Raw genomic sequence first — 113271 nt, 5'->3', positions numbered from 1 at the left:
TTCCTGGGGAGTATAGACGAAATGCCTCCTATCGATGCAGTGTTCATTACGCATGATCATTATGACCATTTGGATTATCAGTCCATAAAAAAACTGAAGAGCAAGGTCAGCCATTTTTTTGCTCCTCATGGAGTAGGCAACCATTTAATCCAGTGGGGGGTCACAAAAGAAAACATTACCGAAATGAATTGGTGGGATGAAACCGAATACCAAGGATTGACGCTGGCTTTAACGCCAGCTGATCATTTCTCTGGAAGAGGGATTTTGAATCGAAACTCGACTCTTTGGGGAGGGTGGGTCATTCTTGGAGAACAAACCCGATTCTATACGAGTGGGGACGGCGGGTACGGTACGCATTTTAAGGAAATCGGTGATAAATACGGACCTTTTGATATCGCTTTAATAGAAGGCGGACAGTATGATGAACGCTGGCCAGACTCGCACATGCTTCCGGAAGAATCCGTACAGGCCAATATCGATGTACAAGGCAAGCAGATGATGTTAGCCCACTGGGGTGCTTTTACGCTAGCGCGGCACGGTTGGACAGAACCGATAGAACGGGCGTCCAAAGCGGCAAAGGATAGTGATGTGAAGCTGATGGCTCCCAGAATTGGTGAAACGATTCGACTGGATGAAAACGCGCCTGTACCCGTTTCAACCTGGTGGGATTGAAAGTTCTGGAACCATTATGGGATGAAACTGGTTATGCATGTATGTTATAAATGAATAGGTGTCTAGAAAATGCGGCAAACTTGAACTTTAGTTTTTACTGCAATGGATTGAAAGGATGATTTTTTGTTTGATTTTGAAAGTTTTGATTGGGAAAGCCTGCTGTTGAAGGCAGGATTGGTTGCGGCGCAAATAATCGGTATTTTAATTGCTTTTGTTATTGTGCGGGCAATCGGAAACAAACTGATCAATCGATTTTTCACTAAATTGACGGGCAAGGGAGATGTCACAAAAGGCCGGGCATTGACGCTGCAGACTTTATCGGAAAATGTTTTCTCCTATGCACTGATCTTTATCCTTGTCGCAACGATATTCAATATATTTGGCTTATCTGTAGCGAGTCTGATTGCCGGGGCAGGAATTGTCGGTTTGGCGATCGGCTTCGGGGCTCAGGGTCTCGTCAGCGATGTAGTCACGGGTTTTTTCCTGTTGCTCGAAAAGCAGATTGATGTCAATGATTATGTAACTGTCGGAAGCATCGACGGCATCGTGGAATCGGTCGGCTTGCGGACCACCCAACTCCGCAGTTTCGATGGTACGCTGAATTATATTCCGAATCGGGACATCACGACTGTCAGCAACCATTCACGCGGAAATATGCAGGCGCTCGTGGATATTGGCGTATCTTATGATGAAGACATCGATAAAGCGATTGTTGTCCTGCAAACAGCCTGTGAAAAGGTCGCAGCAGAAAATGAAATGATCGTTGAAGGACCCGATGTAATCGGTGTACAGGCGTTCGGTGCATCCGATGTCACACTGAGGATCATCGCCAAAGCCAAGAGTGGGGAGCAATGGGCAGTAGAACGCCATTTGCGTAAAGCCATTAAAGAAGCTCTGGATGCCAATGATATCGAAATCCCCTACCCGCATCAGGTCAATATCCATAAAAACATAACTATGCAGGAAAATTAACTGTACGAAAATAATTTTTATGAAGAATGGATAAAGCAATCGGAACTAATCCGATTGCTTTTTTTGTAATAAATCTAGATTAATAATTTTTTAACTATTCAGAAATATATGCTATCATAAAGTAATTAACCTTCTAACTAATCGGTTAAATAGGCGAATACCAAGGATAGATGCGTTTATTGAGCAACCGAGGATCAGTCCCATCCTCAAGAAAAAAGGAGTTGGTGACCGTGGGAGAAAAAGCAAAAACAGTGCTATTTGAAATCGAACGCAGAAACTCCACTGAGGAAGATTCATATTGGGAAAAGTTCGAATTGCCTTATGTAATGAATATGAATGTCATTTCTGCTTTAATGGAGATCCGACGGAATCCGGTAAATAAGGAAGGTGAAAAAACGACACCCGTCACATGGGATATGAACTGTTTGGAGGAAGTGTGCGGTGCTTGTTCGATGGTCATAAATGGTAAGGCGCGCCAATCTTGTACCGCTTTAGTGGATCAATTGGAACAACCGATTCGGCTGCAGCCGATGAAGACATTCCCAGTTGTCAGAGATTTAATCGTTGACCGCAGCACCATGTTCGATACATTGAAAAGGCTTAAGGCATGGATTCCGATTGATGGAACTCACGATCTGGGAGAAGGGCCGCGCATGCCGGAACGCAAACGGCAATGGGCGTATGAATTGTCCAAATGCATGACCTGCGGTGTCTGCTTGGAAGTATGTCCGAACGTCAATGAAAAAAATGATTTCATCGGCGCTGCGCCTATTTCTCAGGTGCGGTTGATGAATGCACATCCCACAGGTGCAATGAATAAAGATGTACGTTTGAATTTATTGATGGGCCCCGGCGGAATCCAAAACTGCGGCATGGCTCAAAACTGTGTAGAATCCTGTCCGAAAGGGATCCCGTTAACGACTTCCATCTCTGCTATGAACCGGGACACCACAGTCCAAATGTTCCGCAATTTCTTTGGAAGTGATAGGATGGTCGAGTAATAGTAGAATTAGCGCGTAAAGCGGTAGGAATGACTCAATCGGATGAAGAGGTTTAAAAAATTACCCCCAGTGTATGAAAATGATGCTCATAGTTTAACTTGAGCTTCCCAAGTTGCAGCAATTAACTTTCGAACAGTAGCTGCAGCCAATAATTATTGAATTCAAAAGTGATCAAACAATCAATTTGAATTTTACTTAACACGGAAAGAAGAGGCTGCTCAAGGCTTATCTTCTTTTCTTTTTTTATAAATAGCATCTTCTTGAGCGATTAAATTTTTCGAACAAGGATTTCTACGGAAAAATTATAGTGAAGGACTTTCAAGAAATTCGGGGTAAACGGTCTATGGAACTCAGCGGTATCGACTGGTTTTGGGGACGATACACCTATTGTAACCATTTTTCTGAGAAAGCGTCTAACTGTTTAAAGCAACAGTAGAAAAGGGGGCCACAATGATGAAAAAGATTCTCGTATTGATCGGCCTGCTGCTTTTATTGTCTGGTTGTGGAACAGATGAGGAGCCGCTTAAGGAGCCACTGGCAAATGAAGAGGATCCATCAGCTGCAAGCGGAGCAGGGGATAAAGAAGCAGTGAGGGGCCGTGAAATTCTTGTGACACTTGAACAGACTGCAGATCCGGTAAAACGCAACGAAGCGGCAGCAGCTGTGAAGGAATCCTCTGACTTCAAAGAAGGTTATTTAGGAGAACCGACAGAAGAACTTGCCGAAGACATGGCAGTTCAGCAAATCGAAGCAGAAGCGGTGTTTAAGGCGGTGGAGGACATATACAAAGGAAATGAGGGACTAGAGAAAGCGGGTGTTATATTCCTGGAAAACCAGACATCCGGCGCAAACCAGTCAGGAGTCTGGGTAGGCATCAAGAATCCCGATGAGCGGATTGGGGAGCTTGCCGCGATCTTGCAGAAGCAAGTCGACGCTGGTGAAATTCTGGCAGAACCGATTTACATCTATAAGAGTGCCCATACCCGATCTGAACTGAATGACCTGATGTATCAGGCAGGGAAAATTGTGAAACCGATGGCGGAAGCCCATCCAAATCCTGAATCCGTCTCTTATTCTATTTCTGCAGATACCATAACAGGCGCTATCGAGATTGGACATAACTTTTTGACAGAAGCGCAGATTGATGAACTGAAAAATGCGTTTCCAGAACGTGAAGTTATGATTGAACAGGAAGGCATCATGGTGCCGGCACCGGGCGAACCGACCGTTAAGTATCCCGAACCCGCCATGACAGTTGAGCCATCGAGTGAAGGAAGCTATATCATAGATATGGAGGAAGACCGTTTCCTCGCAGTTGAAGCTACACCAAAAGACTTCAGTGAAAATGGAGGGCAGGATGAATTTTATTCGGCGGTCCACTTTGAATTCAAGGATGCTGCTAATTTGTTGGAAGTCGGCCAGCGTGTCAAAATAGAAGCAGCCGGACCGATTCTGGAATCATATCCGGGACAAGGACGCGCTGTGTTTGTGGAAGTATTGCCGACCTATCAACCGAAATCTGCTGATTTGACGGAAGCTGAAGTAGTGAAACGGGCATTGAAAGGGATTGACCAGCTGGAGTTCGGCATACCGGCCATCCGTTCTGTCACTTACCATGCTGCGGAAGATCATTGGTCGGTTGCGTTCAAATCATGGGAGCAGGAAACCGAATTAACGATAGAAGATGAAAAATAGCAGACAAATGTCTGCTGTTTTTTTGAACGAAGTAAAGGTAGAGGATGATTGGTTTGAGGAAGAATTCATTCACTGATAGATAAGGGGAAACAATCGGCCATTCCAAGGAGCAAATAAAGAAAAGTTACTGAATTCAATGAATAGAACCCCAAATGAGAGTCACTTCAAGGAAGCAATCACATGTGGGGTTCAGTCTAGTTACTATTCTGTTATGTACGGGAATTTGGAGCTAATATGAAAACAATGTAACCCAAATCCTGATCGAAATCCCAGTCCATAAAGATATCCAGTATTTGCTGCTGCAATATTTCTTCCAAACCTGCTTGACCAAACAACTTCCGTTCCAGTGGACGCTTAACCACTTTCAAAACTTCTTCGTAGCCTTCAGCGATCAATGCCTTTTCAATGCCGACTAGGATATCCACCCGCTTTACCAGCAAAATCCGATTGCTTAACCAGATGCTTTCAATCAGACCAGGTTTGCGCTCCACTGCTTCATTTACTTTTTCTATTTTTTTGTGAATCATTTTTCTATCTGTTTCTTTTGACCACTTCAAATTTTGGGCAGTCACTTTTTCGTCCATAATTCCGATGAATATTCCCGTTTGTGACGAGATATTCCAATCGGTATAAAGTTCTGTAAATTCCAGTTCCGTTATTTTCAATAATTCTGCCAGAATTTGAGGTTTTAGCGCATTCAGCAGCAAATCTCTCGTTTCTAATACTCGTTTCCATTCGTTTTGGTCGAGTAGGATTTTTTCCATCGGACTGAGAAATCCTCTGAAGTGAATAGCAATGTAGGGTCTTTTGAGGGTAACATAAACAGAGGTGGGTCCTTTTCCAAAATGTTTTCGCAACAAAGTGGACATATACCCTGATATATCGGCTTGGATTGTTCTTTCTTCAAGCATAGTAAAAGCTCCTTTTGGCGAGTGACAGCCGTTCATTTTTCAAAATTCTGCTACAGGATCATCTGTATTTTTGGCTTTCGTCCCTTTTCAATAAAAGAACCATATAACTAATATCCTTTTGGAAGTTCCAGTCTACAAAAAGGTCTTCAACCGGGCTTTTTAAAATGGATTGCAAATTGAAAAGTTCGATTATCCGGTATTCCAATGGCCGTTTGGCCAAACGCAGTTCTTCCGTAACGCCATTTTGGATCAATTGTTTTTCGATATCCACAAGCACTCCAATGCGTTCAATCAAAAGAGTATACTCATTCAGCCAGTAAAAGTTCGTTTGATCCGGCTGTTTTTGTGTACGGATGCTGTTCAAGATAATAATTTCCTTCAATGTGTCCTGATTCACATTTTGCGGCCATAAAAAATCAGGTTCATCATTTTCTGTTTTTAATGTGATGATCAACAATCCGTTTTGTTTAGTTAAATTCCAGTCTGCATACAAATCATCAGTATGGAGACCTAAGTGATCTTCGAATCCCTTTAATAGCTCATTTTTTACGGATCGGACGAGGATATCTCGGGTTTCACGAACCTGTCTGGCCCGTCCTTTTTCCAACAGTATTTCTTCAGAAGGCAATAAGAAGCCGGTGATGTGAACAAGCAGGAAAGGGGGGCGCAGCGTGATTTCCAGTTGTGCAGGTTTCCCTCCGAAATGTTCTTCCAAGAAAGTTTCTATGTAGTGGATAGTAGTGATCAGACTGTTCTGTTCCTTATTCATTAGATGCACTCCTCGATTGAATAATTCAGCAGACCGATATTTTCTGACTTTTTCGAACAAATAAAAAAGAACGCCAAAAAGAATGTAACATTCTTCTTGGCGTTCTTACCGGCTCTATTGTCCGAAATACTCAGCTCAATTATATTCTATTATTTACTTCATCGAAATGAAATATCGTCTGGAAATCAAAAAAACCATTTATACAGCTATATGTAGATTTTACCTATAATTCTGGTCAAAGTAAAGGGGGAATAACGCATCACTAAAGAGTATTCAACAGGTAATAGGTCTAGACTTATCTTCGGAAATAATACAAACAGCTATCTTTGGCAAGCGACAGCAGTCGACTTTCATAAATTTAAAAAGGAGAAGCGATATCATCGCTTCTCCTTTTAGTTTGGTTTGTTTTCAAGAAAAAAATGGATTGAAATCAAGGAAGTTTCCTGACATGTTGAGGAAATGCACTTAGGCAGTCGGCATTCCGCCGGTTATGCTATAAATTTGTCCGGTAACGTAGCTGGATTCGGTCGAAGCCAGGAATACGTAAACAGAAGACAACTCAACAGGTTGTCCTGCACGTCCAATCGGGGTTTCAGGTGTGCTTTTGCCGAATTCCGGAATGTTTTCTTGAGGTTGTCCGCCGGAAATTTGAAGAGCTGTCCAAATCGGTCCCGGAGCAACCGAATTTACTCGGATGCCTTTCTCAGCCAATTGTTTTGATAAGGATTTTGTAAACCCGATAATCGCAAACTTCGTTGCTGCATAATCGACGAGCATCGGGCTCGGGTCAAAACCTTCAACAGAGCTGGTAGTGATGATGGAAGCCCCTGCCGGAAGATGTGGAAGTGCTGCTTTTACAGTCCAGTAGAGGGAATAGACATTTACTTGGAAGGTTTTTTCAAGCTGCTCGGTGCGCAAATCCAAAATGTCTTCCACGGCTTGCTGCTTGCCTGCGACCAATGCCAGAATATCCAGTCCGCCAAGTTCGGAGTTTGCTTGTTCGACAAGCTCCTTGCAGAAAGATTCATCACTTAAATCTCCTGGAAGTAAGATGGCTTTTCGACCTTCAGCTTCGATCAATTTTTTGACTTCTTCTGCATCGGTTTGTTCCACAGGCAAGTAGTTAATTGCAACATCTGCGCCTTCTCTGGCATAAGCAATTGCCGCCGCACGACCAATTCCAGAATCACCGCCTGTCACAAGCGCTTTTCTTCCCGTTAATTTTCCTGATCCTTCGTAACTTGTTTCACCACAATCCGGAAGGGGGCTCATTTGGTTTTGAAGGCCTGGTGGCTCTTGAAATTGTTTTGGAAAATCATCTGTCGTGTATTGAGTTTTAGGATTTGGAATGTTCGTCATATCGATCTCTCCTTAAGTAGATAATGAATGGTGTCTATCTTTATCTACCACTAAACAATAAGGTAAAACATGGATGAGAAAATATAGATGCTTTTTATTTTACAAATGAAAGAGCGGACAGATAATGAAAGCCCCTGATTATTCTTTTACAGCGATCTCCACATTCTTCTTTGGCTTAGTGGAAAGGGGAAGGATCGTCGTTCTGCAAAAAAGAAATAGCAGGCCGATGATTGAAAACAGGATAAAAGCGAAAGGATAGGAGATTCCTTCGATTAACATCCCTGCGGCTATTGAGCCTGCTGATTGTCCAATTCCCAACGAGAAAAATGAAATACTGACACCGGTTGAAGGGGATTCAGGAAACTGACGGGTGCCCCATACTATAAAAAGGCCTGTCATGAAAATAAATGCGACCCCAAAGAGAAGTGCCGAAAAGTAGATGGCTGCAAAATTAGGGTTTGTCAATCCGAAAATAGATGCCGATACAACCACAACCCCTAAAAGATATGAGCGGTGCAGCCCGATTGACTGGATGATGGCGCCTGCCACTCCTCCAAGAATGCCAGCCCCTCCCATGATGGTCCAAAATCCAACACTTTCGCTTACAGTTAAGCCATGGATAGCAGTGATGTAACTTTTTGAGAAAGTCCAATAGATGGAGGAGCTAAACCCGATTCCAATAGAAGCCATGATCAAAAAGCGCGCTTTAACTAAAGGTTTTAAGCTGATCCTAATTTGATGGGTCATTCGGGTTTCCTGTTTTTTCTCTTTGATCGAATAGCCGTTCCACAAGCAAACAATCATGGCAAAAACTGCGAATAAGGCATAACTCCATCTCCACTGCTCTGCAAATGCCAAAGCAACAGGACCGGTTAGTAAAATGCCGAAACTGGTTCCTGTATTAATCCAGGTGTTCCTTTTATCCTGTAGATCGGAACTGACCGACTGCGCCACTACTTGGCTAAAAGCCGGGGAAACCCATCCGCTCCCCAATCCCGCCAAGAATGCGCTGAGTGTCAACGTATAAAACCCTTGGGACAAAGCCATTCCTGCCATGCCTAGACTGGCGGTGGTGCCAGACAACAGAATCATACACCTCGCGCCGAAATGATGTATAAAAATGGAGGCAGTCAGCAAAGCAATTGTATAAGCCAGATAAGCAGATGAACTGACATATCCCGCCTGACTCTCAGATAGTTTCAGGGAGGAGCTGATGTCAGGCAAGAACCATCCAAAACTATATCTAGCGAAAGCATACGTAACGGCGATCATCGCAATGCCAGGAAATACAAGTTTCCACATATTTTCCAACTCCTTTATAGATAGAACGATAACTCTAAAATTTTTATAAAAAAAGTAAGCAATCAGCTTACTTATAAGTGTTGAACCATTGCCATCGTCGCCTGCTCAATTTCTTCACTATCTATGGTTTCAGCTAAAGATGTGGCTCCTTCGAATAACAAGGATAATTGAATGGCTTTTGTGTGGGAGAGTCCGCTCGCGATAAAAAAGTGTATTAGCTGTTCTTTATGGGCATAGACTTTTTGAACAATCAACTGATCCGGGGAATTGCCGAATTCTTCTTTTGCCCGAAGAAACATGCAGCCATTCGGCGCGTGTTTTTTTAGCCAGAGCAGATGGCCAACAGCGAGTCTTTTCGTGAGGGGTCCAGTTTCTTCTTTTTGGGCTGTTTCCAAATAAGTGAAATAAGCCAATTCTCTTCTATTCAAAATCTCCAAAATGAGTTCTTCTTTAGAACCAAAATGATTATACAAGGTCATAAGTGCTACGTCCGCTTCTTGGACAATCGATTTTAAGCCGATTGCATGGAACCCGTGGCTGTAAAAAAGCTGTTCGGCAGCAACTAATAAATCTTCTTTTTTAGTACTCATCTAATTCCCTCTTTCCAATGTAGATATAACGGTCACTCTAAATTTAGCATATCCAATTGAATTCTTCAACCGATAATAAAGGGAGAAGATTTATTTCTTTTTAGTGATGAAGGCCGGGATGCGAGGAGTGACTCATCTTAAGGACTTATGGCAGACATAAAAATAGGCCTGTCTTAAGATGGCTATTCATTCCAGTATGGCATTTGTTTTTGGAGAGGATCAACTGGGATACCCAATGATTAAAGAACTCCCCAAAAATTTGTTGAAAATAAAGAAATCAATAGAATTACAATAAAAATAAGCTGGCTTAAAGTGTAAATATAGGCATTCGGATTTTCTGCATGTCTTTTTTCCATAATAGCCCGTATGATTTCCGCGATAATTACAAGCGTCAGCAACAATACCCACGGTTCCAAAAACAAAATCGGCTCTTCGGGAAGCCTGTTGATATTGACCGCTCCCCCGAGTATCATCAAGGCAATAAATACCCCTCGAAAGATCCAATCGATTTTTTTGTGCTTGTCGTTAACATGGTTATGTGAGAACATTTTTGGTCTTTCAACTTTTAGCCATCTTCTTATAATGCCGTTGAACAAAAACGTCAGTATAAAAAACGGAACCAGTACAAACAGCAAGTCGAGCCAAAAAGATGAATCGATTCCAACCACCAAATCTCCTCCAATCATAAGTATACGAATCTTCAAATCGATTGTTCTGAATGAGTTTATTTTCTTTTCAAAACTCTAATGTATCTTTTTGTTAATTTTACCATAAAATTTTAGATGCTTTTTATGTTTTGAAGACAATGAAAACTAGTATGGAAAGGGGGAACCCTTAAAGTTTGTTACATAGAATTAATCCTAAGCTCTGACATTTATTCCTATAAGCAAGGGGGGCAGCCGAAATAATAAGGTTGCCTGCTTTTTATTTTCACTTAAAAATGAATCCAACGATTGTATTTTCCGGAAAAAAGGAGTATCATCTATAATTGGATATTGGATATCCATAATGGATATCCAAAGTAGAAGAAAAAGAGGTGTTACGTATGCAATTGACAAAAGGAGTAGAGCAAGCCGTTTGCATCATCGTTCTGCTCGCCACTCAGGAAAGCAGCGCGCCACTCGCATCCGATGAAATCAGCAAAAGACTGGGAGTATCTCCTTCCTATATGAAAAAAATCATCAGGAAGCTGGTCGTCCAGGGAATTGCTGAGTCGGTATCAGGGAATAATGGAGGTGTCTCGCTCGCAAAGCCAGCAACAGAGATTACCTTGCTTGACGTGATCGAAGCGATGGAAGGATCTATTCAACTTTATCCGGATACGGGATTGATCAGTCTTGCTTTTCACGATGGAAAGTATGCGCAAAAAGGGCAAGAACTTCTCCGCAATGTTTTTTCCCAGGGAGATCGTTTACTGATTGAATACTTTTCGAATGTAACAGCAGCAGATCTTTTGAAAGAAGGATTAGGAACGTCCAATTTGCCGACTTTAAACTGGAACCGGGAAACATTAAGTGATGTAATCGGTAATGAACGGGATGATGACAAGTGAAAATGCTGAAGCGGGAATGGAAGCAATTGTTTTCGAACCCTCTTTTATTGGGAACAATGATCGTAATGATGTTTATCCCGATTATTTATGGGGGATTTTTCCTCGGTTCTTCTTGGGATCCCTATGGAAAAATGGATCAATTGCCGGTAGCCGTCGTAAACGAAGATAGAGCTGCGGCTTATGAAGGCAGGACCTTTGCTGTCGGGGACGAACTGGTCGGTAATTTAAAAGAAAACAAAACACTCGACTGGCATTTTACAGATGCCAAAGAAGCTGAACGCGGCATGAAAGACGGAGACTATTTTATGGTATTGACGATTCCGGAGAATTTTTCTGCAAATGCTTCGTCTATTATGGCCGATCAACCAAAAGCCATGAACCTACAGTACGAAACCAATCCTGGCCGCGGCTTTTTCATCGAAGCTGTCAGTAAACAAGCGACTATGGCTATAAAGGAAGAAATTGCTGAAAACGTCACGAAAGAATATGTAAAAGCGGTATTTGCACAAATTGAAACGCTTGGTGAAGGGATGGGACAAGCGGCGGACGGTGCGGAGCAATTGGATGCAGGAGCTGTGCGATTGCAGGAAGGAAACACCCGATTAACTGCAGGACTGCTCGAATTGTCAGAAGGCAGTTTGACTTTCCAGGAAGGCGCCGAGCAATTGGAAATTGGTGCCGAACAATTTGCGCGTGGTGCAACTGAGTTGCACAACGGGGCAAACCAGCTGAACAAAGGGATTTTTGAATACACCGAAGGGGTCGGCAGATTGCAGAGCGGTGTGGCTGGACTTGCTGAAGGCACCGCTACTTTGAATGAAAATGGAGCTAGTCTGGTCCTGGGTTCCGAAAAATTGGTGCAAGGCATCGATTTACTCCTTCCGGGAGCGGAACAATTAAGTGATGGCCTTTCAGCAACTGAGCGCGGCAGTGCTGAATTGGATAATGGCTTACATGAATTGCAGGCACAAACAAGTCAGTTGGCAGATGGCTCATCAGGCATCCAACAATTGGTTTCTGGCCAAGCCGCACTAAGCGAGGGCCTAGCCGATTTGTCGACTGGCAGTTCGGCACTTCATGACGGACTAAATGCATTGGATGAGGGGCTGCCCGAAGCAAACCAAATTGCCGGTCTGCAACAGGAACTTGCAGGTATTCAGACGAACCTTAACCAATTGAATGGGGCAGTTTCCGCAGGTAATGTGCAGGGTGCTGCAGGTATGCAGGCGAATTTGGCCGCGGCGCAGCAGGCTCTAGCCGAGCTGAAGACAACGTCTTCAAGTAGTGCAATTGAAGCGATGCAGGCGGCTCCGGCGTTTGCGAATTTAACTGAAGAACAACAGGCAGAGCTGTCGGCTGCCGTCAGTGGGAGTATAGAAGGACAAACGGCTGCGCAACTAGCGGCTGTTGCAAAGCTTGAGGAAAGCCTTAACGCTGTATCAGCCGAATTGAATGAACAACTAATTCCTTCGTTCCAATCATTGGGTTCATTGCCGGAGCAAATCGCAGAACTGAACAGTGCTGTGGAAAGAGTGAATCCCCAAGCGGTCCAGGTACTCGGCGGATATGCATCAGTACAAAGTACCCTGACTGAGCAGCTTATTCCGGGAGCAGCATCTCTGGTGGCTGGAGCGAATCATGCTATGCAAGGCAGCGAGAAACTGATGGCAGGCACGGAAAAGGCAACAGCAAACCTTCCACAGCTGGCGGAAGCGGTCGACCGTTTGGCGCAAGGCAGCTCTTCATTGAATGAAGGCGTCTCATCTCTTGCTTCGGGTTCAGTCGGCCTTGTTGAAGGCGCTAACGAATTGCAGCAAGGATCCGTAGAATTGAAAAAAGGCACAGCGGCTTATACGACCGGCGTATCAGAAGCAGCGGAAGGCGCCGGCAAACTTCTACAGGGAACCGATCAACTGGCAGGCAACTCGGCGCAATTGAATTCGGGTTCCGGTGAATTGGCAGATGGTGCAAGTCGTCTGGCAGAAGGCGTCCCGGCACTTTCCGGTGGAGCGGAAGAACTTGCTGACGGTTCAGCTGGACTGCACAGTGGGGCAAACCAGCTGACAGAAGGTTCAGGTGAACTTGAAAAAGGAATCGGTGAGCTTTCAAAAGGTTCATCCGAACTCGCCAAAAGTTTAGCCGAGGGAGCGGACGACGTAAATGGTACCCAACTGGAGGACGCCAACTTCAATATGCTGGCTGCTCCAGCAAAAGCGACAGAAAACCAGCGCAGCGACGTACCGAACTACGGCCATGCACTTGCCCCTTATATTTTGTCGCTTGGGCTCTTTGTCGGTGCTTTGTCATTCAACTTGGTGTTCCCGATCAATGCGCCGGCAGGGCGTCCGACATCAGGGACCGCATGGTGGCTAAGCAAGTTTTCGCTCGGCTTTGTGCAAGCAACCGCAGCGGCATTAATCGTAGACGCTATTATGTTATTCGGTTTCCATCTACAAGTGGAACATCTTGGAGAATTCCTCGCAATTTCGGTGATGACATCGCTCACCTATATGTTCCTGATCATGTTCTTGGGAATGACGTTTGGCAATCCCGGACGTTTTATGGCCATGATTTTACTCGTCCTTCAATTGGGCGCGAGCGGCGGCATGTTCCCGGTAGAGCTGACAAATGGTTTCTTCCAGAAAGTGCATGATTTTATTCCGATGAGCTATGCACTGCTTGGATTCCGGGAATCGATGTCTTCGGCATATGGAATAGATACATTTGTGATGAGCTTTACAGTGCTCGGAGCGTTTTTCCTTGCCTTCAATGTTTTGTTGTGGCTTGTGCTTAGCTTAAGAAGCCGCAAAGCCTTCAAGTTGGCAGCAGAAAGTTAATGAGCATCTCTTTTGAATGGCCATGTAAATGGGTGTTCAAAAGAGATTTTTTTGTGGAAAATTACTGACTTTGAAATATATGATTTGGTTAAAAAGATAGAATATTCACTTATATCGTATATGGATTGGGTTTATTTGGTATATTAAAAGAAAGGGAGTAGAAAAACATAGTGGATAGGAGAGGGAGAGAATGAAGAAGCTTATTTTGCCAGTAAGCTTGTTGCTTATTTTAAGCGGGTGCGTGAATAGCGATCGATATGAGTTTTCAGGAAGCAGTGAAAATTGGGATGTATTTTATGTTGTGGAGATTTTGGATAGAGATAGGCAACAAGAAAAGGGAACTGTTAAATTCACCGGCGACGATGACGCTCCAGAAGTAATAGAGTATAGACTTCAAACAACTTCGGGAGATTCCGAAGGTACAGGCGTCATGTTAACTAATGGAGTCGGAAATATTGCTAATGGTTCTTGCGGAGGTTGTGCTGTTGTTCAAGAGGATGAAAAGGTTGAAGTGGAGATCACATGGGATGGGCAAACGGAAAAGTTAGTATTGATGAACGAAAATTAAGATTCAATCATTTTCAAAATGGGAGGCGAAGAAATGGAGTTGGTCTTTATTCGCCACGGACAAGGGCAGCATACAGCGAATTTGCCTGAAAGCCTAAATGTAGCAAATCCTTCATTGACAAAGATAGGGAAGAACCAGGCGAAGGATCTGAGGATATCCCATCCTTTAGCTAAAAAAGATGTTTTAATCGTTAGCCCGACTTTACGAACACTTCAAACGGCTGATCTATGGTCCGGGAATATAGAGTGCCTGAAAATAGTTCATCCTCTGGTAGCTCCGCGCATATTTCCGAGTCGTTCTGCCGCTGGTACATTGCCGTGTGATGAACTACTCAGTTTCGGGAGATTTGCAGAAGAATTTCCGCATTTTCATCCAGCGCCAAACCTTCCTTCTTCATTGTGGGAAACAGGCATCAATGTCTTGCCTGAAGGCGAATTCAGTCGGTTAGCAGAAGCGTTTATTGATTTTTGTCAAAGCCTGAAAAAAGATAAAGCTTATATCGTCACGCATGATGGAACCATCACTTCGTATCGGCAAGAACTTTCAGGGCTGGTGCTGACAAGAGCTGACTTTCTTGAAGAAACAGAATCGTATCGCCTGATTGTATAGTGGGTGATGGACTTAGTTTACAAGCTCTATGAATCTTAAAGGGATAAATATGAATCTACCTATTATCAAACCAGCTACAGAACATGCAGAAGGCATTTTTGCAAGATATTTTATGGATTGGAAGAAAACTGTTGAAGAAAGAACCACAAAAGTCCGATTAGCTTGAGAGGCAAGTTAATCGGACTTCGATAAATCAGTGGAGAAAAGTCAAGTTTTCTGCAGACCTTACAGTAAACTTCCTATTTTTATTCTTTGGCTTTCTCTGGATTGTCACTTCTGACCACTAAAACATCACAAGGACTGCTTCTTACAATGTGCTGAGATACACTCCCCATTAAATAATGATCAACTGCATTTAAGCCCTGAGCTCCACATACAATAAGATCGGCTTCCACTCGCTTTGAAAAATCACGGGAAATGACTTTATTGGGAGAGCCAGGTGCAACATATACATTTACTTCAGGGATTCCGGCTGCTAAAGCTTGCTCTTTGTATTTATCGAGCATTGTTTTGCCGAACTCAAACACTTCTTCATCCATGTCCGGCACATGTTTTGTCATGACCGTAAATGAACGGGTATCCACTACATAAAGTAAGTTTAATACTGCATTATTTTGCTTAGTGATTTCTACCGATTTTTTAAATGCCCAATCTGCTTCATGTGAACCGTCAATTGCTGTTAAAATTCGTTTGTATGCCAATGTCATGCTAAAACCTCCCATGATTTTTCTGTTCTAACAATTCATTCATAGATGTAACGATTGTTTTGTTCTATTATAATCTAAATATTCAGATAATTATATAGCGAAGATATGTTAACTTCATATAGAGAATCTTAAGGAGGGAACTCATTTAATGAAAAGATTCATGATCTTGTTTCTTTCTACGATACTTCTCTGTAGTTGCAATCCATTTGATTCGAGTGATTATCAGGGCTATATAGAAGAAGTCAAGAAATCGAGCATAATTATCTCTCCTCCAGCTACTGACCCTGAAGCTGATTATCCTATCTATGAAGTATTTAGTACAGAAGAAACGATTGTAGAAGGAAAAAAAGAATCATTTGATGAACTTGAGCGCTTGGACAAAGTGGAGGTTTGGGTTGATAAGAAGAGTGAAGAAAAGGAGCTGGCAGAAACGATCGTTGTAGAAGATTAACCTAAAATTTGCCTGTGTCGCGCTGAGTGAATAGATATCCTGAAGAAGAGGAAGTGGCGGAAATGAAACGATTGCTTGGTATACTCGTTATTCTCCTGATAGCGTTATCGGCCTGTGGGGATTATGAAGGTGAAGTTACGGAAAAGAAAGATGTCAGCTTTATTATAGAAGTGCCTACGGATGATCCGGAAGAAGAACCGGTTGTTCATGAAATGCACCAGAATGACGGTACGGTCTTCAAGGGGGCGATCAGTTCTTATGAGGAATTGGAAGTAGGGCATCAAGTCCGTGTCATTCCCTTTGATGTTCCGGATAATTTCTCTGGAATCCTTCCTTCGGAAGTGATTGTGGAGTGACTGATGATTGAGCTGATAGTTTATAAGCATTGAGACGAAAACTGGGTTCAATCGGAAAAGGAGGAATTCCGGATGTTCGCTTTGAAAAGTAAAACCATTCTATGGCTGTCAGTTTTAATTTCTTTCATGGCTGGCTTAGCTTCTTGGGGAGGATTGTTCTCTGAAGGACTCTACCGGGATAATGCACTCGTTGTTTCTGCCTGGCGAGGCAATGATATCGTGACTTTGTTTATCGCAGTGCCACTGTTATTGATTTCGTCGTTGTTTGCATCACGTACTTCTAACAGAGGCAGGCTGTTTTGGATGGGTTCCCTGTGGTATATGATCTACAATTATATGTTCTATCTTTTTGGAGCGGCCTTTAATAATTTCTTTCTGTTGTATGCAGCCTTATTCGTGGTTTCTGTCTATACTTTTGTACTTGCGTTGATCCAAACGGATGCACAGGCATTCAGCCGGAGCTTCAGTGAGCAACTTCCCTATAAATCCGTCAGTATATTCATGTTGTGCTTTGCCATACTTTTAGGGAGCATGTGGATTATCTTGTCGTTCAATTTTGTCTTTACTGGGCATATCCACCAAAGTATTTCGCAAACCGATCATCCAACTGCTGTTGTGTTTGCGGTGGATTTGACCTTATTGGTACCGTCTTTAATCATCAGCGGGATACTCTTGTGGCAAAAAAAATCCTGGGGACCGATAGTGAGTTCGGTTGTATTAGTAAAGGCCACTGCCTACGGATTGGCCTTAATCAATATGACAGTACTCAGTTATCGCAATACAGGGGTGGTGGATCCATTTATTCTTTTGTGGATTATACTCACTGCTGGTTGTGCAGTATCGCTGATCTTGCTGCTGCGAAATATCGGAAATCATTCTACTTCGTTGAAGAAGTAAGTAAGGTGGACGAAGAGGAGGTATGAAAATGGAAGATCATCCGAAAAAAGAAACGAATACACCGAAAGAAATAACCATTCTTACTGTTCTAAATAGCTACGGTGTTTTTCTATTTCTAGGGCTCTTGGCCGCTATTTTCGTTCACGGGATTGAGTACAAAACTGAATTTCTTTTATTCATTTTAGTCAGTGGCATCTTTTACTTCCTATTATTAAATTTATATTTTAGAGGGGACTTATGGAGAAGAGTGGTCTATGGTGCAATGTGCGTAATCGCATCGTTCAGCCTGTTCATGGTGTTTTACCTTCAAGTTCAGCAGTAGGGATTGTTTCTCCTGAAACGACCATAAACGCACGGAAAAAAGTCTGGAAGAAACCCAGTATACGGGTTTCTTCCAGACTTTTTAAAATTCGGCTGACATTTGCTTATCTTTGGATGTTAAAGTGCTGGCGGCTTTTTCCGTCAACTATAAATCTTGTACTGATCCTGATCTGAAGTTTTTGCTTCGTATAAGGCCATATCCGCGTACTTGACCAATTGCTTTTCATTGACTGTATCATCAGGATAGAGGGAGATGCCAATCCCTGCGCCAATTCTAATGTTAAAACCATTGAAGTTTAAGGGAACCTCAAATGATTTCAATATGCGTATGGCTGTATTTTCTGCCATTTCCACTGAATCGATTTCGGGTAAAATTATTCCCATCTCATCTCCGCCCAGCCGTGCAACTGTATCACTGGAGCGGATACTCGCCTGAAGCCGAACGGCCATTTCCTTAATGACAGCATCTCCTGCATCGTGGCCGAACTGATCATTAATCTGTTTGAATTTACGTCCATCCAGCATCAAAACCCCTACTTTTTTGCCGGTGCGTTTCGCTTGATGAATCGCTTTTTTCAACTTGTCATCAAAAGTCCGCCGATTGGGGATTCCGGAAAGATGGTCATAAAAAGCCATTTTCGCCACTTTATCCTGAAGTCTTCTTCTCTCAGTGATATCTCTGGAAATGGTGAAAAATTGTTTCAACTCACCGTTGGATAAGACCGGGGTAGGGGAGACTTCCATCCAAATATAATGGCCTTCCCGATGCAAGTAACGTACTTCAATCGTTGTCGGTTCTCCTCCATCAATCAGAGAAGCTACACTTTCTATTAAGTCGAAAGCATCTTCAGGATGGATGTGGGTGGTAAAAGGGCTTCCGATATAAGTTTGATCCGGATATCCAAGGATTTTTTCGCTTGCAGGAGATACGTATTCAATCTGGCCTGAAAGGTCGATCAAGGTGATGATATCAAAGGTGCTTTCTGTAATCAGTTTATATTTCTCCTGGCTTTTCTGCAGTTCCTGTTCTGCTTTTTTCAGCTCGGTTACGTTTTTGTAGACAATCGTTGCGCCGATCACTTTTTTATCTGCGTCGTGAACCGGCGAATAGGAGGAAATGATATTCAGCGGTTTACCAGATTTGTTTATCCGCAAGGTATCATGAAATTTGACGGTTTCTCCGGCTAAAATCCTTTCCACGATATTGTCTTGATCAGACGTCATATGCGGTGGAATAATTGTGCCTTCTCCCCTGATCATTTCCTCTTCCGTAAATTCAAACGTTTCTTCGAAGGCGGGATTTACTTTCAGGATATCTCCTTTTGTATCAATGTAAAAAATCGGATCTGTAGAACTTTTCCAAAAGACTTCAAGTTCTTCTTTCGCTTCCAATAAGGCTTTTTGGGCACGTTTTTTTTCGGTGATATCGGTCACGATGCCATGGATTCCAAGCAATTCCCCGTCTACTATGATTGGGATATTCAGAACCTGCAAATCAATTAGATCACCATCTTTTTTATGGAAGCCCATTTCATAGCGCTCCGGCCTTTTATTATGGATCGATTCGAAAAAGTGGTGGCGAACTTTATCTGTTTCTTCAGGCATGACGACAGCTATAAATGCATTTGCCTGAAGTTCTTTCAAGGAGTAACCCGTAATGGTTTCTGTTCCGGCATTGATGCTATTCAGATTGCCGGTGCGGTCGAATGTGAAAATTCCATGTGGATGATTATCGAACAAGGACTTATATCGTTGTTCATTTTCACGCAAAAGACGTTCCGTATTTTTCTGCACAGTAATTTCTTTTGCGATGGCATAGATTCCGAGGACTATGTCTTCGTCGATGATGGGAACCGTATTTACTTGGAAAGTGGCCATCTGCTTGTTTTTAGTATAGATAGTCGTCTCAAATTCCACAGAACGCCCTTTTAGCGCCTCTTCAAAATGCGCTATGGTATCCTTCAAATCGGTTTCAATAATTAAGGAAACTATCGATTGGCCAAGCAATTCTTCTTCAGTGAATCCCGTTACTTCAGTGACCATTTTATTGATGCTGATGAAATTTTTTTGCTGGTCAAATTCAAACACAGCATTCCCATTGTTTTCTACCAAGGAATTTAATCTTTTCCGTTCGATTTCGATTGCTCTTTTTGTCTTTTGGAGGTCCTTGTTTTTATATTCTCTTTCGGTGACGTCTCTTACGACAGCTAATATGTATTGAGATTGGCCATTTTCTGCTTCAATCGGATTAAGCATGGTTTCTCCGATGAATTCGCCAAACCCGGTTTCTATTTTCTCGATAAACTCGATGGGTTTTTGAGCAGCTTTTGCTTTTTTATAATGTTGGATTAACCGGTCGCTTAATTCCTTAGGGAATATCTCTTCGATCAGGCATCCGATAATATTTTGGGAAGGCATGATGGATAAGGCTGATGGATTTACGTAAATATATCGATAAGAGTCGTGAGCTTCCTCCATCAAGAAAATGGGGTCTTTAATTAAATCAAAAAGAGGGGTGGACGTTAAAATATCTTCTCCGCCTTTTTTTGTGATATCCTTCATCATCATCAATCTCCTTTCGGTAATCAGAATTTTTATTTTTAAGAATCCTGCGTTTATCGGCAAGTGTGGTAGGCATGAAATTCATTTTCGTTGCAAAGGAAGTCTACTATTTTTTCAGCAGATTTTATATAGGCCAGTCCTGCAACTAAGAGCGTGTTGAATAACGGTAGGCAGGTAGACAAATCCCAATTGTTTTCTTGATTGATATGCTTTGTTTTTGAATTGATCTGAAATGAAATTTGAAAAAATTTATATATATCGTTAAAAAGACAGTAATTCCCATGTCTTACTAGTTTATAGGATTGAGTCAGAGCAAGATAGGGGTTTTTGATAAAAATTAGAAAATATTAGGAATATTATAAATGCAATACTCTATCACTAGTTTTATTAAAAATGATTGATAGAAAAAAACCAAGCATCATCTTTTGGGGCTGTGCAGTAAGGAAGAGAGCGATAGTTTTAAAATACAAAAAAGAGATGAGCTTAACCACTCATCTCACTTTTCGTATTTTGTTTTTCGCGGGCACTATGTTTGGTTCCCCATTCATGCATCGCACCTAAAATGTCTTCCAAGGTACGTCCGTATTCCGTGATGGAATATTCGACTTTCGGTGGAACTTGGGGGTAGACGACTCGATTTACAATATCCTCATCTTCAAGTTCCCGTAAATGCTTCGTAAGCATTTTCTGTGTAATTGCAGGAATACTGCGTTTCAATTCGCTGAATCTCATGGTGTCGTTTTGCATCAAATATAATAGAATGATGGGTTTCCATTTTCCCACAATGATATCTAAAGCATCATCCACTCGACACAGTTCGGGTTGTACATCGGCATCCATAACTCTTCTCCTCCAGTGGTATCTTTTTGTACACTATAGCATTTTCAAGGATGTCCTTCCTATATATCGATTTGATAACGGCCATCAGTTAAACTTGTGCTTTTACTTCTTCAGGGTCCGGGATACGGACCACTAAGACATCACAGGGGCTCCGGCGGACAATATGTTGGGACACACTTCCCAACATAAAACGTTCCATGGCATCCATTCCAGAGGCGCCGCATACGATCAAGTCCGCTTCAACTTTGTTGGCGAAGTCACGTGCAATAACCTTTTTGGGGGAACCAGGAGTGACGATGGCATTTACATTTTCCACGCCTGCGGCCAGTGCTTCCGTCTTGTATCTCTCGAGAAGATCCTTGCCGAACTTAAAGGATTCTTGGTCATCATCGGGTCCGTGCACTTTAACGGCGGTATAGGTGCGGGGATCCACGACATAAATCAAGTTCAACACGGCATTGTTTCGTTTGGCAATGCCAATCGACTTATTGAAGGCCAATCCCGCCTCTTCTGAACCGTCGATTGCTACAAGGAGATGCTGATATGTTAAGTCCATAGTATTTCCTCCTGTCAGGTTAGGTGATAGAAAGTACTTCGCTGCGTGATGGGCAAACTCCTGCCTTCAGGTGGGGGAGATTAATTCTGAGACATTTGGATGAAAAGAGGAAGTCATGGATAAAATGGCCAATGAATTTCTCGAAGATACTACTTTGGAAATCATTGATATTAAGTTCCCTACACCTGTTTTCTATTTCTGTGCGATGGTGATGTATAAGACAACTGATTATTCGAAAAACCCTATAGAATATTAGAAATCCAAGTATTTAGATCAGTGGGGAGGACGACGTATCTCTATTGATGGGAATCTCTCATTATTTATCTGCTTGTTTTTTCCCCTCTAAATCTCCCCTTGTTCTATCTGTGTCCTCACTAGTAAATCACTTATGTAAATTGCTGCACATCGTATAATTACACTAAAGGACGGAAAACCCTATTATGGCATGGATATCCTATTCCTTTCTTTCCGGTAGCTCGAGGAAACCGGGTAGCCATGTGAACCCTACCGATTGATGGGGTGGAAAGGGTGTCCTAAAAACAAAAAAAAACAGCACTTCATTGCCGGATATTCCGAACAACGGGTTGCTGTTTTTGAAGTGCTTAATACTCTTTGACGTCGGGTATAGCTGTTGGTGTATAAGTGGTGTTGCTGGCTTTGGAAGATTTTCGGTTTTTAACAAGATCGACAAAGCCAATTGCCGTGTTGCTGTATTGATTAACCTCAGCAATGTTCCGCTTGTCACGATCTACTCGTGTTGAAATGTCGTTAGTGATCGACCGGACTGTTGCATTCAGATCGACAACCGAATTCATGGTGCCTTTCGCAGCATCAACGAACATGCTGACTTTTTCAGATTTCATTTGGACATCTTCTTTTAATTCATTTGCGGTATGCGAAAGGGCAGTCGCTTCTAAATTGAGCTTGTCAACACGCTCTTTCAGGTTGTTTGCTGAGCCTTTGATCTCTTTCACCGGTTCTTTGATTCCTGATATCAGCATAACCACTCCGACGATTGCGATAATCAGGCCCAGAACGAAAATTCCGAGCGCTATGTACAGCCATAATGTTGGATCCATGATGATTTCCTCCTCTAAATTTATTGATGTCTTGGATATGCTATACCCGTTATGTACTCTCGCTTAACCCTTCAGAGGATGGTATTTGCCTATAGTCAAAAGGTTTTGGGAGAATGGCTTTTTTCATTCTGCAAAAAATAGACTCTATCATTTCAAGTTAAGCTTTCGCCGATTTTGCAAGTTGCTTTTTCAAGTGCTCTTTAATGGCTGCAACATCCTCAGAAACCGAGGCAGCGCGCTGTTCATCTTTTTCGATTTTTTCAAGTGAGCCGGCCAATACTTTTTGTGCGCTTTCCTGCGGGATAACAATAACGCCATCGCCGTCTCCGACAATGATGTCACCGGAATGTACTGAAACGCCTCCACAGGAAATTGCCGTATTTATTTCGCCTTGGCCAGCCTTATTGCCGGCGGCCATCGTTGTGCCTTTGCAGAAAATCGGAAAATCCAAAGCCTTGCATGCTTCCAGGTCCCGAATGGCACCATCGACCACAAAGCCAGCGATTCCTAGGGTTGGCCATGCCGATCACGAAATCGCCTGCGACAGCGCGCGACAGGTCTCCTTTTGCATCAATGACAATAATGTCTCCAGGCTCGGCTGCATCGAGCGCCTTCATAACACTGTAATTGTCTCCTATGGGCATTTTCACAGTAAGTGCTTTCCCGCTGATTTTATAGGTATCCTTCAATGGCTTGATGGACGAATCCAGATTATTCAACCCTTCCATTGCATCGGAAATAGCGGTAGTGGGAATAGATTTGTATTGTTCGATAAGTGATTGATTTACCATTTTACTAAACACTCCTTCGTTTAATGGGATTCTTCAAAAATTCGGGTGCCTCTTTTTAATTAGGTAAAAGCATATCGCTAAAAGAAAGATAAGTAAAATCGAATCTGTAATGGATATCGATAAGTTGTTGTGATGTTCTGACTTGTTTCCTGTTTTCCTCGATCATTTTCTCCTGATCGATTTCTATCTAACTTGCTGCATAAATGGAGAGATCCATTTAATAAGAGTTTCTCATTGGTCCCTAGTTGGTATAGTAACTACTAATACGAATCCCGGAGGCGAGAGAAATGAAGGTTGATATTATCAGACATACCGAATGGGCAGATACCAAGTTTACGCTGCATTTGATTTCACAGATCCTGGGAAAAATAAAACTGGAAACTGCCCAGCAGGAACCACAATGGGCGCACGTCGGACTGAATGTTACACCTGATGGCTTCTCAACCGGTTTGCTGTTCCATAAGAAAGCTGTTTTTCAACTCGATCTGGACATCAGGAACAGCCAAATCCTATTCAATGTGGATGGCAACGTTCAATCTTTGGAATTGAAATCCTCCAAATCCATAAAGGATTATTTTGAAGAAATAATGGAAGCTCTGAATTCTGGCGGCATTAATGTCATGATCAATCCAAAACCGCAGGAAATGGCCTATAAAAAGAACCTGAATGAAGATAATAGCCCTCTGACATTTAATCACAAGGATGGGATGAGGGGATTGCAGCTATTCCATTTTGCGTTGCGAGAACAAATGAGATTTGCAGGTCCGCTCAGATGCCGGAAAATGAAACCGCAATTGTTTTGGGGCACCTTTGATGTGTCTTTATTGATTATCAAAGACATAATGGAACCATTTCCGGAAGACAAAATTATCGAAAAGGCGGCTTTTGATGAGCAGATGATTGAATATGGATTTTGGTTGGGAGACGACAAAGTCGATGTCCCGACATTTTTTGTATTGCCCTATCCATTCATCTATAAAGATTTAACTTACCCCAACCTGAAACCCAAATCGGCGTATTACGATAAAAAACTGAGCGAATACTTCCTTGACTTGGAAAGTGCAGTCAGGTCTGAGGATCCAAGTCAAGCTATACAAGATTTCTTCTATTCCAGTTTCGATATTTTATCCAACGAACTCCAGTGGGAAGGCATTGACCATTATTTTATTCCGTTGAAGATGAATAAGCAAAATGGTGCCGATAAATCCAATGGCACTGACAGAAACCAACAAAGATAAGGCCATTGCTTTAAGTAATTGCTATTCACGTGAAGAAGGATAAAGCTTCATTTCTTAAAGGAAGTATGACGAAATGGCCTTGTTTAAAAAACAGGGCTATTTTACTGCCGGGAAATTTGATGGTTGAAAATTCACTCTTTTTGTGTACATGACTTAACATACTTGATATACTAAATTATGGAATAAAAGAAAGGAAGTTGAAAATGAAAACTATTTGGTTGGCTTTGCTTGGGGCCGCAACTGTCCATCTTCTTTATTTTGCAGCTGTATTTTCCGTGGGCTATGTAAAAACCATCACCTACAGACCCAATATTCCAAAAGCCTGGGAAAATGCAGAAAATCTGCAAAGTACTGCAGCTTTCGGGTACGCTGTTTCCCCTATCATCTATTTTGGTACATTTTCAGCTGCAACGGTCGCTTGTATGTTGTTGTTGTGTGGGTATAAAAAACTTGCTTCAACGCCTGTCAGAACTGAATAGATATAGACAGAAAGTCTGATATAGCTATTTTTTTCTTGTTCTATTGCTGAATATTTAAAAGATTGAATACAAGATGAACTGGATTAATGGCGATGTTGATGTTACGCTTACTTTAGATTTTAGCATTTTCAAAATAACTGAATATAAAACACTGGGGGAGTCTTTTGAGACTGAGATGGAGAAATCCGGACCCTTTGAACCTGATCTAGTTGAAACTAGCGTAGGGAAGTGGTTAATGTATGTCCAATCTTTTCTGTAGATATACCCAAAACCACTCCATCGCTGGAGTGGTTTTTTTATGTTGTTATTAAACTCATTTGTTTTAACTTTCCGAAAGTCGATAAAAGGAGGCAATATATGAGAGATGGCGAGTTGCATATAATCTCAACTGATAAGCACCCCTCACAACAACTGGCAGAAATCATCAGCCGGATTCATCGTGAAGTTGATTTTATCCATCTACGTGAAAAGAGCAAAACAGCAAGAGAAGTAGTGGAATTAGTGAAGTTGTTGGTGGATAAAAATGTACCTTTATCAAAAATAATCATAAACGACCGAGTGGATATTGCCGTTGCCTCCAATGTAAAAGGTGTTCAATTGGCTTATCACTCGTTACCGGTAGATTGTGTGAAAAGAAGTTTTACACATTTAACGATTGGGTGTTCGGTGCATGCGATTGAAGAAGCTCAACTTGCCGAAAAGAAAGGGGCTGATTATGTAGTATGTGGCCATATTTATTCGACTTCATCAAAAACTGGACTGATACCGAAAGGCTTAGAACTACTGAAAAATGTTTCTGAATCAGTTTCTATTCCAGTCATTGCTATTGGTGGCATAACGCCCGGAAATACTGGGGATGTTATCAACTCTGGAGCGAGAGGGATCGCTGTAATGTCAGGAATTTTCGAAGCGAAAGATCCTTTGCTGGCTGCAAGATCCTATCGTTCCTGTTTAGCGAAATAAAGTTTTTATCTGGTACTATGAGGAGAGGATTTCTATGAACAGAACATTTGAAGCAATTGTAGTTGGGGGTGGAGTCATCGGCGGTTCAATAGCCTATAGTTTGGCGAAAAGAGGAATGGAGGTGTTGTTATTGGAAAAAGGACGCCTTGCTGGTCAAGCATCTGGTGCTGCAGCTGGGATGCTTGGTGCGCAAGCGGAATTGGAAGGAGAAGGACCGCTTTTTCTATTAGCGAAGACCAGCAGGGCGATGTTTAACGGCTTGGCCGATGAGCTGAAGATTGCGAGTGGAATTGATATTGAACTTGTCAATAAAGGGATGTTGAAGCTCGCCTTAACCGATAAAGAACAGCAGGAGCACCGTCGAATCCTGGAAGTCCACAGACAGAATAACGAACGGGCCGAATTGCTTACGGGTGATGAAGCTAGAAGAAGGGAACCGGCAATATCTAGCGAGGTGATGGGAGCCATGTATCTAGAACGAGATGGCCAAGTTGCCGCTCCTCAACTGGCATTAGGGTTTTTAAAGTCAGCTGAGGCTTTTGGTTCTGTCATTAAAGAAGATGTAGAAGTTCAGTCCTTTCACTCTTCTAAGGGCATAATGACAGGAGTCGCTACATCTGAAGGGGACTTCATGAGCGCAAATATCGTGGTGGCAGGGGGGGCATGGAGCGAAGTCTTGTTAAGTAAAATGGGTTTACCGACTATCACCCATCCTGTAAAGGGGGAATGTTTTTCTGTGCGGACAAAAACGCCGTTATTATCCAGCACGATCTTCACTTCCGGCTGCTATCTGGTGCCGAAGAAAGACGGGAGAATCATTGTAGGCGCAACCGTTATACCGAATACATTTAATCCGCAGACCACTGTAAAAGGCATTTCGTTATTGATGGAAAATGCAAAGAAGCTGGTGCCTTCTATAGAAGAAGCAGAATGGGAAGGGGCTTGGGCTGGAATACGTCCACAAACTGCGGACGGTTTGCCTTTTATGAGTGAACATCCTGACTACAGCGGCTTATTTATCGCGACAGGCCATTACAGAAATGGGATCTTGCTGTCGCCGATTACGGGAGAAGTGATGGCTGATTTGATTGAAGGAAAAACACCATCACTTGATCTCTCTTCTTTTCGTATCGAACGATTGATCAGAAGAAAAAATTGATAAGGAAGTGTTGAAAATGAAGTTGGTGGTTAACGGAGAACGGGTGGTCGTACCAAATACGGTGGAGACGGTAACTGAGCTGCTGCGACATTTTGAATTGAATCAGAAAGTGATCATTGTTGAATTGAACGCTGAAATAGTTGGGAAAGAGAAGCATGCTGAAACTCTGATTTCTTTCGGGGATAAAATTGAATTGGTGCATTTTGTAGGAGGAGGATGACTATGTTAAAAATAGGTGGTTACGAATTTTCATCAAGATTATTATTAGGCACAGGAAAGTATCCTGATTTTGATATACAAAGGAAAGCCGTGGATGTGTCAGGTACAGAAATATTGACGTTTTCAGTTCGGCGGATGAATATTTTTGAAGCAGGACAACCTAACTTCCTTGAAAATCTGGATATTACAAAATACACCTTGCTTCCAAATACAGCTGGAGCGAAGACAGCGGAAGAAGCGGTTCGGATCGCGAAACTAGCTAAGGCATCGGGCCTTTGTGACATGGTTAAAGTTGAAGTAATCGGGTGTCTAAAAACCTTGCTGCCGGATCCAGTTGAAACATTAAAAGCATCGGAAGAGCTAGTGAAAGAAGGATTTACCGTATTGCCATATACGTCGGATGATGTACTTCTGGCAAGGCGCCTTGAAGAATTAGGCTGCCACGCGATCATGCCCGGAGCATCTCCCATCGGTTCCGGCCAAGGAATCATCAATCCATTGAATCTTTCTTTCATAATTGAACAATGCCAGGTTCCAGTTATTGTGGATGCAGGAATAGGAACACCTTCAGATGCTGCCATTGCAATGGAATTGGGAGCGGCTGGGGTCTTGTTGAATACTGCGGTATCCGGTGCAAAAGATCCAGTAAAAATGGCCGAAGCGATGAAATTTTCGATCGAAGCAGGAAGATTGGGATTTGAAGCTGGACGAATTCCCCAAAAACGATATGCCACTGCCAGCAGTCCAGTTGAAGGAATGAGTTTTAATTGAATGGACGATATTCACGACAGGAGCTTTTTGCACCGATCGGCAGAGAAGGGCAACGGAAACTGAGGAACAAGCATGTTTTAGTGGTGGGAGCCGGAGCTCTGGGAACAGGCAGTGCAGAAATGCTGGTACGGGCAGGTATCGGCAAACTGACTATAGTGGACCGTGATTATGTAGAGTGGAGCAACCTTCAGCGTCAGCAACTCTACACCGAGGCGGATGCGAAGCAGCGGATTCCAAAGGCCGTTGCAGCTAAAGAACACTTGTCACGCATCAACTCTGAAGTGGAAGTCCGGTCATTTGTTATGGATGTCTCTGTCGAAGAGATGGAACAGCTGGTAGAGGGAATTGATTTGATTATTGATGCAAGCGATAATTTTGATATACGGATGATCATGAACGATATTTCTCAGAAGCATCGAACCCCATGGATCTACAGTGCCTGTGTAGGAAGTTACGGAATCAATTATGCCATTCTTCCGGGAAAAACACCCTGTCTGAGTTGTCTTCTGGAGGATGTGCCAATGGGTGGCATAACATGTGATACCGTAGGAATCATCAATCCTGCTGTGCAAATGGTTTTGTCTTTACAAATTACAGAAGCATTAAAGATTTTGGTTGAAGATTCGCTTCAGTTAAGCAACAAACTCGTATCGTTCGATCTTTGGAAAAATCAATATTCATCCATTACCGTCGATAAAGTGAAAAAAGAGGATTGTTCATCCTGCGGTTTAAATCGATCCTATCCATATCTTTCTTTTGAAAAGCAGACAAAAACCGCTATTTTATGTGGTAGGGACACAGTGCAAATCCGACCATCCCAACAGATGGACAGGAATTTGGAAAATTTGGAGGGGATTTTAACAGAACTGGGGATGAATGTGTCCCGCAATCCCTATTTACTGTCTTTTTCGACAGCACAGCACCGGCTTGTCGTTTTTAAAGATGGCCGTGTCCTGGTACATGGAACGAAGAACGTTGTGGAAGCTAAAACTTTGTACTATCGCTATTTAGGATAAATAGAATTCCGGTATGATGTTGAATCCCTTTCTCCTAACATCGGGTTAGACAAAATCGCTGAATCAATACTGCTACGAATGACAAGCTGCCCGAGAGGAGCTTGTTATTCATAGAGGTCCTTATAGCGCTTCATGAATTTCAGGTCAATATGCTTTTTGAGTTTCCAGGGGATTCCACCATGCAGCGCTTGTTTTCCATAAGAAAGGAAAGCCTCGCCATCGCCAGTAGACAAGATGGAAACGAATCGCTTTTGTGGAGTGAACGGCAACAGCCTTTCTTCAGAAAGGCTGTTTTTCAGGTTCTTCCAAAGGATTGGACCTTGACGCACCGCATAGACGCCATTTTTGGCAAGTGACGGATAACGGTCGATCGTGATGCAATCTCCGGCCCCGAATATGTCTGGATGCTTGACGCTTTGCAGCGTATCGTTGACCAGCAGAAAACCGCTGCCATCCGTCGGCAATCCGGAAAAGCGGAACAAGTCCGAACTTTTGGGTCCTGTCAGCCAAAGCACACCTGAGTGCGGATACGAACGTCCTGCACTTGTGATGACACTGAAATCATCAACGTCTTGAACCAAGACATCTGTAAAAAAAGGCAAAGATTTCTGCTTAGCAATGAATTCAATTTTCTTTGAGGCTGTCAGCCCTTGACCGGAAAGGAGCGAAGTCGAACTGAACAGCGCCACATTGGCAGGCAAGTTTTGCTGTTTTCTCCATGACAGAATGGAAAACGCCAATTCCACTCCCGAAGCGCCTCCGCCGACAATCACGGGGTAAGCAGAATCCCGCAGCTGTGCCAACTGCTCTGGAAAGCGGTAATTGGGTTTGATGGAAGAGACATGTTTTTGTATTGCCTCTGGAATAGCGGTTTGTGAGCCGATATCAAATGATACGGCATCATAGTGATAAACGTTGCCATCTATGCCCTTCAATTCTTTTTTTTCCGGATCGATGGTGTGGATCAGATCCTCGACAAATAGTGCCCCGATCTTGTCACAAAGACGTTTCAAATTGATCCGGATATCTTCGAGCGTGTAAACGCCTTCCGTATATCCGGAAAACATCCCTGAATAATACTGATAGGAAGATGGAGAAATCAGCACCACTTGCCAGTCTTCCGGCAATTTATGTTTTGTTTGTTCAAGACAATGCAGATGCGCATGTCCGCCTCCGACCAGTACAAGTGCCTTCATCCCACTCCGCTCCCGTCTACTTCAGAATCCGTTTGGCTTCAGCCAAACGCTGTAAAATCGTCACAACCTGTACAGCGAAAAAAATCAGCGTGAATGCTGTTAAGTATGTTGAAAAAATAATCATTAGGGTAAAGAGTATAAAGCCTTCTGTTCTTTCAGCAAGTCCTGCCTGGTAGTAGAACGATTTCATGCCTGGCTTATCAGATAACGCACCCACCGTCAGGAATACGGTCATTGCGACGATGATGGAGACGCTCAACAGCAGCAATGCCCACATCGAATCAGGGAATCGGAAAGCTAACCCTATAATGACACTGATCTCCACCAGGCGATCAAAACTGATGTCCAGCAATGTTCCCCAGGAGGATGGTTTGGTTTTCCGCGCCATGGTGCCATCGACGACATCGAGATATCCGGAGAACCAAAGAACGAAGACGGCCCATAAAGGCTGGTCCAGGTAGATGAAAACACCTGAAGACATCCCGACGGCAAAGGCGATTTTCGTCACGCCATCAGCTGTAAAGCCTTTTTTCAGCAAGACATCAGCCGTCTTTTCAACGACTGGTTGAACATGTTTTCGTGCGTGTGTATCGAGCATCAAGTTCACCTTTTCATTTTCAAGATATTTTCAGTATATAATAGGAGCCCGATTGAAACCCGTAATCCCACTCGAAAGCGAAATACGGTTTTTTAAAAAAGATCTCACCTATCCGAGTCTGATTAAGAGTAAGTTTTTTAAGCTTTTTGATAAGATGATTGTAGTTCAGGAAAAGAAAGGAAATGGTAAAGATGGTAAAAAAATATGATATCGCAATAATCGGAGCTGGTGCAGCCGGACTGACAGCCGCATTTACAGGGGCAGGATTCTCAAAAAAAGTCGTGTTGATCGACAAGAATCTGCCGGGCGGAGAGTGTACCTGGTCCGGATGTATTCCAAGTAAATCCCTGATCAACATCGCGGAAGAAGTCCATCACGCCAGAAAATATACACCTAATCTGCAAGTCGACACCTCAGTTGTATTAAAGGATATTCAAGACGTTATCCAGAAGGTCTACGAAGGCGAATCGCCGGAAGTGCTGAAACAATCAGGCATCGATTTCATCAATGGTTACGCAAAATTTGTAGGCCCGCATGCAGTGGAAGTCGACGGGGAACGCATTGAAGCAAAGAAAATCATCCTTTCGACAGGGTCATCACCGATGGTTCCGCCAATCGAAGGCATGGATAAGGTATCGTATTTGACCAACGAAACCATCTTTACCCGGAAATCTTTCCCGAAATCCATAACGATTCTTGGTGGAGGAGCGATCGGCGTTGAAATGAGCCAGGCTTTAAACCGCATTGGTGTGAAAGTGACATTGGTTGAGAAATTCGAACGGATTTTGCCGAAGGATGAAGAAGAATTGGTCTTGATGATCCAGCAGCGGCTGATCGACGAAGGTGTAACCATTCACACAGGCGCAACCGCAGTTAAAGCGGAGCAAAAAGGCGATCAAATCGATTTGAAAATCGAAAAAAACGGCAAAGAACTGACCGTTTCTGCCGAAGGGTTATTGGTCGCGCTGGGACGGCAGGCAAACGTCACAGGCTATGACTTGGAAAAAGCAGGCGTAAAATATGATTCGAAGAGCATCCAGGTGGATGATCATATGGAGACTACCGTTAAAGGCATTTATGCAATCGGGGATGTCGTCGGACCTTACCAATTATCCCATATGGCCAATGCACAAGGCATTACCGCTACACAAAACGCTATTTTACCGATCAATAGAAAAATGGATTACGAGCATGTCACGTGGTGTACATACACGGATCCTGAACTTGGCCGATCGGGTTTATCCGAAGAGGAAGCACGTGAAAAATACGGCGATTCCATTCGTGTCTATGAACACGATTATGCGGATATTGACCGTGCCAATACGAAAAAAAACAGCATTGGCAAAGTGAAGATCATTCTGGATAAAAAAGGCTATATAATAGGCGCAAGCATTCTCGGAGACCGTGCCGGTGAAATCATCAGCCAAATCCAGACCATCAAATCGCTGCACATCAACATGGGCAAATTATCGGGTGTCATCCATCCCTATCCGACCTACAGTGAAGTGTTGGTGAAAATCGGCAAGAAAGTCTATGTCGACAATCTATTGAACCAGCCCGTCGTCAAAACATTCAATAAAGCAAAAGCAGGAGAATTGCCGGCGGACAAAGTCGCAATTTATGGAGCCGCCACTGCAGCTGGAATCGGTATCGCCAACATGGCCATCAAAAACAACGTCAAGCCGAAACTCGGTGTGGAAAACGGCCGTCTGAAGGAAATGCCGTCAACGCCGAATGCGGTTTCGTCGCAAGCTCAAACAAAAGACAAGCATGTGCCGGCATGGCCGTATAACGGTACCAAAAACGAAGCGAAAAAGAACTTGATCGGCATGCTGAAAGGGTATGAAGGTGTAACGATTGTGCAAAATGACGAAAATTACGTCTATGCAGTCGCCAAGTCCAAAACGATGCGATTCAAGGATGATATCGAGTTCTATTTTAATGATGCCGCTCAGCGAATCGAATTCCGTTCAGCTTCGCGTGTAGGCTATTCAGATGCAGGCGTCAACCGGAAGCGTTATGATGAAATGAGAAACCGTTACTTCAGCATCTCAGCACACACGCGCAACTTATGAACCGGAGCACAACTTTGAAGGTAGGGAAATGGCTGTTAGCTGTTTTTGCCGTCGGATTGGTCATTTGGCTCAGCCGCTCGGTTTTCGATGTCGACGCCAATGATCTTCGCAGCTGGATATTGTCCTTTGGCATATGGGCACCTGTCATGTACATCGTCATCTATACGATCAGGCCGTTGATCTTTTTTCCGGCCTCCGTCCTATCAATTGCCGGAGGCTTGGCTTTCGGTGCCTGGCTCGGAACGCTTTACACTATCATCGGTGCGACATTTGGTGCGATGCTGTCTTTTTATGTGGCGAAAACATTCGGGAAAAGCTTAATTCGCAAGGAATGGACCGGCAATGCCGGAAAAATCCAATCCCAAATGGAGCAGAACGGATTTTTCTACGTTTTGCTGTTCCGTTTCATACCGGTCATCAATTTCGATTTGATCAGCTATACGGCAGCTTTTGCGAAGGTCCGCTTCACTTCTTTTGCGCTTGCTACATTGATTGGCATCATACCAGGGACATTCGCCTATAACTTTTTGGGCAGCAGCTTTGTCACTGGAAATCCACAAATCATCCTTCTGGCAGTCGTGGTTTTCGTCGTCTTGACAGTGGTTCCGATCATCGTCCGAAATCGGTGGAGTAAAAAACAAAATCTCGATAAATAACAGGAAGTTCATTAAAGCATTTAGGAAGTGGAAAAATGAAAAAGTTTTCATTACTGGCACCAGGATTTCTAGTGCTTACATTGGCCGCGTGTTCTGAAGAAACCGGAGACGGTGCTGCGGCAGAAGCAGATAGCCTGCAGACAAGTGACTGGGAAGAAGTTTCTGGAGCGGCGACAGGACAGGAAGTCAATATGTATATGTGGGGAGGCAACGACAATATCAACCGTTACCTCGATGAATGGGTAGCTCCCCGTCTGAAAGAAGAGCATGACGTTGAGTTGAACCGTGTGCCGATGAACGACTCACAGGATATCATCAACCAATTGGTGGATGAAAAATCAGCCGGCAAGACCAAAGGCAGCATGGACATCATTTGGATCAACGGCGAGAATTTCAAAGCCGCCAAAGACAACGAGTTGCTGTGGGGGGATTTTAGCGGGCAATTGCCGAATTTCAATGACTATGTCGATGCGGAAGCACCGGAAATTGCAACCGATTTTGGAGAACCTGTGGATGGATTGGAAGCGCCTTGGGGCAAAGCCCAATTTGTTTTTGTCCACGATGAAAACAAGTCGGAAGAACCGCCAAAATCAATGGCCGAACTGGCTGAATGGGTGCAGGACAACCCAGGGCAGTTCACCTATCCCGCCTTGCCTGATTTTACCGGCAGTGCCTTTATCCGCCACGTGCTCTATGAAACAACTGGCGGCTACGAACAATACCAGCAACCGGCAGCTGATATTGAAGACCTTGAAGCACGTCTTGAACCGATGTGGCAATACTTGAACAGAATTGAACCGTATTTATGGCGTGAAGGAGAAACCTATCCGGAAAGCCTGTCCAAGCAGGATCAGTTGTTTGCGAGCGGTGAAATTGGCATGACCATGAGCTACGACCCCGCGCTTGCTGCCAGCGAAGTGCTGAAGGGTCGCTTCCCTGAATCCACCCGCACTTTCGTACTGGAAGGCGGGACACTCGCCAATACGCATTTCCTATCCATTCCATTCAACTCTTCCGCGAAAGCAGGAGCGATGGTGGCCATCAACGAAATGATGTCGCCGGAAGCCCAAACCGCTAAATTGTCTCCTGAAAACTGGGGTGATTTGTCGGCATTGGATTTGGAGAAACTGTCGCCTGAGCAGCAACAAGCCATGAACGATGTGGATCTAGGCGCAGCTACATTGCCATTGGAAGAATTGGAACAACACCGTCTTCCGGAGCTGTCAGCCGATTACATCGAAATCATCGAAAAAGGATGGATGGAAAATGTGGCAAAAGACTAAACCCTATCTTTTGCTGCTGCCAGCCGTCGGCACCATCGTCCTCCTGTTTTTTGGAGGACTTTTTGATGGGCTTCTGAAAAGCCTGGGCTATTTTCCCGCTATCGGAGAAACGCGTTTTGAGCTTACGGCATATACGGATTTATTGCGCTCTAGCGAGTTCTGGGAATCACTCTTCCTAACTCTCCGAGTAGCGGCACTGTCTTCAGTGATTGCAGGAGTATTGGGGGCAGCCGTCGCAATATCCCTGTATTTGTTGAATGAATCAGCGAAATCCGGGACGACTCAAGTTTGGCACCGGTTGTTCCAGCTTCCTTTGACCATTCCGCACCTGGTCGGCGGCTATATCATCGTCCTGCTGTTTATGCAAAGCGGATTTTTGTCGAAGGTTTTGGCGACTATAGGCTTCATCGATGAAATTCAGGATTTTCCCGTGCTGGTCAATGATCCGTTCGGATGGGGAATTATTTTGACTTATACCTGGAAAGAAGCCCCTTTTGTATCATTGATGATCTATCCGGTGCTGTCACGGATTCACCGGTCGTGGCGCGATGTATCGCGTGTATTCGGTGCCGGCAATTGGAGTTTCATCCGGGAAATCGTCCTGCCGGTGATGCTTCCGGCTTGGACGATTGCGACATTTATCGTTTTTGTCTTCACCTTTTCAGCTTTTGAAGTCCCGTTCCTGCTGGGTGTCACGTATCCGAGCATGCTGCCGGTCTACTCTTATCAGCTGTATACGAGCGGTACGTTGGCTGACCGGCCGGAAGCATTGGCGGTCAACATCCTACTCGCCATCCTCACTATTTTACTTGGGCTGGTCGTCTATTACTTCAGCAAACGCTGGAATGTCTTGAAGGGGTGGGATTGATGACTAAGACCCGACCTTTCTTGAAATCCATATTATTCACCCTATTATTCATCCTTATCGGACTGCCGTTTATTCCTTTGATCCTGTCCAGTGTTTCCTTTGGCTGGCAATGGCCGAATATTCTTCCTGAGTCATTCAGTTTCCGTGCCTGGGAATATGTACTGCTTGGGAGTTCGGGCACTTGGCAGGCGGTGTCAGTCAGTCTGCTGATTGCTTTTATCGTCACAGCGGTGAATATCCTTCTCGCCGTACCGGCTGCCAATGCATTGGTGCGTTATCCACTGCGCGGCAAATGGCTGCTGGAAGCGATGCTTTTTGCACCGATCGTCATTCCGCCGTTTGTCGCTGTCATGGGCATCCATTTGACGTTTCTGCGGCTGGGTTTGACGGAAACCGTTTTCGGTGTAGTCCTGGCACATCTTTCACCGACTTTGCCTTATATGGTCCGTGCTGTCATGATCAGCTACAATACCTTATCAATCGACTGGGAAGACCAGGCACGGATGCTCGGGGCGGGCTCGCTTTCCCGTTTTAGGCATGTCGTGCTGCCGCATCTGTTGCCGGGCATCGCTGCTGGAGCCAGTTTAAGCATCCTGATTTCCTTGAGCCAGTACTTGATCACGTTCATCATCGGCTCCGGGCAGGTTGTAACTTTGCCGATTTTGCTGTTTCCATTCATCAGCGGTGGGGATCCGGCGATCGCTTCGGCCTATTCGCTGCTTTTCGCTGGAATAGCGATCTTGACCTTAATCGGAATGGATGCCGCCTTGAAAAAATATTACCAAAATAAGAAAGCCGGCGCAGAGAAGGGCTAAAGGAGTGGAAATATGAGCAGTTTGCGCATCATCAACATCGAAAAGCAATACCAACAAACTCAGCGTAAAAGCAATCCGGCGTTTTCCCTGCAGCCGGTTGGGCTGACCATTAATGAAGGGGAATTTTTCTCATTATTGGGCCCTTCCGGCTGCGGTAAGACAACATTATTGAAGCTGGTGGCGGGATTATTGCAGGCAGACAATGGGGAAATTTGGGTGGGAGATGCCAATATAACAGCGGTTCCACCGGAAGACAGAAGGTTCGCCATGGTATTTCAGCAATCGCTGCTGTTTCCGCATATGACAGTGGAGGACAACGTGGCTTTCGGCTTGAAGATGCAGAAAGTCGGCAAAAAACAGCGTCTAGCTGATGCAAGAGAGATGCTCGAGCATGTGGGGCTCAAAGGATTCGGACTCCGTTTTCCTGATGAATTGAGCGGAGGGCAGCAACAGCGTGTAGCTTTAGCACGCGCGTTGGTCGCCAATCCACAAGTGCTGCTGATGGATGAACCCTTCAGTGCTTTGGATCCGAGTCTCCGGGAAGAAATGAGGGAGTTGCTCAGCCGGATCCAAAAACAGTTCCGTGTCACGGTGCTGTTTGTCACCCATGACCGGGAAGAAGCTTTTCAATTGTCGGACCGGATCGGTGTGATGAGTGAAGGCGCGCTGCTGCAAGTAGGCAAAGCCAGGGATTTATATGAACGCCCTGAGAGCAGGAAAGTTGCTTCATTTTTAGGCTTAAAAAACAGCGTTGAAGGAACAGTGGCAGCAGGCCGATTTATATCTGCCGATCGAAGTTTTGATTTTCCGGTGGAAGAAACCATCGAGCGGGGACCATGCCATTTGATCCTACGACCAGAAGTGGTGCAGCTCAAAATCCTCAAGGAGGATCCGCTTGAAGACTCTATTCAGCTTAGCGGAGTTATTCAACAACTGAGATTCAATTATGGCTTTTATACCGGAACCATCCAAGTGGGAATCTATCTACTGGATTGTTCCTTTACCAGCCAACAGGCTGAAGGATTGGTGGTTGGTCAAGAGATTGACGTACTAGTGAATCAAAAAGACTTATGGTTTGTGGCATGAATCAAAAAGACTTGCACCCTTAGCGGGAGCAAGTCTTTTTTGTCCGAAATAACTATTCATCATTATTCGAATGAATTTATATATATATTGATTCAGAGTGGTTAGGTGGACAATTCATCAACATTTAATCCGGAAGAAAGGATTACTTTATGAATTTCTTTATTCATAAAGTGATGAAAAGGATTGGCGAATAAAAATGACTTAATTATTCAGTCGGCTGGACAGATTTATAAAAACCACTCAGCAGCAACTATTGCCAGACGGTGCACCACTGATTGTAAAAACGAGTGGCCTGCTGCTGCAGACGCCGGTTTCCGGCAGCTCCAGCTCTACCCGTTCGGCAGCTTCGTGATCGCCGGAAAGATGGGCAACAACCGACCGGGCTTGTTCAAATCCTGTCGCCATCAGATATGTGGGCGCACGCCCGTAGCTTTTAGCGCCGATAATATAGAAGTCTTTTTCGGGCTGCCGCAGTTCCCGCTCGCCATGTGGGCGCACGGTCCCGCAGCTATGGATGTTCGGATCGATCAGCGGGGCAAGAGCTGGCACACTTTCAAGTGCCGGATCAAAGCTATAGCGAATTTCACGCAAAAGTTCAAAATCAGGACGGGAACCGGTATTGGCGATTACCCGGTCAAATGGGCCAAGCTCAAGTTGGCGGCCTTTTTGTTCAGCGCCCAGCATGACTTGCTGTTCATCCAGTTGGCTGACGGATTGTATGAATGTTGAAGTTTGGCTATCGATCATCCCTTGAACCAGCAACGATTTGACTTGTGTGCCAAGAGCACCGCGTTCCGGCAATTGGTCAGCGTCGCCGCCTCCTAATGCTTGTTCTGGAGAGTCTTTTCGGACGATCCAAGTGATGTGTGTCGCTGGAAAGTCTCTCTTCAGCTGGACCAGGTCCAACAAGGAATTCATCGCTGAATGGCCGCTCCCGACCACTGCTACACGCTTGTTTTCAAAGCATTTTTGGTCGGAGCCAAGAATCGCTGGAATGCCGTAATCCACCAATCCGGCTGCTGCATCAGGTGCCCCGCCGGATACAACAGAATTGGGGGTTTTCCAGGTGCCGGTTGCATCGATGACTGCTCGTGCAAGAATGGTTTTTCGTGTGCCCGTGCTGTTTTCGACTATGAGTTCAAACGGTTTTTCCTCGCGGTTGGCTGTTTTCATCTTGTCCAGTCCCTGGCGCTGCAAATGAACGACCCGGCTGTTTAAGTGGATGAACGGTTTTAGCTCTGGAAGTTCGCCAAGCGGCTGAAGATACTGTTCGGCAATTTCCTTGCCATATGGCAGATGCTGCGGGTCAGGCAGGGCCAGTCCGTTCAGTTCGAATAATTTTTTGGATGCTGCGTCGATATTATACCGCCAAGCTGAAAACAAACGGACATGGCCATATTCAAGAAAATGAGTGCCAAGCGCAGGGCCTGATTCGAATAAAACGAATGCTTGCTTATATTGGACCAGGTGGGCGGCCGCGGCCAGTCCTGCCGGTCCGCCGCCGATGATGGCTACGGGTAGAGAGCTTGTCATTGGGATGCACTCCTTCTATAATAGGTTCGATTTTTCATGCTGCTGATCAGTTTGGTGGTCTAATGGATTTATAAAGCTCCTCAGGCAACAACCGCTCCATTTCCTCATTCTTCAAGGCGTAATAGCTCCAAGTGCCTCTGGTTTCTTTTGTCAGGAGCCCGGCATTCAACAGGATTTTCAAATGATAAGACAGTTTCGACTGAGGCATCGCCATTTCCTCAACCAGGTCGCAGACACAGACCGAGTCTTTCTGGCCGATCAAGTTCAGCAATTCCAGCCGTTTCGGGTCAGCCAATGCTTTGAATTTTTGGGCATAGATTTCATTCGTCATGTAGACTGCAGTGTTTTCCTCCAGCGGTTGAGCCATTCCAATCCCCACTTTCTTTAAATCAAATTTATTTGATGAATCAAGTATAATAGGTAGAAGAGATGAATGCAATTACTAAATCAAAAAAAATTGATTTAGTAAGAGACCTCTGTTATAACGATTGACTTATATAAAGAAATCATTATATACTAAGCGCGAAGGAGTGGATCCTAATGGAGACTTTGGCAAAACAATCTGCAGCTGATGTCACGGCTTGTCTGAAGGCAGTCAGCGATCCAACCCGCCTGTTGATGATGAAACTGGTGGAGACGAATGAATTATGCGTCTGCCAATTCGTCGAGATGTTCGGCATGAGCCAGCCGGCCATCAGCCAGCATCTGCGCAAGCTGAAGCAAGCGGGACTCGTAAAAGAAAACAGAAGAGGGCAATGGCGATTTTATTCCATGAACAAGGAATCACTGCATGCGCCATTGATTGAAGGCATCTTAAGCCATATTGAAGACACGGACCCTCAAGTTTTGGCTTTGCGCGCCAAGGAAGCACCAGTGGATTGCTGCTAGAAAAAGCATTCGCGACTTACCGAAAAAATACTAGAGATCATAAGCTTTTTTAAGCAGCTCAAAAGGAGAACTCACTATGCCGAAAAAAACCATCTATTTTTTATGTACCGGAAATTCCTGCCGCAGCCAAATGGCTGAAGGCTGGGCAAAACAGCATTTAGCGGATGAATGGGACGTCTACAGCGCAGGAATCGAAGCGCATGGCTTAAACCCGAACGCAGTAAAGGCGATGAATGAAGTAGGCGTTGATATCTCAAACCAGACATCTGACATCATCGACTCGGACTTGCTGAATAATGCAGATTTCGTCGTCACGCTTTGCGGCGATGCAGCTGATAAATGCCCGATGACTCCGCCTCACGTCAGACGTGAACACTGGGGCTTTGAAGACCCAGCGAAAGCGCAAGGGACGGAAGAAGAAAAATGGACGGTGTTCCAAACAGTCCGTGATGCAATCGGAACGCGCATCGAAACCTTTGCCAAAACCGGAAACTGAACGTTAAAGGAGACTGACTCATGACGAAAGTGACGATATACGACCCAGCCATGTGCTGCGATACCGGTGTCTGCGGACCTGTAGTAGATCCGAAGCTGACCGCTGTAGCAGCCGCTGTTTTTTCACTGGAGAAAAAAGGTTTTGACATCAAACGCTTTAATCTGGGGACTGACCCGGCAGCTTTTGTCGAAAACAAAACAGTCAATGCACTGTTGTTCGAGAAAGGCGTAGAATCTTTGCCGGTGATCCTGATCGATGGCGAAATCGCCAAAACCGGAGATTACCCGACTGTCGAGGAGTTCGCTGAATGGTTCAAGGTAGAGAAAACGGAATTGCAGCCGGTTAAACAGCCGGCCAATCCGCTGAACGTCAAAATCGCAGGTGCCAAATGACCAGCCAGGCATTTAAACCAGACCACGTCAGCGGAACACCTTTCCTGTTTTTTACAGGTAAAGGCGGAGTGGGCAAGACTTCCACCGCTTCTGCGACAGCTGTGGCTTTAGCGGATTCGGGAAAACGGGTGCTTCTGGTCAGTACAGACCCGGCTTCGAATTTGCAGGATGTCTTTGGCATGGAACTGACGAACAAACCGCAAGCCGTTGACGGCATCCGGAATTTGTTTGCCTGCAACCTCGACCCGGAAGAAGCGGCACGAACTTACCGCGACTCGGTCGTTGGGCCATACCGCGGCAAACTGCCGGAAGCGGTCGTCAATCAGATGGAGGAGCAGTTGTCCGGCGCCTGCACGGTCGAAATTGCCGCGTTCGATGAATTCACCAAGCTCTTGGCTGATGATCGGGTCATGGATGATTATGACCATATTCTGTTTGATACGGCACCGACTGGCCACACGTTGCGGCTATTGAAGTTGCCGACGGCCTGGAGCGGATTTTTGGATGACTCCACACACGGAGCTTCGTGTCTCGGGCCACTCGCAGGACTGGATGCCAAAAAGGATCTTTACACAAAAACCGTACAGGCTCTATCTGATCCAGACCAGACGACATTGATCCTGGTGGCGCGTCCGGACACGGCTTCTTTTAAAGAAGCTGCCCGTGCGTCTCAGGAACTCCAAACCATCGGCATCGAAAATCAGGTGCTGATCCTGAATGGTGTTTATTCACCGATTCAAAACGAAGACCATGTATCCCAGGCGTTTGCCCAGCAGCACCAGCAGGCTTTAAAAGAGATGCCTGCGCATTTGCAGACATTGCCGGTATACAGCCTGCCGTTCGTGGCATTCTCCTTGACTGGCATCGCTAATTTGAAGCGCCTTTTCACAGCACCTGAATGGCGTCCGGATGTTCTGAATACGGATCAGATGCCCGCGGAATTGGCTGGTTTAAAAGACATAGTCGACCAGTATTCAGCGCAGAATACCCGCGTCATTTTGACGATGGGCAAAGGCGGCGTCGGCAAAACGACTGTCGCGTCGCTGCTCGCTGTCGGCTTAGTTGAGAAAGGGCATTCGGTGCATTTAACCACGACCGATCCGGCCGCGCATCTGGCGGACCGCTTTGAAGAAACAGGCAACGACCGGTTGACGGTTTCCCGAATCGATCCGCAGCTTGAAGTTGAATCTTATCAAGCACAAGTCATGGAAGCGGCGGGGCCGATGGACGACGAAGCCCGTGCTTACCTGGAAGAAGACCTGCGTTCCCCGTGCACCGAGGAAATTGCCGTGTTCCGTGCTTTTGCGGAAGTGGTTGCCAAAGCGGACAATGAAATCGTCATCATCGATACGGCGCCGACCGGACATACGTTATTGCTGCTGGATGCCACGCAGACCTATCACAAGGAGCTGGAACGGTCGACCGGAGAAATCCCGGAAAGCGTCCAAAACCTGTTGCCGCGCCTGCGCAATCCAAACGAAACCGACGTCCTGCTTGTCACCCTCCCGGAAGCGACCCCTGTTTTTGAAGCGGCTCGCCTGCAGCAAGACTTGAAGCGTGCGGGGATCCAAGCGAAAAACTGGGTCATCAATCAAAGTCTGGCAGGTACCGGCACAACCGAAGCGCTCCTGCAGGCAAAAGCCCAGAGCGAATGGCCGTGGATCCGTAAAGTCAGCAGCGAGCTGGCTGAACGCACGGCGTTGATTCCATGGCAGGCACAAGACAGCATCGGCTATGATAAAATGAAGCAATTGGTAACCAATTAAAGGAGGATTTTCAATGAACATTACACAACCGGCTAAAGACATGCTGTTGGAATCCATGAAAGAAAATACAGCACAAGGCATCCGCTTTTATTTTGCGGGGCAGGGCTGCTGCGGACCGCAATTCGGCCTGTCGATGGATGCACCTGAACAAGGCGACATCATCAAGGAAATCAACGGCATCCAAGTGGCGCTCGATGAACGCGTCAGCACAATGGTGGAGGAAGTATCGCTTGATTTTAAAGACGGCGGCCTGGTACTCGAAGGCCTTCCGGAAAGCAATTGCTGATTTAACAGAAATACCTGCAGAAAACCGGCAGCCCGAAAAAAGGGACTGCCGGTTTTTTCTGTATCCGCCTGAATTGTCAATCGATTCCGAAAACTGTATTGACACAGTTGGGGGGCACTACCTATACTTGATATATAACAGATTAGCTACTGACAGATGAAAGGGGACATACTTATGCTGGCAACATTAACACCACTCGATTGGAAACGCCGTGCAGTCAAATACTACCCGGAGAAAATCGCGGTCATTGACGGAGACAAGAAATTTACATACAAAGAGTTCGGAAAACGGGTTGACCGCCTGTCGATCGCTTTACATAACGCCGGCATCAACGAAAAAGACCATGTAGCAGTCATGCTTCCGAACAATCATGCGATGCTGGAATGCTTTTACGGCATCCCGCCACTTGGAGCGGTCATCGTTCCGCTCAATTACCGCCTGTCGACAAAAGACCTAGTGTATATCCTGAAGCACAGCGATGCCAAAGTGCTGATTGTCGATGCAGAATTCGGTAAGATGCTTGAAGAAGCCCAGGCCGAACTGCCGATTGACAAATATATCATCGTGGCTGTAGAAGGCTGCGAATCGGGCCTCGAAGGCGTGGATTATGAAGACTTTATCGGTGAAGTGCCGGATGACGCCAAAGTGCCGGCGGCAGAACTGGATGAAAACCAGATGCTTTCCCTCAACTATACGAGCGGCACCACATCCAATCCGAAAGGGGTCATGCAGACCCATCGCACGAATTACATGAACGCAGCGAATTTCCTGCATCATTTGGAGATCAAATACGATGACGTTTACTTGCACACATTGCCGATGTTCCATACAAACGGCTGGGGTGGCGTTTGGGCGATCACTGCAGCTGGCGGAACCCATGTCTGCCTGCGCAAAGTCGATCCGCCGTTGATTCTGGATCTGTTTGAAAATCACGGCATCACCTCTCTTTGCGGCGCGCCGACCGTCGTCAATATGCTGGTCAATGACCCGAAAGCCAAAGAAATCGAATTGACGCGGAAAATCCGGATGGGAACAGCCGGGGCACCGCCTGCCGCGGCACTGATCGCCAAAGCACAAAGCATTCTTGGCTTGAATATGATGCACGTTTACGGCTTGACGGAAACTTCGCCATTCATCCTTTATTGCGAATGGAAAAATGAATTCAGTGAATTGGATCCGGATCAGCAGGCAGCCATTAAAGCTCGCCAGGGAATCGAACTGGCATTCAACGGGGAAACCAAAGTCGTCAACCAGGAAGACGGGAAAGAAGTCGCCTGGAACGGCAAAGAACTTGGTGAAATCGTAACGCGTGGCAATGTCGTCATGGCCGGCTATTACAAAGACCCTGAAAAAACAGCCGAAGCCATACGCGATGGCTGGTTTCATACAGGAGATTTGGCGGTCACCCATCCGGACGGATTCATCGAGATTCAGGACCGCATCAAGGATATGATCATCTCCGGCGGCGAGAACATTTCCTCCACTGAAATTGAAGGTGTGCTGTACAAGCACCCGGCCATTGCCGAAGTCGCTGTCATAGCGGTTCCGGATGAAAAATGGGGCGAAGTGCCGAAGGCCATCATCGTCCTGCACAAAGGCTCGGAAGTGACCGAACAGGATATCCTGGATTACACACGCGAAAATATGTCCCGCTTCAAAGTACCGAAATCCGTAGATTTTGTGGAAGCCTTGCCGAAAACGGCTACAGGCAAACTGCAGAAATTCCAATTGCGGGAAATGTACTGGGGCGGCAGCAAAAAAGTGAATTAAAGACAAGCGTAAAGGCGAAGAGCGATCTTCGCCTTTATTTTTTGCTGAACTGCGTTAAAATTCCGAAAGTTCATTTGACAGTGTATAAATGCATTTCTATACTAAAGTAGACACATTTACGAGAAAGAGATTGAAAGGGGCACGAGAGATATGATTGCACCATTAACACCGCTCGACTGGAAACGCAGGGCCATCAAGTATTACCCAGAGAAAGTGGCCGTCATCGATGAAGAGAAAACGTTTACATACAAAGAGTTCGGAAATCGGACTGACCAGCTGGCGTTCGCTTTGCACAATGCGGGTATCCAACAAGGTGACCATGTAGCGGTCATGCTGCCGAACACCCATTATATGCTGGAATGCTTTTATGGCATCTGCCAAATCGGTGCGGTCATGGTGCCACTCAATTACCGCCTGACCGCCAAAGACCTGGAATACATCATCAATCACAGCGACGCGAAAACATTGATCGTCGATGCGGAATTCGGCAAGCTGATTGAAGAGATCCAGGACAAGCTGCCGATCGAGAAATTCATCGTCGTGGAAGTGGACGGGCATGAATCGAAGATCAATGGGATTTCCTATGAGGATTTTATTCTAGTGGACAGCGACGCTGTGCTTCCTGAAGTGAGAATCGATGAAAATCAAATGCTGACGCTGAACTACACGAGCGGCACGACTTCCAATCCGAAAGGCGTCATGCTGACGCATCGCAGTAATTACCTCAATGCAGCGAACTTCTTGTATCATCTGAAAGTAGAGCATGACGATGTCTATCTGCATACGCTGCCGATGTTCCATGCCAATGGCTGGGGCGGCGTCTGGGCGATCACCGCAGCGGGCGGCACGCATGTCTGCCTGCGAAAAGTCGATCCGCCGCTGATTTTGGAACTGTTTGAAACACATAAAATCTCCGTGTTATGCGGAGCACCGACCGTCGTCAATATGCTGGTCAATGAACCGAAAGCGAAAACCATCAACATCACCACCAATCCGCGGATGGGGACAGCCGGCGCCCCGCCTGCTGCTGCATTGATCGGCAAAGCGCAGGAACTGCTTGGATTGAATATGATGCATGTCTATGGTTTGACAGAAACGTCGCCATTCATTCTGTATAATGAATGGAAAAAGGAATTTGACGAGAAGACGCCGGATGAACAGGCAACCATCAAAGCGCGCCAAGGAATCGAGCTGGCATTTAACGGCGAAACCAAAGTTGTCAACCAGGAAGACGGCAAAGAAGTCGCATGGAACGGCAAGGAACTGGGCGAAATCATCACCCGGGGCAATGTTGTCATGAGCGGCTATTACAAAGATCCCGAAAAAACAGCTGAAGCGATCCGTGACGGCTGGTTCTATACAGGCGATCTGGCTGTGACCTACCCGGACGGTTATATCGAGATTCAGGACCGCATCAAGGACATGATCATTTCCGGAGGCGAAAACATCTCTTCTACGGAAATCGAAGGCGTGCTATATAAGCATCCGGATGTCTTAGAAGTGGCTGTCATCGCTGTGCCTGATGAGAAGTGGGGAGAAGTGCCGAAAGCGATCATCGTCCTGCATGCTGAGGCGACTATCACCGAACAGGAGATCATCGCTTACACACGCGACAATATGGCGCATTTCAAGTCACCGAAATCCATCGAATTCGTCGAGGAGCTTCCGAAGACCGCAACCGGCAAACTGCAGAAATTCCGTTTGCGCGAAATGTACTGGAGCGGCCCGAAGAAAGTGAATTGATCTGAGTAGATAAACGCGAAACGTCCGTAAAATGCTGAGAGGCATTCTACGGACGTTTTTTATAACCGCTACTTGAAAGATGCTTTAGCCGAATAAAAGAGTGTTTGCTATAAAGTTAAAAGCCCAGGATTGCCACGAAAATCAGCGTAAATACCAAGCTGATGACAGAAGACTTTACCCAACGGTATTCTTGGTTGATACCGAGAAGCATACTGAATGCAACATGGATCAATAAAATGGCTGTAAAAACAACGCATGTGGTTAACAGGAAATAGAGCATGGTTTTTCATCCTTCCATAAAGCGAATTTGTCCAGCTTTAAAATGGGCCAATAAAAACGAGGAGTGAATCCATATGAAGCTGATTTGCCGTACGTGCCAACTGGAAATTTCAAAAGAAGTAAGGGAATTGCCAGACACCAGCCTGCTGAGCCATGACGATGGCCAAGATTATATTCCCGAAGGGTTTTACATTATTGACGACAATAAAATGCACCTGGACCTTAGAGATGCCATCATCATTAACCTTAAAGATCTAGTCAATTCAAAGCGCCATTCAAACAGCAGTCGACTGAATGGCTGCTGCGGCATGGATGGACTGGATGGAAGGAACCGCCTTTGTCTGAAAAACCATGAAATAGGCACAGAAAAATCGGATTGCTGGATGGCGCATTTCATTGCGTTAGATCCAGAGTTAGTTCGGTTTGAATGAATAGAAAATGAATAAATAGAATAAAACAACTCATGAATAATTCTTTTCCTTTTGAATATGAAACGTAGATCTGATTTATCTCAGGTGTTAGAGCCTGTTGAAATGGTTAGGTGGTCGGTTTGCTATTCATGTGACATTCATGGTTTGTAATGTCTTGTGAGCATAAAGAAAAGGAGGTCAACGGATGTCTCCGCTGACCCCCTTTTTTCACGTTTGATTATTGCTCTATCGTTTTCCGAAAATGGTGTCTGCTGCGATAGGCGATTAAGCTGACTAGTGCGAGCAATAGACCCGATAAGATAAAGACGGAACGGATGCCGATTGCATCAGCCAGTATCCCCATCAATAGAGAGGAGACGCCGAATGTCCCGGTTCCGATTGCACCCATTGTCGTAAATACTGTCGGCAGCCGGTCTTTCGGGACGCTCGTCTGGACGATGGTCTGCTGCGGAATGTTCTTGATTTGGCTGAAAATGCCGACCAGAACAGAAAGCAGCAGCGCCAGCACCGGAACAGCGTTCAGTCCAAAAAGGAAAGTTACCAAGCTAGTGGAGACCGCTCCGAAGACGATAAAAAGGCTGAGATTCTGTTCAATCCAATCGGAGAACCAAAGGCAGAAAAGGCTGCCGGCAATCAATCCCAGGAAGAAGGAGCCGTTGATAAAGCCCCACCACATCTCTTCGAGCTTCAGCGCTTCGCTGACGAATACATAAAGGATTGCGGCGATCCATACTGTACCTGCGATCGTTTCCAGTACATCCATCAAAGCAATTCGTTTCAGCACAGGAGAGGCGGAAACGGTTTTCCAGCCGCTGCTGATTTGCTGCCATTTGCCCTGCTTGCTGGATGGTGTGAAATCGGCTCTCTCCAACCCGCTTAACAAGATGCTGGACAGGAAAAACAAACCGGCGGTAATCCAGATCAATTCATTTGCTGTCAGCCAGACCAATAGCGAACTGCCGACAAACCACATGGCGGTCTGAATCAGTTGTGTCACGGTTTCGGTTATTCCATTGGCTTTCAACAGTAGTTCATTTTTCACATAGACCGGGATAAGCGATCGGGTGACGGGATTCGCACAACCATCAAGCAATGCTACCAAACTGATGATCAAAAACAACCACATATAATTGTCCAGCGAAAGCTGTGGCATGAAGAAAGCGAGCCCCACCAACAGGCCTGTTTTTCCGATTTGCGAACCGGCAAGCAGCCATTTCAAGTTGAACCGCTCCATCAGTAAAGGCGTCAATGCGTTCGAAATGAACATTGCGCCTGTAATGGTGAAAGGCACGAAAGCAGCAGCGGCGGTAGAGCCGGTCAGCTCAAAAATCAGGTAAATAATGCTGACGATGTAAAGCACATCGCCGATATTGGCAAGAGACTGCCCAGTCAGCAGCAACTTGAAGTTCCTATTAAATTTCATTATAAAATCCCCCAAAAGTTCAATTGGTAAATGACTTCTAAAAGGGATGAGCTAAATCGGACAAGTGGTCATGAAAGATGTTCCTTTCCGGGAATGATGATCTTCGGGGGATTGAAGTTCACCAAGATGTTTGATTATTCCCATTATACGCTAATAATTTGGAAAATAAATGGCTTGTTAAGAAAAAAATGGATATAGTTGAAGAAAGGATTTATTCACCTTCTTGTAATAGTTAAGGATAGTGAAAGAATTTACAGCAAGGAGGCTGGGCATATGAAAACGGTTATCCGCTTATCAAGCATGATCTTGCTAACCATTATTGGATTTTATCTGATATTGACGTTATTGATTTTTACGGTCAGTGACAGCGATAAAGTTATTCTTTATGCATTTGCGATTGTCATTATTACATTCCTAATCTTGGTACTCAACCAATTGGTCGGGATCACTGAGCGGCTAGATCAATTAAAAAAACCTGATCAGCGTATTTAAAGCGGATCAGACCCGATTAATAGATGTGCTTAATTTTGTAAGATCTCATTGATTGAAGGTCGCCTTTAAAGCTTACTTGTCCGTCCTGAATCAAGGAGCGGATTCGGTAATCGATCCATGAATCAGAGATTGGCTGCTCAGACAGGCGTATGCTTCACCAATTACCCGGATGGCGTCTACATATTCACTATCGACAGATTCTGCAACCTGTCCTTTTATGCAATCGATGATAAATGCGTCGTCACGGGTTTCGGCTTCTTCTATAATTTCTCCATTTTTCCAGGTACGGACCTGGCTGGTGCTGTGAAGCAAGTTCTTTCCGTCAGCCATTGCATAGGTTGAACTGCTAGATAAAAAAGTGAATTCTATTCATTTGCTAAAAAATAATAGGGGGTGAATAGGATGAGGAATGAAAGAAGGTTTTTAGGTTGAATCATCAAGTCATTAATTATTGGAATGAATATCGCTCAAGTCATAATCAAAAATTGCCGATAGAGGTTGATGCTTTTCAATTTGGAGCAGATGCGGATCAGTTGGCTGAGCTCGTTATAGCAGGTAAGAAAACAGCTACCTGTTCAGCTCACGTACTGTATGAATTGGAGGGGGAAGTGGTGCCTCAAGCCGGGCAATACAGTATCGTGCTGAATTCAAAAAAAATGCCTGTTGCCATCATCCGCGTAACAAGCGTATCACTGATTCCGATGAATGAAGTGCCGGAAGAATTCGCATTGGCAGAAGGTGAAGGAGACTACGACTACTGGTGGACGGTTCATCAACAGTTTTTTAGCCAAGAACTAAAAGCATATGGCTTAAGCTACTCAGAGGATCTTTTACTTGTTTGTGAGCGATTCGAGCTTGTCTACAAATAAACTTTCAAGTAGCCATATCTAATAGGGGGAATCGTGATGGATAAGACATTAGCGACATGCATCGGCTTTGGGGCGATTATGGGTGTCTTTTTCGGTGAAATCTGGCAATCCATCGCAGCAATGGCATTGGTATATATTGCATTGCGCATGGATGAGTTGATAAAAGCTTTGACTAATAGATCATGAGCTGCCGTTAGTGGATTTCATTTGAAAAGAACTGGAAAGGAAAGTGAAGAATGCTTATACGGAATTCAGCCAAAGCAGTTATTTTGAAAAGTTCTAAAGTACTGCTGACTAAAAATGTAGATGATGAAGGGTTCTTTTACTTGTTTCCGGGCGGCGGGCAAGAACATGGAGAAACCTTGCCGGAGACAGTAAAAAGAGAATGCCTGGAAGAAATCGGTCATCAGGTGGAAGTCGGAGAGTTGCTTCATCTCCGTGAGTACATCGGAAAAAATCATGAGCATGTAGAATTTGATCGCCATGTTCACCAAATCGAGACTTATTTTGTCTGCCAGCTTAAAAGTGAACAAGCAACTAGGCCAACAAATCCTGACAGCCATCAAGTTGGAATAGAGTGGGTAGCAGTCGAACATTTACTGGAGTATCGAATCTATCCAAAAGATTTGCGGAAATATATACAAGAGTTTGAAGATGGCAAACAAAACAGGGTCTATTTGGGCGATATTAATTAAATAAGCTGCACCTGAAGAGTTGAGGCGTTCCATTGTTTTGAGTTTCTATTACTCAGGTGTTTTTAGATATAAATGTAATAAACTACTTAAGGATTTATTACAAAATTTAAAACCGCAAGCAAGAAAATCAGCAAAAGTGTAAAAACTGATGATAAATACAAAAAAATCAACACCAAAAAGAGAATAGGATACCTAAAACCACCAACTGGAGAAAGAAAAGTTATTCCTATTCCATTTTGGCTTATAAAAGTGAAAAAACAGGTATGGTCAAGTGAAGATCTCGATGTGCATCAGTGTAAGCCATGTTATAGGAAGGGGAAATACAATGAATGGAGAGAATTGAAAAAGAGTTTTCTGTCGTGTTTTCAGCTGAGCAAAGTCCTTATTTTCAAGTAAATGAAGAACGGCGATTGGCCATTTCTTTTAACCAAATAAAAGGAAAGGCTTCATTTCAGCAGGCGTTCATTCGACTCTTATTTGGTGACGAGTCACGGATCGATGTTACTTTTTTTAAAAGTTACTCATCTGACAACAGCAAGCGCTTCACATGTTTTGAGAAGAAAGCTCTGCATCAGACGATTCGTATCCGGAATTGGCGTGAAGACCTTGTTCTTAAACAGGATCATGATGATTTCCGCTTGAGTTACGCAACGGTACAAGACATTGCACCAAGCGATGTTCTTGCCTACATTCGATCTATCGCGCGAGGGAAAAAACCTTCTTATATCGGCTTTTACAATAATCGCTACTTGCTGACGGTGGATACTGATGAATTTATTGTGATTTCCAAGGATTCAAAAGACTTGAATGACGTACAGAACTTTATCCGAGAAATGAATGGAGAGGAATCAAGATGGCAAAAGTGTATTTTGGCATGATTGTATCACTTGATGGATTCGTCAATGACCGCCACGGCAAAATAGACAAGCTCTATGAGAGTTATCAGCCGCATTATGAATTTCCCGGGGCTGTCGTCATGGGACGCAATAGCTTCGACATGGCCAGCGATCCGGATGGCTACGCCGACCATTATGAGTTTCAGGTGCCATTGTTTGTGCTGACCCATCATCCACCGGAAAAACACCCAAAAGAAAACGACAAACTGTCCATCACTTTTGTGACCGATGGCATTGAATCGGCCATCAGCCAGGCGAAGACCGCAGCAAACGGCAAAGATGTTCTGGTGTTGGGAGCGAATGTCAGTCAGCAACTGCTTCGGGCCAATCTGGCTGATGAGCTGCAGATCTGTTTCGCGCCGGTGCTCTTGGGAGAAGGGACGCGCTTTTTCGAGCATTTGGAAGATCTCGAGATTCAATTGGAAAAGATCCGGACATACGTGGACAACCAGCAAGTTGAAATTTGGTATAAAATCATTCAGAAGCCCAACTAATATCAGTTTTTATTCATTCATGCGGCTATCCTCATACAAATAGAATGGAAGTGAATGGCATGCGAAAAATTGAAGCAAGGACAGCATTGATTTATTTGCGCGGAGATTTTCTGCATGAACAGGGAATGGATGCCTGGCGTGATTCTTATGCACAAAAAGCAGCGCGGATTAACGGCGTGCTGGAATACCGGCAGCATCATTTCTGCAAGAATCAGCCTGGATATTGGCCAGTACTCTCTGGAGTTGAAACAGTGGTCCAGCCGCGATACCGAATCGATGGAATGGAAGAGTATGTATTGAAAACAGCCGCAGCCAAACGGTACTGGAAACTAACGGGCATTTACGGCAAAACTATATTCGCCGATAGGGCGCTCTATAAGGCTCGCCTGAAAAACAGCCGAATGCTGCGTCATCCAACCTGCCATTCACAAGCAACTTACCGGAAAATCGTGCTGATCCGCAGGAAACCATCCGTCCGGCTGCGTGATTTCCAGTCATTCATCCAAAACAGTCTGGCTCCTGCGATTGCAGCTGTGCCCAGTTTTTCGGAAGTCCGTTATCAATTGTTCGAGACATCCGAGAAGAAACGGAATGCATCTATGGGTAATTATGAAGCAATGCTCGTTCTTGGTGCGGCGGATGCTCCTGCATTCCGGAAAGCACTTGATTCATCCGCTTTTCTGGAAACAAAGAAGGAACAGGAAAAACATTGTGCGGCTATTCATGCCTATTCCGTTGCGGCATCCTATGTATTCACGAAATCCGGGCGGCCGACGCTTCCGCAAATTAAACCTGAACCAAAACAAGCACTGGAGCCGGTGAGACGGAAACTGCCGCCTGCACCACCGCGTGCCGCACACAAATCCAGCCGGACACCTTTCCAGCGTTCCTGGCGCATTCCGCTCAGCGGCTACGGACCGGAAGATGTTGTCGTTGATGGACAGGGGCGATTGATCTGCGGCGTGGAAGATGGACGCATTTTGCGCATCGACATGGAGCGGCATCTGGAGGAAACGATCGGTGATACGGGCGGCCGCCCTTTAGGCCTTGAAGTTCTGCCGGACGGGCATCTGCTGATATGCGACGCCCAGAAAGGTCTGCTCCGTCTAGATCCGGAGACAGGTGTGATTGAAACGCTGGTTCAGTATGTCGACGGAGTTCCGCTGCGTTTTTGTTCCAATGCTACAGCTGCAGGGGATGGGACGATTTGGTTCACGGAATCCAGCAGCCGCTATGACTTTGAGCAGTATACAGGCGCCTTGATGGAACACCGGGCATCCGGTCGGCTGTTCCGGCGTGATCCAGAGGGACGCGTCGAAGTGGTCCTCGAAGGTTTGCATTTCGCCAACGGCATCACGCTGTCAAATGATGAACAAGCCGTGATCTTTGCTGAGACAGATGGCTACCGGCTTAACCGGTTATGGATACAAGGACGCAATGCCGGAAAGAGGGAAATCCTGGCGGCTAATCTGCCGGGGTTCCCAGATAATATCTCTCGCCTGAGCGATGGCACGTTTTGGGTGGCCATGATGACGAACCGCAACCCTCTACTTGACAGTCTGGGTACGGCGCCCGCGTTTTTGCGGAAGCTGTTGTGGCGGGTGCCTGAACGCCTGCAGCCAAAAGGCGCTAAAACAGCCTGGGCCATGCTTTTCGATGAACAGGGAAAATGCCTGCTTGATCTCCAAAGTTCAAGCATTGATTATCACGCCGTCACCGGAGTTGTGGAATCGGGCGGCTTGCTGTATTTCGCCAGTATTGAAGAGCATGCACTGCTCGCTGTGGAACTTATGCCTGAAAAAACTAGAAATCAACCCAAAGCTGAGTGGCTTCCGTTGAAAACAGATGAAGAAATTCTGCTTTGAAACGGATTGTTTTCCATTGAGCATTACACCTTTCGCCGGAATATTGTATAGTTAATAAGGATTTATTTAGAAATGAAAGGTGTTTTCTCAAAATGTTGCAAAACCCCACAGGAAAAAAGCGTCTCGGCCTGGCCCTGATCCTCAGCATGCTGGGCATACTGGCTCCGCTGAATATCGATATGTATCTGCCGGCATTTCCAGCGATCGCAGACGAATTGGACGCACACGTCTCGCTCGTTCAGCTGAGCTTAACGGCCTGCCTGATTGGACTTGCGGCAGGGCAAATCGTCGTCGGACCGTTTAGTGATGCGGTCGGCAGGCGCAAACCGTTGATCATCTCGGTCATTCTGTTTGCACTGTCGTCCGTACTTTGCGCGGTGGCCCCGAACATCGAAACGTTGATCGCCGCACGCTTTTTGCAAGGATTCACCGCATCAGGTGGTGTGGTCCTTTCCAGAGCCGTGGTCAGCGACATCTTTACCGGCCGTGAAATGACGAAATTCTTCGCATTGCTCATGGTCATCAACGCTGTAGCACCAATGGCCGCTCCAATTGCGGGCGGTGGCATTTTGGCATTGCCGTTTGCGGGCTGGGAAACCATCTTTTATTTCCTCGGTTTGCTTGGTGTCATCATGGTCATCGTCGTCATCTTCCGCCTGCCGGAGACTTTGCCACCGAAAGACCGCATGCCCAGTTCAATCGGACACTCCGTCCGGACGATGGGAAGCCTGTTTAAAGCGCGCCCCTTTATTGGCTATGCCCTGGTGGTCGGGTTGGTTCACGGCGGCAGTTTCGCTTATGTCGCCGGGACGCCGTTCGTCTATCAGGAGATTTACGGCGTTTCGCCTCAAACTTTCAGTGTGCTGTTCGGCATCAACGGCATCGCGATGATCATCGGAAGCTTTATCATCGGCAAATTCGGCGGCATCGTTTCTGAGCACCGGCTCTTACAGGGCGCAGTCATAGTTGCAGCCAGTGCCACCTTCGTCTTGTTGGTCATGACGATCATCGAGGGGCCGCTCGCTTCACTGGTGACGTCGATCTTCATCTACATGATCGCAATCGGAATGATCTTCACCAGTTCGTTCACCCTGGCGATGAGAGGCCAGAAACACCGGGCGGGAAGTGCCAGTGCGGTTGTCGGCATGCTGCCGTTGGTCATCGGGGCTCTCGTATCACCGCTTGTCGGTATCAATGAAACCTCGGCTGTTCCGATGGGCGCCATCCTATTTGGCACGTCAGTCCTTGGCATGCTGGCCTTTTTCGGACTGACCGGACACAAGCAGAAAGTAGCTGTGAATAAAAAATAAGGGTTAGATAGACAACCCCAAGTACGCGGTTTGTTGAATTGAAACAGGAGCGGAAGAGATTTCTTCCACTCCTGTTTTTTACTAATTTAATCGATATCTCTTTACTTGCTTTTACAGGCTTAAACTATGAATCAAAAATTAGATGAATCTTCTAAATCAATCTCAGAAGACGATTTATTTCCAAAATTCATCTGTAAAGCGTTCGTAAAAGTGCATGCAAATTCGTGAACGTTCGTAAAGTGTTTTAGCATGTGTACGAACATTGTTTTTAACTTTTTTTAAACCTTTTTAAACCGTTCGTAAAAGTACACTTTTACGAACGGTTCTAATTACGTCCCTAAGAACAATTGAGAATGGATAGAAATTAAACTATATTAACCCGAGAATGATTACTAGAAGCGAAGAAAGCAGTTAATTGGATGTCGGATGCAATAAAATAAACAAAATAAAGGATTTAGTTAGACCAATTTTAGCAAAAAAAAAAAGACATTCTTTGCAGAATGCCTCAGCTTTTTGTGTCTTATTGTCTCTTGTATAGGATAGGAACTTGTTTAGATTCGAAAAGCGACTATATGAGGTAACGGATTTTCGCAGAGATCTCCTAAGGCTTTCATGGAAGCCTAACCACTTTAAACCGATTTTTTATCTTTATTTTGTTTGGGAAATTGCATTAACAAGTTGGTTCAGTGATTTCTTGACCGCTAAGGGGCGGCCAAGAAGTTTCTCGAAATCATTGCTTTCCACTTCAAGTGAACCGTTCCGGATGCTTTCTTGAATTCCCACAACAATCGGAATCACAAAATCGGGTAAACCTAAGCCTCTCATAATCTCTGCATATTTTTCGTCACTCACTTGTTGTACAGGTACTTCTTTATCCAGTATATCACCAAGAGCAGATGCCAATTCTTCTTGAGTTAAAAGAGGGCCTGAAAGTTCGTACACTGTATTTTCGTGGCCGTTCCCAACCAAAACCGCTGCCGCTGCATCTGCGTAATCTTGTTGCAATGCCCAGCCCACTTTGCCTTTTCCGGCAGAAGTGACCCATGGAGCTCCTGCTAGGACACCTTGAATGCTTCCGATTTCGTTTTCAAAATACCAGTTGTTGCGCAAGAAAGAGTAGGGGATACCGGTCTTAATAATGGCCGCTTCTGTTGCGACATGGGGCGGAGCCATAAGATTTTCGCTCTCTGTAGCATTGGCCAAGCTTGTGTAGGCAATAAATTTTACTCCTGCTCGTTCAGCTGCTAGAACCGCGTTTGTATGCTGGCGGATTCTCGTTTCATTGTCGCCATCCGCAGAGATAATTAATAAGCGGTCAATGCCTTTAAATGCCTCATCCAAAGTATCTGGATGGTCAAAACTTCCTTGGCGAACTTCTACTCCACGGGTACGTAGGTTTTCTGCTTTCTCTGCGCTACGCACACTTACCGCCAGCTCATTGGCAGGCAGGGTTTTCAATAATGATTCCACAACCTTCGAACCTAATTTCCCTGTTGCGCCTGTAACTAATACTTTCATTTTATAATCCCCCTTAAGATTAATTTGGATGTAACGATGATCATTACATGTATTCATATTAGTTACTTGTAACCGTAGTGTCAACAGGTTTGGCGATATTTGTTTTTTGCCTGTAATTTGATACAATAAACTTGTAACTAAATCAATTACATGATATTAGATATATTATATAGAAGTAATAAAGGTGGTGACTGAACATGTCCATCAGCAGCCGGTTTGCTGTCGGAATTCATATATTGACCCTGATAGAATTCAATAAAGAAGGGGTAACGTCTTCTGATTTTTTGGCTTCAAGCGTAAACACAAATCCAGCGGTGATAAGAAAACTCATGGGTATGCTAAAAAAAGCCGGTTTGATCGAGGTGCATCCAGGCATTGCAGGAGCAAAACTTGCAAAGACTTTGTCTGATATTACCCTATTCGATGTTTATAAAGCGGTAAATGTGGTCCAGGAGAAAGAATTGTTTAACATACATGAAAATCCACAGCCCGAATGTCCCGTAGGCAGGAACATCCAGCATACAATTGAACCAGTATTTGCAGCAGCGCAAGGGGCAATGGAGAAGGTTTTAAGAAATGTTACATTAGAAGATATTGTAAAGGATATTGCTGCTAAAGAAGCTACTGGGTAGACGAGACTTCCAGGGAAATGCCTTTTCTCCTTGTCCTTCAACCAGCCTATAGCAATAGTTTAGATCTATATTTTCATGTGTGCCTCAAGGTATTGCTCTTTCAGTAGCCTATAATGGCGACATTCCCATGTAGGGTCGATAAATCAATATGATAAATTTGTTGTACTAAAAACACCTTCGCTATTTGAAAATGCGAAGGTGTTTTATTGCGAAGGTGCAATGAAGCGCAGATAGTGAGTGATACTATCTCGGTTCCAGTTATGCAGCTAATTGGCAGGCAAGCTTGTCTGAAAGGGGATTTTTGATTATGTTAATATGAAGTGGGATTGTGGAAGAATGTCTGACAAACTGCCTAAAGAATTCTTTGATCATTTTAATGACACGAATTTTATAGCTGAAAAAGTTGATGGAATTATTGGTTTTTAATCGGATTTTTGTCCCAATCTGATCCGGATGTTGTCTTTGTCATTTTGTGGGTGTTTATTTTGAGTTTCTTAAAAAACTAGTTGGAAAGATGCTTTACAATGAATTTTTATGCGATAAAAAAGACGGGAAGAAAGATTATCCGCGTTGTAACTTCACCATTAAATGAATTTTTTTCCGTAAAATAGAAGCAGGAGGTTGGTTAACCTTCATTTTGAAGCGGTGCAAAAGCTAATTACTGATGCTTACGCGTGCATTTATATTGAAAAACTTGTTCCTTGTTTCACCCTTTTACTTATTCTAAGTCCAAGCGCACCAAACAAAAAGACGAAACGCCCCGATAGTCTGGAGCGTTTAGTCCAAAACAATGCTAATCTTTTGTTACGGTTTTAAGACCACTTTTGTACACTCATCCAAGCGATCGTTGAAAATTTTATATGCCTCACTCGCTTGTTCCAATGGCAAGATATGCGAAATGATTTCGCGCGGATCGAATTCCCCGTTTTTGATTTTTTCGAACAGCATCGGCATGTAATGGATGACCGGTGCTTGCCCCATCTTCATCGTTAAATTGCGCTCGAACAGATTGCCTAACGGGAATTGGTTGTAGTTCATTCCATAAACGCCTGTCAATTGAATGGTCCCGAATTTGCTGACCGCGTCTTTGGCGATATTGATGGCACTAAGCGTTCCGCCTTGCAGCATCAATTTTTGCTGAATCGCTTCGGCAGGGGTTTTTTTGCCGTCCATTCCCACACAGTCAATGACCACTTGAGCGCCGCCTTTTGTAAGTTCGTGGATAAATGCCCCCGTATCATCATGCTTTGTAAAATCGATTATCTCCACATTGTTGATCTTTTTTGCGCGTTCCATGCGGTAGGGAAGTTCGTCAACCGCAATAACCCGCTTAGCCCCTTTCATCCAGGCAAACTTTTGCGTCATCAAACCAACCGGCCCGCAGCCGAGTACGACTACAGTATCTCCTGGCTTGACGCCGGAATTGTCAACGCTCCACCAAGCCGTCGGAAGGACATCCGACAAAAACAGGACCGATTCATCTTCCAGCTCTGCTGATTCCGGAATGACTAAGGGCATGAAGTTGCCATAAGGTACACGTAGATATTCGGCTTGACCACCTTGGTAATCGCCGTAGCGATCCGTAAAACCAAAGTAACCGCCTGTGTCGTAATGTGGGTTGCGATTTGAATTATCGCACTGGCTTTCCATCTCATGGTTGCAATAAAAGCAATGTCCACAGCTGATGTTAAAAGGCAAGACGACGCGGTCGCCTTTTTTCACTTTTGTCACATCCGGTCCGACTTCCTCAACGATCCCCATTGGTTCATGGCCGACGACATAGTCTTTTTTTGCCGGCAAAGCGCCTTGGTAAATATGCAAATCCGAACCGCAAATGGCTGTAGAAGTAATTCGCACAATAATATCCTCATTTTCCTGGAGTTTAGGGTCTTCTACTTCCTTGACTTTCATGTCCTTTGTACCTTGAAAGGTAACTGCCTTCATACTTGTCTCCTCCCTTTGTTCATAATATTCTTAATATTATCCCTTTTATTTATTATAAAACACAAAAAAACATCAAAATTTAAAAGCGGTAGGGATAGAATATTCTTAGGGGCTATTTCTTATAAGATTAGAGTTAAAATCAAACTTTTCGGGTGTTTTTCTATGGTGAAGGAGAAGAGAAAAAATTAAAAGATTATCTTTTGAAAGTTTGCCTTGGACTTTTAAAATGAGAGTGTTTCAGTTTACATATGAGGGCTTATAGGAAGGTAGGACGCGAAAAAGATTGCTTCTTTCCTTCCTTTTGTTCGTAAAATTGTACTTTTTACGAACGGTTCTAGTCTCACTGGCAATTGAACTCTTTCTGAGGTATAGGTAGATTAGAAGAAATATTTTTACGTATTAAGTGTTACTTCCTAAACTTGATGAAAGAGAGGGTAAAGCTCCATGGAATATCCTTTTAGACCAAAATCTAATCGTTTTTTGTTGCCCGGGCAATTCTGGGCTATTCCTTTAGAGAATGGAACATTCGCTTGCGGAAGAGTAATAGCAATCGAACCTGATAGTAGAACAGGTTTCCTTACAGGTTTAATGGATTGGATTGGCGATGCACCTCCTTTAGCAGATGATATAAAAGGTTGTAAAGTGTTGGCCCAAGGAAGCGTCCATATCAAAACCGTGCATGAAACAGGATTAAACGGAATGATTTTAGGTAATTTACCGCTTACAGAAGATAATATTAAGCCATTCTTCTTTAAATCCCAGGTAATGTTTGCGGAGGATTGTCTGTTAATGCGAGGTTATAAAGTGATTGGACCAGCCTCAAAAGAAGAATCGGAAAAGTATGATGTATTCTCTACTTGGGGGTACTCGTTCATAAAAGTACTTGCTGAAACTAGGCTTGCTAATGAAGAACTAAGAATCGAAGAAAATGACTGAGGTGTTGCCAATTACATCTCATCAGATTATTGGAAGGGAAAAGTCATTAGAGCTTTTTCCTTCTTTTCCATGGAAACTTGTACTTTTACGAACGGTTTTATTTCCAAATATCTCTGGATGTCTCAGTTACCACTCAGTATAATTTAAAAAATCGGTTACAAGGAGAACCAGGCAAAGGAGAATTGGCGATGAATGATGACAGACGTACAGAATAGATGAATTAAAAGTGGTTCAAAGACAAAAGCAATTTTTACAGATGCTTGAATCAAATAATTATCCGCCACACCAACTTCTTGCCTCTAATGCGGATGAGGAAATATGGAACAAAATAAACCAGGGGAGAGTAATAGAAAGAATTAAAGAAGTTAGCCTAGAATCCCTCCGAAAACAGATTGGTCAAATTTTCTCTGCCAGCGAGAAATTAGGGACAGTGCTTTACTTTAGTACAGACAGTTTCCTCGTTCAGTTTAATAAAAGTGAATTGATTCGGCATGCGGATAAGATGGTTGAAGATCTCTCAAAGGATGGGCTCTTGCATTGGTTCGTATTTTCAATCGACTTGAACCAAATACTTTTTTTAGAGGAAAGTGAATACGGCTATTTTGAGCTAACTTATTATGAAAGAAATATTTAACTTGGTTTACATATCAGAACTTATTGGCGGTCTGATAAAAGAATATCGTACTCAAAGTAACAAATTGGTAAGATAGTATGTACATAGCCAAAGATAGGACTGGTGAAATGGTAGCTGAAATTCCATATAGCTTCCTCATTCTTTTAGGAGGTATTAAAGGCTGCTACTTGGAAGGATTCTTTTGCGAAAAGACCGATTCATGAATACAGATAACTTTGATGGAAGTTGATTAAGGGATGAATGAATTGACTAGAGACTTGGCAGATTTTTTGGAGGAAGTGCTGTGGGTATTTACTGATAGCAATAAAATCAATCTGTTAAAAGAAAAAGCATTTGAGTGTTCCAGAGAATTTGAAGTGGCGTTTCCTGCCATGACGGATCTGCTTAAAAAAGCAAGAATCACAGAATTTAACTATGGAAGCAAGATAAAGTAGAAATGGAAATAGAACCGGAAGACTTTAATTCGTTTGCTTTTGAAGCAAATGGAAAGGTCACGATGTATCATAAGCAAACTGGAAAGGTTCTGATGTATGCTTCTGATCTTTTTTCCGATTTCATTACTCCATATAAAAACTATCCAGAATATACACTTTATCAAATCACTAATTGCAGAACCTTCAAAGAATGGGTGGAGACGGTTTCAATTCAATGGATTAATCATTTAGAAAGATAAGGAAAAGTGAGAATGAAACTTCTTCGTCTTATGACTCCTTAACTTGATTGCCGAAACCATTCAAATACAGCAAGCGAAGGGAATCAAGCGAACCGATTTTGAAGAAGTTAAAGCTAAATTATTAGACCGGTTCGGGGGAGAAGTGAAACGGATCGACACGGATTTAGTGGTTGCTCCGCAGTCTCTTAATCAAATTGTCGAATTGCTGATGGGCCAGAACCAGAAAATCAGCGAGCTGCAGCAACTCATGCAACAGCAGCCGAAAAATCAATTGCCAGATCCGGTGAATCATAAAGAAGTTCTTATGGAGATGAAAAATGAACTTAAAAAGAGCCAGGAACGAGAAGAACAGCTTTTGGCTATTGTCCAGCAGCTACAAAATGACCTGGATCAATTGAAAAATGCCCCGGCAAAATCCAAGTGGAAATTTTGGGGCAAAGACTAGGTTTTGAATGTAACTTATGTGCAGAAAAGTTACATTCAAATCTATGAAAAGCAATCAAGGAGTGTAGATGACATGGCGAAAAAAAAGAAGAAAGTAAAAAAAGAGAAAGAAATATTTTACGATTTCAATCCATATTTTTCAAAAAAAGCAAAAATGGAAATCAAAATCGATGAAGTTGGCGTTTCATTTGTTGGAAATTCGGAAGGATATCTTTCACTGTCCAGATTCTTTAGCTATTTAGCAGAGGTTCATACGTCGATTCGAGAAGAATCTCCTCAACCAGAAGGAACAAATACAGTACAAGGATATGGAGCTTACCATTTCAAAGACTACGTAAGGGAAGAAAAAATTCAACAAGGGGATTACGCCTTTAATCCCGGGCCCATTAGCAACTTAAAGCCCGAGAATCATGAACAGGATGTTTTGTTTTGGTTATCGGATGTAACAGGTCCAGCTTTTTGGCAAGAAGACGAAGATACGAAAAAAAAAAGAAAAATAATACGCTTTGAAAGCGATTGAGAACGATGGGAAGTGAATGTAACTTATTGTGAATTAAGTTACATTCAAAACATTAGAAAATGGGTATTCACGCGGTAATTAATCATGCTGCTAAAAAGGATGGGATGTAATGAATTGGAATAAGATTAATAGCTCTACAGACATTGAAAATTTCATGGATCTCTTCGGAGGATTTCACGACAGCTGTTTGAAAGAACTTTATATGTCGACGGAGACTTTCGTTGATGAAGACCTCTCCATGAGTATGTCGGTCAATCTAGATACATGCGTCCGTATTTTATTCCAAAGACAAGACCGAGATCCCTCGGCCATCGAATTGCTCTTTAAAGGGGTCACTCACTTTCATATACAACCACGTTCAGAAGACCAGGACTCAATCATCTATGGAGCAAAACTAGTACTAGAAGAAGGACAATTCTATTGGGCAGAGGACGAAGAATGGCAAATTAATCACCCGTTTCTTCATCCTGTAAGCTGGATCTCTGCTAAAGAGCTCCACTGGCGCGATGTTAGCCAATGGATGGGCAAAGAGCAACGATATGGCGTAATTAGCAATGAAGAAAACTTGTAAGTAATGTGAATTCTGAATGTAACTTAATAGCAATTAAGTTACATTCAGAACCAATGATGGTACCTATAAAAACAGAAGAAAATACTGAAACTGCGCTGTCTAATTCCTAAATTGAAGGGAATGATCTTGATGTATTTGAAAGAAGAAACGCTTTTTAGAAGTACCCAGTGGCCAATTATTGATGCCGATTGCAAAAAAGACCAGGTGATCGTTCTCTTGAAAGGGAAGGGTGAAAATAGTGTCCAGTTAAACGGCAAAACGATTTTTACTGGCCCAACTGGACATTGGAAGATTCGGTTCACCAAAGACCACTTTTGCCTCTTGAACCACACGACCTTATCTTTTTATACACTGACAGGGGAATGTATTTTTGAATGTGAAGTCGGCAATGATATCTTTGAATTATTCCCTTATCGACATGGCGTTCTCTGTATTTATGGCGATGAAGGCGTGTTCGGCAAGAAACTCGGCAAAAACCGATTAAATTACGCTGCGCCATTTCAAGATCCAGAATCCTACTACGATATCGCTCTCCAAAATCAGCTGGTATATGACACGCTTTTTGCTCGTTACAAACCTTATGCTTGCCTTAGTTTTGGTATGGACACCAATGAACTGTTCTTCTTAGATGCGGAGCTAAATCGAGAAAGAACAATGGATGTTCCTTTCCTTACGGGTAATATTATTGCGTTTGCCCTTACCTATGAATTCGGGGTGTTTCTTGAAGAAAACAAGCTGCTGATATGGGAATTTAACACAACGGGAAAACTTTCGGAATATCCTGGAGCGTTCACCTACAAGACCAGAGCAATTTTTTCTCGCCATGAGTATTTATTTATGACTGTTTCGGAACAGGAAGTACGGGGGGTTAAACCAGTACTGGATCGTTATTCGTAAGGTAAGCTAATAGAAAACCAAGAGTAATAGAATCACAAATCCCATTCTGAATGTAACTTATGTCTAAGTAAGTTACATTCAAAACCTTTATTTCAGTAATCTTCGAAGAGTGAGAGATAAGAATGGATTTGCTAGAAAAAATGATACATTCAAAAGGCTATTCTATATGGTTATAAAATCGTGTTTTTAAAGAATCTAAGTTTACATATCGTAAAGTTATCAGAAGGGAAGGAACCCAATTAAGGTTTCTTCCCTTTTTGCTTGGAGAAGTGTATTTTTACGAACGGTCATATTCTCTGGAGGTTTGTTGCAGGTTTTTAAAGTAGCGGATATTAATATGAACTGATGTTTTTATAACCGTTTGAAGGGAGAGCTAGATATAACGAAAAATAAAAAATCCGAATGTTCTGCGAATGGTAAGGTAATATTATAGGAAGAGGCGGTGTTTTCCTGCTTCTATCCAGTGAAAAAACAAGGAAGTACTCCCATTCTATTTTCAACCTAAGGAGTTCTTTTGGTTATTCAGCAAAAGTAAGTGGAGGGAGGTCCGCAATATGTGGTTTAAGATATTACTGTTCCTATTCATCGTGTACGCAGTGAACGCCATCATCAAATTCGCTCTCAAGAAGTGGCTGAAGATTGAGCCGCGGAAGAAGAAGTTCTTTTCGAATAATTATGTGAATCAAACTCACTTGAAAGTGGACTGGTTTGTGCGGGGGATCTTGTTGATTGCAGGGGTGGCAACGTTGTTTTATGTCATTGTCGAAGAGAATTCAATTGTTTACATGCTCGTCTATCTCATTGTATTTATCATTCTGACTTATGCAGTGGAGGCATACTTTGAGTGGAAAGCTTCCAAGCACCCGAAGCAATCCCTTTTCATCTTAAGTGAAATGTTTGTCTTGCTCGTTGCGGTTGCCTTGCTGATCCAATCAAGTTCATTCTTTTTAGGAATCATTGAGGGTGTCGTGACTGAAAAAGCGGAAACAAGTTTTACTGTGGAAAGGGTGTCAACTGGCTTTTGGGACGATTCATCTGTCGAGGAAGTGCATTTGACGGATGCCACGGTTTTCAAGGGAAAAGTGGAGGCGTATGAAGAATTGAAGGAGGGAGATTTGGTGCGTGTGATGCCGTTCGATCTGCCCGCTGACTTTTCGTATTCTCTTGCTGCGGAAGTGACGGTGGAGTGACAATGGAAGCGCAAACCGCATGGCAATAGGTTTACATATCATGAGATTACCGGAAGCCCTATAATTAAACAGAAAGAAGATGCTGAGTTAATAGCATCTTCTTTCTGTTTAATTACTTCTGATAACCTCGTGGTATGTAAACTGCTTCACTTACTCTTAGAGAGTCTGATGCTCTTTTTCTCATTTCGTCTCTCTCACTTTTGTATTCTAAAACAATACAAATCCTTGAATGGCTACAACTAGTGCAAAGACAGAGGCGAAAATCAAAGAGTAGGCAGTTGTTTTTTTCTCTTTTCGAAACTCTTTGATTCCCATTACCAACAACATCAAACTCATAGAGAGCAACATAAAGTGTCGGTATTCGAAGTTCTTTGTGATTAATGAAAAAATAGCCAATCCAAACGTAAGTACTCCAAATAAAATATGCAAAACCGTTAACAAGAGACTTATTCCTCCTTATGTCGTTCTTTATGAATATTTTTAGGAATATTTCCCATTATTTACTTTAAAGTATTTTGACTATCTTGAACACAAGATTTCGAAAATCTTCAAAAATATCATTAGAAAAAAGAATATTGTCTTCGGATTTTTGCAGGCAGGCAGGTGAAAAATTAAGCTGTCAAAATGAGTTCTAGTCCTTTACGATAAAAGAATAGGAAGCCATCAGCGATGACCTTTCGTGCACCGGAAGATACTGTAACTGTCCTCAACATCAAACCGTCAACGCTCTGCTAGTATTCGTTATTACTCGAACAAAGTGAGTATATCTTTTAAAAAAATGCCCAGGGTCATCGTTTGTACAGCGATACAGACCTCATGGCTTTACGGAAGTTCATAACGCTCAAGGATAGCAGCGGAATGACTTTGGAAGACAGTGCATGCGGTTTTTATGGCCTAAAACGGAAAGCGTAGCGGGCCGAGCTAGGCTTTCTGAAGGGATACAAGGTGATACGGAACGTCACAAAGCGGCAATAAATGAAATGACACTTGAGGAGCGTCTGCAGCGGATGATACAACACCAACAACAGACAATCGATCGAATGGCGCAAAGCATTCAAAAGCAAGAAGAGCAAAACGGACAAATTTTGGAGGAAGTGAAAACACTTAAGGGCAGTGTGCAGCCACTTGATGCCCCTTCCGTCCGAGCAACCAAAGATAACGAGTGCAGAATCGCCCTCACAGCAAGTAAAAAGCGAACCTGGGACGATAACGCTCCTAAAAGACATGCGAAGTTTATGAGCCAGGATCTGAAACGAATAAAAGGCACTGATTTAGAGGAATTGAATATAACTTAAGTGCAGTTAAGTTACATTCAACATAAAATGGAGATGAATAGGAATATGAAGAATATGGGATTAAAAATGATTTGGATCATACCTAATGTCTTACTTTATCTCTTAGCCATCGGGATTCTATGGTTTATTGTTATTAATGCCCAAGCCCTTCAAGAAATTAGTAGCTTGGGGATTTGGATATTTATTTTGCTCCTTCTTTTACTAGTAAACTTTTTCGGTTCTTATCGAATAGTGAGCTGGATAAAACAAGGGAAACTGTAAATGTTTCTTTTATTGTATAAAGGAATTTGAATGTAACTCAATACTAAGTAAATTTCATTCAGCACAAAGGAAATACTGATTTTTTATAAAAGAAAAAGGACCTTAAAAAAGGTCCTTTCACTAAAATATAGTTTAATTTATTAATCGATTAGCTGTTTTACTACGGCCATTTCTTTGCCAAACCGATCTCCATGGTCCTCAAATCCCAAACTCCCATATAAATTATGGGCGTTCAAGTTGTCTGGATGATAGCCGACCACAACTTTCGTGGCGTTCAGTGATTTGGCCATCTCAGCAATCATCAATTTAGTTGCAGCTTTGCCGATTCCTTTACCTTGGAAGGCTTTGTCTACCATTATTCGGTATACCCAATAGCCGTCAAGTTCCTCTGGGACAGAGTTATACATCAAAAAGCCAACCATTTTATCGCCTGTATAGATGGCATGAGGTTTTAAGCTAGTTTCAAACTTTGACTGAGCGATCGATACGGCATTTGGTTCCATGTATTGCTTTTGTTCTTCTGATACCTCTAGTTCACAGCAGTCATACCAGTTCTCTGTGTTTAATTCGACGATTTTCACATGTTCTGTATTCATCATTTTCCCCTTTCGAATTTCGGGGAATGCGAAATAGAAACGTTAATTAGGCGTTATCCCCTTGTACTCATTGATGGTAACGGTGATGTTGTTTGTCATAATGAACGCCTCCTCAAATAGCCTATGGCCGATTTAATGAAATTTCTGGCCCTTTTGACTATAGCATTTCTCGTTGACCTTTCCTAAGCATTTAAGGAACAAAATACCCCGAAAACTAACTATGAATGCAACTTAATAGGAAAAGAGGTACATTCAGAAGCTTGATACTATAGGATTATTAGAAAAAAATTGTCTAATTCTCTCCATATAATAAGGTGCAGTAACACACTGGTTTTAGAGATTCTGAAAAAAAGTTTTTATAAAAAATTATTTTACCTCTCAGGAGTTTATCAGAAGTACTTGATTTCGGTAATTAGAATAAGAACGAGGGAAATCCTTAAATGAAATCAACCCAAATGGCAGCCGCTTATTAAAAAATGGCTGCCATTTGGGTTGATTTCTCAAACGAATAGATGAACGATTCAATAAAATGATAGATGTTTTGTCAGGCCAAAGCTTCTCTGTAATCATAGTTATTTTTCGTATAAACATATCCTTCTAAAATCAATCTAGCTGTGCGCACCACTTTTATATTGCTGATATGGCCGGCAATTAAGTCTACTTTCGTTTCAATGATCCCTGATGGATGGCCTAAGCGCAACACAGTATTTTCGACTTGGATAACATCATTTAAAATGGTATCTGTTAAAAAGGCTCCCGCGGTTGTGCAAATAGCACCCGTGATTGCCAATGCCTGATGGGGTTTTTGCATGGACATCATTCGAATTCGACAATCCATTTCATCTACTTTCCGCTCAACACCATTAACATCCAAATAGGTTTCAGGAGGAGCGATTATCGTAAGTTTAGGCACTGCGGGCGATTTCACTGTAGCTTCTTTTTTAGTTGAAAATAAGCACATTTCAGCTGCTGCTGAACGGATTTCTTCTAATTCCCTTAGTTTTTCCACAGTAAACTCGTGCGGCAATTCCGACCCGGTCAACCCTACATCTTCTGCTTTCACAAAAACCAGAGGGTTGGCGACGTCAATAATGGAAACTTCAAGCAGGCCGTTTCTTGTTTCAATCCGGTCAATCGGATTTTCAGTCGGGAACAGCTTGCCAGTGACGGCGCCTTGCGCATCTGTAAAGGATAAATAGATAGGGGAACCGGTCCCTGGAACACCAGGGATTTCGCATTGCCCTTCTGTTTTCACCCGCCCATTTTCCACTTCGACTTCAGCGATGATCACTTTCTGTGTATTGGTATTAAAGATTCTGACGGCTGTCATAGGGGCAGATGCTGCAACCAATCCTTGCTCGATGGCATATGGACCAACTGCGGAAGAAATGTTCCCGCAATTCCCTTTAAAATCAACCAACTGATTTTCAATACTGACTTGTGCAAAGGTATACTCCACATCGATATCCTTCATCTTCGACTTTTTGATGATTGCTGCTTTGCTCGTCAGGGAGTTTCCTCCACCTAGGCCATCAATTTGCCGCTGGTCGGGGCTTCCCATAATATCCAATAAAAAGCTATCCCAAAGCAAACGGTCCTCAGGCATTTCCTCGTAATTGATAAATACTCCTTTACTGGTTCCACCGCGCATCACGGCAATTGGTACTCTCATCGGATGAACCACCTTTCTGAAAATTCTATTGCTTCTAAAAATAGAATATGGTAATTTGGTTCATAAGTGAAATAGATATTTTGAACAATAACTTATCAAAAAAACTTATAACCTAACTGGAGTGATTGAAATGGACGAAAAAGATTGGGAAGCCATGCAAATACTATATGAAGAAAAAAATATTAGCCGGTCCTCGGAACGTTTATACATCTCACAGCCAGCTTTAACGTACCGTTTAAAAAATCTGGAGAAAGAAGTTGGAACAAAACTTTTTTTCAAAACGAAAAAAGGGATTGAACTGACCTCAGAAGGGATTTATCTAGCTCAATACGCGGAAGAAATGATTACAAAGCTTCAAAATACAAAAGATTATCTTCAAAATATGCAGCAGGAAATCCGTGGCACAATCCGTTTAGGCGTTTCAAGTAATTTTGCTCAATACAAATTGCCTCCGTTGCTGAAGGAATTTTTGACCACTTATCCAAACGTCCAGTTCAGTGTAAACACGGGATGGAGTTCAGACGTAATGGGACTTCTCAATTCCTCAGGCGTTCATCTGGGAATTCTGCGCGGCGATTACAATTGGACGGGATCGAAGACTTTGCTGCAGACGGAACAATTATTTTTGATTTCTAAAAAAGAAGTAAATCTGGAGGAAGTGCCGGAACTGCCCTTTATCAATTACAAAACAGACAGTTCGTTAAAAGATATCATCAGCAAATGGTGGCATAATCGTTATATTGAACCTCCGATGATTACAATGGAAACCGACAGGCAGGAAACGTGCAAAGAAATGGTGAAAAATGATCTTGGAATCGCCATTTTGCCGGAGATTTGTCTTCGCCCTTCAGATGAGCTCTACAAATATCCCTTGTTTTACGAGAATGGAGAACCGGTGACCCGGGATACTTGGCTAATGTACAACCAGGAGTTTTTAAAATTATCGACGGTGCGAACATTCATCGACTTTCTTGATGCCCACCCCTCTTTTTGAAAGTTGACCGATTAGACAGACAATAGGTTATAAGTTTTTTTATTCATTTCTAATAAAATTTATCTATTTTACTTATTTTAATAGATGGAATATTCTTATAACTAATTCAATTTGTTAAGTAATCGGGAATCTTAGCAGATTTATATTATTTGTAAGCGAATACATTCAAAGGGGGAATTCTTATTCTTACATTTTTAGGGGTGTCAATGGTTGTTGCATTTACGTATCCTGATTATGGCGAAAAAGATGTCGCCGGTGGCGGCGTTGGTAGTGGTTCCAATTTTCTTTGCTTTAATCGGAGGTTTTTGGTCGGGGCTAGGGGATATGATGATGGAGGGATTGAAGCAAGTTGCTCCTTCCGCGGCATTGCTGTTATTCGCGATTTTGTTCTTTGGAATTTTGATCGATGCCGGCTTGTTTGATCCGTTGATCAACAAAGTCTTGAAAGTTGTCAAAGGGGATCCGGTAAAAATTGCACTGGGTACAGCCGTCATTGCAATGATTGCGTCTTTGGATGGCGACGGAACGACTACTCATATGATCACCATTTCAGCGATGCTGGCGCTTTATCTGCGTTTAAAGATGAATCCGTTGGTTTTAGCGACAATCTCTATTTTATCTGTAAGTATCGTCAGCGGCATGACGCCGTGGGGCGGACCGGCAACACGGGCCATTGCATCGCTTGGGCTGGATGCCAACGAATTCTTTATTCCGATACTGCCGACGATGCTGGCAGGGATGCTCAGTATTTTGGGCGTGGCTTATCTGATGGGCAAAAAAGAACGGGTCCGACTTGGCATCATCACAGTGGAAAAGATTCCCGCAGCCTCAGAAAGCATGCTTCAGGTAGCCGCTACTCAGGCTGTGGAAAACGACTTGAAACGGCCGAAACTGATCTGGTTCAACTTGATCTTGGCCGTGGCCATTATGACGATTTTGGTGATGGGCTTATTGCCGGCACCAATCAGTTTCCTAATCGGTTTTGTCTTGGCAGCTACCATCAACTATCCTAATTTAGCTCTTCAAAAAGAACGGATTTTGGCTCATGCCGGAAATGCGATTACCGTAGTCGTTCTTGTTTTTGCAGCCGGCATTTTCTCGGGCATCTTTTCCGGAACTCAGATGGTCGACGCCATCTCCAATTCGTTGATTTCCATTATTCCGGCTTCAGTCGGTTCGTTTTATCCGTTGGTAGTGGCGATTACCAGCATGCCATTTACGTTTGCGCTTTCAAACGATGCCTACTATTTCGGCGTCTTGCCGATTTTGGCAGAGGCGGGAGCTGCTTATGGCGTCAGTCCATTGGAAATTGCCCGAGCATCTGTTTTGGGCCAGCCGATTCACTTCCTGAGCCCGCTTGTCGCTTCCACGCTTCTGGTTGCCGGCATGGTGCAAAAGGACATCGGCGAACTGCAGAAGTTTGCATATAAATGGGCCTTTATTTGCTGTATCACCATCATTGCGGTGGCATTTATTACAGGAGCGATTTAAACCAAAAAGGGATTCCGCCATGAATGGCGGAATCCCTTTTTTATTTTTCTTTGTCGCTGTCTAAAATAATCTGCGTAATCAGCTTTGCCAGTTTCATGACCGTATGGAGGCGGGTATCATTCAGGAACTGGGAACTGGGAAACGGATCGAGGTAATTGACGATGCCTTGGAAGTGATAGTCGCCTACTGCCGGAAGCATTTTTTCAAGGGCTTTTCCAGGAACTAAAGGCCCCTCGTTGAATAGCACATCGCCTACTTGTTCTTTTTTCCCCAGACTGGCGTCAATGCTGATCAGCAACGGATTGTCACTTTTCTTATAGATGTCTTTTAAGACGATCTTCAAATTAAATGCATGAACCGGTTCTTCCAAGGTGCCGTAAACAGGGTGGGAAATTCCATTTTCCAGCATCATGCTGCCGATTAACGGACCGAGTGAATCCCCGATATAACGGTCCGATCCGATGCACAAGAAAACCACCTCGCGCTGTTGCTGTTTCGCTTCCACAAAAATTTTCTTCAGCTTTTCACTCAGCACTGCCATCTCTTCATTTCCAGTTTGTCCATTGAAATGTAAGGGTGACTTGACCGGAACTTGTAAATGTGAATTTTTATATTTCCGAAAAGTATGCATGGATTCATACCACCTTCGATTGTATTTGTCATGGTGAGCATGCCCTCATTATAGCTTTAGAACCACTCCGATTGATAGGAAAGAGCTTCTATTTCCAGAAGCTTTGTCCTGTTCTATTTCTTTCAGCACTTCGTCGCTCCAGCCTGTAAAGACCTTGAACTGGATGTTGCTGTATTTCTCGGAAAATTCCTTGAGCACATCGGGCAGGATGAAGCGGGCATAATTACTGGAAACTCCCAAGCGGATAAATTGATAGAGGATATCTGCGAAGAGTTTAATCAGTACATTTGAAGAGGACGCAGAATGAAGTGAATTTCATATGTTCTCCTTGAAATGAGAGGAAACTGCATGGATTTAAAGTAGAGAGGGTTGTCGGAGCAAGTCAATAGAAGTGTATTTTTACGAATGCATAAAAAAATGATGGTTTATTTAAAGCAAAGTTGAATGAAGTGGCCTATGTTCAACAAAAAATTGTTTAAAGTGAAAGAAATAAGTGCAGTAAAGTAGAAGTAGGGGAGGAAACTTCTGATTAAAACTCTTACCTTCTGTCATAAGTTAAACGAGCAATCGGAAAGCAAAAAACCGAATGCGCGAAAACGCAACCAGTTTTTAATCGTCCATTTATTAAATTGAATTGATGTACGAGTCTAGTTTTTTTTGTATCGCTAAATAGTTGGTTGTAAATAAAATATAAGTATTTTCCTTTGTGAGGATAACGACTCGATCAGTTGTGCCATAGGGCATTCCAATTCTTATTGCCTTTTTTTCTTTTCCAGCATAAGTATCATCCGTGGCAACTGCTAAAATATCAGCTAGTGGAATTGTGATCTTTGTTAATAGCCATCTAATCACAATCTCAGAATTAACTTTTTTTACAAACACCTCAAACAAAATATCCCTCCTTCTCATCAATTAACTTATTTTAACATATTTTGATAACTTAAACTATTTCTAATCTTCAGTAGTTTGCATTTACACATCCGCTAATCCCTTAATTAATAGCGTTATCAGCATTTCGGTTAGCCGGCTGTTTAAGACAAGCAGTTAAGGAGGAAGTTTATGAAGAAAATCTTTCTTTTTGTACTGGTTTGTCTGTTTCTCTTATGTTTAGGAGCTGCAGCTTCCTATTTACATGAAAACTACCATAAGACACCCGAAAGCGCTTTGGAAGAACTAAGGCAGCAGACAGATGGTCATGTCCTGAATTTGCCGATGAATGATCTAGTGCTTCTCATTGAAGAAAATGGAGATATGGCAATTGCTTTTATGGAAGTGGAGCGCCTATTCAACTTATATAAAGACTTTGAAGTCATTCCCACTCCTTTGAATATCTATCGCTCGGACTTAGAGAATGAAATTCCTTATGCAATAGGCCCTTGGTATTTAGAAGTTACATTCGGACTGATCAAAAATGAGAAAGTTGCATATACAGCGCATGGTAGCACAGTCCGAAAAGACAACGCGTCTCCTGTATATGGAGTTGAAGACGTTTTATCGGACACTGATCTATCAGAGGTGAAGGTGTGGTTCATCACTTCAAGATCCACTTCTCAAGTAGATGTGGAAAACAAGGTTTTCTTTCTGAATGAAAAAAAGGAACCTATCGAGATGGATAACAAAGAATTTTCAGCAGAAAATGACTAAGGAGAGAAGCGTTGGTCATGGATGAAGAGGCTCGTGAATCGGGTGCCTCTTCTTTTTTTTCAAAAGAGCCGTTATATTCAGTTCGAAAGGTTGGAGTGAATATTTTGGTATTTATCAAGGTGTTTTTAGGGAGAGGATCTAGCATAGGCTACTACTTAAAATGAATTAGTAAAAACTGCTATGAATTTAAAGTTCGCAATAATTATAAACAGAAAATTCGGTTTATTTTAAGGTAAATTTGGAAATTTGGGTATAATGATTTAAAGGAGGAGGGTGGCGGTGAAAAAGTCAGTGTTGATAGGAATCGTTCTATTTTTGAGCGGTTGTTCAATGGGAGAAAGCACAAAAGAGGTAAATAAAGCAACAGCAATTCCTGAATCTGAAGTTTTGACTGACAATCAAACTAAACATATTGAATTGGTTGAAGCTAAAGAGAACACCAGGTTAGTCGAGTGGAGCTCAGACACTATGGATCGCGGAAATCACGATTATGACACCCTTATTCACAGCAGTTTAGTAGTTGAAATGGGGTACCAAAAAGTTAACCGCGGAGATGTGGTGTATTACAAAACACCTGAATCTGCTATTAATAAAAATCCGCAATTACCTGAACACTCTATTGCCAGAGTAGTAGGTTTACCAGGTGAAACTGTGGAAATTCGTGAGGGTCAGGTTTATGTGGACGATAAAAAACTTGATACGTTTTATGGGGTTGCAACAGATAGAGGGCTCAGCAAGGCTGACTTTTTTGAAATGGCAGAGCAAAACATTGAAGAAGGAACTTGGACAACAGATGAAGAAGTTTCTAAAACAGAATTCATAACTTGGGTGAATCTGGATGCCAAAGAAGAGTATTTCAATACCTCAATGGAACCTGTAAAAGTATCAAGCGAAGCAGTTTTTGTCTTAGTAGATCAATGGTGGAGAGGAACAGATAGTAAGGACTTCGGAGAATTACCGCTGGAAGCAATTGAAGGTAAGGTTTTAGGATATTCAAAAAAGTAGGTTAATAAAGAATAAATGAATGCCGTCATCTGGAGGTATTTTTTCACTCTAACTAACTTCTTTGTTTATTAACTCTGCTAATTGCCTTAGTTTATTCTAAGTTGATGGCAGCTAATTAGACAAACGGGACTTTAAGTGAATAAGCCCAATCCTGCATGAAAAGGAGAGTGGTCTTCATGAAAGCTGTTTTAAATTGGCAAGGCGGGATGGTGTTTAGTGGCATGACAGAATCCGGCCATATGGTATTGTTGGATGCCGGCACTGAAAGTGGCGGTTCAAATCAAGGGGCACGGCCTCCAGAAGTGCTTTTGCACGCCGCTGCTGTTTGTACCGGAATGGACATCGTCTATGTATTAAATAAAATGCGACTGGTAATCGATGAATTCTTCATAGATATTGAAGGGGATCGTGCATCAGAGCACCCTAAGCGTTTTACCGATATAGCCATCACTTATCATATTAAAGGCGAGTTGCCAGAAGACAAGGTCGTGCGGGCGATCAAGTTATCAAGCGAAACGTATTGCACCGTGGTTCATTCGCTCAATGCTTCGGTTGAATACAAATATGTTTTGAATGGAGCAGCTAGTAAGGTTGTGAGTTGAATTATTCAGTTGTGCCTGGGTGTTGAGAAACTGAAGGAAATAAATTTATAACACATAAGGCAGCCAGCAAACAATAATAGGTTATAAAAACCCTTTGAAGTCAGGAATTGAACCTGCGGGCATTCACCAAGGTTTTCATCCCGATCGAAGAAAATGAAATTGAAGTGCTTTTATTCATGGGTATTATTGCTGAATCGATAAGCGGCGAATAAGCCAGAAAGCTCTGTAGAAATTGTTTGTGTGCCTGGCACACAAACAATCGCGAGGCATGAATTAGGAGTTTGGCAAGATCCGCATACTATTAGATCTAAATCGAACTAAAAGTTCGTCTTTGGAAACTTTTGTAAATGTGTATCGTTGTTATAGAATATACAACTTTTTCTCTATTGAAATTAAGTATAAATAAGGCACGACTATTCCTTTAAGTGTTTTGGTCAATAGTCATCTCAAATAAAGTTAGTGGAGGCGTATTTATGTGGTTTATATTCGGTCTTATCGCCATAATTGCCACTTGTATAAATCTTTGTCTGTACGCAACAGGCAAAGATTATAAGTTGGCCATGGCAATGGGATTGTCATTTACGGTATTAATAGTAGTTGCAGATTACAGTATGGTGGCCTCTTGGGTAAAGGCGGAAGATTGGTCTGCCTTATTGGATGTAGTGCCGACGATGGCAGCAGCGCTATGGGTTTTGACGATTCTATCGATTTTGTTGAATATAACGCCTATACTTTTAGAGATGAAAAATAGGAAGTAATTGCTTGTGAACTGAACCCGTAAATAGAATCACTTTTTTAAGCGTCAATCATTCGGGGTTCATTTCATTTATGGAAGGGATTGTATCTATGAATATTAGACCGACAATGATGATAGTCTTTCTATTATTTCTGTTCTTTCTTTTTGCGTTTTGTCTTGAAGTTGCAACTTATTCCACTTTACCGCCAAATCGAGGCGGCATGAGTTTTTGGTTAGAATTGCAGTATACCTGGTATCTCTCCATTTGGTTTTATGCAATGCTTTTAAGTATTGTTTTATTATGTTACTTGGGATTCTTAAGCTTAAGGAGAAAATAATAGTTTACTATATGGCTTTGGTCGAGTTACTTGTTCTATGTAAATGCAGTAAGCATCGACCATGTTGGAATTATGCAAATATTCATTTTTTAAAAAGTAGATGTTATAAATGAGTCCATTCGAAATGCAAGAGCTTTTCGAATGGCGTGACCAAGAAAAAGACCGGCTCCATCCGGGTGGAGCCGACTGCAATATTTCAATTATCATGCGCCCACACATAAAACTTCCGGAAGAATCGCGTTGCTTGCGCAATACGCGTGTTTGTTTGCACAATAAAGCCGTTTGTTTGCGGTATAGGCGAAGTTGTTTGCGGTAGAGCACTTTTTGTTTGCAGTAAGCTCAAAAGTTCGCATGAATGGAGGAAAAAAGCTTCAGGCGATCACTCTGCCTGAAGCTTTTTTCGATAAATTAATAAAGAAAAGGTTATGAATTTGCAAGAGTAACCTTTATAGTGAAGCATAGAAAGAAGCTTGGATGTACAGAACGACTCTGTAATGAGGATTGTTTATACGTTCAATCATTGTTTCTTTCGCAATTATTTCGAACTGCCCCAGTTTTTGGTTATACCTAGTCATCGGAGAAGAAGTAACAGCATAGTAATTGGAGGCAAAAGAATGAATAAAGAATACCACTCATTTGGCTGGTACGCGTCTAAAGTATCGCCGCACCTGCCCAAACCAGCGTTTAAACCGGTACCAGGGCGTCTACTCGGCGGGCTCGCTTACTTGATCATTACCATCGCTGGAATGTTGGCGATTGGACTATATGATTTACCGTTTCTTGCAAACATCGCCATTTCGTTTGTCATTGGTACAAGTTTCGCTGCCATGGGATTCTTAGGACATGAAATCTTACACGGAACAGTAGTGAAAAAAGCCGGGTTGCGTAATTTATTAGGGGCTGTTTTCTTTTTCCCCCTGCTTACCGGTCCAAGACTATGGCGTAAATGGCATAACATGACCCATCATGTCCATACGCAAAATGAAGAAAAAGATCCGGATACCTGGATGACAAAAGACGAATTGGACCGAAAGCCTGCGCTGAAACTTATTTATCGATTGCCTTTTTCAGTACGTGCATTTCTGGAGTTTTTCTCGTTGTGCTTCCTATTCACGCTGCACTCTACGAGAATGTTCTTCAATTACGTCAAAGAGTTTCAGCCTGAAAAACGGGTTGCTGTCTGGATCCAGTTTTTAATTCCTTGGATTGTTTGGACAGGCTTGATCTTCTTTGTAGGAATAAGCAATTGGGTATTTATCTTCTTGATTCCGCATTTGATTGCGAATGCCATCGTGATGGGGTATATCTCGACGAATCATCGATTGAATCCACACGTCCCTGTAAATGATCCACTGGCAAACACCTTATCGGTGACGGTTCCTAAATGGATTGACGTGTTGCATTTTAATTTTTCATACCACACAGAGCATCACATCTTTCCAAGTATGAGCTCGAAGTATTATCCGTTAGTGAAAGAAAAAATAAAGGATAACTGGCCCGGTCTTTATCACGAGATGCCGATGTCGAGTGCTTTAAAAGCATTATGGAAAACGCCGAGGGTTTATTACAATGGGAAAGAATTGATTGATCCTCAGGCGGAGCTCGTCTATGGCTCACTCGGAAATGGCCTGGATCCTGAAGCGGTTAAGGCAAGGTCCGTAAATGGCGGGATTTAAAGAGTGCGTACACCTGAAGTTCCAAGGGGCGGGAATATCCCCAGAGGGTGTATAAAATGAAGATCGGAAGACCCGTAACCTCAGCTAAGAGGTTATGGGTCTTTCAAATTTCATATGGCATATGGGCGCCGTTCATCACTTAATTTTTCTTTCGAAAACGCTGTTTTTCTGTTTAATAAGCATCATAATGGTGGTATAAACTGATTAAAGAGCTGAACGCCAACAAAGAGTTCCGTCTCACGGAAAAAAAGCCACAGGTTTAAACAGGTACCACCTATATGAATTCCCCGCAGACAAGGGGGAGTAGCTGGAGGAACACCTCTTTCACAATCGTCAGGACATGATGATGCGTCATCATCGGTTGTGATGGCAGATACGAATGCTCAGCGAGACCTTTGCCTAATTAATTAGGCATGGGTCTTTTTTGTTTGATTTCAAGAAGGAGGAGAATGGCGATGGATGTGTTAGTGCTGCAGTATGCATGGATTCTTTTGGTGCTGGTGGGCCTTGAAGGCTTGCTTGCTGCTGACAATGCGGTTGTGATGGCGGTTATGGTCAAGCATTTGCCGAAACCGCAGCAGAAAAAAGCCTTGTTCTACGGATTGTCGGTGGCGTTTCTGTTCCGGTTTCTGGCTCTTTTCGCGATTACTTTGCTGGTCAACATTTGGCAGATCCAGGCGCTCGGTGCGTTTTACCTGATCTTCATCGCGGCGAAGCACCTCCACGACCAGCGGAAACACCACGTCGTCTTGGAAAGTGGGCACAAAAGCCATTCTGGTTTCTGGACCACCGTATTGAAGATTGAAGTTGCGGACATCGCATTTGCGGTGGACTCGATGCTTGCGGCGGTCGCACTGGCCATGACGCTGCCGCATTGGGGAGCGTTTTCCATTGGCAGCATCAACGGCGGGCAATTTTCCGTCATGATTGCTGGGGGATTGATCGGTGTGGTGATTATGCGCTTTGCGGCCCATAAATTTGTCCAGTTGTTGGAGCGGTATCCGACGCTGGAAACCGCCGCCTTCATTGTGGTCGGCTGGGTCGGTGTGAAACTGGGTGTGTTGACTCTGTCCCACGAAAAGATCGGCTTGCTGCCGCATGATTTCCCCCATTCACTGCCGTGGACGGTGGTTTTCTGGACAGTCATGATCGGCATAGTGGCGGTCGGTGCATGGACCGGGAAAAAGCACAATGATGCTGCGCAGTAAATGAGTTTTTTAATGTGTTGCTGCCGCAGAAGGCGCCGCATGGTAAACTGGTAGCAACAAATCCGACCTTCCGAAAGGAGAAACCGGCATGAAAGGGATGGGACTTCTCACCGCACTTCGCCTGACGCACCGCGCGCGGAAGCTAAACCGGAAACAGCTGGAAGCGCTCCAGCAAAAGCGCCTTGCGCGTCTCGTGCAACATGCTAGACGCAGCCCGTATTTCCAGAGGAAACTTTCACATGTCGACGGGCCGCTCCGCTTGTCCGATTTGCCCGTCACCCAGAAGAAGGAACTGATGGCGAACTTTGATGGCTGGCTCACCGACCGCTCCATCTCGAAACAGGATGTGGAGCGGTTTATGGAAAATCCGGACAACATCGGGCGGAAGCTGAACGGCCGCTACCTGGTCAACACCACCTCCGGTTCTACGGGACATCCAGCCATTGTCCTGTATGACAAGACCACGATGAATGTCGTGTCGGCAATCGCGGTACTGCGCGCTGTCGCCAAACGGGAAGATTTACAGGCGTTTCTTAGAAGCGGCAAACGCACAGCGGGTCTGTTCGTCGATGGCGGCTTTTACCTCGGCAACGGGACGGTGCGTTATAACCAGCGGCGCATGCCCTGGAAGAAAAACCAGGTCATCATCGATGTGCGGCAAGACACCGATAAAATCGTCAACCAGCTGAATGCTTTTCAGCCGGCGCTCCTCGGCGGCTACCCTACGGCATTGGAACTGCTTTTGCCCTATAAGCGGAGCGGGAAGCTCGCCATTTCACCGGTGCTGATCATGGCGGGCGGTGAACATCTAAGCAGCGAATTACGGACAGAGCTCAGAGAGGCGTTCGGCTGCACGGTCCAGTCGACTTATGCCTGCACAGAAGCCGGAACGATCGCTTGTGAATGCCGGGAAGGGCGTTATCACCTTAATGAAGACTGGCTGATCGTCGAAGCGGTGGATGGGGACTTCCGTCCAGTGGCTGACGGCGTTCAAGCGGAGCAATTGCTGATCACCAATTTGTTCAATTACACGCAGCCGTTTATCCGCTACGCCGTGACTGACCGGGCGACCGTCTACAGCGAGCCTTGTCCGTGCGGCAAACCAAGCCGCTGGATCGAACTGGAAGGGCGCACAGATGAAATCCTGAGCTTTTCAGGTGGCCGCAAAGTAGCGCCGCTTGCCTTGCAGTCTGTAATGGCCGACATCGAATCGATCGACCGCTTTCAGCTGATCCAGCGCAGGGAAGATACGCTTGAACTCCGGCTGCAGGCACAACACCCGGACCATGCGTTTAGGGAAGCGCAACACAAGCTGCAGGCGTTCTTTGAGGGTCAAGGCATCCACGTGGACATCGCGCTGTCTGGGAAAGCGCCCCAAGCTCATCCGGGCAGCGGGAAATTCAAGCATATCTACGCTTATCCGGCGCAGCCGCCTGAAAGAACAGGGTAACCGAAATGCCAAGAGATCGGTTGACTGCTGAAAAGGGGGAAAAGGTTCATGAGAAAATTTTTGGGTTCATTGATCGGTGGGCTGTTGGCCGGCTTGCCTTTGGCATTTTGGTGGATCGGCTATGAAAGCATCACTTACAGCCAGTTGAATTTGTCCGGCGTCGACGAAGTCGTGGTCCGGGAGATGGATTTCGACTTCGTATTTTATGCCTCATTGCTGGTCGTCGGTATTGCGGCAGTCATCTATTCTATCTGGAGCTGGGTCGATAAAAGGCGGGAAGAACGGTTTTACCGGGATTATAAGAAGGATTCCAGCTAAGAACAGAGCTTTTTTGCCGCTGCCTGCGGCAATGGGCTCTTTTTTTATTGCCAAACGTTTAACACTCACCGGCTGGAGGTATGAGCAAGAGATAAGGGCTTATGCCTAACTTTTTGAAAGTGAGGGATGTCCATGTTTGACAGGACAGCTGGAAGTTATGTCGTTGAACTGCTGAAAGAATGGAAAGTGGACCATATCTACGGGATGCCGGGCGACTCCATCAATGAATTCATGGAAGAGCTGCGAAAAGATGAAGTGATCCGCTTTATTCAAATCCGCCACGAAGAAACCGGAGCGCTTGCAGCGTCCGCCTATTCGAAATTGACCGGCAAGATCGGCGTCTGTTTGTCGATTGCGGGTCCTGGAGCGGTGCATCTTCAAAATGGCTTGTATGATGCACAAAAAGACAAGACACCCGTCCTGGCGATCGTCGGGCAGGTCAGCAGCGAGCTGGTTGGAACGGACAGCTTCCAGGAACTGAAGATGGAGTCGCTGTTTGAGGAAGTTGCCGTCTACAACCGCCGCGTCCAAACGGCGGAACAGTTGCCCGACATGCTGAATCAGGCCATCCGGACGGCTTATGCCGAAAAAGGGCCGGCGGTGCTGATCGTCTCGGATGATCTGTTCGGCACCCAAATCAAGCGCGATAAAGAACTGACTTCACCTGCCTATGCCGCACCGAACATCCGGGCGCATGAAGAAGACCTGCAGGACGCGTTGAAGTTGCTGCAGGCCGCGAAAAAACCGGTCATTTTGGCCGGCAAAGGCGCAGCCGGCGGCACCTCGGAAGTTCTGGCGTTTGCAGAAAAGCTGAAAGCGCCCGTGATCGCCTCTTTTCCGGCGAAAGGCATTATTCCAGACGACCATCCACATAACTTGGGCCAATTGGGGCAGCTCGGCACCGATCCAGCTGAAGAAGCCATGAAAGAAGCGGATCTGTTGATACTGGCGGGCACCGCGTTTCCGTACCGGGAGTATTTGCCTGACGACGCACCGGCCATTCAAATCGATGTCGATCCGAAAGTCATCGGCAAGTATTACCCGGTGCTGGTGGGACTGGTCGGGGAACTGGCGCCTGCTGCTGCCTGGCTGACCGGCCATTTAGGGGAGAAAGAAGACGCTTTCCTCTTGAAGTATCAGGAAAAACGTGCACAGTGGCACGAAACCCTCCAAAAGGATATGGCGCAGGAAACGGACCAGCTGCAGCCGCAGCACGTCATTGCGGAAGTGCAGTCCATTTTGGAGCGCGACGCGGTGGTGTCACTCGACGTCGGCAGTGTAACGCTGTGGGCAGCGCGCTACCTGCAATTGACCCAGCAGCAGCTCGTCGTGTCGGCATGGCTTGCGACCATGGGCTGCGGGTTGCCGGGGGCGATTGCCGGGAAGCTGGCGTATCCCGACAAGCAAGTCGTGTCCCTGCTCGGCGATGGGGGCTTTTCGATGGGCATGCAAGACTTTGTCACGGCAGTCAAATACGACTTGCCGATGATTCTAGTCATCTTCAACAACCAAAAAATTCAGCTCATTGAACACGAACAGGAAGAAATGGGCAATCAGGCGACACAGACCAATCTGGCGAACATCGACTTTGCGGCATTTGCCCATGCCTGCGGAGGGGAAGGCTATACTGCGAAGACAAGAACTGAGCTGCGGGATGCGCTGGCAAAAGCCAAGGCGAGCCGCAAACCGGTGGTCATCGACGCTTTTGTGGAAGACAGTGCACCGCCTTCTTAATGATGAAGGCAGGTTTCATCTCTACTGATTATAAAAATAAAACAGAACAACGCAAAAAGCGGCCGGTAGAAAAAACCGGCCGCTTTTTAGGTTATTCATTGATTGAATAGAGTGGAGAGATTATGCAATTCTGCCGGCAGGGGACGGCCGAAATAATAGCCTTGGCCTTCATCGCAATTTTCCCCTTGCAGGAAAGCCAATTGGGTTTGTTCTTCAATGCCTTCCGCTACGACACTCATGTTCAATTGATGCGCTAAGGAAATGATGGTGGCGGTGATGGCTTTGCCATTCAAATTTTTGCTGATGTCTTCGACAAAGCTGCGGTCGATCTTTACCCGGTCAAAGGAAAACTGACGCAAGTAGCCGAGGGACGTGTAGCCGGTGCCGAAATCATCAATGGACATGGAAACGCCGAGCTCTTTCAAGCTGTTCAAGCTGCATTTGAGCAAGTCCGTGTCTACCAGTAAAATGCTTTCGGTCACTTCCAGTTCCAGCCACTTGGCATCCAATCCAGTTTCTTCTAGTATCGCTTTTACCGTCTGGACGAAATTCGGCTGCTGAAGCTGAATCGTGGATATGTTGACGCAGATTTTAATGGGCGGGTAGCCTTCGTCCTGCCAGGCTTTGTTCTGGATGCAGGCAGTGTGGAGCACCCAGCGGCCGATGGAGACGATTTGTCCCGTTTCTTCGGTTACCGGGATAAAGATATCCGGCGGCACCAAGCCCAATTCCGGGTGGTTCCAACGGATCAAGGCTTCCATCGCACTCAGCTTGCCGCTCTTCAACTGGATGATGGGCTGGTAATGCAGCACCATTTCCTGTTTTGTGAGGGCCGATTTCAACTCTCGTTCGATGGTCAGCCGGTATGCAGATTGATGATCCAGTTCTTCTGAATAGACCGTGTACTGATTGGTCTTGTATTTTTTTGTGTAGTACATGGCGGCGTCCGCTTTTTTGATGAGTGCATTGGAGGTTTCTTCCGGCCCTATGCTGAACGCGATGCCGACGCTTGCCGAGATGGCGACGGCATGGCCGAGTGCTTCAAATGGCTTCGCCAGCGATTCATGGAGCTGTTCCGCCAATCGGAAAACTTCCTGTTGATCGAGATTCGGCAGCAGCACCGCAAATTCATCGCCCGCAAACCTTCCCACGGTATCACATCCATTAACACTGTCCAACAGCCGCTGTGCGATCCCTTTTAAAAATTCATCGCCGAACTGGTGGCCGAACGAATCATTGATGAATTTAAAGCGATCCAAGTTCAAAGAAAGCACGGCAGGTTGGCGTTTTTCGCCAGGAGTGCTTTCAATCGCCTGTTTGACCCGGTCTTCGAATAATTTGCGATTGGGCAGCCGGGTCAACGGATCAAAAAATGCCAGTTCTTCCATCAGGTTTTTATAGTAGAGTTCATCGGTGATGTCTTTGGCAATGCCGTACGCGCCGATGATGTCGCCGTTTGCCTTCATCGGAAAATTGGTCACCAGCAGATTCCGCTTTTTCCCGTCTTTTCGGATGATGGCGACGTCATAGGTTTCTGTAATGCCGCTCAGGGCGTTACGAAAATGAAGCAGGGCAGTGGGCAGGTCTTCTGAAACGATCATCGGGCTGAACGTCAACTGAAGGATCTCTGAGATTGAATAGCCGGATAAGGTTTCACATGCCGGATTGGCCGTCTTAAAATTCCCCTCCAGATCGAAAGTGAAGACTGCATCCGGATTGTGGACGAATAGGGAGTTCAGCCGGTCTTCGTTTTCTTTTACCAAAAGATTGGCTGTGACTTCGGCTGTGACATCAATAACGGTCCCACACAAAATGGTTTCATTTTGCCATTGCCTTTTAGTCGAATGTATTTCAATATGGCGCAACTGGCCATCACTTCTGAAGAACCGGACACGGTACCGAGCATAGGTTTCCAAGTTATCGCTATTCAGCATCCGTGCCTGGATAATCGCCAAATCTTCCGGATGGATGAGGGTATTGGGTGTGATGTTGGTGTTCAACAGCTCTTCTTCGCTATAGCCGATCAATTCACAGAAATGCTGATTGACGTAGGAAAAAGACAAGCCTCTTACTATATACATGCTGATAGGTGCTTGGTGGACCATACCATCAAAGAGATCTTTATACAGCAAGTCGTTGGACAAAGACATTTTTTCAATACTGGAGGATTTTAGATTGTTTTTATCGTATTCCATAAGTTGAACCTCCATTGAGTTGAACAAATACTGTTTTACAGCTAGTGAAGCCTGACAGCTAACTTTCTGTCGTTCTGTGCAATAATATGACTGCTTGTTATGTATGATAACGTATCCTTCAAACAACTTCCATTTATTTTTTAATTTAACAAATAAAATATGGTTAGTTTGACTTTAACTTTCTTTCGTAGAGTCGAGCCGGTAAAGCCTGGGGGTGGTGCCGACCGCTTTCTTGAAGGCTGTCTGGAACTGGGTAGCACTTTTGTAGCCGACACGTGAACCGATAGATGCTACAGCTGTTTCAGTTGTGGCAAGCAGTTGTTTTGCCGTATGGATACGGCAGGTGATGAGGTATTGGAGCGGACTCATGCCGGTATGCTGTTTGAAGAAGCGCGCCAGCTGGTACTTGTTCATGGTGAACTGTGCGGCAAGGTCGTCGAGCGACAGGGAGCGGCAATGGTGTTCTTCCATATAAATCTTAACCAGTCGGATCGTTTTTTCACCATCAATGGAGTTTCGCGTGTCTGTGGACCGTTCTAACAGCGCTAAAATCAATCCGACCAAGTGATGCGTGATCCTGGAGTCTGGATGCGGCTGAGCGTTTTCCTGCTGGAGCCGTACAAACAGCGGTATTATTCCGGCAAGGTCGTCAACCTGGATCACTTGCGGCACATCAGCCATGAGAGCGGGTTTTAAATGAGGCGGAGTAAACGACAGCCGGTATCCCCTTTGCTTTGGTGCAGCGGGATACTCCAGATCATGCCAGGACCCCGAAGGCACGAATAAAGCCGTACCGGAAGGGAGGGAATAGGATTGCGTGCCGATTTTACAGAGGACACAACCTTCTGTCACCAGCAGCAATTCCGCCGTGTCAGGGTGGCGGTGGAGCGGCTGATGGCTGGGCTCACCGTGCGGAATTACAAAACGCTGGATAGAATGGAATAAAAAGTTTTCTGAGGTGGAATGGATCGTTTCAGTCAAAAGAATCGCTCATTTCTGCTTTCCTTCTAGTTTAACAAGAATTAATAAGAAATTCTGTATAATACCGGGAAATTTCGATAAAAAAGAGAGGATAAATACAAGAATCGATAAGAAATGGCCTCTGCAGGCCCGTACAGAGAACAGGGAACAAGATTATTTATGTTTCTACCGGACGCCTGCATGTAGTTGGCTGCAGTAATCCTCCCGGAGCATGGCCATCAGGATTTCGTCGGAATAGCTATTGTTCAGGTAAAGGGACTGCCTTAAAGTTCCTTCTTGTTTAAATCCTGCTTTTTCATACGCTTTGATGCCACGGACGTTATGCGAGTACACTTCTAATTCCAGGCGGTTTAGCTGGAGGTCCTCGAAAGCGAAAGCCAGGGCAAGTTGCGTTGCTTCAGTGCCAAAGCCTTTGTTCCAGTTATTTCGGCTGTGCAGCGCTATTCTAAAGCCGGCTTTGTGATTGTCCGGGTCAATGTCCAGGATGGCCAGATCCCCGATAATTTCGTGGGTCGCCGTTGAACATATCGCAAAGTCATAACGGCTTGGATCTTGGCTGAACTGCTGATGGCTTTCCCGGATGCTGTCGAGTGTAAAAGAAGTGCGGGTGCCTGTCATATACAAGGTTTCTTCGTCTTGGCAAGAGCGGTAAATGCTTTCCATGTCTTCATCTTCGATCGCTCTTAAATAGACTCTTGCGTTGTTTTTCATCATCAATTCTCCTTAACTTCCAGAGTAGTGGCTGTTGCATGGTTTATTGAGCTTAGAACGCGTCCCATGAATTACATACGTTGGAAACAAGAAATGGTTTCAAAGCTGGGCTGTAAGTACGGGAGAAGCGAAATCAGCAACTTCAGGAGGGGATTTGGTCTTCATTTTGCCGGAAATAGAGGGTTTTTGGATATGAATATTCTAAAAATTAAGCTAAACTCTAAGTAAATAATGGAGCAAAGGAGGGAATCAGACAGTGGTTTTGCCAAGAAACACTCGAATCCATGCACAGAAAGAAGGTGAAATGCCGTGAAAGAGCTTTGGATCAATTTACCCGTTAAAGAACTGCGTAAATCCAGTGAGTTTTTCAGCAATATCGGCATTGAGATCATGAACCAGGGACAAGAAAACAACCAAATGATCGGAATGGTCGTAGGTAATCACCAAGTTCACGTTATGCTGGTTTTGGAGGAGCGATTTAAACGATTTTCACTCAATGAGTTGGCAGATACCAATCAGTCGACAGAAGCATTGTTTTCAATCTCAGTAGGTACTAGAGAAGAACTTGATGAGACGATCAGCAAAGTGAAACAAGCAGGCGGATTCGTGTTTGCCGAACCGTCAGAGCAAGATGGATTGTACGGCGCAGGATTTGCGGATCTGGACGGACACCGGTGGAATTTGCTGGTGATGTAGTGAAGCGGATTGTGCGTCAGGAACCGTAAACTCGGCTCATGATCGATACGAATTGTGTTTACGGGATTGCGATTGGATTTGTAAAACAAAACTTGCTGAAGAGTTTTCCTGTCGTTAGAAAAATTCTTCAGCAAGCAGATGCTATAAGTTTAGAGTAAAGATGAGATTTAGATAAACCGGACGAAAAAACAGACCATAAACGGAAAACCGGAAAATGAGTCAAAACCGCCAAAAATACCGAAAAAATCGGTTTCGTCTCACTGTCTTAAGCATACTTATTTAATGAGACTTTACTTCCGATAATTTATATTATGTCTACTTAAATTAAATTTTAAGCAAAGAGGCCTTTTGCTGTCGGCTCTCCTTCCATCTTCGCTGTTTTCACGTTCGTTATCATCTCTTAAAACTTACTGCATCCACTAATATATCTTAGACGCGCTGTCGTTTCAAAATTCATCGATTAAAAAACATTCAGTGCTAGTTAAGCTTGCTTGCCTGGCATCGCTCATCAGCTCCTTTAAAAACATCTTTATCGTTAGCAAATGCTCATCCAATCCATCATTAACTGTACGGCGCTATTCACTATTAATCTCTAGAACTTGCTGCAATTCGTCCTTCACAGAATAACCAATCGTTCCTTCTCCAAAAAACGTCTCACTCTTATATCACGTAAGCTACATTGAATGATAGATTCTGCTTAGAACGCTCCAAGTTATTGAAAACGCACAAAAAAACACCCAGCTAACCGCTGAGTGTTTAAGAATTATAGGTTCGAACCTTGGTATGCAGGTTTGGTCACCGTCTCTTCTTTTTGGTCTAAACGATAACTCACGAATGCCAAACCGGATGCGATCAGCGCACACAGTCCGCCGACCCACGATAAGTGGACCAAGCTGCCGTTTGCGACGACGTATCCGCCAAGTGTCGCTCCCAGTGCGATGCCGATATTCACGGCTACAGGTGTGAGTGAAGAAGCGAAATCCTTCGCAGCCGGAAAATAAACGGCTGCCAGGTTCATCAAGTATAATTGAATCGTCGCATTCATGACGTAGATCATGACCGCCATCAACATGATGCTGACGAGCCCGGCTATGGTCGATTGCATCGTGAAGAACAGCGACCCTAAGATGATGGCCTGTGCGATAAACACAAAGCGCAGCTTGCTGATGCCGTTATGGCTGGCAATTTTTCCTGCCAATACATTGCTGAGGATGGAAAACGCCCCATAGCCCAAAAGAATGATGCTGATGTATTTTGTCTGGATTCCCAGCCCTTCTTCCAAGATCGGGGTGATATACGTATAAACCGTGTAAGTTCCTGCAATGGCGAACGTCGGAATAAAGAACGCCAACACCATCCGCGGGTTGGTCAATAATTTCAATTGCTCTTTGGCGGATGCTTTCTCGACCGGCAAATGTTTCGGAATGATGAATATGCTGATAATCAAACTAATAACACCCAAGAGCGCTGTGAACCAGAACGTCAGCTGCCAGTTGCCGAGTTGTCCGATGAACGTCCCTAAAGGCACGCCCAGCACATTGGCGATGGTGAAGCCGGCGAAAATAAGGGCGATGATCGCCCCTTTTTTGGCTTCCGGCATGGTATCACTCGCAATACTCATCGATAAAGCGATCAACACTCCGCTGACAACAGCTGTTAAAACACGTGATAAGATCAGCAGTTCATAAGAACCCGACAATGCACTGATGACATTGCCGATGATGAAAATCGAAATGAATAAGAGCATCAACGGATATTTCGGGAAACGGCTGACGTAAGCTGTCAATAAGGGGGTTCCAATTGCATAAGCGATGGCGAATCCTGAAATCAACGAACCTGCTGTAGCCAGTGTAATATTCAAATCGCTTGAAACCTCGGTTAATAACCCGACGATGACAAACTCGCTGGTTCCCATCACAAAGGTCAATAAAGTTAAGGTAAATGCTAATATTTTTTGTTTCGTCGTTAATAGATCTTCACGTACATGTGCAGCCATAAAACGGTTCACTCCAACTTCTGTTTTTATTTATCGTGCGGATTCCCCTACTCTTCTTTCACAAAAGTTTGGAATTTAAAATATAGATATATCTAGAAAAATCGATATATAAAACTGACAGAGATTTGCCTCCAATTCGGAATCAAATCTCCTGTTTCACGAATTCTGCAATTTTAGCTAAGGTCTCTTCGTTCCGTCTGTAATACGTCCATTGCCCATATCTGACTGCTTCCAAGAGTCCTGCCTTTTGCATGAGCGACAGATAATGCGAAACTGTGGATTGGGATAAATTCACTTTATCCTGTATGTCCCCAACACAAACCCCACCTTTGATGCTGACCTCCTTCGGCAAATGCGCCTGTTGTTTCGGGAAGTTTTTTTCAGGTTCTTTCAGCCATTTCAAGATATCCAGACGGGTCTTATTCGACAAAGCTTTAAATACCTCTAATTCATTTAAATTATCCATGAACGTATTGTATATCGAATTTGTTCGATATGTCAATCAATGAGTGCCGGAGACACCATCCTCCTATACGCATCAAAAAAAGCCACTCAAATTTGTGGCTGTTTCTCTTTTCTGCATGTAGTTGGTTTTCACAAGCGTTCCATAGTTCTCTACTTTTCTTCATCGTTTACCAGCGCTTGACGCAGTCCGTCCTCATAGCCATCCAAGTATTCGATCTTCCCGATTTTTCCTTCTTCAGGCGTGATTGCTTCTCCTTCAAAATTGAATTGACTGGATTCCCCGTCTTCATCTGTGTATGCTACTTGGAAAGTAATGTCATATAGCGTTGCTTCATTTTCATTTTGAACAATTTCAATGGCAGAAGGAGTTAAGTTATAATCATGATCAAATCCAGAATACATAAAGGCGGATGTATTTTTGAAGGTCTCATAGCCGTTCTCTGTAAAATAGGATGCATAAGTTTCTTCCATATAGCTCATGAGGTCTTGGTATTCCCTTGATTCCAGAAAGGCATCATAATCATCAACATATTTTTCTGAAACCTGAGCTTCCCCCATTGCATCCCATAATTCATTGTACTTCTCATCTGGACCATTGAATTCCTTTTCAATAACAGTCCGGATCGCTTGTTCATTTTTATCAACCGATTCTTCGGCTTCTGTCCCGCCGCCTTCCGATGTGCCATTGGCTGAACAACCCGCAATCAACAAACTGGCGAAAATAAAAAACACTAGACCAACAGTTTTTTTCATCGATGCATGTTCGTTGTCCTTAAAATAATACATAAAATCCCTCCTTCTATAGTCAGTAAAAGGTGTTGACTGTTTGCTAAGTAGTAATACGAATAAAACGGAAAACGGTTTCAATTTCCTTACAGTTAATTTACATGTTTTTACTGTTAAAGAGATTTTCTCTCCTTTTGTATCAGAATTGAATAGTACCAATGATATCCAGTCATTACCAGGGAGGTGAATTTCAGTTCAGTTGTTCGGCTTTCAGGAGAATCCACAAAGTGTGAGCTTCTATAAAATAAAAAAGATTATACCCTTCTCAGGATATAATCTTTTCTATGTCGTGCTTCGTTTCATATCGCGTATCGCCTGGATGGACAGACGGACCAACAGGATGACACACAGGAACAATCCGGTATAGGCGGCTGTATTCAAATAGACCGCATATTGGGTATTGATGAACTGTGCAATGGCTAATAGAGCGGCTGATACTAGCCCAAAGGTAATACCGGACATGAGCAGCACGAATCGGGAAAACAGCTGTAGGACAAAATTGGCATTGTGCTTGTCGGAGAACACGTCATGATGCAGGATAATTTTGCCGCCTTCAATGCGCTGGATCAATTGATCAGCCCGTTTCGGCAACTTCATCATTTCCGGGATCAGCAACGCCAATTCCTCTTCGATTTTTTGCTTGGTCTCACGCGGCTCAGTGAAGGGCTTCTTCAGTACGGCAGTCTTGTATTTTTTCGCAAAGACTTTGGCTTCTGTGAACATATCGAACTTCGGATCGATGGTATGGAGCGTACTGTCCAGACTGATCAAAGACCGAAGCGCCATTCCCACGGATGGATAGAACGCCAACCCGAATTCGCGGACGATATCGAACATGGAATGGATGAGCTCATCAGTCGGGATCTTGTCGACATAGGAGATTTTCAGCAGCAATTGCCCAATCGCCTGTTCGAGCTTCTGGCGTTCAATTTGGCTATTGTCTTCCACCAATGCATTGATGGCATCATAAATGACTTCTGCGTCGTTTTGCTGGACGCCGATGATAAAGAGGTTCAAGCCATCCTGTTGAGGAGCGGCCAGCCGTCCGACGGCACCAAAGTCCAAGAGAATCGGTTTCCCGTCCTGTTCATCGATGAAGATATTGCCGGGATGGGGATCGGCATGAAAAATTCCGGAAAACAGCATTTGTTCGAAAAATGAAAACAATATGGTGCGGCCGAATTCCTTCTGGTCGATATGAAATTGGTCAAAGACTTCCTGGCCGCGGGAAATGCTTTTCCCTTTGAAATATTGCATGACGATTAAATTATCATTGCTGTATTCACGGTAGACATGGGGGATCTTGACCGGGTAATCGCTTTTTTTGAGTGCGTTGGCAACTTGAATGGTGTTGCGGGTCTCGATGCCGAAATTGATTTCTTCACGCAAGCCGTTCGCAAAACCGATCGCCAATTCACGAAAGCCGATGTTTTCCGCCCATTTGGATTTGCTGGCGACCCAATCGGCAAATTCAACCAGAATATCCAAATCATTGCGCATAATGCCTTTGACTTCCGGCCGCAGCAATTTAATCACGACATCTTCTTGCGTCTTCCTTAAGACAGCCCGGTGCACCTGTCCGATCGAGCCGGCCGCAAGCGGATCCATATGGAATTCCGAAAACACGTCTTCGACACTCGCGGATAAGGAATTGTTTAAAATCGTTTTGACCTGATCGCTGGTCAAAGGTTTGACATCCTGCTGCAGCGTTTCCAGTTCTTCGATGAAAACCGGTGAAAACAGCTCAGTGCGCGTCGACAAGACTTGGCCGAACTTGATGAAGATCCCGCCGCTTTGTTCCAGCGTATCACGGAACGCGATGGCGAAATCCCGGTTGCTTTCCCGGTGGCGCGCATAGCGGATGGTTCGGGAAAATCCGTTTCGGACAGCGATCTCCAGTACCTGGCTCAAGCGTTTTTGGCGCCGCCACCGATGCCTCAACCTTTGGATGATGAATTTCTGTCCGGTGATGCGCTCTCCTCGTTCTCCCAGTTCTATGGGATCGAACAGCTCGAAAAACAGGTAGAACAGCATTGAAATCAACAGCATGCTGCCGATCCATATGATGGCGCTGGCATCAGTAACTGCAATAGCGATATTTTCACTTAAAACATCCGTGTAGCGCAAATAGGAATACCAGTAGACAAATGTCGTCAAGCTGACCCCCAGCAGGACAGACAGGATTCGTTTGGTGAAGTTGATCTGCGAACCCATTAAACGGCCACTCACATAATAGATGAAAAAGGCCACTGCCAGTAGTCCCATCAACATAATGAAATAGATCATGAAGGGCACTCTCCTTTCATCACCAATCCTCGACAGCAATAGGTGAGCTTTATTTCTTCAGTATATCAAATCTTTAGGCGGATAGACCTGAATCACTCAGAAAACCGGATGCCGAGAAATTTGGCCGATCACGGTTTTGAACCCGTCGTCACCGGCATTTTTTGGATCAGTTCCAGCAAGCCTGTGGGGTATAACGTCGTTTCATCAAGTGCCAGCTCATCGAGCGTGACCCATTTCGCTTTGGTCGTTTTGCCTCCTTCGGTTACATCAAACTCTTCTTGCTGGTAGAGAGCCTCTTCTTCAAATTCGACTTCATAGAAAAGGATAATTTCATGGAAGACCTGGTTCTTGAGCGTGAAGATATTCTCCAGCACATCCAGGTAGCGCACAATGCGGATGCTTGCGCCAGTCTCTTCTTTGAATTCCCTTTTCAAGCTGACAGCGGCCGGTTCCCCAAGTTCAATGGTGCCGCCAAGTGGCCGGTAAAATGGACCGGTACCGGCTGAATGGGGTCTAAATTGCTGTTCCAGGAGAATTGCATCGCCTTTTCTGAGAATTCCTAAGGTAGTCGCACGTGGACTGAGGTGGCGGTTCTTTTTCTTCTCATAATCAGAGATTACAGAAGAGACGATATGGATGGTGTCCCATTCCCTTTTCGAAAACTCGATGATGGGATACGTTTTTTGAAAAAGCTGTTGATTGATGTCGCTTGAAGCCAGCCCTTGTTCATAAAGCCCGATGATGGTTTGCTGAAGGGTTTCCAAATGATGCAGCTTCTGCTCAAGCAAAGCGCGTCCATTCTCCAGAAAGCCTGCATGGCTGCAAAATACCGATGTGAACGGCAGCGCCAATAGTTTGCGTAATGACGCTGCAATGAGTGCGACCGATTCAGTTTTCATCATGACACGCGTTTTTGGTGAGACAAATAAGTCGCCCGTGAAAAGTCGGCCCGATTCCTCATGAAACAAAGCGACATGGTCGTCTGCATGGCCTGGTGTATGAATCACTTGCCAGTCGAGTGTGCGGGAGCGGACGCGCGCTCCAAGGGGTTGTGCGTCAAATGCGCTTCGATTGCCCCAAGTGATTTTCCGGTACTCCGGGTACTCCCCGTTTTCTTTTATAATTTCCAATCCCAATGGATGAATAAAGAATGGAATCTCCCGATTTTGTTGAAGCCAAGCCGCATTGCCGGTATGATCCTCGTGATGATGTGTCAGCACGACCTGGTCGAACGTGTGCTCATTGAAAAAGCCGATCAATTCTTCCTGCAGCTTTTCGGCACCGGTATCGATCAGCATGCCGTCAACCAGATAGACGAAAACTTTGCTTCGGGTTTCTTCGAGTATCCCTTCAACGCACAGCACCCGTTCTTTTTCATAGACTTTAAGCATGTTCTTTTCCCCCTCTGGCTCCCTATCTGTTTCTTTCATGATACAAATACGGCCGGCTTCTGTCACGCAAAGCTTTAAACCGGTAAAAGTATAAAGCTTTCAATTTTCTTTTCATACAGATTTTCTTTTCTTGTAGACGGTTTTGAATTTTAATGATATGTCCTTATGTAGTTTACTACATATTTATTAAAAAAAGCATTTTCCCTACTCTCGGATCTGTTCGACCAGAAATTCACTGACTTGTCTACGTTTTTTAAGGACCCGTGTTTTTTCAGGTATCGATTCGAGTTTTTCAAGAAATACCGGCTTCATCGTTTCTTCAAAATAACGGTTCCATTTGAACATTTTCAGTAGCATCGATAAACGGGGCTTGTAATTGGACCGCTCCACCCCCACCCGCTGTTTCAAATAACGGAGAATACATTGATAGGTTCTCTGATGATAAGGGATGTCCAAGAAAATCACCATGTCCGCAGACCTGATCGCATTTTCCGTCCAACCGATGTGGACGCCTTCGATAATCCAATCCTCCTGTGTGACTGCCGCAAGGAACTGCGCATCTCTGACAGGTTCGGCATTACGGACGTCTCCGCCCTCCTGCCGCTGCCAGACGAAATTATCCGTTTCAAAATGCGGAATGCTTAAGGCATGTGACAACCGGCGCGCCATGGTGGACTTGCCGCTCCCGACTGAGCCGATGATGTAAAGTTTCATGACTCCGCCGCCTCGGCCACCCGCGCCATCAAATCTTCCACTTCCTGCCGGCTGCTGTTACTCGGATCCAGCTTCAATAAGGTTCTTCCAACCAGGTTGACACCTGCATTGGAGCCGCTGTAGACAAACAAGGTCTGATCACTGCTTTTTTGGGTCAAGGAAAAACACAGCGAGATGCGGAACAGCCCAGCTGCTACAAAACTGATATCTTTGCGTTTGTACGCCGGCAAATCTTCATAAGCGGTAATTTCCATGACATAGCTGACCAACCGATTGCCCATCCGGTTCTGCTGTGCATACTTGGATCCCACCCGGTTCGGCGGCCCTTCGAGCAATTGATGTTTTTCCAGCTGCGGCATAATCGTCTGCAGTTGCTCGTCTGAAAACAAGCTCCACACCTTATCGATTGGCGCATTGATCACCCGTTGTTCATTCCACTGGATCATCTCCCCCGCTCCCCTCTATAGCTTCAGTGCTTCATCCCTTACCCGCTCCATGAACGTGGTGACGGTCTGCTGGCGTTTTTTCTTGCTGCCCGACAGCAGCATCGCTTTGCCCATCAAGCCTTTGCCTTTATTAGTGCCTTCATAGATGAACTTTGTGCGATTTTCCCCTTCCCTCACCAGCGTAAACGAATAAAACACTGTGAAGCTTTGCCCCATCTCAAACTGGGTCTGTTTGAGTTTTTTATCCGGACTGTCCGCATAGCCTACGGTCTCAATGATGTAGGTCTGCAGCTGAGTGCCTTCGTGATAGCTTTGTGCGTGTTTGGCGCCAAGCTGGTCATTATCGTTTTCCAGCAGGATATGCTCCTCGACTTTCGGCATCAGCTTTTTGATGTTGTCATCCCGGAACAAACTCCAGACTTTTTCGATATCGGCATCAATCATCATTTCTTCTTTCCATTTCACCATGGGTGTTCCTCCTTCGGTCTAACTTGCTCTCAGTCATTATCCCATTCCTGCCCCAAAGATTCACGTCCGGTTGCTTCCGTTTCAGGGGACTGTGGCATACCTGTTCGAGTTCTCCGGATTTCCGCTCACTTGAAATAATCGCCAGCACCTTTATAATGGGAAAAGGAACGGAGTGATTCGGTGAAGACCGCGACCATATTGATTTTATTCATAATTGCGATGCAATTGATAACTGCCGCAAATGCCCTGCTGTTCAGTGGAGCGCTGGGCGATCTCGTTTTCTGGTTCAATTCATCTCTATTCATGGGGGCATTGGCTGTTTATGTTTACCGCATGGACAAAGGCAAAGCAGCGGCCGGGAAAAAATAAAAAGCAGCAAAGACGTTTTGCGTCTTGCTGCTTTTTATTTTTCGATTGCCTATCGTTTGCTGACTGTTTTTTCGAGATGGCTGATCTGATTGTAGTTTCGGATGATCCAGTTGTCTTCATGAAAATGGATGTGGCTGAGGCAGGCATTCAGTAAGCGGGTTTTCCCGGAACCGATTTCACCGTCCGACAGCTCTCCAAGTATGGCGTTGATGACACCGCCATGGGAAACCAGCAGCACGCGCTGTTCTTTGTAACGGTCGTTGATGATCTTCAACCCCTGTGCCAGGCGTTCAGCAAATAGCTCATTGTCTTCCTGATTCGGATAATGCCTGTCCGGAAAAGTAAGTGCCCGCTCCTCATAGGTTAAGCCCTCTGCATCACCGAAATGCTTCTCCGCAAACTCTTCCATTTCAATCAGCGGCAAATCCAATGTTTCATTGATGATTTCAGCAGTACGACGGGCGCGCTGCAATGGGCTCGTGACGATCAGATCCCAGTTGGAGTCGGATAAATACGCCCCGCATTGAGCTGCCTGCTGGACACCTGCCTCGTTCAACGGAATGTCGGTTTTTCCTTGAATTTTTCCTCGTGCATTCCAATCGGTCTCTCCGTGACGTACCAAGCATACGATGGTCATATTTATTCACCCCTTTAGTCAATCGTGTATTTCTTCATTTTACCATAAAGTCACCTGAGGCTCATCTATAAAACCTCTACTTTAGCAGCTACTCGGTCAGTAGCTCGACACCTCTAGCAAATTGCCGTCGGGATCTCGGAGATAGACCGAATCCATTTTCCCAAGAGCCCCGGTCCTTTTGACAGGCCCTTCTTCAATCTCGACACCAAGTTTAGCCAAATGGGCTGTGATTTCCTTGACTGAGCTTTCTGTAATAAAACAAAGATCCCCGCTTCCTGCTGTCGGCGTTGCCGCTTTCGGTTCGAACTCTTTGCCTGTTTCATGAAGGTTGATTTTTTGATTGCCAAATTTCAGCGCAGTCCGCCCTTCCCCAAAACGAATCACTTCCATACCCAGTACCTGTTCATAAAATCTGCAGCTTTCTTCGATGGATGACACCGTCAAGACCAAATGATCCAAATGCGTGATTTTCATCCAGACACGTCCTTCATAAGTAGTTTTCCTGATGTATACCCTCTTTTTAACGTAAAAGCTTGTTTTGAACTGATTTTGTATTAGCCTTATGTAGATAATTACATTTATAAACCCAAACCCCATTTTGCCATCAAAAAAAGCCCCTATGGCTATCAGGGGCTGCCACACATCGGTTATTCCTTTAATTCGACGACAAAGGTGGTCATTTCTTTGATCTTGCCTTCATCTTCATCGTCCAATACATAAAAATCGCAATAGGCATAAATTTTCGGGACATCCCCTGTGCCTTTTCGGATCATCTTTCCTTTGAGCGCCGCTTCTCTGCCATTGGTCAAGGACAGCTCGGTGGTGTATTCCATGTCCGTATAGCCATCATCCACGCCGAATGCCACATCGAGAAATGCCTGCTTGCCTTTGATCGGTTCTGACCCCACTATGGTCCAAACGATGTCTTCCGCAATGCTCTCTTCTATGAATTGGCGGTCTCCCTGAAAGAAAGCCCCATTGAATTGCCGGAAAAAATCCGTGTTTCTTGCCGTTTTCATCGCCAGCCGCTCCTTCCGGTCCTTTTTTCCTTTCTTTGTATTTCTTCCGTTTAACGGTCTGCAGAACTCCCGCTTGAAACAACGGAAGATCCGCTGGTAATTCCCCTTTTCTTGGATAACCATTAGATAATAGCAACTGCCGGCCAACTTGCATACTTGCTGTGAGACTTTTCACCTCTTCCCGATCAATTTCCCCAGTGCACCGGTTCCGGACTCTTCAATTGCATCGTAGTATTCAATACCCCATTCCGTTTGAAAACATACGCGAAAACCGCTGCCGCTAAGATTTATTTTGCATTAAATGACTCAAAAAAACCGCTCCAGGTTACGCCCTGAAGCGGTTGTTGATTATGCGGCAACGGGAACCCGTTTTTTCAATGAGCCAGCGACAAGTGCGGTAACGACCGCTCCTGCCAGAATGGCCACCACGTACATCAGAATGCTGGCAACCCCTCCATCGACGAGACCGATGACGAACACGCCGCCGTGAGGAGCGCGCAATCCGATGTCAAACAGCATGACCATGGCACCGGTGACCGCCGCTCCAGCTACTGAAGCCGGAATGACGCGGGCAGGGTCGGCTGCAGCGAACGGGATGACGCCTTCGGTGATAAAGCAGGCACCCAGCACATAAGCGGTCTTGCCGGCTTCACGTTCCGGTCTGGTGAATTTGTTTTTGAAAAGTGTCGTAGCAATCGCCATGCCCAGCGGCGGAACCATTCCGGCCGCCATGACGGTCGCCATGAAATTGAAATTCTGCGCATCCAGCATCGCAATGCCGAATGTATAGGCCGCTTTGTTGATCGGGCCGCCCATATCGATAGCCATCATGCCGCCGAGCAGCAAACCGACCAGCACCAGATTCGTGCCGCCTAAACTTTCAAGGAAAGCGGAAATGGTCGTATAGACTTTCGTCAGCTGTGGATTGACGAGCATCATGATGATGCCGGTGATGGCAATCGCAAAGACCGGATAGAACAGTACCGGTTTCAAGCCTTCCAGTGCATCGGGTAAACCCGCAAACGCTCTTTTGACCAAAAGCGTCACATAACCGGCCAGGAATCCGGCGATCAATCCGCCGAGGAATCCCGAACCGCCGCTTGCTTCTTCTACACCGGTGACAGTAATGGCAATCAATCCGCCGATCATACCCGGCGCAAACCCGGGACGGTCGGCAATGCTCATGGCGATAAAGCCGGCCAGTACCGGAACCATCAAGAAGAAGGCGTTGCCACCGCCGATGGTGCTCAGCATGGCCGCAAATTCATTGTATTCAGGACTGTCAGGGTTGGAGGCGTTGATGCCCCAGAAGAACGAGATAGCGATCAAAATCCCGCCGCCGACAACAAACGGCAGCATATTCGAGACCCCGTTCATCAAATGCTTATAAAACCCGCCTTTGGTTTCCCCGGCGTCCGCTTCATCTTTCGACTTGTCATGCTTATAGGTCGGGGCATCTCCGGTTACGGCACGGTTCAACAGATTGTCCGTTTCATAGATGGCTTTGCCGACTGCGGTCTGGATGACCGGTTTGCCGTCGAAACGGCCCATATCCACTTTCGTGTCGGCTGCAACGATGATGGCATCCGCTCCCGCAATGTCTTCATCGGTCAAGCGGTTTTTCACGCCGCTCGAGCCGTTGGTCTCCACTTTCAAGGCGATGCCCAGCTCTTTTGCGCGTTCGTTCAATTTTTCAGCGGCCATATACGTGTGCGCGATCCCAGTCGGACACGCCGTGACGGCCAGGATTTTCTTTTGCGTGCTGTCGACGGGGATGTTTTCAGCTGCCTCTTCCGGTTCTTCCAAAGAAGCCTCTTTATCGGTCACCACCTGCAAGACTTCCTGTTTGGATTGCGCAGCGAGAATATTCGTGCGGAACTGATTGTCCATCAGGTAAGTTGCGAGGCGTGACAGCGCCTCCAAATGATCGTCATTGGCGCCTTCAGTAGCGGCGATCATAAAGAACAGATTGGCCGGCTGGCCGTCGAGCGATTCAAAATCAAGTCCATCAGGCGCACGACCGAAAGCGATGGCTGGAGATTTCACCGCCGCCGACTTGGCGTGCGGGATGGCGATGCCGTCTCCGATGCCGGTGGTGCTTTGGCTTTCGCGTTCGAGTATGGCTGCGGTGAACGCACGTCTATCGGCCAATTTGCCTGCGCGCTCCAATTGGCCGGCAAGTTCTTCCAGTACTTCTTGTTTTGTCGAAGCGGTAAGGTTTAAGATGATGGTTTCTTCTGTCAACAGCTGAGTGATTTTCATGTGGTCACACCCTTTTCTTCGAATGGATAAATCTTTACTTGGTCAAGCAGCCTTTCTACGTCTTCCCTGCGGCATAAATCCGACCGGAAAGCGGTCGCACTCCCACTGGCTACTCCGTAGCGGAAAGCGAGCTCCGCGTTCTGATCGGTGGCGTAGGACGCGATGAACCCCGACACCAGTGAATCGCCGGAACCAACGGTGTTGACCACGGTTCCTTGAGGTGCTTTGGCGATTAAAGCCTGGTCTTTTGTGACAAGCAGCGCACCGCTCCCGCCCATGGAAACGACAACATGTTCCGTGCCGCGCTCCACCAGTTTTTTTGCGTAGCGGAATGCTTCCGGCACTGTGGTAATTTCCACACCGAACAGTTCACCCAGCTCTTGTTGATTGGGTTTTGCCAGAAACACCGGGGCGGTAATCAGGCTTTCCAGCGCAGGCCCTGAAGTATCCAATACAAAACGGACCTTATTGGCTTGGCAGATTTCCGCGAGTTCCAGAAAATAATCGGCGGCGATAGAGCCCGGCAGGCTCCCTGCCAGCACGAACCAATCGCCTTCAGCAATATTTTGTACTTTTTCCGTCAGGGCATCCAATTGGGCGGCATTCAGATTAGGCCCTGGACCATTCAGCTCGGTTTCTTGAGCCGATTTGATTTTGACGTTAATCCGGGTGATTTCCCCCGTTTTGATAAAATCGGTGTCAACTCCTTCGTTTTTCAAAAACTCCTCTATATAATGTCCCGTAAAGCCTCCGGCATAACCGAGTGCCCGATTAGAGACACCAAGCCGCTTCAAAACCCGGGAGACATTGATGCCTTTTCCGCCGGGATAGTAATAGACTTCGTCGGAGCGGTTCAGTTTCCCGCTTTCAAATTCGGGTACATAAACTGTGTAATCGATGGAAGGCGTGATTGTGCAGGTGTATATCATGGTGCCACAACCTTTACTATTGTCTTTTTTTGGAGCCCAGCATTGGCTTCTTTGGAAATTTCATCTACAATTAAAGTGGCGCGATCCAAATCCATGATTTTGGCAAAACTGATTTTATTGGCTTTGGAATGATCAGCGAGCGCAAACGTCTTTCGCGATAAGGAGCTGGCCATCTGTTTGACAGCTGCTTCCTCTGGGTCCGGTGTGGTGTAGCCGTATTCCGGATGGAAGCCGTTGATGCCGAGAAAACAGATGTCGAAGCGGTAGTTCCGCAAAGCAGAGATGGTATGGGAGCCGACAAAAGCTCCGGTCCGGGGCTTCATCAAGCCCCCGGTCAAATAGGTCGTGATGCCTTGTTCATTAAGGGCTTCAACAAGCGTCAATCCGTTGGTGACGACCACCAGATCTTTGTCTTTCAAAAACGGAATCAATTGGAAGGTCGTGGTGCCCGCATCCAGGAAAATACTATCTCCCTGTTGGATCAGTGAAGAAGCGAATTCTGCAATCCTGATTTTTTCTTCCAGAAACTGTGTGGATTTGTCCGATATGCTAGGTTCCATCAGATTTTGTCCCGGCAAAATGGCACCGCCGAAAACGCGTTCCAATTTCCGGGAATGTTCAAGATCGGTCAAATCCCTTCGGATGGTCGATTCTGATGCGCCGGTGGATTCCACCAGCTCCTGTATTTTGACTGTCTGCTTTTCATCCAACAATCGTAGAATATAGGCATGACGTTCGTTGGTCAGCAAGTTCTCACCTTCTTTTTAATAGAGTAAAAGTTCTGTTAAATAGATAATACTTGAAATCGCTTCCACAATCAATCATAATCGTTCATAAGCAATCAAAAAACGCCATTTTAAAATTTACATTCACTCAAAACCCGTCACAATCGGTCAGTGGATACATAAATGGCTGCACCTACAAAAGGAGGAAATCAATCATGGTCGAAAAACAATTTACAATTACAGATGAAGCAGGTATGCACGCACGTCCGGCATCCGCATTAGTTGGAGCGGTGTCAAAATTCAAATCGGATATCACAATCGAACACAAAGGCAAAAAAGTGAACTTGAAATCCATCTTGGGCGTTATGTCCCTGGGTGTTCCAAGCGGTTCAGTCGTCACGATCGCAGCTGATGGCGAAGACGAAAACGAAGCCATCGAAAAAGCGGCCGACGTCATGAAAGCAGAAGGGATCTCAAACCAATGACACAAACAATGTCCGGAATAGCAGCATCAAATGGCATCGCCATCGCTAAAGCTTTTCGCTTGGAAAATCCGGAATTGAATGTTGACAAACGGACGATTTCGGATACCGACAGTGAATTGGAGCGATTAACTTCCGCCTTGGAGCAATCGATCACCGAACTGGAAGCCATCCAAAAGAAAACCGCAGAACAGATCAGCGAAAAGGAAGCGGCGATTTTCGGCGCTCACCTGCTGGTCCTGAGCGACCCTGAACTGGTCGGACCGATTACCGAGCGCATCACCGCGGACAAAGTCAATGCGGAGTTCGCCTTGCAGGAAACGACGGATATGTTCATTTCCATGTTCGAAGCAATGGACAATGACTATATGAAAGAACGCGCCGCGGATATCCGTGACGTCAGAAAACGGGTTCTTGCCCACTTGTTAGGCGTCACGATCCAAAGCCCGAGCATGATTTCAGACGAAGTCATCATCATCGCGGAAGATTTGACCCCATCCGATACCGTTCAATTGAACGCCGAGTTCGTCAAAGGCTTCATCACCGATATCGGCGGACGCACTTCCCATTCGGCGATCCTGGCGCGGACGCTGGAAATCCCCGCCGTGGTCGGCGCGAAAACGGCGATGGCCGACATAAAGAACGGCATGACGGTCATCGTCGATGGCTTGGATGGGACGATTCTGATCGACCCGGAAGTCAGCGTCATCGAAGAATACAAAAACAAGCAAACGGCCTATGACCAGCAAAAAGCGGAATGGGCCGTATTGAAGAACGAAGCCACCGTAACTGCGGATGGCCAAGCCGTTGAACTCGGTGCCAATATCGGAACGCCGAAAGACATTGCCGGCGTTGTCGATAACGGCGGCGAAGCGATCGGCTTGTACCGCACGGAGTTCCTTTATATGGGACGCGACCAGTTCCCGACAGAAGACGAGCAGGTTGAAGCCTACGCCGCTGTCTTAAAAGGCATGCAAGGCAAACCAACCGTAGTCCGCACTTTGGACATCGGCGGCGACAAAGAGCTGTCCTACCTGGACTTGCCGAAAGAACTGAACCCATTCCTTGGCCTGCGCGCAATCCGCCTGTGCCTGGAAATGCCGGATATGTTCCGGACGCAGCTGCGTGCCCTGCTTCGGGCCAGCGTCCACGGGAACTTGAAAATCATGTTCCCGATGATTGCGACAGTCGATGAATTCCGCGCTGCGAAAGCCTTGCTGCTGGAAGAGAAAGCGAAACTGCAGTCTGAAGGCGTGGAAGTCAGCGAATCGATTGAAGTCGGCATCATGGTCGAGATTCCATCGACCGCTGTCATGGCGGATACTTTCGCCAAAGAAGTGGATTTCTTCTCGATCGGCACCAATGACCTGATCCAGTACACGATGGCCGCTGACCGCATGAATGAAAGTGTGTCGTATTTGTATCAGCCATTCAACCCGGCGATTTTGCGCCTGGTGAAAATGGTTATTGACGCTTCTCACCGCGAAGGAAAATGGACCGGCATGTGCGGGGAAATGGCCGGGGACGAAATTGCGATTCCGATCCTTCTCGGACTGGGTCTGGATGAATTCTCGATGAGCGCTTCATCGATTCTGAAAGCCCGTTCACAGATCAGCAAACTTTCCAAAGCGGAAATGGCCCAGCATACAGACCAGATCCTGGCGCTCAGTACTTCCCAGGAAGTCGAAGATTATGTTAAGAAACTTTCCGCAAAATAAAAAACGAGCCAAGGGATCTTTTCCCTGGCTCGTTTTCTTTTGCTTAAAAAGGGTTGGTTGCCCACTGGCTTGATGTTGGAATAAAGATCCGCGGATGCAATTTCAACTGCGCGACCATATATTCCGCCAGGTCCTCCGGCTGCATGAACTTTTCTTTTTCCTGAGCTGTTTCGCCTTCCTTGTGCGTCAAATCCGTTACCACACGGCTCGGCGTCAAAGCAAAAACGCGAATGTTCTGCTTGCGGACTTCCTGCGACAAAGCTTCCGTCATTCCCAGCACACCAAATTTCGAAGCACTATAGGCACTCGATCCAGCTGTTCCGCGCAGACCTGAACTTGAGGAAATATTAATGATGTCTCCCCTGTTTTTTTCGATCATCTGCGGCAGGACAGTTCTCGTGACGTAGTACATGCCCATCAAGTTAACGTCAATGACCCGTTTCCATTCCTCCGGCTCCAATTCCAAAAACGGGCCGTATTTGCCGATTCCGGCATTATTGATCAATATATCTGCAGTTCCAAGTTCTTTCGTCAATTTTTTCACGGCCGCCTCCACCTGCTCTAAGTCGGAAACATCCGCTACTGCATATGCTGCACGTCCACGAAGCGATTTGATTTCAGCAGTCAGCTTTGCTAAATCCGCTTCTGTACGCGCAATCAGCCCAACATTGACCCCTTCATTCGCCAAAGCCAGCGCCGTTGCGCGGCCGATGCCTTTTCCCGCTCCTGTGATAAAAGCCGTTTTTTCTGTCAATACTTGCATAATGTAAAACTCCACCTCTCACTAATCTGTCCCATTCATTATTGTTTCAACGAAAAACTTGCACGCTTTTTCTTTACCCCTAACAGGACGGGGAATAAACAGCCTAAAAATAAAAAAGGTTTATGAATAATTCTAATGAATATTCAATAAAAAAATCAGCCCATTCTTTATTATTCATAATTTTTATGAATATTTTAAAGGTGTATTCAGAGGTGATTTCAAAAGAGACGCCGAACAAATAGGCCCGGCGCCTCTTTCTATCTCCTAATTTCGAAAAAGTTCATGAATAACTTTATTCATCCGTATCGTTTTCTTCTTTTTCTTGCCGGTCTGTCTGCTCTTCCGCTTCAAAATCAGGAAGCTGCTCTTCAGGAGTACCGGTGAATTCTTCTTTGTCCTCTTCTTCGGCGTTCTTCTTCTTATCCTTATTCATGTTCTGGCTCCTCCTTATGATTGTGGTTACATTTAGAATACCCCTCTCCGGAATTCTTTAATCCAGATTCCTTATCTTTGGGTTGACGCGAAGGGTCACACAAAAAAACTGTGCATAAATGCACAGGTCTAAACTTGTTGCTGCTTTGACAAGGTATCGAGAATCCCCATGGAACTGACCTGCATATCCAGCCGGATATAGGGATAGACTTCGTGGTCATCCGGTACGTTTTGGGTTCTTAAGTAAGCCTGAACCCGGTCAAACATACGCTCGGCCAATTGATCAGGCGCTAGTTGTGCAGCCATTGCCGCTTTTCCTTCTTCCAGAAAAACCTGGAGCCATTCCTCGGATTGGCGCAGCGCTTGTTCAGGCTGGTCGGATTTGCTGAAATGGCCGTAATAGATGGCATCCAGCTTTGCGGCAGAAAACCGGTTAATGGCGTTTTGCATGGCTTCCGGATTGAATTGGTTGGGCGATGTCGAAGGCAGGTACAGCTCAATTCCTTCCCGAACCAATTGGTCATAGCGGATCCCCACTGTATCGCCGGCGAAAACCCCGTTGCTTACGGGATCATAGATACTGAAATGGTGGTTGGCATGTCCTGGGGTATTCCAGAATTCAAGCGTGCACGAAGGACCGATTTCGAGTCCATCGCCTTCTGTCTTAATGAGCAGACGATCCTCCGGAATGGCGACAATCGGAGCGAATAACTGATCGAACTGTTCACCGTACACCATCCGTGCCCCTGCGATCAGGCGGCTTGGATCGGACAGATGCCGTGCGCCTTTCGGATGGACCACTACCTTGGCATTTGGACAATCCTGCAATAAAAGACCCGCCCCGCCGGAATGGTCCAAATGGACATGGGTGACGATTATGTATTTGACGTCTTCCAGGGCAAAGCCAAGCGCTGCCAGTCCTTTTTTTACGTGTTTGACCGATGGGCTTGGCCCGGTATCCACCAGTGTCAGTTCTTTTTCGTCGATGACATAAGTGCCCGTCCGCTCCGGCAACCCCAAGTCAAATCCGTCGATCAGGTGCATGCGTTCATTCAAGTGAATCGGTTGTTTGTCTTCCATTCTTTCCATCCCCTTTGCTTTATCAAACTTTAAGTCATAATAAGAATATTCTATCATTCAATTCACCTGCCTGCCCATTAATAGGATCTGCTTTTCAGGACCGCTGTACATTAATTAAAACCAGCGTGTCCTTTCCTGACTTCTTTTATAGCACTTTCATACTTCATGGGCTGGATTACTAAACAGTTCCTCGAATTATCAGAACACCCTGTTTTTTTGGCGAATATTTTGCAATCCATGAAATTCTTGAGTAACTTAGAAACTATAAGTAAATAAAATATAATTTTTTCAGCGAACAGGAGGAGAGCAGGAATGGCCCCACCAACTGGTACACCGCCTTTTTGGACGGCGGAACACGTAAAAGCGGCACTTCCCCAAAGAGGCGCAAACAGCCACAAAGGAAGCTATGGCACTGCTTTATTGATTGCCGGAACTGAAGAAATGCCAGGCGCTGCACTTCTCGCCGGACTTGGCGCTATGCGGAGCGGTGTCGGCAAGCTGGTCATCGCAACAGAAGCGGGAGCGATGGCGATGATTGTCCCACGTCTTCCCGAAGCCACCTATCTGCGGGATGGCATGCGGCGGATCGCAGAAAAAAAAGAATCTATCGATGTCTACCGAGCAGCGGCAATCGGACCCGGTACTAATCCGGACGCATTGACAGAAGATGCCGTGCGCGTCCTTCTTGAAAGTGGGCTTCCTGTGATTGCCGATGCGGGTGCTTTGAGCAGGCGTTCTTACCCCGAGCGTGAGGCTCCTGTCATTTTGACCCCGCACCCAGCTGAGTTTTCACGCATCACTGGCGTCGATGTACGCGAACTGCAAGAAAACCGGGCTTATCACGCTGCTGAATGGGCTGGGAGATTAGGCGCCACGATTGTCCTGAAAGGCAAAAACACCCTCACGGCTTTTCCGGATGGCGATACGTGGACCAATCCGACCGGCAACAGCGCCCTCGCCAAAGGAGGCACCGGAGACACGCTGACCGGCATGATGCTCGGGATGCTGTGCAGCCACAGCGACTGGAAGCATGCGGTGCTGAACGCCGTTCATCTGCACGGAGCCTGCGCAGACGAATGGATTCGGAGCCGCTCTCCCCACACCCTGTTGGCGCATGAACTGACGGACTTGCTTCCTGAGGTCTGGGCAAAATTCGAAGAATCATAAAAAACGGCTGAAAATGAATCTCCAGCCGTTTTCGATGGTTTTTTTATCAGATTTCATAGTCTTTCCTAATTTTCGCCACCAGCGCTTCACAGCCATCATTCACCAGTTCATACGTTTCTTCGAAATCCCCTGTGTAATAAGGGTCCGGCACATCCTTCAGATGGTCGGTCAAATCCAGGAAACGAAGAATTTTCGGGTGTTCCGGCTGGCCGAGCATCGAGCGGATATCAGCTATATTGGTTTGGTCCATCCCGATGATATAGTCGAACTTGTCGAAATCATCCTTATTCAGCTGGCGCCCTTTCATGCCATCCGCGGGGATTGCATTGTCCTTCAGGATTTTCAATGTTCCCGGATGCGGATTATTGCCGACATGCCAGTTTCCGGTACCGGCTGAATCCACTTCTACTTTATGCGACAATCCCTGCCGGTCCAGCTGCACCCGCAAAACAGCCTCCGCCATCGGGGATCGGCAAATATTTCCGAGACAAACAAACAATACGCGTATCATGCCTATTCCCCCTTTCCTGCCAGACTGGAAGAGACGATTCCGAGCTTGGCAACCTTTCATTTTGGTCCTGCAATTATAGCATTGAAGCTAGTGTTCACGCATCCCATGCAGCCGAGTCCGCTTGGAACGGAAAGAGATTTATCCTTCAAAAAGGTTTAGCGGGAGCCCGTTGCGGAATACTATATAAGAATCTAGCTTTTACGCATTGCTTCAGTCGCTTTGGATAGAGTTCCTAAGTAAGAGTTGTAAAACTCCTGCTTCAGCATCGCTTCGCTAGCTTCGAAGCAGAGTAAATAATCCAAACTTCCTAGCGAAGTTGATTTGTGGAATATCACCAGGCGAAGATTATTAGTTCAACTTATACTCGTAAAAACACCGAAAGCGAGGAATCCGATATGACTGCGCAAATCGAAACACTGCCATCGACCCAGTCGAAGGTCAATAACGCAACACCCGATCACATCAACCAAAAAATCGAACGGGAAACCGAAGCCCGCATCAACACATTCAAGCGAAAAGATCCTGAGGCGATCGAACAACGCATTTCTGAGCTGGAACAAGAATGGGATACCGAACGTGTCTTGGAAGTCAATATGGCTTCCCTTGCGCTGGCTTCTTCTATCATGGCCCTTACTGTCGACAAAAAATGGGCTTACTTCAGCGGTGCTGTCAGTGCATTCATGCTTCAGCATGCACTTCAGGGCTGGTGTCCACCGCTGTCGCTGATCCGCCGCATGGGCATCCGCACAATGAGCGAAATCAACCTTGAAAAACAGGCTTTGAAAGATTTGCTTGAGGATGAACATTATCCTATTTGAACCAGAAACCATAAAAACGGCTTGTCCCAAGTAGAAATGGGGCAAGCCGTTTTTATACCGCTATTCAGATTTTAAAATGCCGCTTACCGGTTGGTTTGTTGCGTACTAGTTTTTCTTTGTAAATTACCCACAGCAAATATACGATGCCGACGATACTCAATGAAAAAAAGGTGACCTGATAAGTATTCAAGCTGCTATGCATCATTATTTCTGCGTAGCGGAAACCATTCATCATAAAGATCAATACCGGCAACCATAACCAATTATTAGAAATTGACGCTTCCTCCCTTTTTAAGAGCGACCGGCTTTTTCTATGAAAGCTTCTAATCATCTCAATTTCTTATTTTAGCAAAAAAACAGGATAAATAAAGAGTTTTTTATTTTTGTTGGCTCAAAAAGGGTTTCAGCAAGTGAATGGCAAAGAAAAAAGCAGGCTGCTTGAGCCTGCTTTAGCGGTAAAGGGGAGTCATAGATTCCCGTGATGAAGTTTTCTTTATTCGACCGTTGCGACCGTCTGAACTTCCGCTTTCCGGTTTTTTCTGGCTTTGGTGTAGAACATCACAATGATGATGCCGGTAAGTACCAGACCGATGATGAAGGACAGGTTCAGATCCAGATTAAAACCGATTTTCTGGTTGAGTATATAGACGAATACCATATAGGTGATGAAAATCGCTGGCGCAAGTGACACCAGGTAGTTCTTGCCTTGAATGTAGAGATACATGGTGGCGATCCATAAGGCAATCGCTGCCGTCGCCTGGTTGGCCCAGGAAAAATAACGCCACAGCAGATTGAAATCGACTTGCGTCAGGACCGCTGAAATGATGAAAAGCGGTATGGCGATGAGCAGGCGTTTCATCAGTTTCGTTTGATCGATCTTGATGTAATCCGCAATGATCGAACGCGCAGCGCGGAAGGCCGTATCGCCAGAAGTGATCGGCAATACGATGGCGCCGAGAACGGCAATCGTACCGCCTACAGCACCAAGAAGCGTCATGGACACCTCGTTGACAACCGCTGACGGCGTTCCGGAATTGATCAGCCCGCTTAGCGTTTGACCGTCAAAAATACTCATCGCGGCGGCGGCCCAGATCATAGCGATGATGGCTTCTGCAATCATCATGCCGTAAAAGATATAGCGGCCCTGGGATTCTTTTTCAACCGTCCGGGAAATGATCGGTGACTGTGTCGCGTGGAATCCGGATAACGCTCCGCAAGTGATCGTAAAGAACAGGATCGGAAAGATCGGCAACTCGCCGGGATGCATGTTCGTAAAGTTCAGTTCCGGTATTTTGTACTCAGAGAACAATAGTGCAACGCCGACACCGATTGTTCCGATCAACAATACCGCACCAAAATATGGATAAAGCCGGCCGATGATTTTGTCGATCGGCAAGATTGTCGACAGGAAATAATAGATGAAGATGAACACGATGATGATGCCGACTGCAAGTTTGCCATCCAGTAAGATCGACAGCAGCGATGCCGGTGTCGTGACAAATACCGTACCGACTAATAACAGCAGCAACAAAGCGAAAACGTTGACGATGTGCCGCGAAGCAGCCCCCAGGAATTTGCCGGCAAGCTCCGGAATATGCGCACCTTTGTTGCGGATGGATATCATACCGGTCAAGTAATCGTGTACGGCTCCGGCAAAGATCGAGCCGATGACGATCCACAGAAATGCCACGGGGCCGTATAACGCACCCATGATGGGACCGAAAATCGGCCCCGTACCGGCAATGTTCAATAATTGGATCAGCGCGTTCTTATGCTTGTTCATCGGAACAAAATCCACACCGTCCGCATTCGCGTAAGCCGGCGTCTTTCTCGCTTCGACCGGATCGAACAGTTTTTCGATAAATTTACCGTATGTAAAATATGCCACCACCAAAATGACGATGGAAATCAAAAATGTAAACATGGTGCACCCCTATTCTATGTTGTAAACGCTTTCTCGATATAACAAAAAATGTTCCTTCTTTTTTATACCTCCCCCTTTATATCTCCATATCAAGATTCTTCTTTCTGGAACTAGAAGTATATTTTATATTAGTATTTTAATTTAAAATAGTCAATCTTTTTTGGGAAATACAAGAAAACCATTTCCAACTACGTGTCCCGATAAATGATCCGCTCGTTTCAACTGAAAAAAACGCCTTCCGGCTTACGGAAGGCGTTTCAGGTTTATTTCAGGAATTCCAATATCCCTTCCATCAGTCCTTCTGCCAGGGGCAAATCAGGATTGCCGTAGCTTGCCAGATTTTCCGTTGGATCGGTAGAGGTATTTTTCAGCACATGATTCATGTTGTCGACGATCAGCAATTCAGCCTGATCATGCGCTTTCTCCAGCAGCTCTGCATCACCGATAGGCACCTGCAGGTCAGTGGTCCCGCCAACGACCAGGACCGGCAGGTCGAGCTTTTTCAGTTCATCCTGGGGATCATACGCCATCCAGGAAATCAGGTAAGGCTGGACCGAAGGCCGGAAGATGCTGGCGAGCTCCGGACTGACCTGTTCGACCAGACGCCCTTTCTTGAGCTCACTTAAAATGCTGTGCGCTTCATCCAGCAGATTTTTAGGCAACTGCTCCTTTAACTGTTCCATCAGGACTTCATCAGCGGGGCGCCCTGGACCTGCCAATGAAACAAACGATGCTGCCTGCTGTTGTTCTGCCGCAATCATGCCGATCAAAGATCCTTCGCTGTGTCCGATAACCCCTACAGAGGAAAATCCTTCCTGTGATTGGGCATAGCCGATCCACGCGGAAGCATCTTTGATATAATCTTCAAACCGCAGAGCTTCCTCTTCCACCATCAAGCCACTATTATCCCCAATCCCGCGCTTATCATAGCGGATTGTGGCGATTCCATCTGCAGCGAGTGCCTCAGCAACCATCTTCAAACTATTGTTTTTTCCGACAGTAATCAGGGAGTTGCCGTTTTTATCGGTGGGTCCGGACCCTGACAGCAACAGCATGACGGGAAACGGCCCCTCGCCTTCAGGTGTCAGTATAAGGGCTGTCATGCCCCCTCCCTCCACTTCTATCTCTGCGCGTGTTCCTGCTTCTTCCTCAGCTGCAGCCGTTCTGGAAAGTTCAAACGGAAAAGATTGTCCTTGCTGTGTAAATGTGCCGGCAATGGTGTCTTGCGAAAGCTCCCCATCAAAGACCAGCAATTGATTTTGAATACTCATTTCAAAGTGAATATCCGGATCGATAAAGTCAAAGTTTGAAAGGGGGAAACCTTGAATCCCCTGTACAGGAATTGAAATCGCTCCAGTGGCCCCGTCAAACTCGACGGCGATCGGCAATGCCTGACCCGGCACTTGAATCGCCCCTTCCCAATTCCCAATGAGTTCATCCATCTGTACACGCTCCTCTTGGTCCTCTTGCTGGCTGCAGGCCTGTAAAATCAGAAAAAGGACTGCCCATACTGAATATAAAATGACCGATTTCTTCATCCTCTTCCCCTTTCTTCTATACATCCATTTATACTTCTATTATCCTCGCAGAGAGAACATCCTTCAATCTTTTCAGCAAAAGAAAAAAGTACAGGGTGAATACCCTGTACTTTCATCATTCATCAATTGCTTATTTTTTATTCGGCAGGATGGTGAATCCTGTTGCCGAAAGCGTATGGAGCAATAATTCATGCATCAACTTATAGCCTTCATCATTCGGATGAATGGAATCAAGCCAGATGGATGGGTTTTTCCCCATCGCATCAGTTTTGGAAACGATGACCCCTTTTTCGCCGATTGCTGTATTCCAAAGACGGAATAGCAAGTTGGTGAAGCCAAAATACTGCACATCCTTTTTCATGGAATTATACAGATTGTTCTGGACGATAATGACTTGGTCATTGGCCTGTCGAAGATATGCATATATTTGAAGCAGGTTTTGGCGGTAAGTCCGTTTCAGAATGGCGAACTGCCGAATTAATCCTTTTGCTCCGCCGTCTCGGAATCCGCGGAGCAAGTCATTTCCGCCGATATTCAACAGGACCAGGTCCGCCTGTTCGAGCGGTTTATGCCAGGAGCCTGTCCGCATTTTTTGGACGAGCCCGCTGCTGGTCAATCCATTGATGCCGAGATTGGTGATGCGGCTTGATGGGAAGGTTTCTTTCAAATAATTGGCGATGCCGCCTTTGGTGCCATAGCCGTAAG

The 113271-nt window shown here is 45.1% G+C and carries 119 protein-coding genes, 3 pseudogenes and 1 riboswitch (2 of these 123 running past the window's edge); of the genes and pseudogenes, 70 read left to right on the top strand and 52 right to left on the bottom strand.

The annotated features are described in order from the left end of the window. The 4 genes from ACRC6Q_RS09690 to ACRC6Q_RS09675 form a co-directional block, all read left to right on the top strand. A protein-coding gene (locus tag ACRC6Q_RS09690; RefSeq protein WP_431466552.1) for an MBL fold metallo-hydrolase crosses the window boundary here: on the top strand, nucleotides 1-672 show its 3' portion. Its footprint begins 411 nt before the window's first position; the window shows 672 of its 1083 coding nt (coding positions 412-1083); its start codon lies off the left edge, out of view; its stop codon occupies nucleotides 670-672. Between the two features lie 123 nt (nucleotides 673-795). Further along, nucleotides 796-1644, top strand: coding sequence for a mechanosensitive ion channel family protein (locus ACRC6Q_RS09685; protein ID WP_431466434.1), 849 nt, complete (start codon nucleotides 796-798; stop codon nucleotides 1642-1644). A gap of 230 nt (nucleotides 1645-1874) precedes the next feature. After that, a complete protein-coding gene (gene sdhB / locus ACRC6Q_RS09680) occupies nucleotides 1875-2645 on the top strand; it encodes a succinate dehydrogenase iron-sulfur subunit (protein WP_431466433.1) in 771 nt (256 codons plus the stop codon). A gap of 453 nt (nucleotides 2646-3098) precedes the next feature. Beyond that, nucleotides 3099-4340, top strand: coding sequence for a DUF3221 domain-containing protein (locus ACRC6Q_RS09675; RefSeq protein WP_431466432.1), 1242 nt, complete (start codon nucleotides 3099-3101; stop codon nucleotides 4338-4340). Between the two features lie 209 nt (nucleotides 4341-4549). On the opposite strand, the gene ACRC6Q_RS09670 is transcribed toward ACRC6Q_RS09675, so the two are convergent. The 6 genes from ACRC6Q_RS09670 to ACRC6Q_RS09645 all read right to left on the bottom strand — a co-directional run bounded on the left by ACRC6Q_RS09670 (nucleotide 4550) and on the right by ACRC6Q_RS09645 (nucleotide 9939). After that, complete coding sequence (locus ACRC6Q_RS09670) at nucleotides 4550-5251, bottom strand: DUF2294 domain-containing protein (protein WP_223639069.1); 702 nt, start codon at nucleotides 5249-5251, stop codon at nucleotides 4550-4552. 58 nt (nucleotides 5252-5309) lie between these two features. Continuing rightward, a complete protein-coding gene (locus tag ACRC6Q_RS09665) occupies nucleotides 5310-6020 on the bottom strand; it encodes a Na-translocating system protein MpsC family protein (RefSeq protein WP_431466431.1) in 711 nt (236 codons plus the stop codon). Nucleotides 6021-6485: 465 nt separating this feature from the next. Beyond that, nucleotides 6486-7379 carry an SDR family oxidoreductase gene (locus ACRC6Q_RS09660; RefSeq protein WP_223639063.1) on the bottom strand — a complete coding sequence of 298 codons (894 nt, stop codon included), beginning with the start codon at nucleotides 7377-7379 and terminating at the stop codon, nucleotides 6486-6488. A gap of 138 nt (nucleotides 7380-7517) precedes the next feature. After that, nucleotides 7518-8681, bottom strand: coding sequence for an MFS transporter (locus ACRC6Q_RS09655; RefSeq protein WP_431466430.1), 1164 nt, complete (start codon nucleotides 8679-8681; stop codon nucleotides 7518-7520). Between the two features lie 71 nt (nucleotides 8682-8752). Further along, on the bottom strand, nucleotides 8753-9271 hold the full coding sequence (locus ACRC6Q_RS09650) for a TetR/AcrR family transcriptional regulator (RefSeq protein ID WP_298829099.1): 519 nt from the start codon (nucleotides 9269-9271) through the stop codon (nucleotides 8753-8755). Between the two features lie 239 nt (nucleotides 9272-9510). Beyond that, complete coding sequence (locus ACRC6Q_RS09645) at nucleotides 9511-9939, bottom strand: DUF4181 domain-containing protein (RefSeq protein WP_431466429.1); 429 nt, start codon at nucleotides 9937-9939, stop codon at nucleotides 9511-9513. A 377-nt stretch (nucleotides 9940-10316) separates the two neighbouring features. On the opposite strand from ACRC6Q_RS09645, the gene ACRC6Q_RS09640 reads away from it, so the two are divergent. From ACRC6Q_RS09640 to ACRC6Q_RS09625, 4 genes are all read left to right on the top strand, one after another. Next, nucleotides 10317-10823, top strand: coding sequence for an RrF2 family transcriptional regulator (locus tag ACRC6Q_RS09640; RefSeq protein WP_298829095.1), 507 nt, complete (start codon nucleotides 10317-10319; stop codon nucleotides 10821-10823). Nucleotides 10824-10825: 2 nt separating this feature from the next. Then, nucleotides 10826-13660: a YhgE/Pip family protein gene (locus tag ACRC6Q_RS09635; protein WP_431466551.1), complete on the top strand. Its 2835-nt coding sequence runs from the start codon at nucleotides 10826-10828 to the stop codon at nucleotides 13658-13660. A 190-nt stretch (nucleotides 13661-13850) separates the two neighbouring features. Continuing rightward, on the top strand, nucleotides 13851-14228 hold the full coding sequence (locus ACRC6Q_RS09630; RefSeq protein WP_223639050.1) for a hypothetical protein: 378 nt from the start codon (nucleotides 13851-13853) through the stop codon (nucleotides 14226-14228). Nucleotides 14229-14261: 33 nt separating this feature from the next. Beyond that, nucleotides 14262-14837, top strand: coding sequence for a histidine phosphatase family protein (locus ACRC6Q_RS09625; RefSeq protein ID WP_223639048.1), 576 nt, complete (start codon nucleotides 14262-14264; stop codon nucleotides 14835-14837). Between the two features lie 245 nt (nucleotides 14838-15082). Here ACRC6Q_RS09625 and ACRC6Q_RS09620 read toward each other — a convergent pair whose 3' ends face one another. Beyond that, complete coding sequence (locus tag ACRC6Q_RS09620) at nucleotides 15083-15544, bottom strand: universal stress protein (protein ID WP_223639046.1); 462 nt, start codon at nucleotides 15542-15544, stop codon at nucleotides 15083-15085. Nucleotides 15545-15692: 148 nt separating this feature from the next. On the opposite strand from ACRC6Q_RS09620, the gene ACRC6Q_RS09615 reads away from it, so the two are divergent. The 4 genes from ACRC6Q_RS09615 to ACRC6Q_RS09600 all read left to right on the top strand — a co-directional run bounded on the left by ACRC6Q_RS09615 (nucleotide 15693) and on the right by ACRC6Q_RS09600 (nucleotide 17570). Then, nucleotides 15693-15995, top strand: a complete 303-nt coding sequence (locus tag ACRC6Q_RS09615; protein ID WP_223639043.1) for a hypothetical protein — start codon at nucleotides 15693-15695, stop codon at nucleotides 15993-15995. A gap of 62 nt (nucleotides 15996-16057) precedes the next feature. Next, nucleotides 16058-16351 (top strand): hypothetical protein, encoded by a 294-nt coding sequence (locus ACRC6Q_RS09610; protein WP_431466428.1) that lies wholly within the window; start codon nucleotides 16058-16060, stop codon nucleotides 16349-16351. 72 nt (nucleotides 16352-16423) lie between these two features. Further along, nucleotides 16424-17248, top strand: a complete 825-nt coding sequence (locus tag ACRC6Q_RS09605) for a hypothetical protein (RefSeq protein ID WP_431466427.1) — start codon at nucleotides 16424-16426, stop codon at nucleotides 17246-17248. 28 nt (nucleotides 17249-17276) lie between these two features. Further along, nucleotides 17277-17570 (top strand): hypothetical protein, encoded by a 294-nt coding sequence (locus ACRC6Q_RS09600; protein WP_223639037.1) that lies wholly within the window; start codon nucleotides 17277-17279, stop codon nucleotides 17568-17570. 140 nt (nucleotides 17571-17710) lie between these two features. On the opposite strand, the gene ACRC6Q_RS09595 is transcribed toward ACRC6Q_RS09600, so the two are convergent. The 5 genes and pseudogenes from ACRC6Q_RS09595 to ACRC6Q_RS09575 form a co-directional block, all read right to left on the bottom strand. Beyond that, on the bottom strand, nucleotides 17711-20134 hold the full coding sequence (locus ACRC6Q_RS09595; protein WP_431466426.1) for a PAS domain S-box protein: 2424 nt from the start codon (nucleotides 20132-20134) through the stop codon (nucleotides 17711-17713). 480 nt (nucleotides 20135-20614) lie between these two features. After that, nucleotides 20615-20971: a winged helix-turn-helix transcriptional regulator gene (locus ACRC6Q_RS09590; RefSeq protein ID WP_223639033.1), complete on the bottom strand. Its 357-nt coding sequence runs from the start codon at nucleotides 20969-20971 to the stop codon at nucleotides 20615-20617. A gap of 88 nt (nucleotides 20972-21059) precedes the next feature. Beyond that, nucleotides 21060-21527 carry a universal stress protein gene (locus ACRC6Q_RS09585; protein WP_223639031.1) on the bottom strand — a complete coding sequence of 156 codons (468 nt, stop codon included), beginning with the start codon at nucleotides 21525-21527 and terminating at the stop codon, nucleotides 21060-21062. Between the two features lie 602 nt (nucleotides 21528-22129). Continuing rightward, nucleotides 22130-22606 (bottom strand): DUF948 domain-containing protein, encoded by a 477-nt coding sequence (locus ACRC6Q_RS09580; RefSeq protein ID WP_223639030.1) that lies wholly within the window; start codon nucleotides 22604-22606, stop codon nucleotides 22130-22132. A gap of 157 nt (nucleotides 22607-22763) precedes the next feature. Next, nucleotides 22764-23397, bottom strand: a pseudogene (locus ACRC6Q_RS09575) (RraA family protein). Between the two features lie 287 nt (nucleotides 23398-23684). Here ACRC6Q_RS09575 and ACRC6Q_RS09570 point away from each other — a divergent pair. The 7 genes from ACRC6Q_RS09570 to ACRC6Q_RS09540 all read left to right on the top strand — a co-directional run bounded on the left by ACRC6Q_RS09570 (nucleotide 23685) and on the right by ACRC6Q_RS09540 (nucleotide 29242). After that, the gene (locus ACRC6Q_RS09570; protein ID WP_431466425.1) at nucleotides 23685-24635 is read left to right on the top strand and encodes a DUF5996 family protein; all 951 of its coding nucleotides are present in this window, start codon (nucleotides 23685-23687) and stop codon (nucleotides 24633-24635) included. Nucleotides 24636-24838: 203 nt separating this feature from the next. Further along, entirely contained in the window at nucleotides 24839-25114 is a 276-nt protein-coding gene (locus tag ACRC6Q_RS09565; protein WP_223639027.1) for a hypothetical protein, read from the top strand. 143 nt (nucleotides 25115-25257) lie between these two features. Further along, nucleotides 25258-25358: riboswitch (TPP riboswitch) on the top strand. 113 nt (nucleotides 25359-25471) lie between these two features. Beyond that, nucleotides 25472-26077: a thiazole tautomerase TenI gene (tenI, locus tag ACRC6Q_RS09560; protein ID WP_431466424.1), complete on the top strand. Its 606-nt coding sequence runs from the start codon at nucleotides 25472-25474 to the stop codon at nucleotides 26075-26077. Between the two features lie 34 nt (nucleotides 26078-26111). Continuing rightward, entirely contained in the window at nucleotides 26112-27236 is a 1125-nt protein-coding gene (gene thiO / locus ACRC6Q_RS09555; protein WP_431466423.1) for a glycine oxidase ThiO, read from the top strand. 16 nt (nucleotides 27237-27252) lie between these two features. Beyond that, nucleotides 27253-27456, top strand: coding sequence for a sulfur carrier protein ThiS (gene thiS, locus ACRC6Q_RS09550; protein WP_223639024.1), 204 nt, complete (start codon nucleotides 27253-27255; stop codon nucleotides 27454-27456). A 2-nt stretch (nucleotides 27457-27458) separates the two neighbouring features. After that, nucleotides 27459-28226: a thiazole synthase gene (locus ACRC6Q_RS09545; protein WP_223639023.1), complete on the top strand. Its 768-nt coding sequence runs from the start codon at nucleotides 27459-27461 to the stop codon at nucleotides 28224-28226. After that, entirely contained in the window at nucleotides 28223-29242 is a 1020-nt protein-coding gene (locus ACRC6Q_RS09540; protein WP_431466422.1) for a thiazole biosynthesis adenylyltransferase ThiF, read from the top strand. The genes ACRC6Q_RS09545 and ACRC6Q_RS09540 overlap by 4 nt, the downstream gene beginning before the upstream one ends. A gap of 104 nt (nucleotides 29243-29346) precedes the next feature. Here ACRC6Q_RS09540 and ACRC6Q_RS09535 read toward each other — a convergent pair whose 3' ends face one another. After that, the gene (locus ACRC6Q_RS09535; protein WP_431466421.1) at nucleotides 29347-30438 is read right to left on the bottom strand and encodes an FAD-dependent oxidoreductase; all 1092 of its coding nucleotides are present in this window, start codon (nucleotides 30436-30438) and stop codon (nucleotides 29347-29349) included. Nucleotides 30439-30454: 16 nt separating this feature from the next. Continuing rightward, a complete protein-coding gene (locus tag ACRC6Q_RS09530; RefSeq protein WP_431466420.1) occupies nucleotides 30455-31036 on the bottom strand; it encodes a CDP-alcohol phosphatidyltransferase family protein in 582 nt (193 codons plus the stop codon). 191 nt (nucleotides 31037-31227) lie between these two features. On the opposite strand from ACRC6Q_RS09530, the gene ACRC6Q_RS09525 reads away from it, so the two are divergent. From ACRC6Q_RS09525 to ACRC6Q_RS09500, 6 genes are read left to right on the top strand one after another with little or no spacing between them, the layout of a single operon-like run. Beyond that, nucleotides 31228-33111, top strand: coding sequence for an FAD-dependent oxidoreductase (locus ACRC6Q_RS09525; protein ID WP_431466419.1), 1884 nt, complete (start codon nucleotides 31228-31230; stop codon nucleotides 33109-33111). Nucleotides 33112-33125: 14 nt separating this feature from the next. Then, nucleotides 33126-33767 (top strand): TVP38/TMEM64 family protein, encoded by a 642-nt coding sequence (locus ACRC6Q_RS09520; RefSeq protein ID WP_431466418.1) that lies wholly within the window; start codon nucleotides 33126-33128, stop codon nucleotides 33765-33767. A 35-nt stretch (nucleotides 33768-33802) separates the two neighbouring features. Next, nucleotides 33803-35050, top strand: a complete 1248-nt coding sequence (locus tag ACRC6Q_RS09515; protein ID WP_431466417.1) for an ABC transporter substrate-binding protein — start codon at nucleotides 33803-33805, stop codon at nucleotides 35048-35050. Then, on the top strand, nucleotides 35034-35918 hold the full coding sequence (locus tag ACRC6Q_RS09510) for an ABC transporter permease (RefSeq protein WP_431466416.1): 885 nt from the start codon (nucleotides 35034-35036) through the stop codon (nucleotides 35916-35918). The genes ACRC6Q_RS09515 and ACRC6Q_RS09510 overlap by 17 nt, the downstream gene beginning before the upstream one ends. Then, nucleotides 35918-36733 (top strand): ABC transporter permease, encoded by an 816-nt coding sequence (locus tag ACRC6Q_RS09505; protein WP_431466415.1) that lies wholly within the window; start codon nucleotides 35918-35920, stop codon nucleotides 36731-36733. Before ACRC6Q_RS09510 ends, ACRC6Q_RS09505 begins: the two co-directional genes overlap by 1 nt. Before the next feature lie 12 nt (nucleotides 36734-36745). After that, nucleotides 36746-37819, top strand: a complete 1074-nt coding sequence (locus ACRC6Q_RS09500; RefSeq protein ID WP_431466414.1) for an ABC transporter ATP-binding protein — start codon at nucleotides 36746-36748, stop codon at nucleotides 37817-37819. A 240-nt stretch (nucleotides 37820-38059) separates the two neighbouring features. Here the strand turns inward: ACRC6Q_RS09500 and ACRC6Q_RS09495 are convergent, their stop codons facing one another. Then, nucleotides 38060-39352, bottom strand: a complete 1293-nt coding sequence (locus ACRC6Q_RS09495) for an NAD(P)-binding domain-containing protein (RefSeq protein WP_431466413.1) — start codon at nucleotides 39350-39352, stop codon at nucleotides 38060-38062. A 46-nt stretch (nucleotides 39353-39398) separates the two neighbouring features. After that, nucleotides 39399-39719 (bottom strand): ArsR/SmtB family transcription factor, encoded by a 321-nt coding sequence (locus ACRC6Q_RS09490; protein WP_317851926.1) that lies wholly within the window; start codon nucleotides 39717-39719, stop codon nucleotides 39399-39401. A gap of 173 nt (nucleotides 39720-39892) precedes the next feature. Between ACRC6Q_RS09490 and ACRC6Q_RS09485 the strand changes: the two genes are divergently transcribed. From ACRC6Q_RS09485 to ACRC6Q_RS09455, 7 genes are all read left to right on the top strand, one after another. Continuing rightward, on the top strand, nucleotides 39893-40240 hold the full coding sequence (locus ACRC6Q_RS09485) for an ArsR/SmtB family transcription factor (protein ID WP_223638974.1): 348 nt from the start codon (nucleotides 39893-39895) through the stop codon (nucleotides 40238-40240). A gap of 76 nt (nucleotides 40241-40316) precedes the next feature. Then, nucleotides 40317-40736, top strand: coding sequence for an arsenate reductase (thioredoxin) (gene arsC / locus ACRC6Q_RS09480; protein ID WP_223638971.1), 420 nt, complete (start codon nucleotides 40317-40319; stop codon nucleotides 40734-40736). 20 nt (nucleotides 40737-40756) lie between these two features. Next, on the top strand, nucleotides 40757-41128 hold the full coding sequence (gene arsD, locus ACRC6Q_RS09475; RefSeq protein WP_223638960.1) for an arsenite efflux transporter metallochaperone ArsD: 372 nt from the start codon (nucleotides 40757-40759) through the stop codon (nucleotides 41126-41128). Then, nucleotides 41125-42894: an arsenical pump-driving ATPase gene (arsA, locus tag ACRC6Q_RS09470; protein ID WP_431466412.1), complete on the top strand. Its 1770-nt coding sequence runs from the start codon at nucleotides 41125-41127 to the stop codon at nucleotides 42892-42894. The genes arsD and arsA overlap by 4 nt, the downstream gene beginning before the upstream one ends. A gap of 13 nt (nucleotides 42895-42907) precedes the next feature. Next, nucleotides 42908-43180, top strand: coding sequence for an adhesin (locus tag ACRC6Q_RS09465; RefSeq protein ID WP_223638948.1), 273 nt, complete (start codon nucleotides 42908-42910; stop codon nucleotides 43178-43180). A gap of 174 nt (nucleotides 43181-43354) precedes the next feature. Continuing rightward, a complete protein-coding gene (locus ACRC6Q_RS09460; protein ID WP_431466411.1) occupies nucleotides 43355-44950 on the top strand; it encodes a long-chain-fatty-acid--CoA ligase in 1596 nt (531 codons plus the stop codon). A 150-nt stretch (nucleotides 44951-45100) separates the two neighbouring features. Continuing rightward, entirely contained in the window at nucleotides 45101-46693 is a 1593-nt protein-coding gene (locus ACRC6Q_RS09455; RefSeq protein WP_431466410.1) for a long-chain-fatty-acid--CoA ligase, read from the top strand. A gap of 115 nt (nucleotides 46694-46808) precedes the next feature. Here ACRC6Q_RS09455 and ACRC6Q_RS09450 read toward each other — a convergent pair whose 3' ends face one another. Further along, complete coding sequence (locus tag ACRC6Q_RS09450) at nucleotides 46809-46973, bottom strand: hypothetical protein (protein WP_431466409.1); 165 nt, start codon at nucleotides 46971-46973, stop codon at nucleotides 46809-46811. Between the two features lie 73 nt (nucleotides 46974-47046). Here ACRC6Q_RS09450 and ACRC6Q_RS09445 point away from each other — a divergent pair, with 73 nt between their 5' ends. Further along, nucleotides 47047-47403 (top strand): hypothetical protein, encoded by a 357-nt coding sequence (locus tag ACRC6Q_RS09445; RefSeq protein WP_431466408.1) that lies wholly within the window; start codon nucleotides 47047-47049, stop codon nucleotides 47401-47403. A 217-nt stretch (nucleotides 47404-47620) separates the two neighbouring features. Here ACRC6Q_RS09445 and ACRC6Q_RS09440 read toward each other — a convergent pair whose 3' ends face one another. Next, the gene (locus ACRC6Q_RS09440; RefSeq protein WP_431466407.1) at nucleotides 47621-48826 is read right to left on the bottom strand and encodes an MFS transporter; all 1206 of its coding nucleotides are present in this window, start codon (nucleotides 48824-48826) and stop codon (nucleotides 47621-47623) included. Nucleotides 48827-49099: 273 nt separating this feature from the next. Between ACRC6Q_RS09440 and ACRC6Q_RS09435 the strand changes: the two genes are divergently transcribed. Further along, nucleotides 49100-49318, top strand: a complete 219-nt coding sequence (locus ACRC6Q_RS09435) for a hypothetical protein (protein WP_431466406.1) — start codon at nucleotides 49100-49102, stop codon at nucleotides 49316-49318. Nucleotides 49319-49334: 16 nt separating this feature from the next. Here the strand turns inward: ACRC6Q_RS09435 and ACRC6Q_RS09430 are convergent, their stop codons facing one another. Together ACRC6Q_RS09430 and ACRC6Q_RS09425 are read right to left on the bottom strand one after the other, a co-directional pair. Further along, the gene (locus ACRC6Q_RS09430) at nucleotides 49335-49412 is read right to left on the bottom strand and encodes a hypothetical protein (RefSeq protein ID WP_431466550.1); all 78 of its coding nucleotides are present in this window, start codon (nucleotides 49410-49412) and stop codon (nucleotides 49335-49337) included. Then, nucleotides 49409-49648, bottom strand: a complete 240-nt coding sequence (locus ACRC6Q_RS09425) for a DUF3658 domain-containing protein (protein ID WP_431466405.1) — start codon at nucleotides 49646-49648, stop codon at nucleotides 49409-49411. The genes ACRC6Q_RS09430 and ACRC6Q_RS09425 overlap by 4 nt, the downstream gene beginning before the upstream one ends. A gap of 98 nt (nucleotides 49649-49746) precedes the next feature. Between ACRC6Q_RS09425 and ACRC6Q_RS09420 the strand changes: the two genes are divergently transcribed. The 7 genes from ACRC6Q_RS09420 to ACRC6Q_RS09390 all read left to right on the top strand — a co-directional run bounded on the left by ACRC6Q_RS09420 (nucleotide 49747) and on the right by ACRC6Q_RS09390 (nucleotide 55447). Next, the gene (locus tag ACRC6Q_RS09420; RefSeq protein WP_431466404.1) at nucleotides 49747-50187 is read left to right on the top strand and encodes an ASCH domain-containing protein; all 441 of its coding nucleotides are present in this window, start codon (nucleotides 49747-49749) and stop codon (nucleotides 50185-50187) included. 36 nt (nucleotides 50188-50223) lie between these two features. Continuing rightward, nucleotides 50224-50373 (top strand): hypothetical protein, encoded by a 150-nt coding sequence (locus tag ACRC6Q_RS09415; protein ID WP_431466403.1) that lies wholly within the window; start codon nucleotides 50224-50226, stop codon nucleotides 50371-50373. 50 nt (nucleotides 50374-50423) lie between these two features. Then, entirely contained in the window at nucleotides 50424-50882 is a 459-nt protein-coding gene (locus ACRC6Q_RS09410; RefSeq protein ID WP_431466402.1) for an NUDIX domain-containing protein, read from the top strand. Between the two features lie 329 nt (nucleotides 50883-51211). Then, the gene (locus ACRC6Q_RS09405; RefSeq protein WP_431466401.1) at nucleotides 51212-51760 is read left to right on the top strand and encodes a hypothetical protein; all 549 of its coding nucleotides are present in this window, start codon (nucleotides 51212-51214) and stop codon (nucleotides 51758-51760) included. Next, the gene (locus tag ACRC6Q_RS09400) at nucleotides 51736-52272 is read left to right on the top strand and encodes a dihydrofolate reductase family protein (RefSeq protein ID WP_431466400.1); all 537 of its coding nucleotides are present in this window, start codon (nucleotides 51736-51738) and stop codon (nucleotides 52270-52272) included. Before ACRC6Q_RS09405 ends, ACRC6Q_RS09400 begins: the two co-directional genes overlap by 25 nt. Nucleotides 52273-52331: 59 nt before the next feature. Beyond that, nucleotides 52332-54137 (top strand): SMP-30/gluconolactonase/LRE family protein, encoded by a 1806-nt coding sequence (locus ACRC6Q_RS09395; RefSeq protein WP_431466399.1) that lies wholly within the window; start codon nucleotides 52332-52334, stop codon nucleotides 54135-54137. 92 nt (nucleotides 54138-54229) lie between these two features. Further along, entirely contained in the window at nucleotides 54230-55447 is a 1218-nt protein-coding gene (locus ACRC6Q_RS09390; RefSeq protein ID WP_431466398.1) for a Bcr/CflA family efflux MFS transporter, read from the top strand. A 648-nt stretch (nucleotides 55448-56095) separates the two neighbouring features. On the opposite strand, the gene ACRC6Q_RS09385 is transcribed toward ACRC6Q_RS09390, so the two are convergent. After that, nucleotides 56096-56965 carry an SDR family oxidoreductase gene (locus tag ACRC6Q_RS09385; protein WP_431466397.1) on the bottom strand — a complete coding sequence of 290 codons (870 nt, stop codon included), beginning with the start codon at nucleotides 56963-56965 and terminating at the stop codon, nucleotides 56096-56098. A 197-nt stretch (nucleotides 56966-57162) separates the two neighbouring features. Here ACRC6Q_RS09385 and ACRC6Q_RS09380 point away from each other — a divergent pair, with 197 nt between their 5' ends. Next, entirely contained in the window at nucleotides 57163-57597 is a 435-nt protein-coding gene (locus ACRC6Q_RS09380; protein WP_431466396.1) for an Rrf2 family transcriptional regulator, read from the top strand. 804 nt (nucleotides 57598-58401) lie between these two features. Here ACRC6Q_RS09380 and ACRC6Q_RS09375 read toward each other — a convergent pair. Beyond that, complete coding sequence (locus tag ACRC6Q_RS09375) at nucleotides 58402-59541, bottom strand: zinc-dependent alcohol dehydrogenase (RefSeq protein ID WP_431466395.1); 1140 nt, start codon at nucleotides 59539-59541, stop codon at nucleotides 58402-58404. Between the two features lie 444 nt (nucleotides 59542-59985). On the opposite strand from ACRC6Q_RS09375, the gene ACRC6Q_RS09370 reads away from it, so the two are divergent. The 9 genes from ACRC6Q_RS09370 to ACRC6Q_RS09330 all read left to right on the top strand — a co-directional run bounded on the left by ACRC6Q_RS09370 (nucleotide 59986) and on the right by ACRC6Q_RS09330 (nucleotide 65406). Continuing rightward, nucleotides 59986-60477 (top strand): Imm26 family immunity protein, encoded by a 492-nt coding sequence (locus tag ACRC6Q_RS09370; RefSeq protein WP_431466394.1) that lies wholly within the window; start codon nucleotides 59986-59988, stop codon nucleotides 60475-60477. Nucleotides 60478-60703: 226 nt separating this feature from the next. Beyond that, nucleotides 60704-61111 carry a hypothetical protein gene (locus tag ACRC6Q_RS09365; RefSeq protein WP_431466393.1) on the top strand — a complete coding sequence of 136 codons (408 nt, stop codon included), beginning with the start codon at nucleotides 60704-60706 and terminating at the stop codon, nucleotides 61109-61111. Nucleotides 61112-61347: 236 nt separating this feature from the next. Continuing rightward, complete coding sequence (locus tag ACRC6Q_RS09360; protein ID WP_431466392.1) at nucleotides 61348-61545, top strand: hypothetical protein; 198 nt, start codon at nucleotides 61348-61350, stop codon at nucleotides 61543-61545. Nucleotides 61546-61547: 2 nt separating this feature from the next. Further along, the gene (locus ACRC6Q_RS09355) at nucleotides 61548-61784 is read left to right on the top strand and encodes a hypothetical protein (RefSeq protein WP_431466391.1); all 237 of its coding nucleotides are present in this window, start codon (nucleotides 61548-61550) and stop codon (nucleotides 61782-61784) included. A gap of 43 nt (nucleotides 61785-61827) precedes the next feature. Beyond that, complete coding sequence (locus ACRC6Q_RS09350; protein WP_431466390.1) at nucleotides 61828-62229, top strand: hypothetical protein; 402 nt, start codon at nucleotides 61828-61830, stop codon at nucleotides 62227-62229. 72 nt (nucleotides 62230-62301) lie between these two features. Further along, nucleotides 62302-62748, top strand: coding sequence for a hypothetical protein (locus ACRC6Q_RS09345; protein ID WP_431466389.1), 447 nt, complete (start codon nucleotides 62302-62304; stop codon nucleotides 62746-62748). Nucleotides 62749-62857: 109 nt separating this feature from the next. After that, a complete protein-coding gene (locus tag ACRC6Q_RS09340) occupies nucleotides 62858-63319 on the top strand; it encodes a hypothetical protein (RefSeq protein WP_431466388.1) in 462 nt (153 codons plus the stop codon). 129 nt (nucleotides 63320-63448) lie between these two features. Further along, the gene (locus ACRC6Q_RS09335; RefSeq protein WP_431466387.1) at nucleotides 63449-64216 is read left to right on the top strand and encodes a hypothetical protein; all 768 of its coding nucleotides are present in this window, start codon (nucleotides 63449-63451) and stop codon (nucleotides 64214-64216) included. Between the two features lie 554 nt (nucleotides 64217-64770). Next, complete coding sequence (locus tag ACRC6Q_RS09330; protein ID WP_431466386.1) at nucleotides 64771-65406, top strand: DUF4181 domain-containing protein; 636 nt, start codon at nucleotides 64771-64773, stop codon at nucleotides 65404-65406. Between the two features lie 207 nt (nucleotides 65407-65613). On the opposite strand, the gene ACRC6Q_RS09325 is transcribed toward ACRC6Q_RS09330, so the two are convergent. Continuing rightward, a complete protein-coding gene (locus ACRC6Q_RS09325; RefSeq protein ID WP_431466385.1) occupies nucleotides 65614-65847 on the bottom strand; it encodes a DUF3953 domain-containing protein in 234 nt (77 codons plus the stop codon). A gap of 348 nt (nucleotides 65848-66195) precedes the next feature. On the opposite strand from ACRC6Q_RS09325, the pseudogene ACRC6Q_RS09320 reads away from it, so the two are divergent. Together ACRC6Q_RS09320 and ACRC6Q_RS09315 are read left to right on the top strand one after the other, a co-directional pair. Then, nucleotides 66196-66318, top strand: a pseudogene (locus ACRC6Q_RS09320) (hypothetical protein); the annotation flags it as partial. Next, entirely contained in the window at nucleotides 66285-66701 is a 417-nt protein-coding gene (locus tag ACRC6Q_RS09315; RefSeq protein ID WP_431466384.1) for a hypothetical protein, read from the top strand. The pseudogene ACRC6Q_RS09320 and the gene ACRC6Q_RS09315, both read left to right, overlap by 34 nt. A gap of 401 nt (nucleotides 66702-67102) precedes the next feature. Here ACRC6Q_RS09315 and ACRC6Q_RS09310 read toward each other — a convergent pair whose 3' ends face one another. Further along, nucleotides 67103-67558 (bottom strand): GNAT family N-acetyltransferase, encoded by a 456-nt coding sequence (locus tag ACRC6Q_RS09310; RefSeq protein WP_431466383.1) that lies wholly within the window; start codon nucleotides 67556-67558, stop codon nucleotides 67103-67105. A gap of 544 nt (nucleotides 67559-68102) precedes the next feature. Next, on the bottom strand, nucleotides 68103-69230 hold the full coding sequence (locus ACRC6Q_RS09305) for a 2-methylaconitate cis-trans isomerase PrpF family protein (protein WP_223638861.1): 1128 nt from the start codon (nucleotides 69228-69230) through the stop codon (nucleotides 68103-68105). A 130-nt stretch (nucleotides 69231-69360) separates the two neighbouring features. Between ACRC6Q_RS09305 and ACRC6Q_RS09300 the strand changes: the two genes are divergently transcribed. Both ACRC6Q_RS09300 and ACRC6Q_RS09295 read left to right on the top strand, forming a co-directional pair. Next, nucleotides 69361-70224 carry a LysR family transcriptional regulator gene (locus ACRC6Q_RS09300; protein ID WP_223638858.1) on the top strand — a complete coding sequence of 288 codons (864 nt, stop codon included), beginning with the start codon at nucleotides 69361-69363 and terminating at the stop codon, nucleotides 70222-70224. A gap of 182 nt (nucleotides 70225-70406) precedes the next feature. Then, a pseudogene (locus ACRC6Q_RS09295) lies at nucleotides 70407-71715 on the top strand (CitMHS family transporter). A 40-nt stretch (nucleotides 71716-71755) separates the two neighbouring features. Here ACRC6Q_RS09295 and yyaC read toward each other — a convergent pair. The 3 genes from yyaC to ACRC6Q_RS09280 all read right to left on the bottom strand — a co-directional run bounded on the left by yyaC (nucleotide 71756) and on the right by ACRC6Q_RS09280 (nucleotide 73237). Beyond that, nucleotides 71756-72346, bottom strand: a complete 591-nt coding sequence (gene yyaC / locus ACRC6Q_RS09290; RefSeq protein WP_431466382.1) for a spore protease YyaC — start codon at nucleotides 72344-72346, stop codon at nucleotides 71756-71758. Nucleotides 72347-72394: 48 nt separating this feature from the next. Then, a complete protein-coding gene (locus ACRC6Q_RS09285) occupies nucleotides 72395-72586 on the bottom strand; it encodes a hypothetical protein (RefSeq protein ID WP_431466381.1) in 192 nt (63 codons plus the stop codon). 384 nt (nucleotides 72587-72970) lie between these two features. Continuing rightward, on the bottom strand, nucleotides 72971-73237 hold the full coding sequence (locus ACRC6Q_RS09280) for a hypothetical protein (RefSeq protein WP_223638846.1): 267 nt from the start codon (nucleotides 73235-73237) through the stop codon (nucleotides 72971-72973). Nucleotides 73238-73405: 168 nt separating this feature from the next. Between ACRC6Q_RS09280 and ACRC6Q_RS09275 the strand changes: the two genes are divergently transcribed. From ACRC6Q_RS09275 to ACRC6Q_RS09235, 9 genes are all read left to right on the top strand, one after another. Beyond that, the gene (locus tag ACRC6Q_RS09275; protein ID WP_431466380.1) at nucleotides 73406-73990 is read left to right on the top strand and encodes a hypothetical protein; all 585 of its coding nucleotides are present in this window, start codon (nucleotides 73406-73408) and stop codon (nucleotides 73988-73990) included. 279 nt (nucleotides 73991-74269) lie between these two features. Continuing rightward, nucleotides 74270-74995, top strand: coding sequence for a signal peptidase I (lepB, locus tag ACRC6Q_RS09270; RefSeq protein ID WP_431466379.1), 726 nt, complete (start codon nucleotides 74270-74272; stop codon nucleotides 74993-74995). A gap of 176 nt (nucleotides 74996-75171) precedes the next feature. Next, nucleotides 75172-75597 (top strand): OsmC family protein, encoded by a 426-nt coding sequence (locus tag ACRC6Q_RS09265; protein ID WP_431466378.1) that lies wholly within the window; start codon nucleotides 75172-75174, stop codon nucleotides 75595-75597. Nucleotides 75598-76070: 473 nt separating this feature from the next. Next, complete coding sequence (locus ACRC6Q_RS09260; protein ID WP_431466377.1) at nucleotides 76071-76355, top strand: hypothetical protein; 285 nt, start codon at nucleotides 76071-76073, stop codon at nucleotides 76353-76355. A 930-nt stretch (nucleotides 76356-77285) separates the two neighbouring features. Continuing rightward, nucleotides 77286-78347, top strand: coding sequence for a fatty acid desaturase family protein (locus ACRC6Q_RS09255; RefSeq protein WP_431466376.1), 1062 nt, complete (start codon nucleotides 77286-77288; stop codon nucleotides 78345-78347). 455 nt (nucleotides 78348-78802) lie between these two features. Continuing rightward, nucleotides 78803-79555 (top strand): TerC family protein, encoded by a 753-nt coding sequence (locus ACRC6Q_RS09250; RefSeq protein ID WP_431466375.1) that lies wholly within the window; start codon nucleotides 78803-78805, stop codon nucleotides 79553-79555. An 88-nt stretch (nucleotides 79556-79643) separates the two neighbouring features. Then, entirely contained in the window at nucleotides 79644-81005 is a 1362-nt protein-coding gene (locus ACRC6Q_RS09245) for a phenylacetate--CoA ligase family protein (RefSeq protein WP_431466374.1), read from the top strand. 48 nt (nucleotides 81006-81053) lie between these two features. Beyond that, complete coding sequence (locus tag ACRC6Q_RS09240; protein ID WP_431466373.1) at nucleotides 81054-81323, top strand: hypothetical protein; 270 nt, start codon at nucleotides 81054-81056, stop codon at nucleotides 81321-81323. 132 nt (nucleotides 81324-81455) lie between these two features. Further along, on the top strand, nucleotides 81456-83057 hold the full coding sequence (locus ACRC6Q_RS09235) for a pyruvate oxidase (RefSeq protein ID WP_431466372.1): 1602 nt from the start codon (nucleotides 81456-81458) through the stop codon (nucleotides 83055-83057). A 95-nt stretch (nucleotides 83058-83152) separates the two neighbouring features. Here ACRC6Q_RS09235 and ACRC6Q_RS09230 read toward each other — a convergent pair whose 3' ends face one another. From ACRC6Q_RS09230 to ACRC6Q_RS09220, 3 genes are all read right to left on the bottom strand, one after another. After that, nucleotides 83153-85252 (bottom strand): sensor domain-containing protein, encoded by a 2100-nt coding sequence (locus tag ACRC6Q_RS09230; RefSeq protein ID WP_431466371.1) that lies wholly within the window; start codon nucleotides 85250-85252, stop codon nucleotides 83153-83155. 174 nt (nucleotides 85253-85426) lie between these two features. After that, on the bottom strand, nucleotides 85427-86233 hold the full coding sequence (locus tag ACRC6Q_RS09225) for a helix-turn-helix domain-containing protein (RefSeq protein WP_431466370.1): 807 nt from the start codon (nucleotides 86231-86233) through the stop codon (nucleotides 85427-85429). A 165-nt stretch (nucleotides 86234-86398) separates the two neighbouring features. Continuing rightward, nucleotides 86399-86944, bottom strand: coding sequence for a GNAT family N-acetyltransferase (locus ACRC6Q_RS09220; protein WP_223639345.1), 546 nt, complete (start codon nucleotides 86942-86944; stop codon nucleotides 86399-86401). A 309-nt stretch (nucleotides 86945-87253) separates the two neighbouring features. Here ACRC6Q_RS09220 and ACRC6Q_RS09215 point away from each other — a divergent pair, with 309 nt between their 5' ends. Continuing rightward, a complete protein-coding gene (locus ACRC6Q_RS09215) occupies nucleotides 87254-87640 on the top strand; it encodes a VOC family protein (RefSeq protein WP_431466369.1) in 387 nt (128 codons plus the stop codon). Nucleotides 87641-88403: 763 nt separating this feature from the next. On the opposite strand, the gene ACRC6Q_RS09210 is transcribed toward ACRC6Q_RS09215, so the two are convergent. The 8 genes from ACRC6Q_RS09210 to ACRC6Q_RS09175 form a co-directional block, all read right to left on the bottom strand. Then, nucleotides 88404-89636 carry an MFS transporter gene (locus ACRC6Q_RS09210; RefSeq protein ID WP_431466368.1) on the bottom strand — a complete coding sequence of 411 codons (1233 nt, stop codon included), beginning with the start codon at nucleotides 89634-89636 and terminating at the stop codon, nucleotides 88404-88406. 142 nt (nucleotides 89637-89778) lie between these two features. Next, on the bottom strand, nucleotides 89779-90102 hold the full coding sequence (locus ACRC6Q_RS09205) for an ArsR/SmtB family transcription factor (protein ID WP_223639342.1): 324 nt from the start codon (nucleotides 90100-90102) through the stop codon (nucleotides 89779-89781). Nucleotides 90103-90251: 149 nt separating this feature from the next. Then, entirely contained in the window at nucleotides 90252-90887 is a 636-nt protein-coding gene (locus ACRC6Q_RS09200; RefSeq protein ID WP_431466367.1) for a hypothetical protein, read from the bottom strand. A gap of 282 nt (nucleotides 90888-91169) precedes the next feature. Beyond that, nucleotides 91170-93173 carry an ABC1 kinase family protein gene (locus ACRC6Q_RS09195; protein ID WP_223638796.1) on the bottom strand — a complete coding sequence of 668 codons (2004 nt, stop codon included), beginning with the start codon at nucleotides 93171-93173 and terminating at the stop codon, nucleotides 91170-91172. Nucleotides 93174-93301: 128 nt separating this feature from the next. Further along, nucleotides 93302-94564 carry an MBL fold metallo-hydrolase gene (locus ACRC6Q_RS09190; protein ID WP_431466366.1) on the bottom strand — a complete coding sequence of 421 codons (1263 nt, stop codon included), beginning with the start codon at nucleotides 94562-94564 and terminating at the stop codon, nucleotides 93302-93304. Nucleotides 94565-94768: 204 nt separating this feature from the next. Continuing rightward, nucleotides 94769-95278 (bottom strand): DNA topology modulation protein FlaR, encoded by a 510-nt coding sequence (locus tag ACRC6Q_RS09185; protein WP_223638792.1) that lies wholly within the window; start codon nucleotides 95276-95278, stop codon nucleotides 94769-94771. Further along, on the bottom strand, nucleotides 95275-95724 hold the full coding sequence (locus ACRC6Q_RS09180) for an SRPBCC family protein (protein WP_223638790.1): 450 nt from the start codon (nucleotides 95722-95724) through the stop codon (nucleotides 95275-95277). Before ACRC6Q_RS09180 ends, ACRC6Q_RS09185 begins: the two co-directional genes overlap by 4 nt. A gap of 15 nt (nucleotides 95725-95739) precedes the next feature. Further along, entirely contained in the window at nucleotides 95740-96192 is a 453-nt protein-coding gene (locus tag ACRC6Q_RS09175) for an SRPBCC family protein (RefSeq protein ID WP_223638788.1), read from the bottom strand. A gap of 180 nt (nucleotides 96193-96372) precedes the next feature. On the opposite strand from ACRC6Q_RS09175, the gene ACRC6Q_RS09170 reads away from it, so the two are divergent. Then, nucleotides 96373-96561: a hypothetical protein gene (locus ACRC6Q_RS09170; RefSeq protein WP_431466365.1), complete on the top strand. Its 189-nt coding sequence runs from the start codon at nucleotides 96373-96375 to the stop codon at nucleotides 96559-96561. A 49-nt stretch (nucleotides 96562-96610) separates the two neighbouring features. Here the strand turns inward: ACRC6Q_RS09170 and ACRC6Q_RS09165 are convergent, their stop codons facing one another. The 6 genes from ACRC6Q_RS09165 to ACRC6Q_RS09140 form a co-directional block, all read right to left on the bottom strand. Then, nucleotides 96611-97198 (bottom strand): histidine phosphatase family protein, encoded by a 588-nt coding sequence (locus tag ACRC6Q_RS09165; protein ID WP_298828778.1) that lies wholly within the window; start codon nucleotides 97196-97198, stop codon nucleotides 96611-96613. A gap of 96 nt (nucleotides 97199-97294) precedes the next feature. Next, the gene (locus ACRC6Q_RS09160; protein WP_223638782.1) at nucleotides 97295-97672 is read right to left on the bottom strand and encodes a VOC family protein; all 378 of its coding nucleotides are present in this window, start codon (nucleotides 97670-97672) and stop codon (nucleotides 97295-97297) included. 173 nt (nucleotides 97673-97845) lie between these two features. Continuing rightward, on the bottom strand, nucleotides 97846-98217 hold the full coding sequence (locus ACRC6Q_RS09155) for a nuclear transport factor 2 family protein (RefSeq protein ID WP_298828771.1): 372 nt from the start codon (nucleotides 98215-98217) through the stop codon (nucleotides 97846-97848). Between the two features lie 348 nt (nucleotides 98218-98565). Further along, nucleotides 98566-100479 (bottom strand): PTS fructose transporter subunit IIABC, encoded by a 1914-nt coding sequence (locus ACRC6Q_RS09150; protein WP_431466364.1) that lies wholly within the window; start codon nucleotides 100477-100479, stop codon nucleotides 98566-98568. Then, nucleotides 100476-101408 (bottom strand): 1-phosphofructokinase, encoded by a 933-nt coding sequence (gene pfkB, locus ACRC6Q_RS09145; protein WP_223638775.1) that lies wholly within the window; start codon nucleotides 101406-101408, stop codon nucleotides 100476-100478. The genes ACRC6Q_RS09150 and pfkB overlap by 4 nt, the downstream gene beginning before the upstream one ends. After that, entirely contained in the window at nucleotides 101405-102157 is a 753-nt protein-coding gene (locus ACRC6Q_RS09140) for a DeoR/GlpR family DNA-binding transcription regulator (protein ID WP_223638765.1), read from the bottom strand. Before ACRC6Q_RS09140 ends, pfkB begins: the two co-directional genes overlap by 4 nt. 191 nt (nucleotides 102158-102348) lie before the next feature. Here ACRC6Q_RS09140 and ACRC6Q_RS09135 point away from each other — a divergent pair, with 191 nt between their 5' ends. Together ACRC6Q_RS09135 and ptsP are read left to right on the top strand one after the other, a co-directional pair. After that, nucleotides 102349-102618, top strand: a complete 270-nt coding sequence (locus tag ACRC6Q_RS09135) for a phosphocarrier protein HPr (protein WP_223638763.1) — start codon at nucleotides 102349-102351, stop codon at nucleotides 102616-102618. Beyond that, nucleotides 102615-104333, top strand: coding sequence for a phosphoenolpyruvate--protein phosphotransferase (gene ptsP / locus ACRC6Q_RS09130; RefSeq protein WP_431466363.1), 1719 nt, complete (start codon nucleotides 102615-102617; stop codon nucleotides 104331-104333). The genes ACRC6Q_RS09135 and ptsP overlap by 4 nt, the downstream gene beginning before the upstream one ends. 43 nt (nucleotides 104334-104376) lie before the next feature. On the opposite strand, the gene ACRC6Q_RS09125 is transcribed toward ptsP, so the two are convergent. The 3 genes from ACRC6Q_RS09125 to ACRC6Q_RS09115 form a co-directional block, all read right to left on the bottom strand. Continuing rightward, nucleotides 104377-105096 (bottom strand): 3-ketoacyl-ACP reductase, encoded by a 720-nt coding sequence (locus ACRC6Q_RS09125; RefSeq protein WP_223638759.1) that lies wholly within the window; start codon nucleotides 105094-105096, stop codon nucleotides 104377-104379. Nucleotides 105097-105388: 292 nt separating this feature from the next. Continuing rightward, nucleotides 105389-105529, bottom strand: a complete 141-nt coding sequence (locus ACRC6Q_RS09120) for a hypothetical protein (RefSeq protein ID WP_431466362.1) — start codon at nucleotides 105527-105529, stop codon at nucleotides 105389-105391. A 128-nt stretch (nucleotides 105530-105657) separates the two neighbouring features. After that, nucleotides 105658-106608, bottom strand: coding sequence for an MBL fold metallo-hydrolase (locus ACRC6Q_RS09115; RefSeq protein WP_223638755.1), 951 nt, complete (start codon nucleotides 106606-106608; stop codon nucleotides 105658-105660). Between the two features lie 312 nt (nucleotides 106609-106920). Here ACRC6Q_RS09115 and ACRC6Q_RS09110 point away from each other — a divergent pair, with 312 nt between their 5' ends. Next, nucleotides 106921-107775, top strand: coding sequence for an NAD(P)H-hydrate dehydratase (locus tag ACRC6Q_RS09110; protein WP_431466361.1), 855 nt, complete (start codon nucleotides 106921-106923; stop codon nucleotides 107773-107775). A gap of 46 nt (nucleotides 107776-107821) precedes the next feature. Here the strand turns inward: ACRC6Q_RS09110 and ACRC6Q_RS09105 are convergent, their stop codons facing one another. Continuing rightward, nucleotides 107822-108286, bottom strand: a complete 465-nt coding sequence (locus tag ACRC6Q_RS09105) for a low molecular weight protein-tyrosine-phosphatase (protein WP_431466360.1) — start codon at nucleotides 108284-108286, stop codon at nucleotides 107822-107824. Nucleotides 108287-108681: 395 nt separating this feature from the next. On the opposite strand from ACRC6Q_RS09105, the gene ACRC6Q_RS09100 reads away from it, so the two are divergent. Next, entirely contained in the window at nucleotides 108682-109104 is a 423-nt protein-coding gene (locus ACRC6Q_RS09100) for a YgaP-like transmembrane domain (protein ID WP_223638747.1), read from the top strand. Nucleotides 109105-109597: 493 nt separating this feature from the next. Here the strand turns inward: ACRC6Q_RS09100 and ACRC6Q_RS09095 are convergent, their stop codons facing one another. From ACRC6Q_RS09095 to ACRC6Q_RS09085, 3 genes are all read right to left on the bottom strand, one after another. Then, nucleotides 109598-111028, bottom strand: a complete 1431-nt coding sequence (locus ACRC6Q_RS09095) for a carbon starvation CstA family protein (protein WP_223638745.1) — start codon at nucleotides 111026-111028, stop codon at nucleotides 109598-109600. Nucleotides 111029-111291: 263 nt separating this feature from the next. After that, nucleotides 111292-112566 (bottom strand): alpha/beta hydrolase, encoded by a 1275-nt coding sequence (locus ACRC6Q_RS09090; protein ID WP_431466359.1) that lies wholly within the window; start codon nucleotides 112564-112566, stop codon nucleotides 111292-111294. Between the two features lie 130 nt (nucleotides 112567-112696). Then, nucleotides 112697-113271: the 3' portion of a GDSL-type esterase/lipase family protein gene (locus ACRC6Q_RS09085; protein WP_431466358.1), read on the bottom strand. The gene runs 112 nt beyond the window's last position; the window shows 575 of its 687 coding nt (coding positions 113-687); its start codon lies beyond the right edge, outside the window; the stop codon is at nucleotides 112697-112699.

The organism is Planococcus sp. SE5232 (genome assembly GCF_050686535.1).
In the GTDB taxonomy this organism is placed as follows: domain Bacteria; phylum Bacillota; class Bacilli; order Bacillales_A; family Planococcaceae; genus Planococcus.
This window is presented reverse-complemented; position numbering and strand designations above follow the sequence as displayed.

Excerpts from the sequence above, each read along its gene's own strand:
- ACRC6Q_RS09675 (WP_431466432.1), top strand. The coding sequence starts at position 3,099 with ATGAAAAAGATTCTCGTATTGATCGGCCTGCTGCTTTTATTGTCTGGT.
- ACRC6Q_RS09670 (WP_223639069.1), bottom strand. The coding sequence starts at position 5,251 with ATGCTTGAAGAAAGAACAATCCAAGCCGATATATCAGGGTATATGTCC.
- ACRC6Q_RS09665 (WP_431466431.1), bottom strand. The coding sequence starts at position 6,020 with ATGAATAAGGAACAGAACAGTCTGATCACTACTATCCACTACATAGAA.
- ACRC6Q_RS09660 (WP_223639063.1), bottom strand. The coding sequence starts at position 7,379 with ATGACGAACATTCCAAATCCTAAAACTCAATACACGACAGATGATTTT.
- ACRC6Q_RS09655 (WP_431466430.1), bottom strand. The coding sequence starts at position 8,681 with ATGTGGAAACTTGTATTTCCTGGCATTGCGATGATCGCCGTTACGTAT.
- ACRC6Q_RS09650 (WP_298829099.1), bottom strand. The coding sequence starts at position 9,271 with ATGAGTACTAAAAAAGAAGATTTATTAGTTGCTGCCGAACAGCTTTTT.
- ACRC6Q_RS09640 (WP_298829095.1), top strand. The coding sequence starts at position 10,317 with ATGCAATTGACAAAAGGAGTAGAGCAAGCCGTTTGCATCATCGTTCTG.
- ACRC6Q_RS09635 (WP_431466551.1), top strand. The coding sequence starts at position 10,826 with ATGCTGAAGCGGGAATGGAAGCAATTGTTTTCGAACCCTCTTTTATTG.
- ACRC6Q_RS09630 (WP_223639050.1), top strand. The coding sequence starts at position 13,851 with ATGAAGAAGCTTATTTTGCCAGTAAGCTTGTTGCTTATTTTAAGCGGG.
- ACRC6Q_RS09625 (WP_223639048.1), top strand. The coding sequence starts at position 14,262 with ATGGAGTTGGTCTTTATTCGCCACGGACAAGGGCAGCATACAGCGAAT.
- ACRC6Q_RS09620 (WP_223639046.1), bottom strand. The coding sequence starts at position 15,544 with ATGACATTGGCATACAAACGAATTTTAACAGCAATTGACGGTTCACAT.
- ACRC6Q_RS09615 (WP_223639043.1), top strand. The coding sequence starts at position 15,693 with ATGAAAAGATTCATGATCTTGTTTCTTTCTACGATACTTCTCTGTAGT.
- ACRC6Q_RS09610 (WP_431466428.1), top strand. The coding sequence starts at position 16,058 with ATGAAACGATTGCTTGGTATACTCGTTATTCTCCTGATAGCGTTATCG.
- ACRC6Q_RS09605 (WP_431466427.1), top strand. The coding sequence starts at position 16,424 with ATGTTCGCTTTGAAAAGTAAAACCATTCTATGGCTGTCAGTTTTAATT.
- ACRC6Q_RS09600 (WP_223639037.1), top strand. The coding sequence starts at position 17,277 with ATGGAAGATCATCCGAAAAAAGAAACGAATACACCGAAAGAAATAACC.
- ACRC6Q_RS09595 (WP_431466426.1), bottom strand. The coding sequence starts at position 20,134 with ATGATGAAGGATATCACAAAAAAAGGCGGAGAAGATATTTTAACGTCC.
- ACRC6Q_RS09590 (WP_223639033.1), bottom strand. The coding sequence starts at position 20,971 with ATGGATGCCGATGTACAACCCGAACTGTGTCGAGTGGATGATGCTTTA.
- ACRC6Q_RS09585 (WP_223639031.1), bottom strand. The coding sequence starts at position 21,527 with ATGGACTTAACATATCAGCATCTCCTTGTAGCAATCGACGGTTCAGAA.
- ACRC6Q_RS09580 (WP_223639030.1), bottom strand. The coding sequence starts at position 22,606 with ATGGATCCAACATTATGGCTGTACATAGCGCTCGGAATTTTCGTTCTG.
- ACRC6Q_RS09570 (WP_431466425.1), top strand. The coding sequence starts at position 23,685 with ATGAAGGTTGATATTATCAGACATACCGAATGGGCAGATACCAAGTTT.
- ACRC6Q_RS09565 (WP_223639027.1), top strand. The coding sequence starts at position 24,839 with ATGAAAACTATTTGGTTGGCTTTGCTTGGGGCCGCAACTGTCCATCTT.
- tenI (WP_431466424.1), top strand. The coding sequence starts at position 25,472 with ATGAGAGATGGCGAGTTGCATATAATCTCAACTGATAAGCACCCCTCA.
- thiO (WP_431466423.1), top strand. The coding sequence starts at position 26,112 with ATGAACAGAACATTTGAAGCAATTGTAGTTGGGGGTGGAGTCATCGGC.
- thiS (WP_223639024.1), top strand. The coding sequence starts at position 27,253 with ATGAAGTTGGTGGTTAACGGAGAACGGGTGGTCGTACCAAATACGGTG.
- ACRC6Q_RS09545 (WP_223639023.1), top strand. The coding sequence starts at position 27,459 with ATGTTAAAAATAGGTGGTTACGAATTTTCATCAAGATTATTATTAGGC.
- ACRC6Q_RS09535 (WP_431466421.1), bottom strand. The coding sequence starts at position 30,438 with ATGAAGGCACTTGTACTGGTCGGAGGCGGACATGCGCATCTGCATTGT.
- ACRC6Q_RS09530 (WP_431466420.1), bottom strand. The coding sequence starts at position 31,036 with ATGCTCGATACACACGCACGAAAACATGTTCAACCAGTCGTTGAAAAG.
- ACRC6Q_RS09525 (WP_431466419.1), top strand. The coding sequence starts at position 31,228 with ATGGTAAAAAAATATGATATCGCAATAATCGGAGCTGGTGCAGCCGGA.
- ACRC6Q_RS09515 (WP_431466417.1), top strand. The coding sequence starts at position 33,803 with ATGAAAAAGTTTTCATTACTGGCACCAGGATTTCTAGTGCTTACATTG.
- ACRC6Q_RS09510 (WP_431466416.1), top strand. The coding sequence starts at position 35,034 with ATGTGGCAAAAGACTAAACCCTATCTTTTGCTGCTGCCAGCCGTCGGC.
- ACRC6Q_RS09505 (WP_431466415.1), top strand. The coding sequence starts at position 35,918 with ATGACTAAGACCCGACCTTTCTTGAAATCCATATTATTCACCCTATTA.
- ACRC6Q_RS09500 (WP_431466414.1), top strand. The coding sequence starts at position 36,746 with ATGAGCAGTTTGCGCATCATCAACATCGAAAAGCAATACCAACAAACT.
- ACRC6Q_RS09495 (WP_431466413.1), bottom strand. The coding sequence starts at position 39,352 with ATGACAAGCTCTCTACCCGTAGCCATCATCGGCGGCGGACCGGCAGGA.
- ACRC6Q_RS09490 (WP_317851926.1), bottom strand. The coding sequence starts at position 39,719 with ATGGCTCAACCGCTGGAGGAAAACACTGCAGTCTACATGACGAATGAA.
- ACRC6Q_RS09485 (WP_223638974.1), top strand. The coding sequence starts at position 39,893 with ATGGAGACTTTGGCAAAACAATCTGCAGCTGATGTCACGGCTTGTCTG.
- arsC (WP_223638971.1), top strand. The coding sequence starts at position 40,317 with ATGCCGAAAAAAACCATCTATTTTTTATGTACCGGAAATTCCTGCCGC.
- arsD (WP_223638960.1), top strand. The coding sequence starts at position 40,757 with ATGACGAAAGTGACGATATACGACCCAGCCATGTGCTGCGATACCGGT.
- arsA (WP_431466412.1), top strand. The coding sequence starts at position 41,125 with ATGACCAGCCAGGCATTTAAACCAGACCACGTCAGCGGAACACCTTTC.
- ACRC6Q_RS09465 (WP_223638948.1), top strand. The coding sequence starts at position 42,908 with ATGAACATTACACAACCGGCTAAAGACATGCTGTTGGAATCCATGAAA.
- ACRC6Q_RS09460 (WP_431466411.1), top strand. The coding sequence starts at position 43,355 with ATGCTGGCAACATTAACACCACTCGATTGGAAACGCCGTGCAGTCAAA.
- ACRC6Q_RS09455 (WP_431466410.1), top strand. The coding sequence starts at position 45,101 with ATGATTGCACCATTAACACCGCTCGACTGGAAACGCAGGGCCATCAAG.
- ACRC6Q_RS09450 (WP_431466409.1), bottom strand. The coding sequence starts at position 46,973 with ATGCTCTATTTCCTGTTAACCACATGCGTTGTTTTTACAGCCATTTTA.
- ACRC6Q_RS09445 (WP_431466408.1), top strand. The coding sequence starts at position 47,047 with ATGAAGCTGATTTGCCGTACGTGCCAACTGGAAATTTCAAAAGAAGTA.
- ACRC6Q_RS09440 (WP_431466407.1), bottom strand. The coding sequence starts at position 48,826 with ATGAAATTTAATAGGAACTTCAAGTTGCTGCTGACTGGGCAGTCTCTT.
- ACRC6Q_RS09435 (WP_431466406.1), top strand. The coding sequence starts at position 49,100 with ATGAAAACGGTTATCCGCTTATCAAGCATGATCTTGCTAACCATTATT.
- ACRC6Q_RS09425 (WP_431466405.1), bottom strand. The coding sequence starts at position 49,648 with ATGGCTGACGGAAAGAACTTGCTTCACAGCACCAGCCAGGTCCGTACC.
- ACRC6Q_RS09415 (WP_431466403.1), top strand. The coding sequence starts at position 50,224 with ATGGATAAGACATTAGCGACATGCATCGGCTTTGGGGCGATTATGGGT.
- ACRC6Q_RS09410 (WP_431466402.1), top strand. The coding sequence starts at position 50,424 with ATGCTTATACGGAATTCAGCCAAAGCAGTTATTTTGAAAAGTTCTAAA.
- ACRC6Q_RS09405 (WP_431466401.1), top strand. The coding sequence starts at position 51,212 with ATGGAGAGAATTGAAAAAGAGTTTTCTGTCGTGTTTTCAGCTGAGCAA.
- ACRC6Q_RS09400 (WP_431466400.1), top strand. The coding sequence starts at position 51,736 with ATGGCAAAAGTGTATTTTGGCATGATTGTATCACTTGATGGATTCGTC.
- ACRC6Q_RS09395 (WP_431466399.1), top strand. The coding sequence starts at position 52,332 with ATGCGAAAAATTGAAGCAAGGACAGCATTGATTTATTTGCGCGGAGAT.
- ACRC6Q_RS09390 (WP_431466398.1), top strand. The coding sequence starts at position 54,230 with ATGTTGCAAAACCCCACAGGAAAAAAGCGTCTCGGCCTGGCCCTGATC.
- ACRC6Q_RS09385 (WP_431466397.1), bottom strand. The coding sequence starts at position 56,965 with ATGAAAGTATTAGTTACAGGCGCAACAGGGAAATTAGGTTCGAAGGTT.
- ACRC6Q_RS09380 (WP_431466396.1), top strand. The coding sequence starts at position 57,163 with ATGTCCATCAGCAGCCGGTTTGCTGTCGGAATTCATATATTGACCCTG.
- ACRC6Q_RS09375 (WP_431466395.1), bottom strand. The coding sequence starts at position 59,541 with ATGAAGGCAGTTACCTTTCAAGGTACAAAGGACATGAAAGTCAAGGAA.
- ACRC6Q_RS09370 (WP_431466394.1), top strand. The coding sequence starts at position 59,986 with ATGGAATATCCTTTTAGACCAAAATCTAATCGTTTTTTGTTGCCCGGG.
- ACRC6Q_RS09360 (WP_431466392.1), top strand. The coding sequence starts at position 61,348 with ATGAATGAATTGACTAGAGACTTGGCAGATTTTTTGGAGGAAGTGCTG.
- ACRC6Q_RS09355 (WP_431466391.1), top strand. The coding sequence starts at position 61,548 with ATGGAAATAGAACCGGAAGACTTTAATTCGTTTGCTTTTGAAGCAAAT.
- ACRC6Q_RS09345 (WP_431466389.1), top strand. The coding sequence starts at position 62,302 with ATGGCGAAAAAAAAGAAGAAAGTAAAAAAAGAGAAAGAAATATTTTAC.
- ACRC6Q_RS09340 (WP_431466388.1), top strand. The coding sequence starts at position 62,858 with ATGAATTGGAATAAGATTAATAGCTCTACAGACATTGAAAATTTCATG.
- ACRC6Q_RS09335 (WP_431466387.1), top strand. The coding sequence starts at position 63,449 with ATGTATTTGAAAGAAGAAACGCTTTTTAGAAGTACCCAGTGGCCAATT.
- ACRC6Q_RS09330 (WP_431466386.1), top strand. The coding sequence starts at position 64,771 with ATGTGGTTTAAGATATTACTGTTCCTATTCATCGTGTACGCAGTGAAC.
- ACRC6Q_RS09315 (WP_431466384.1), top strand. The coding sequence starts at position 66,285 with ATGCGGTTTTTATGGCCTAAAACGGAAAGCGTAGCGGGCCGAGCTAGG.
- ACRC6Q_RS09310 (WP_431466383.1), bottom strand. The coding sequence starts at position 67,558 with ATGAATACAGAACATGTGAAAATCGTCGAATTAAACACAGAGAACTGG.
- ACRC6Q_RS09305 (WP_223638861.1), bottom strand. The coding sequence starts at position 69,230 with ATGAGAGTACCAATTGCCGTGATGCGCGGTGGAACCAGTAAAGGAGTA.
- ACRC6Q_RS09300 (WP_223638858.1), top strand. The coding sequence starts at position 69,361 with ATGGACGAAAAAGATTGGGAAGCCATGCAAATACTATATGAAGAAAAA.
- yyaC (WP_431466382.1), bottom strand. The coding sequence starts at position 72,346 with ATGCATACTTTTCGGAAATATAAAAATTCACATTTACAAGTTCCGGTC.
- ACRC6Q_RS09275 (WP_431466380.1), top strand. The coding sequence starts at position 73,406 with ATGAAGAAAATCTTTCTTTTTGTACTGGTTTGTCTGTTTCTCTTATGT.
- ACRC6Q_RS09265 (WP_431466378.1), top strand. The coding sequence starts at position 75,172 with ATGAAAGCTGTTTTAAATTGGCAAGGCGGGATGGTGTTTAGTGGCATG.
- ACRC6Q_RS09260 (WP_431466377.1), top strand. The coding sequence starts at position 76,071 with ATGTGGTTTATATTCGGTCTTATCGCCATAATTGCCACTTGTATAAAT.
- ACRC6Q_RS09255 (WP_431466376.1), top strand. The coding sequence starts at position 77,286 with ATGAATAAAGAATACCACTCATTTGGCTGGTACGCGTCTAAAGTATCG.
- ACRC6Q_RS09250 (WP_431466375.1), top strand. The coding sequence starts at position 78,803 with ATGGATGTGTTAGTGCTGCAGTATGCATGGATTCTTTTGGTGCTGGTG.
- ACRC6Q_RS09245 (WP_431466374.1), top strand. The coding sequence starts at position 79,644 with ATGAAAGGGATGGGACTTCTCACCGCACTTCGCCTGACGCACCGCGCG.
- ACRC6Q_RS09240 (WP_431466373.1), top strand. The coding sequence starts at position 81,054 with ATGAGAAAATTTTTGGGTTCATTGATCGGTGGGCTGTTGGCCGGCTTG.
- ACRC6Q_RS09235 (WP_431466372.1), top strand. The coding sequence starts at position 81,456 with ATGTTTGACAGGACAGCTGGAAGTTATGTCGTTGAACTGCTGAAAGAA.
- ACRC6Q_RS09230 (WP_431466371.1), bottom strand. The coding sequence starts at position 85,252 with ATGGAATACGATAAAAACAATCTAAAATCCTCCAGTATTGAAAAAATG.
- ACRC6Q_RS09220 (WP_223639345.1), bottom strand. The coding sequence starts at position 86,944 with ATGAAAAACAACGCAAGAGTCTATTTAAGAGCGATCGAAGATGAAGAC.
- ACRC6Q_RS09210 (WP_431466368.1), bottom strand. The coding sequence starts at position 89,636 with ATGGCTGCACATGTACGTGAAGATCTATTAACGACGAAACAAAAAATA.
- ACRC6Q_RS09205 (WP_223639342.1), bottom strand. The coding sequence starts at position 90,102 with ATGGATAATTTAAATGAATTAGAGGTATTTAAAGCTTTGTCGAATAAG.
- ACRC6Q_RS09200 (WP_431466367.1), bottom strand. The coding sequence starts at position 90,887 with ATGTATTATTTTAAGGACAACGAACATGCATCGATGAAAAAAACTGTT.
- ACRC6Q_RS09195 (WP_223638796.1), bottom strand. The coding sequence starts at position 93,173 with ATGATCTATTTCATTATGTTGATGGGACTACTGGCAGTGGCCTTTTTC.
- ACRC6Q_RS09190 (WP_431466366.1), bottom strand. The coding sequence starts at position 94,564 with ATGCTTAAAGTCTATGAAAAAGAACGGGTGCTGTGCGTTGAAGGGATA.
- ACRC6Q_RS09185 (WP_223638792.1), bottom strand. The coding sequence starts at position 95,278 with ATGAAACTTTACATCATCGGCTCAGTCGGGAGCGGCAAGTCCACCATG.
- ACRC6Q_RS09180 (WP_223638790.1), bottom strand. The coding sequence starts at position 95,724 with ATGATCCAGTGGAATGAACAACGGGTGATCAATGCGCCAATCGATAAG.
- ACRC6Q_RS09175 (WP_223638788.1), bottom strand. The coding sequence starts at position 96,192 with ATGGTGAAATGGAAAGAAGAAATGATGATTGATGCCGATATCGAAAAA.
- ACRC6Q_RS09165 (WP_298828778.1), bottom strand. The coding sequence starts at position 97,198 with ATGACCATCGTATGCTTGGTACGTCACGGAGAGACCGATTGGAATGCA.
- ACRC6Q_RS09160 (WP_223638782.1), bottom strand. The coding sequence starts at position 97,672 with ATGAAAATCACGCATTTGGATCATTTGGTCTTGACGGTGTCATCCATC.
- ACRC6Q_RS09155 (WP_298828771.1), bottom strand. The coding sequence starts at position 98,217 with ATGAAAACGGCAAGAAACACGGATTTTTTCCGGCAATTCAATGGGGCT.
- ACRC6Q_RS09150 (WP_431466364.1), bottom strand. The coding sequence starts at position 100,479 with ATGAAAATCACTCAGCTGTTGACAGAAGAAACCATCATCTTAAACCTT.
- pfkB (WP_223638775.1), bottom strand. The coding sequence starts at position 101,408 with ATGATATACACCTGCACAATCACGCCTTCCATCGATTACACAGTTTAT.
- ACRC6Q_RS09135 (WP_223638763.1), top strand. The coding sequence starts at position 102,349 with ATGGTCGAAAAACAATTTACAATTACAGATGAAGCAGGTATGCACGCA.
- ptsP (WP_431466363.1), top strand. The coding sequence starts at position 102,615 with ATGACACAAACAATGTCCGGAATAGCAGCATCAAATGGCATCGCCATC.
- ACRC6Q_RS09125 (WP_223638759.1), bottom strand. The coding sequence starts at position 105,096 with ATGCAAGTATTGACAGAAAAAACGGCTTTTATCACAGGAGCGGGAAAA.
- ACRC6Q_RS09120 (WP_431466362.1), bottom strand. The coding sequence starts at position 105,529 with ATGAATAAGGATAAGAAGAAGAACGCCGAAGAAGAGGACAAAGAAGAA.
- ACRC6Q_RS09115 (WP_223638755.1), bottom strand. The coding sequence starts at position 106,608 with ATGGAAGACAAACAACCGATTCACTTGAATGAACGCATGCACCTGATC.
- ACRC6Q_RS09110 (WP_431466361.1), top strand. The coding sequence starts at position 106,921 with ATGGCCCCACCAACTGGTACACCGCCTTTTTGGACGGCGGAACACGTA.
- ACRC6Q_RS09105 (WP_431466360.1), bottom strand. The coding sequence starts at position 108,286 with ATGATACGCGTATTGTTTGTTTGTCTCGGAAATATTTGCCGATCCCCG.
- ACRC6Q_RS09100 (WP_223638747.1), top strand. The coding sequence starts at position 108,682 with ATGACTGCGCAAATCGAAACACTGCCATCGACCCAGTCGAAGGTCAAT.
- ACRC6Q_RS09095 (WP_223638745.1), bottom strand. The coding sequence starts at position 111,028 with ATGTTTACATTTTTGATTTCCATCGTCATTTTGGTGGTGGCATATTTT.
- ACRC6Q_RS09090 (WP_431466359.1), bottom strand. The coding sequence starts at position 112,566 with ATGAAGAAATCGGTCATTTTATATTCAGTATGGGCAGTCCTTTTTCTG.